Origin of the sequence: Pantoea sp. AS-PWVM4 (assembly GCF_000468095.1) — a bacterium.
In the GTDB taxonomy this organism is placed as follows: domain Bacteria; phylum Pseudomonadota; class Gammaproteobacteria; order Enterobacterales; family Enterobacteriaceae; genus Pantoea; species Pantoea phytobeneficialis.
Genome location: NZ_ASZC01000003.1, coordinates 57,672 through 173,014 on the forward strand (window position 1 = coordinate 57,672; position 115,343 = coordinate 173,014).

The 115,343-nt window shown below is 56.0% G+C and carries 109 protein-coding genes and 1 tRNA gene (1 of these 110 only partly in view); 76 read left to right on the forward strand and 34 right to left on the reverse strand.

The window, feature by feature from the left end; genetic code table 11:
• The first annotated feature begins 24 nt into the window (after positions 1-24).
• The 22 genes from L579_RS02895 (at position 25) to L579_RS03000 (ending at position 28,716) form a co-directional block, all read left to right on the forward strand.
• Positions 25-1,509 (forward strand): sugar ABC transporter ATP-binding protein, encoded by a 1,485-nt coding sequence (locus L579_RS02895; RefSeq protein ID WP_021182770.1) that lies wholly within the window; start codon positions 25-27, stop codon positions 1,507-1,509.
• Between the two features lie 23 nt (positions 1,510-1,532).
• Positions 1,533-2,555, forward strand: coding sequence for an ABC transporter permease (locus L579_RS02900; protein ID WP_200864650.1), 1,023 nt, complete (start codon positions 1,533-1,535; stop codon positions 2,553-2,555).
• 397 nt (positions 2,556-2,952) lie between these two features.
• Entirely contained in the window at positions 2,953-3,870 is a 918-nt protein-coding gene (gene nac / locus L579_RS02905; protein WP_021182773.1) for a nitrogen assimilation transcriptional regulator NAC, read from the forward strand.
• A 530-nt stretch (positions 3,871-4,400) separates the two neighbouring features.
• Entirely contained in the window at positions 4,401-5,360 is a 960-nt protein-coding gene (gene cbl, locus L579_RS02910; protein ID WP_021182774.1) for an HTH-type transcriptional regulator Cbl, read from the forward strand.
• Positions 5,361-5,509: 149 nt separating this feature from the next.
• A complete protein-coding gene (locus tag L579_RS02915; protein ID WP_021182775.1) occupies positions 5,510-6,967 on the forward strand; it encodes an NAD-dependent succinate-semialdehyde dehydrogenase in 1,458 nt (485 codons plus the stop codon).
• A 358-nt stretch (positions 6,968-7,325) separates the two neighbouring features.
• Complete coding sequence (locus L579_RS02920) at positions 7,326-8,795, forward strand: aldehyde dehydrogenase family protein (RefSeq protein ID WP_021182776.1); 1,470 nt, start codon at positions 7,326-7,328, stop codon at positions 8,793-8,795.
• Between the two features lie 31 nt (positions 8,796-8,826).
• Positions 8,827-9,495: a haloacid dehalogenase type II gene (locus tag L579_RS02925; RefSeq protein ID WP_021182777.1), complete on the forward strand. Its 669-nt coding sequence runs from the start codon at positions 8,827-8,829 to the stop codon at positions 9,493-9,495.
• A 17-nt stretch (positions 9,496-9,512) separates the two neighbouring features.
• Positions 9,513-10,790, forward strand: a complete 1,278-nt coding sequence (locus L579_RS02930; RefSeq protein WP_021182778.1) for an NAD(P)/FAD-dependent oxidoreductase — start codon at positions 9,513-9,515, stop codon at positions 10,788-10,790.
• Between the two features lie 219 nt (positions 10,791-11,009).
• The gene (locus L579_RS02935; RefSeq protein ID WP_021182779.1) at positions 11,010-12,614 is read left to right on the forward strand and encodes an ABC transporter substrate-binding protein; all 1,605 of its coding nucleotides are present in this window, start codon (positions 11,010-11,012) and stop codon (positions 12,612-12,614) included.
• Positions 12,615-12,641: 27 nt separating this feature from the next.
• Positions 12,642-13,595: an ABC transporter permease gene (locus L579_RS02940; RefSeq protein WP_013509639.1), complete on the forward strand. Its 954-nt coding sequence runs from the start codon at positions 12,642-12,644 to the stop codon at positions 13,593-13,595.
• Entirely contained in the window at positions 13,595-14,446 is an 852-nt protein-coding gene (locus L579_RS02945) for an ABC transporter permease (RefSeq protein WP_021182780.1), read from the forward strand. Before L579_RS02940 ends, L579_RS02945 begins: the two co-directional genes overlap by 1 nt.
• Entirely contained in the window at positions 14,443-16,107 is a 1,665-nt protein-coding gene (locus L579_RS02950) for an ABC transporter ATP-binding protein (protein ID WP_021182781.1), read from the forward strand. The genes L579_RS02945 and L579_RS02950 overlap by 4 nt, the downstream gene beginning before the upstream one ends.
• A gap of 263 nt (positions 16,108-16,370) precedes the next feature.
• Positions 16,371-17,702, forward strand: a complete 1,332-nt coding sequence (locus tag L579_RS02955; protein WP_021182782.1) for an NAD(P)/FAD-dependent oxidoreductase — start codon at positions 16,371-16,373, stop codon at positions 17,700-17,702.
• A gap of 10 nt (positions 17,703-17,712) precedes the next feature.
• Positions 17,713-18,561, forward strand: coding sequence for a GNAT family N-acetyltransferase (locus L579_RS02960; RefSeq protein ID WP_021182783.1), 849 nt, complete (start codon positions 17,713-17,715; stop codon positions 18,559-18,561).
• Positions 18,561-19,487: a 2-hydroxyacid dehydrogenase gene (locus L579_RS02965; protein WP_021182784.1), complete on the forward strand. Its 927-nt coding sequence runs from the start codon at positions 18,561-18,563 to the stop codon at positions 19,485-19,487. Before L579_RS02960 ends, L579_RS02965 begins: the two co-directional genes overlap by 1 nt.
• Positions 19,488-19,494: 7 nt before the next feature.
• A complete protein-coding gene (locus tag L579_RS02970; protein ID WP_200864651.1) occupies positions 19,495-20,628 on the forward strand; it encodes a M20 aminoacylase family protein in 1,134 nt (377 codons plus the stop codon).
• Between the two features lie 113 nt (positions 20,629-20,741).
• Complete coding sequence (gene gabT, locus L579_RS02975; protein ID WP_013509632.1) at positions 20,742-22,058, forward strand: 4-aminobutyrate--2-oxoglutarate transaminase; 1,317 nt, start codon at positions 20,742-20,744, stop codon at positions 22,056-22,058.
• A 141-nt stretch (positions 22,059-22,199) separates the two neighbouring features.
• A complete protein-coding gene (locus tag L579_RS02980; RefSeq protein WP_021182786.1) occupies positions 22,200-22,712 on the forward strand; it encodes an Lrp/AsnC family transcriptional regulator in 513 nt (170 codons plus the stop codon).
• A gap of 581 nt (positions 22,713-23,293) precedes the next feature.
• Entirely contained in the window at positions 23,294-23,740 is a 447-nt protein-coding gene (locus L579_RS02985; RefSeq protein ID WP_021182787.1) for a GNAT family N-acetyltransferase, read from the forward strand.
• Positions 23,741-23,755: 15 nt separating this feature from the next.
• Positions 23,756-25,801 (forward strand): hydantoinase/oxoprolinase family protein, encoded by a 2,046-nt coding sequence (locus tag L579_RS02990; RefSeq protein ID WP_021182788.1) that lies wholly within the window; start codon positions 23,756-23,758, stop codon positions 25,799-25,801.
• Between the two features lies 1 nt (position 25,802).
• On the forward strand, positions 25,803-27,770 hold the full coding sequence (locus tag L579_RS02995; protein WP_021182789.1) for a hydantoinase B/oxoprolinase family protein: 1,968 nt from the start codon (positions 25,803-25,805) through the stop codon (positions 27,768-27,770).
• Positions 27,771-27,873: 103 nt separating this feature from the next.
• Complete coding sequence (locus L579_RS03000) at positions 27,874-28,716, forward strand: oxidoreductase (RefSeq protein WP_021182790.1); 843 nt, start codon at positions 27,874-27,876, stop codon at positions 28,714-28,716.
• 111 nt (positions 28,717-28,827) lie between these two features.
• Here L579_RS03000 and L579_RS03005 read toward each other — a convergent pair whose 3' ends face one another.
• The gene (locus tag L579_RS03005) at positions 28,828-29,280 is read right to left on the reverse strand and encodes a transposase (protein ID WP_021182791.1); all 453 of its coding nucleotides are present in this window, start codon (positions 29,278-29,280) and stop codon (positions 28,828-28,830) included.
• A 186-nt stretch (positions 29,281-29,466) separates the two neighbouring features.
• Positions 29,467-31,620, reverse strand: a complete 2,154-nt coding sequence (locus tag L579_RS03010; protein ID WP_021182793.1) for a putative bifunctional diguanylate cyclase/phosphodiesterase — start codon at positions 31,618-31,620, stop codon at positions 29,467-29,469.
• Between the two features lie 310 nt (positions 31,621-31,930).
• Here L579_RS03010 and phnF point away from each other — a divergent pair, with 310 nt between their 5' ends.
• The 13 genes from phnF (at position 31,931) to phnE (L579_RS03075) (ending at position 42,585) form a co-directional block, all read left to right on the forward strand.
• Entirely contained in the window at positions 31,931-32,644 is a 714-nt protein-coding gene (gene phnF, locus L579_RS03015; protein ID WP_036625082.1) for a phosphonate metabolism transcriptional regulator PhnF, read from the forward strand.
• Entirely contained in the window at positions 32,644-33,090 is a 447-nt protein-coding gene (phnG, locus tag L579_RS03020; protein WP_021182795.1) for a phosphonate C-P lyase system protein PhnG, read from the forward strand. The genes phnF and phnG overlap by 1 nt, the downstream gene beginning before the upstream one ends.
• Positions 33,090-33,665: a phosphonate C-P lyase system protein PhnH gene (phnH, locus tag L579_RS03025; protein ID WP_021182796.1), complete on the forward strand. Its 576-nt coding sequence runs from the start codon at positions 33,090-33,092 to the stop codon at positions 33,663-33,665. The genes phnG and phnH overlap by 1 nt, the downstream gene beginning before the upstream one ends.
• Complete coding sequence (locus L579_RS03030) at positions 33,665-34,741, forward strand: carbon-phosphorus lyase complex subunit PhnI (RefSeq protein WP_021182797.1); 1,077 nt, start codon at positions 33,665-33,667, stop codon at positions 34,739-34,741. Before phnH ends, L579_RS03030 begins: the two co-directional genes overlap by 1 nt.
• Positions 34,734-35,582 (forward strand): alpha-D-ribose 1-methylphosphonate 5-phosphate C-P-lyase PhnJ, encoded by an 849-nt coding sequence (locus L579_RS03035; protein ID WP_021182798.1) that lies wholly within the window; start codon positions 34,734-34,736, stop codon positions 35,580-35,582. Before L579_RS03030 ends, L579_RS03035 begins: the two co-directional genes overlap by 8 nt.
• Positions 35,572-36,333: a phosphonate C-P lyase system protein PhnK gene (phnK, locus tag L579_RS03040; RefSeq protein WP_021182799.1), complete on the forward strand. Its 762-nt coding sequence runs from the start codon at positions 35,572-35,574 to the stop codon at positions 36,331-36,333. Before L579_RS03035 ends, phnK begins: the two co-directional genes overlap by 11 nt.
• A gap of 14 nt (positions 36,334-36,347) precedes the next feature.
• The gene (gene phnL, locus L579_RS03045; protein ID WP_021182800.1) at positions 36,348-37,052 is read left to right on the forward strand and encodes a phosphonate C-P lyase system protein PhnL; all 705 of its coding nucleotides are present in this window, start codon (positions 36,348-36,350) and stop codon (positions 37,050-37,052) included.
• Positions 37,049-38,185: an alpha-D-ribose 1-methylphosphonate 5-triphosphate diphosphatase gene (gene phnM / locus L579_RS03050; protein ID WP_021182801.1), complete on the forward strand. Its 1,137-nt coding sequence runs from the start codon at positions 37,049-37,051 to the stop codon at positions 38,183-38,185. The genes phnL and phnM overlap by 4 nt, the downstream gene beginning before the upstream one ends.
• Positions 38,185-38,709: a ribose 1,5-bisphosphokinase gene (gene phnN, locus L579_RS03055; RefSeq protein WP_021182802.1), complete on the forward strand. Its 525-nt coding sequence runs from the start codon at positions 38,185-38,187 to the stop codon at positions 38,707-38,709. Before phnM ends, phnN begins: the two co-directional genes overlap by 1 nt.
• A 188-nt stretch (positions 38,710-38,897) precedes the next feature.
• A complete protein-coding gene (phnC, locus tag L579_RS03060) occupies positions 38,898-39,716 on the forward strand; it encodes a phosphonate ABC transporter ATP-binding protein (protein WP_021182803.1) in 819 nt (272 codons plus the stop codon).
• Positions 39,717-39,742: 26 nt separating this feature from the next.
• On the forward strand, positions 39,743-40,672 hold the full coding sequence (phnD, locus tag L579_RS03065; protein WP_021182804.1) for a phosphonate ABC transporter substrate-binding protein: 930 nt from the start codon (positions 39,743-39,745) through the stop codon (positions 40,670-40,672).
• 168 nt (positions 40,673-40,840) lie between these two features.
• The gene (gene phnE / locus L579_RS03070) at positions 40,841-41,704 is read left to right on the forward strand and encodes a phosphonate ABC transporter, permease protein PhnE (RefSeq protein WP_021182805.1); all 864 of its coding nucleotides are present in this window, start codon (positions 40,841-40,843) and stop codon (positions 41,702-41,704) included.
• Positions 41,701-42,585 (forward strand): phosphonate ABC transporter, permease protein PhnE, encoded by an 885-nt coding sequence (gene phnE / locus L579_RS03075; RefSeq protein ID WP_021182806.1) that lies wholly within the window; start codon positions 41,701-41,703, stop codon positions 42,583-42,585. Before phnE (L579_RS03070) ends, phnE (L579_RS03075) begins: the two co-directional genes overlap by 4 nt.
• On the opposite strand, the gene L579_RS03080 is transcribed toward phnE (L579_RS03075), so the two are convergent.
• A complete protein-coding gene (locus L579_RS03080) occupies positions 42,539-45,103 on the reverse strand; it encodes an ATP-binding protein (protein ID WP_021182807.1) in 2,565 nt (854 codons plus the stop codon). The two genes, phnE (L579_RS03075) and L579_RS03080, sit on opposite strands and share 47 nt — an antisense overlap.
• 144 nt (positions 45,104-45,247) lie before the next feature.
• Between L579_RS03080 and L579_RS03085 the strand changes: the two genes are divergently transcribed.
• From L579_RS03085 to L579_RS03110, 6 genes are all read left to right on the forward strand, one after another.
• Positions 45,248-46,753 (forward strand): sugar ABC transporter ATP-binding protein, encoded by a 1,506-nt coding sequence (locus tag L579_RS03085; protein ID WP_021182808.1) that lies wholly within the window; start codon positions 45,248-45,250, stop codon positions 46,751-46,753.
• Between the two features lie 10 nt (positions 46,754-46,763).
• Complete coding sequence (locus tag L579_RS03090; RefSeq protein ID WP_021182809.1) at positions 46,764-47,747, forward strand: ABC transporter permease subunit; 984 nt, start codon at positions 46,764-46,766, stop codon at positions 47,745-47,747.
• 156 nt (positions 47,748-47,903) lie between these two features.
• Positions 47,904-48,842: an ABC transporter substrate-binding protein gene (locus tag L579_RS03095; RefSeq protein ID WP_021182810.1), complete on the forward strand. Its 939-nt coding sequence runs from the start codon at positions 47,904-47,906 to the stop codon at positions 48,840-48,842.
• Positions 48,843-48,916: 74 nt separating this feature from the next.
• The gene (locus L579_RS03100) at positions 48,917-49,600 is read left to right on the forward strand and encodes a D-lyxose/D-mannose isomerase (protein ID WP_021182811.1); all 684 of its coding nucleotides are present in this window, start codon (positions 48,917-48,919) and stop codon (positions 49,598-49,600) included.
• Between the two features lie 11 nt (positions 49,601-49,611).
• Positions 49,612-50,472, forward strand: coding sequence for a ketose 1,6-bisphosphate aldolase (locus L579_RS03105; protein WP_021182812.1), 861 nt, complete (start codon positions 49,612-49,614; stop codon positions 50,470-50,472).
• A 1-nt stretch (position 50,473) separates the two neighbouring features.
• Positions 50,474-51,526: a carbohydrate kinase family protein gene (locus tag L579_RS03110; protein ID WP_021182813.1), complete on the forward strand. Its 1,053-nt coding sequence runs from the start codon at positions 50,474-50,476 to the stop codon at positions 51,524-51,526.
• Here the strand turns inward: L579_RS03110 and L579_RS03115 are convergent.
• Positions 51,463-52,209 carry a response regulator gene (locus tag L579_RS03115; RefSeq protein ID WP_036624905.1) on the reverse strand — a complete coding sequence of 249 codons (747 nt, stop codon included), beginning with the start codon at positions 52,207-52,209 and terminating at the stop codon, positions 51,463-51,465. The two genes, L579_RS03110 and L579_RS03115, sit on opposite strands and share 64 nt — an antisense overlap.
• A 427-nt stretch (positions 52,210-52,636) precedes the next feature.
• Here L579_RS03115 and L579_RS03120 point away from each other — a divergent pair, with 427 nt between their 5' ends.
• Positions 52,637-53,935 (forward strand): NCS2 family permease, encoded by a 1,299-nt coding sequence (locus L579_RS03120; protein ID WP_021182816.1) that lies wholly within the window; start codon positions 52,637-52,639, stop codon positions 53,933-53,935.
• Positions 53,936-54,091: 156 nt separating this feature from the next.
• Here L579_RS03120 and L579_RS03125 read toward each other — a convergent pair whose 3' ends face one another.
• On the reverse strand, positions 54,092-55,546 hold the full coding sequence (locus L579_RS03125) for an AMP nucleosidase (protein ID WP_021182817.1): 1,455 nt from the start codon (positions 55,544-55,546) through the stop codon (positions 54,092-54,094).
• 335 nt (positions 55,547-55,881) lie between these two features.
• Between L579_RS03125 and L579_RS03130 the strand changes: the two genes are divergently transcribed.
• The 16 genes from L579_RS03130 to ybiX all read left to right on the forward strand — a co-directional run bounded on the left by L579_RS03130 (position 55,882) and on the right by ybiX (position 74,995).
• Entirely contained in the window at positions 55,882-56,997 is a 1,116-nt protein-coding gene (locus L579_RS03130) for a branched-chain amino acid ABC transporter substrate-binding protein (RefSeq protein ID WP_036624907.1), read from the forward strand.
• An 82-nt stretch (positions 56,998-57,079) separates the two neighbouring features.
• Entirely contained in the window at positions 57,080-57,994 is a 915-nt protein-coding gene (locus L579_RS03135; RefSeq protein ID WP_021182819.1) for an ABC transporter permease subunit, read from the forward strand.
• 10 nt (positions 57,995-58,004) lie between these two features.
• On the forward strand, positions 58,005-59,288 hold the full coding sequence (gene livM / locus L579_RS03140; RefSeq protein WP_036624910.1) for a high-affinity branched-chain amino acid ABC transporter permease LivM: 1,284 nt from the start codon (positions 58,005-58,007) through the stop codon (positions 59,286-59,288).
• Positions 59,281-60,156 carry an ABC transporter ATP-binding protein gene (locus tag L579_RS03145; protein WP_021182821.1) on the forward strand — a complete coding sequence of 292 codons (876 nt, stop codon included), beginning with the start codon at positions 59,281-59,283 and terminating at the stop codon, positions 60,154-60,156. Before livM ends, L579_RS03145 begins: the two co-directional genes overlap by 8 nt.
• Positions 60,149-60,901, forward strand: a complete 753-nt coding sequence (locus tag L579_RS03150; RefSeq protein ID WP_021182822.1) for an ABC transporter ATP-binding protein — start codon at positions 60,149-60,151, stop codon at positions 60,899-60,901. The genes L579_RS03145 and L579_RS03150 overlap by 8 nt, the downstream gene beginning before the upstream one ends.
• Before the next feature lie 114 nt (positions 60,902-61,015).
• Complete coding sequence (locus L579_RS03155) at positions 61,016-62,428, forward strand: EmmdR/YeeO family multidrug/toxin efflux MATE transporter (protein WP_021182823.1); 1,413 nt, start codon at positions 61,016-61,018, stop codon at positions 62,426-62,428.
• A 245-nt stretch (positions 62,429-62,673) separates the two neighbouring features.
• The gene (locus L579_RS03160; RefSeq protein WP_021182824.1) at positions 62,674-64,305 is read left to right on the forward strand and encodes an ABC transporter ATP-binding protein; all 1,632 of its coding nucleotides are present in this window, start codon (positions 62,674-62,676) and stop codon (positions 64,303-64,305) included.
• 127 nt (positions 64,306-64,432) lie between these two features.
• Positions 64,433-64,906 carry a MarR family winged helix-turn-helix transcriptional regulator gene (locus L579_RS03165; protein WP_021182825.1) on the forward strand — a complete coding sequence of 158 codons (474 nt, stop codon included), beginning with the start codon at positions 64,433-64,435 and terminating at the stop codon, positions 64,904-64,906.
• 132 nt (positions 64,907-65,038) lie between these two features.
• Positions 65,039-66,370, forward strand: coding sequence for an NAD(P)/FAD-dependent oxidoreductase (locus L579_RS03170; protein ID WP_021182826.1), 1,332 nt, complete (start codon positions 65,039-65,041; stop codon positions 66,368-66,370).
• A 51-nt stretch (positions 66,371-66,421) separates the two neighbouring features.
• Positions 66,422-68,104 (forward strand): peptide ABC transporter substrate-binding protein, encoded by a 1,683-nt coding sequence (locus L579_RS03175; protein WP_021182827.1) that lies wholly within the window; start codon positions 66,422-66,424, stop codon positions 68,102-68,104.
• 55 nt (positions 68,105-68,159) lie between these two features.
• Positions 68,160-69,110: an ABC transporter permease gene (locus L579_RS03180; RefSeq protein ID WP_021182828.1), complete on the forward strand. Its 951-nt coding sequence runs from the start codon at positions 68,160-68,162 to the stop codon at positions 69,108-69,110.
• A gap of 9 nt (positions 69,111-69,119) precedes the next feature.
• A complete protein-coding gene (locus tag L579_RS03185; RefSeq protein WP_021182829.1) occupies positions 69,120-70,004 on the forward strand; it encodes an ABC transporter permease in 885 nt (294 codons plus the stop codon).
• Between the two features lie 11 nt (positions 70,005-70,015).
• Positions 70,016-71,338 (forward strand): NAD(P)/FAD-dependent oxidoreductase, encoded by a 1,323-nt coding sequence (locus tag L579_RS03190; RefSeq protein ID WP_021182830.1) that lies wholly within the window; start codon positions 70,016-70,018, stop codon positions 71,336-71,338.
• 102 nt (positions 71,339-71,440) lie between these two features.
• A complete protein-coding gene (locus tag L579_RS24000; RefSeq protein ID WP_021182831.1) occupies positions 71,441-71,608 on the forward strand; it encodes a hypothetical protein in 168 nt (55 codons plus the stop codon).
• Positions 71,609-71,931: 323 nt separating this feature from the next.
• Positions 71,932-74,211: a catecholate siderophore receptor Fiu gene (locus L579_RS03195; protein WP_036624912.1), complete on the forward strand. Its 2,280-nt coding sequence runs from the start codon at positions 71,932-71,934 to the stop codon at positions 74,209-74,211.
• A 106-nt stretch (positions 74,212-74,317) separates the two neighbouring features.
• Positions 74,318-74,995 carry a PKHD-type hydroxylase YbiX gene (gene ybiX, locus L579_RS03200; RefSeq protein WP_021182833.1) on the forward strand — a complete coding sequence of 226 codons (678 nt, stop codon included), beginning with the start codon at positions 74,318-74,320 and terminating at the stop codon, positions 74,993-74,995.
• Positions 74,996-75,022: 27 nt separating this feature from the next.
• On the opposite strand, the gene L579_RS03205 is transcribed toward ybiX, so the two are convergent.
• Positions 75,023-75,910, reverse strand: a complete 888-nt coding sequence (locus L579_RS03205) for a LysR family transcriptional regulator (protein ID WP_021182834.1) — start codon at positions 75,908-75,910, stop codon at positions 75,023-75,025.
• Positions 75,911-76,122: 212 nt separating this feature from the next.
• On the opposite strand from L579_RS03205, the gene L579_RS03210 reads away from it, so the two are divergent.
• The 5 genes from L579_RS03210 to aroD all read left to right on the forward strand — a co-directional run bounded on the left by L579_RS03210 (position 76,123) and on the right by aroD (position 81,630).
• Positions 76,123-77,610 (forward strand): UbiD family decarboxylase, encoded by a 1,488-nt coding sequence (locus L579_RS03210; protein WP_021182835.1) that lies wholly within the window; start codon positions 76,123-76,125, stop codon positions 77,608-77,610.
• A gap of 9 nt (positions 77,611-77,619) precedes the next feature.
• Positions 77,620-78,240 (forward strand): UbiX family flavin prenyltransferase, encoded by a 621-nt coding sequence (locus L579_RS03215; RefSeq protein ID WP_021182836.1) that lies wholly within the window; start codon positions 77,620-77,622, stop codon positions 78,238-78,240.
• On the forward strand, positions 78,237-78,956 hold the full coding sequence (locus L579_RS03220) for a DUF554 domain-containing protein (RefSeq protein ID WP_021182837.1): 720 nt from the start codon (positions 78,237-78,239) through the stop codon (positions 78,954-78,956). Before L579_RS03215 ends, L579_RS03220 begins: the two co-directional genes overlap by 4 nt.
• 108 nt (positions 78,957-79,064) lie before the next feature.
• Positions 79,065-80,606, forward strand: a complete 1,542-nt coding sequence (locus tag L579_RS03225; RefSeq protein ID WP_021182838.1) for a right-handed parallel beta-helix repeat-containing protein — start codon at positions 79,065-79,067, stop codon at positions 80,604-80,606.
• Positions 80,607-80,745: 139 nt separating this feature from the next.
• Positions 80,746-81,630 carry a type I 3-dehydroquinate dehydratase gene (aroD, locus tag L579_RS03230; RefSeq protein WP_021182839.1) on the forward strand — a complete coding sequence of 295 codons (885 nt, stop codon included), beginning with the start codon at positions 80,746-80,748 and terminating at the stop codon, positions 81,628-81,630.
• Between the two features lie 47 nt (positions 81,631-81,677).
• On the opposite strand, the gene L579_RS03235 is transcribed toward aroD, so the two are convergent.
• From L579_RS03235 to L579_RS03250, 4 genes are all read right to left on the reverse strand, one after another.
• On the reverse strand, positions 81,678-82,913 hold the full coding sequence (locus L579_RS03235; RefSeq protein WP_235056561.1) for a carbohydrate porin: 1,236 nt from the start codon (positions 82,911-82,913) through the stop codon (positions 81,678-81,680).
• Between the two features lie 270 nt (positions 82,914-83,183).
• Positions 83,184-83,259, reverse strand: a tRNA-Asn gene (locus tag L579_RS03240).
• Positions 83,260-83,362: 103 nt separating this feature from the next.
• Positions 83,363-84,139, reverse strand: a complete 777-nt coding sequence (gene mtfA / locus L579_RS03245) for a DgsA anti-repressor MtfA (protein WP_021182841.1) — start codon at positions 84,137-84,139, stop codon at positions 83,363-83,365.
• A 165-nt stretch (positions 84,140-84,304) separates the two neighbouring features.
• A complete protein-coding gene (locus L579_RS03250; protein ID WP_021182842.1) occupies positions 84,305-84,985 on the reverse strand; it encodes a phage-related protein in 681 nt (226 codons plus the stop codon).
• Positions 84,986-85,580: 595 nt separating this feature from the next.
• Here L579_RS03250 and L579_RS03255 point away from each other — a divergent pair.
• Together L579_RS03255 and L579_RS03260 are read left to right on the forward strand one after the other, a co-directional pair.
• Entirely contained in the window at positions 85,581-86,279 is a 699-nt protein-coding gene (locus L579_RS03255) for a phosphohydrolase (protein WP_021182843.1), read from the forward strand.
• Between the two features lie 76 nt (positions 86,280-86,355).
• Complete coding sequence (locus tag L579_RS03260; RefSeq protein ID WP_021182844.1) at positions 86,356-86,607, forward strand: hypothetical protein; 252 nt, start codon at positions 86,356-86,358, stop codon at positions 86,605-86,607.
• 74 nt (positions 86,608-86,681) lie between these two features.
• Here the strand turns inward: L579_RS03260 and dcm are convergent, their stop codons facing one another.
• Positions 86,682-88,085, reverse strand: a complete 1,404-nt coding sequence (gene dcm / locus L579_RS03265; protein ID WP_021182845.1) for a DNA (cytosine-5-)-methyltransferase — start codon at positions 88,083-88,085, stop codon at positions 86,682-86,684.
• Between the two features lie 143 nt (positions 88,086-88,228).
• Between dcm and L579_RS03270 the strand changes: the two genes are divergently transcribed.
• From L579_RS03270 to dgcQ, 6 genes are all read left to right on the forward strand, one after another.
• A complete protein-coding gene (locus tag L579_RS03270) occupies positions 88,229-88,705 on the forward strand; it encodes a very short patch repair endonuclease (protein WP_021182846.1) in 477 nt (158 codons plus the stop codon).
• A 69-nt stretch (positions 88,706-88,774) separates the two neighbouring features.
• A complete protein-coding gene (locus L579_RS03275; protein ID WP_021182847.1) occupies positions 88,775-89,050 on the forward strand; it encodes a hypothetical protein in 276 nt (91 codons plus the stop codon).
• A gap of 10 nt (positions 89,051-89,060) precedes the next feature.
• A complete protein-coding gene (locus L579_RS03280; RefSeq protein ID WP_021182848.1) occupies positions 89,061-89,963 on the forward strand; it encodes a DUF808 domain-containing protein in 903 nt (300 codons plus the stop codon).
• Positions 89,964-90,008: 45 nt separating this feature from the next.
• A complete protein-coding gene (locus L579_RS24265) occupies positions 90,009-90,143 on the forward strand; it encodes a hypothetical protein (RefSeq protein WP_021182849.1) in 135 nt (44 codons plus the stop codon).
• A gap of 181 nt (positions 90,144-90,324) precedes the next feature.
• Complete coding sequence (locus tag L579_RS03285) at positions 90,325-90,504, forward strand: YodC family protein (RefSeq protein ID WP_021182850.1); 180 nt, start codon at positions 90,325-90,327, stop codon at positions 90,502-90,504.
• Between the two features lie 162 nt (positions 90,505-90,666).
• Positions 90,667-92,319 (forward strand): cellulose biosynthesis regulator diguanylate cyclase DgcQ, encoded by a 1,653-nt coding sequence (gene dgcQ, locus L579_RS03290; RefSeq protein ID WP_036625084.1) that lies wholly within the window; start codon positions 90,667-90,669, stop codon positions 92,317-92,319.
• Here dgcQ and L579_RS03295 read toward each other — a convergent pair.
• The 3 genes from L579_RS03295 to L579_RS03305 all read right to left on the reverse strand — a co-directional run bounded on the left by L579_RS03295 (position 92,316) and on the right by L579_RS03305 (position 94,931).
• On the reverse strand, positions 92,316-93,536 hold the full coding sequence (locus L579_RS03295) for a glycosyl transferase (protein ID WP_021182852.1): 1,221 nt from the start codon (positions 93,534-93,536) through the stop codon (positions 92,316-92,318). The two genes, dgcQ and L579_RS03295, sit on opposite strands and share 4 nt — an antisense overlap.
• A 31-nt stretch (positions 93,537-93,567) precedes the next feature.
• A complete protein-coding gene (locus tag L579_RS03300; RefSeq protein ID WP_021182853.1) occupies positions 93,568-94,365 on the reverse strand; it encodes a mannosyl-3-phosphoglycerate phosphatase-related protein in 798 nt (265 codons plus the stop codon).
• A 362-nt stretch (positions 94,366-94,727) separates the two neighbouring features.
• On the reverse strand, positions 94,728-94,931 hold the full coding sequence (locus L579_RS03305; protein WP_021182854.1) for a DUF2525 domain-containing protein: 204 nt from the start codon (positions 94,929-94,931) through the stop codon (positions 94,728-94,730).
• A 334-nt stretch (positions 94,932-95,265) separates the two neighbouring features.
• Here L579_RS03305 and dsrB point away from each other — a divergent pair, with 334 nt between their 5' ends.
• Positions 95,266-95,460: a protein DsrB gene (gene dsrB, locus L579_RS03310; RefSeq protein WP_021182855.1), complete on the forward strand. Its 195-nt coding sequence runs from the start codon at positions 95,266-95,268 to the stop codon at positions 95,458-95,460.
• A gap of 90 nt (positions 95,461-95,550) precedes the next feature.
• On the opposite strand, the gene L579_RS03315 is transcribed toward dsrB, so the two are convergent.
• The 15 genes from L579_RS03315 to fliF all read right to left on the reverse strand — a co-directional run bounded on the left by L579_RS03315 (position 95,551) and on the right by fliF (position 109,398).
• On the reverse strand, positions 95,551-97,245 hold the full coding sequence (locus L579_RS03315; protein WP_021182856.1) for a methyl-accepting chemotaxis protein: 1,695 nt from the start codon (positions 97,243-97,245) through the stop codon (positions 95,551-95,553).
• Positions 97,246-97,395: 150 nt separating this feature from the next.
• Positions 97,396-98,031 (reverse strand): transcriptional regulator RcsA, encoded by a 636-nt coding sequence (rcsA, locus tag L579_RS03320; RefSeq protein ID WP_036624919.1) that lies wholly within the window; start codon positions 98,029-98,031, stop codon positions 97,396-97,398.
• Between the two features lie 628 nt (positions 98,032-98,659).
• A complete protein-coding gene (gene fliR, locus L579_RS03325; protein WP_021182858.1) occupies positions 98,660-99,448 on the reverse strand; it encodes a flagellar biosynthetic protein FliR in 789 nt (262 codons plus the stop codon).
• Positions 99,448-99,717, reverse strand: coding sequence for a flagellar biosynthesis protein FliQ (fliQ, locus tag L579_RS03330; RefSeq protein WP_021182859.1), 270 nt, complete (start codon positions 99,715-99,717; stop codon positions 99,448-99,450). The genes fliR and fliQ overlap by 1 nt, the downstream gene beginning before the upstream one ends.
• A gap of 10 nt (positions 99,718-99,727) precedes the next feature.
• Positions 99,728-100,459, reverse strand: a complete 732-nt coding sequence (gene fliP / locus L579_RS03335; RefSeq protein WP_036625087.1) for a flagellar type III secretion system pore protein FliP — start codon at positions 100,457-100,459, stop codon at positions 99,728-99,730.
• The gene (gene fliO, locus L579_RS03340) at positions 100,459-100,854 is read right to left on the reverse strand and encodes a flagellar biosynthetic protein FliO (RefSeq protein WP_021182860.1); all 396 of its coding nucleotides are present in this window, start codon (positions 100,852-100,854) and stop codon (positions 100,459-100,461) included. Before fliO ends, fliP begins: the two co-directional genes overlap by 1 nt.
• A gap of 2 nt (positions 100,855-100,856) precedes the next feature.
• The gene (gene fliN / locus L579_RS03345) at positions 100,857-101,267 is read right to left on the reverse strand and encodes a flagellar motor switch protein FliN (RefSeq protein ID WP_021182861.1); all 411 of its coding nucleotides are present in this window, start codon (positions 101,265-101,267) and stop codon (positions 100,857-100,859) included.
• Positions 101,260-102,267, reverse strand: a complete 1,008-nt coding sequence (gene fliM, locus L579_RS03350; protein WP_021182862.1) for a flagellar motor switch protein FliM — start codon at positions 102,265-102,267, stop codon at positions 101,260-101,262. The genes fliN and fliM overlap by 8 nt, the downstream gene beginning before the upstream one ends.
• Before the next feature lie 4 nt (positions 102,268-102,271).
• Positions 102,272-102,757, reverse strand: coding sequence for a flagellar basal body-associated protein FliL (fliL, locus tag L579_RS03355; RefSeq protein WP_021182863.1), 486 nt, complete (start codon positions 102,755-102,757; stop codon positions 102,272-102,274).
• A gap of 129 nt (positions 102,758-102,886) precedes the next feature.
• On the reverse strand, positions 102,887-104,176 hold the full coding sequence (locus tag L579_RS03360; protein ID WP_021182864.1) for a flagellar hook-length control protein FliK: 1,290 nt from the start codon (positions 104,174-104,176) through the stop codon (positions 102,887-102,889).
• Complete coding sequence (gene fliJ / locus L579_RS03365) at positions 104,173-104,616, reverse strand: flagellar export protein FliJ (protein WP_021182865.1); 444 nt, start codon at positions 104,614-104,616, stop codon at positions 104,173-104,175. Before fliJ ends, L579_RS03360 begins: the two co-directional genes overlap by 4 nt.
• Before the next feature lie 22 nt (positions 104,617-104,638).
• A complete protein-coding gene (gene fliI, locus L579_RS03370; protein ID WP_021182866.1) occupies positions 104,639-106,000 on the reverse strand; it encodes a flagellar protein export ATPase FliI in 1,362 nt (453 codons plus the stop codon).
• Complete coding sequence (gene fliH, locus L579_RS03375) at positions 106,000-106,701, reverse strand: flagellar assembly protein FliH (protein ID WP_021182867.1); 702 nt, start codon at positions 106,699-106,701, stop codon at positions 106,000-106,002. Before fliH ends, fliI begins: the two co-directional genes overlap by 1 nt.
• Positions 106,694-107,686, reverse strand: coding sequence for a flagellar motor switch protein FliG (gene fliG / locus L579_RS03380; RefSeq protein WP_021182868.1), 993 nt, complete (start codon positions 107,684-107,686; stop codon positions 106,694-106,696). Before fliG ends, fliH begins: the two co-directional genes overlap by 8 nt.
• Entirely contained in the window at positions 107,683-109,398 is a 1,716-nt protein-coding gene (gene fliF / locus L579_RS03385) for a flagellar basal-body MS-ring/collar protein FliF (RefSeq protein WP_021182869.1), read from the reverse strand. Before fliF ends, fliG begins: the two co-directional genes overlap by 4 nt.
• 231 nt (positions 109,399-109,629) lie before the next feature.
• On the opposite strand from fliF, the gene fliE reads away from it, so the two are divergent.
• Positions 109,630-109,941, forward strand: coding sequence for a flagellar hook-basal body complex protein FliE (fliE, locus tag L579_RS03390; protein WP_021182870.1), 312 nt, complete (start codon positions 109,630-109,632; stop codon positions 109,939-109,941).
• 54 nt (positions 109,942-109,995) lie between these two features.
• Here the strand turns inward: fliE and L579_RS03395 are convergent, their stop codons facing one another.
• From L579_RS03395 to L579_RS24310, 3 genes are all read right to left on the reverse strand, one after another.
• On the reverse strand, positions 109,996-111,249 hold the full coding sequence (locus L579_RS03395) for a glucosyl transferase (RefSeq protein WP_081692762.1): 1,254 nt from the start codon (positions 111,247-111,249) through the stop codon (positions 109,996-109,998).
• A 472-nt stretch (positions 111,250-111,721) separates the two neighbouring features.
• Complete coding sequence (locus L579_RS03400; RefSeq protein WP_021182872.1) at positions 111,722-112,933, reverse strand: diguanylate phosphodiesterase; 1,212 nt, start codon at positions 112,931-112,933, stop codon at positions 111,722-111,724.
• Between the two features lie 286 nt (positions 112,934-113,219).
• Complete coding sequence (locus L579_RS24310; protein ID WP_036624925.1) at positions 113,220-113,483, reverse strand: hypothetical protein; 264 nt, start codon at positions 113,481-113,483, stop codon at positions 113,220-113,222.
• 169 nt (positions 113,484-113,652) lie between these two features.
• On the opposite strand from L579_RS24310, the gene L579_RS03410 reads away from it, so the two are divergent.
• On the forward strand, positions 113,653-113,919 hold the full coding sequence (locus L579_RS03410) for a hypothetical protein (RefSeq protein WP_021182875.1): 267 nt from the start codon (positions 113,653-113,655) through the stop codon (positions 113,917-113,919).
• Positions 113,920-113,936: 17 nt separating this feature from the next.
• Here L579_RS03410 and L579_RS03415 read toward each other — a convergent pair whose 3' ends face one another.
• Complete coding sequence (locus L579_RS03415) at positions 113,937-114,176, reverse strand: DinI-like family protein (RefSeq protein WP_021182876.1); 240 nt, start codon at positions 114,174-114,176, stop codon at positions 113,937-113,939.
• A gap of 137 nt (positions 114,177-114,313) precedes the next feature.
• On the opposite strand from L579_RS03415, the gene iraP reads away from it, so the two are divergent.
• The gene (iraP, locus tag L579_RS03420) at positions 114,314-114,607 is read left to right on the forward strand and encodes an anti-adapter protein IraP (RefSeq protein WP_021182877.1); all 294 of its coding nucleotides are present in this window, start codon (positions 114,314-114,316) and stop codon (positions 114,605-114,607) included.
• Between the two features lie 197 nt (positions 114,608-114,804).
• Here iraP and L579_RS03425 read toward each other — a convergent pair whose 3' ends face one another.
• Entirely contained in the window at positions 114,805-115,128 is a 324-nt protein-coding gene (locus tag L579_RS03425; protein ID WP_021182878.1) for a DUF6388 family protein, read from the reverse strand.
• Between the two features lie 150 nt (positions 115,129-115,278).
• On the opposite strand from L579_RS03425, the gene yedD reads away from it, so the two are divergent.
• A protein-coding gene (yedD, locus tag L579_RS03430) for a lipoprotein YedD (RefSeq protein WP_036624928.1) crosses the window boundary here: on the forward strand, positions 115,279-115,343 show its start. Its footprint extends 403 nt past the window's final position; only the first 65 of its 468 coding nucleotides appear in the window; its start codon is at positions 115,279-115,281; the stop codon falls past the right edge of the window.

Here is a 115,343-nt window from a genome sequence, read left to right on the forward strand (position 1 = left end):
GACAAAGCCGTACGGAGGTGATGTATGACCGCTTTTGCGCTTGAAGCCGAAGGCATCAGCAAGTTCTTCCCTGGAGTGAAGGCACTCGATAATGTCTCACTGCGAGTGAAACCGGGGTCGGTACATGCCCTGATGGGCGAAAATGGCGCGGGCAAATCCACTTTAATGAAATGCCTTATCGGGATGTATCGTCCCGATAAGGGCACCATCCGCATTAAAGGGGAGCCAGTGCAGTTTCAGGACACGATGGACGCGCTGCGTTCCGGGATTTCCATGATCCACCAGGAACTGAATCTGGTGCCTCATATGACCGTGGCCGAAAACATCTGGTTGGGTCGCGAACCGATGAAATACGGCTTTGTCGATCACGCGTTGCTTAACCGGCAGACGCAAGAACTGCTGAACAAACTGAATATCCGTCTCAAAGCCGAGCGCATGGTCGGTGAACTGAGCATCGCAGCGCAGCAGATGGTGGAGATCGCCAAAGCGGTGTCGTGGAACTCAGACATCGTCATTATGGACGAGCCAACCTCGGCACTGACAGAAACCGAAGTCTCGCATCTGTTCACCATTATTCGTGACCTGCGTGAGCAGGGCAAAGCCATCATCTATATCAGCCACAAAATGGATGAGATCTTCTCCATTACTGACGAAATCAGCATCTTCCGTGACGGTGCCTGGGTGGGCAGCAACAGCACCACGCAGTTTACCCGTCAGTCGCTGATTACACAGATGGTAGGCCGTGAACTCACCCAGTTGTTCCCGAAATTCAATAACGCCATCGGTGAAGAAGTGTTGACGGTACGTAACCTCAACAGCAAAGGTCGCTTTCAGGATGTCAATTTTACCCTGCGTAAAGGCGAAATCCTCGGCGTTGCCGGGCTGGTGGGGGCCGGACGCAGTGAAGTGATGGAAAGCCTGTTTGGTATGGAGAGTTTCGACAGCGGCGAAGTGCTGATTGATGGCGTCCCGGTGAAGATCGACTCACCGTCCACTGCAATTGAAAAAGGCATGGCGTTCCTGACGGAAGACCGTAAAAAGTCCGGGTTGTTCCTGGTGTTGTCGGTGCTGGAGAACATGAGCATCGTCAACATGCCGGATTACATCGGAAAAAGCGGCTTCGTCAGTCATATGAAAATGGCGCAGGACTGCATGGAGCAGATCCGTAAGCTGAACATTAAAACGCCGACTATGGACCAAATTATCAATAACCTCAGCGGGGGGAATCAACAGAAGGTGCTGATTGCCCGCTGGCTGCTGGCGCAGCCGAAGATCCTGATCCTTGACGAACCTACGCGTGGTATCGACGTAGGCGCCAAAGCAGAGATCTATCGTCTGATCAGTGAACTGGCTAACCGTGGCGTCGCCATCATTATGGTGTCGTCAGAATTGCCGGAAATCCTCGGCATGAGTGACCGCGTGATGGTGATGCACGCAGGACGTATAACCGGCATCCTCAATAAAGAAGAGGCCGACCAGGAAACCATTTTGTCGCTGGCATCCGAGTGAGGCGTGAGACAACCATGAGCAACATGAAAGTGACGGCCTCCCAGGCCACCGAGCAGACTTCGTTTTTCGGCAACTTGCGTCATAAGCTGCCCAAAGACACCGGTATTTTTGTTGTTATGCTGGGCATTGCCCTGATTTTCGAAATTGCGGGTTGGTATGTGCGTGACCAATCCTTCCTGCTGAACACTAACCGTCTGGTCCTGATTGTATTGCAGGTGGCGATTATCGGTATCATCGCGGTAGGGGTGACTCAGGTCATCATCACCACCGGTATCGACCTCTCCTCAGGGTCGGTAATCGCCCTGACGGCGGTGGTGGCGGCCAGTCTGGCGCAAACCTCCGATAGCCTGTCGCCCATGTATCCTTCGCTGGTTAACCTGCCTGCTGCGATTCCGATTGTCGCGGGGATTGGGGTGGGGTTGGTGTGCGGTTTGGTCAACGGTGTATTGATTACCAAGACTGGCATTCCTCCCTTTATTGCTACGCTTGGGATGATGGTTTCCGCACGCGGTCTGGCGCAGTACTACACCCAGGGCAACCCAATCAGCTTCCTGTCAGATGGCTTTACCTCAATTGGCCAGGGTGCAATGCCGGTTATCATCTTCCTGGTGGTAGCGTTCCTGTTCCATATCGCGCTGAAACATACCCGCTACGGCAAATATGTCTACGCGATTGGCGGCAATATGACTTCCGCCAAAGTGTCAGGCATCAACGTGAATAAGTACCTGATCATCGTCTACACCATTGCCGGGGCACTTTCTGGCCTGGCCGGGGTGGTACTGGCGGCGCGCGTCAGCAGTGGGCAATCCAGTATGGGCTTGGCCTATGAACTGGATGCCATCGCTGCGGCGGTTATCGGTGGTAGCAGCCTGATGGGTGGCGTGGGGCGTATTACCGGCACCCTGATCGGTGCGGTGATCCTCGGTCTGATTAAAAGTGGCTTTACCTTCGTGGGTGTGGACGCTTACGTGCAAGACATTATTAAAGGGATCATCATCGTTGCAGCTGTTTCTATCGACATGCATCGTAACCGTAAGAAACGCTAATGACCTTCTGAGTCGATCAGGCTGCTGCCTTGCGCGGTAGCCTGAATGCCAACACCAGGAAATCCAGTCTCCACGCGTAGTTGCGTGATATCCATGACCCGACGTGCACCAATTGTGTACGTCGGGTCATCACTTTTTTGCACATCTGCCTCGCATTTTCTGCACTGTAATGGTGCATTCAGCGCAATCTTTCAACAATCCGTGCCATGCCCTGCGCTTATTAACCCTTATGGGGTAATCAGAAACGCTTATTTTCCGCGCCGTTAGGAAAAATCTGGTAAAGCTTTTTTGTGAACTGATAAAACCTGGCCTGCATATTGCAATCTTTATGACACAAGCCAGCAGGCTAAGAGCTCCAATTATAATTGGGCATTCGGGGATCCGTGACGGAGGCAAAATGAACTTAAGACGACTGAAATACTTTGTAAAAATCGTCGATATCGGCAGCCTGACTCAGGCAGCAGAAGTGTTGCATATTGCGCAGCCCGCGCTTAGCCAGCAGGTTGCTACGCTGGAGAATGAACTTGATCAGCAACTGCTGATCCGCACCAAGCGTGGTGTGACGCCGACGGAAGCCGGTAAAATTCTTTATGCCCACGCTCGCACCATCCTGCGCCAGTGTGAACAGGCACAGACGGCGGTGATCAATGCTGGTCAGGCGCTGAATGGTCAGGTTTCGATTGGTCTGGCTCCGGGAACCGCAGCGTCGTCGCTGACCATGCCGCTGCTGCAAACCGTTCGCGAGCAGTACCCGGATGTGCTGGTGTATCTGCACGAGAACAGCGGTACGTCGCTGAATGAAAAAGTGATGAACGGTCAGTTGGATATGGCGGTGCTGTATGACCGTGCACCGACGGCGGGCATCAACAGCATTCCGCTGATGAAAGAAGAACTCTACCTGGTCGGTGCTACTGACTGTCCGGGCGCAACTGTTGATTTGGCCGATGTGGCACAGATGAATCTGTTCCTGCCACGCGACTACAGCGCCGTGCGTAAACGCGTGGATGAAGCCTTCTCCCTGCGTCGCCTGAGTGCACGTATTATTGGTGAAATCGAATCGATTTCGACGCTGACCGCAGCGGTATCCAGCGGGATGGGTGTGACCGTGCTGCCGGAATCTGCGGCGCGTGCGCTGGTGAGTTCCACCCATGCGTGGATGGCGCGTATCAATAGCCCATCTCTGAACCTGCCGCTGTCGCTGAACGTGTCGGCGCGCCTGCCACTCTCTCCGTCGGCTCAGGCGGTGAAGAATATCCTGCTGTCGCTGCTGAACAAGCCGATGGTGGAAGATCGCGAACTGATGCTGGTGAGCTAATAGCGGCTGGATTCGTGCCGGTTCTGTTCGCTTTGGGCTGATGTAGTTGCAGTTCGCCGGTACGGCGACCGAGCAAAGGGTGCCTGGCCGCACCCTTTGCAATCCCAGGCCTCCCGCCATGCGCGATAAATCGCGCCGCTACAATTCAATACCGCCTTTCACCGCTGCACGACGTTAACTTCGCTGTCATATCATCATTGCTGCCTGCGCGATAAATCGCGCCGCTACGAGTAATGTGCGGCCATTTATCGCCCAATGTAGCGGCGCGATTTATCGCGCAATGTAGCGGCGTGATTTATCGCGCAATGTAGCGGCGTGATTTATCGCGCAATGTAGCGGCGCGATTTATCGCGCAATTAAGCAAGCAGCAGGCTTTCAGGCGGTGAGTGGGTGGAACCTTCATGAACCAACCTGTCTCCCTCCAATCCCCTTATTACTATTCCGCATAACAAACCGTTTTTAATTATTTGTTGTACTGCCAGCAACTTCATAACATGGATGAAACAGGGCAGGAATCAGGAGAAAAGGGTGTGAATTTCCAGCAACTTAAAATTATACGCGAAGCAGCCCGTTGCGAGTTCAACCTGACAGAGGTCGCCAATACGCTCTTTACCTCACAATCCGGGGTGAGCCGCCATATACGCGATTTGGAAGATGAGCTGGGCGTTGAAATTTTCATCCGCCGTGGCAAACGTCTGCTGGGGATGACGGAACCCGGCAAAGCATTGCTGACCATTGCTGAACGCATCCTTGATGAAGCGGGTAAAGTACGCCGCCTCGCGGATGTGTTTACCAATGAAACCAGCGGGGTGTTGACCATCGCCACCACCCACACGCAGGCGCGTTATAGCCTGCCACGCGTGATTAAAGCGTTTCGTCAACTCTATCCCAATGTGCGGCTGGAGCTGAACCAGGGATCGCCGCAGGAAATTGTGGCGATGCTGCTGGCGGGTGAAGCGGATATCGGCATCGCCAGTGAGCAACTGGTGAACAACGCCAGTCTGGCGGCTTTTCCGTGGTTTAGCTGGCATCACTCGCTGCTGGTGCCGCACGATCATGAATTGTTGCAGAGCGAGCCGGTGTCGCTGGGACAACTAAATCGTTATCCGCTGATCACCTATCGGCAGGGCATCACTGGCCGTTCGCGTGTTGACCGGGCCTTCCAGGCCGCCGGATTAAAGCCAGACATCGTGCTCAGCGCACAGGATTCTGATGTGGTGAAAACCTATGTCGAACTGGGGCTGGGCGTCGGTATCCTCGCTGACCAGGCTTGCGACATCTATGATGGCGAAGACCTGGTGAAAATCGATGCACATCATCTGTTCGATGCCAACACCGTATGGCTCGGCCTGAAGCGCGGCCAGCTGCAACGTAACTATGTCTGGCAGTTCCTCGAACTGTGTAACGCCAACCTGTCGCTGGAAGAGATCAAACGTCAGGCGCTCTCCTACGAAACCGGCGACGAACCGGCAATCGATTTCCAGATCTAATCCCCCCTGCGCGGCCCATCCGGGCCGCACAGCATAAAATTTCTTTTCCCGTCGCAAAACGCGTACCTGTGTTATTTCCCCGTCGCAGAAAAACATCCTGCGCTGTGCCGCCGCGTTACAGTGAAATGACACAGACACAGGGGAAAAGCATGTCGCGTATTCAACTGAAAGATGCGGAATTACTGCGCCAGCAGGCGTTATTTGGCGGTCGCTGGCAGGATGCGCTGGCAGGGGCAACGCTGCCGGTGATTGATCCTGCAACCCAGGAAACGCTGGCCACCATTCCGGCATTGGGTGCTGCCGAAACCGAGCAGGCGATAGATTATGCCGAGTCAGTGCGTATCAGCTGGGGCAAGACCCCGAACGCGACCCGCGCGGCGCTGCTGGAAAAGTGGCATCAGCTGATTCTGGACAACGCCGATGACCTGGCCATCATCATGACCGCTGAGCAGGGCAAACCGCTGGCAGAAGCCAAAGGCGAAGTGTTGTACGGTGCCAGCTTTGTCAAATGGTTTGCCGAAGAGGCGCGGCGTATCTATGGCGACACCATCCCGGCGCCCAGCGAAGATCGCCGCATTCTGGTGCTGAAGCAGCCAGTCGGGGTGGCGGCGGCGATTACGCCGTGGAACTTCCCGATTGCGATGATCACCCGCAAAGTGGCCCCGGCGCTGGCCGCAGGTTGCCCGATTATCGTGAAACCTTCCGAACTGACGCCGCTTTCGGCGCTGGCACTGGCGGTACTGGCGGAGCGCGCCGGATTCCCGAGTGGGGTGCTTCAGGTGTTGACCGGACTGCCAACTGAAATCGGCAGCACGCTGACTGCCAGCCGCACGGTGCGCAAAATCTCCTTTACCGGCTCCACCCGCGTCGGGCAATTGCTGATGCAGCAAAGTGCCGACAGCATCAAACGCCTGAGTCTCGAACTGGGTGGTAACGCGCCGCTGATCATCTTTGATGATGCTGATTTAGACATCGCGGTGGCCGGAGTGATGGCGAGTAAGTTCCGCAATGCCGGACAGACCTGCGTCTGCGCCAACCGCATTCTGGTTCAACGCGGCATCTATGAACGCTTTAGCGCGCGCTTGTTGGATGCCGTGGCGACCCTGAAAGTCGGAGACGGTTTTGATGCGCAAAGTACCATCGGACCGTTGATCAACGATCGCGCCGTCGAGAAGGTGAACAGCCATATTGATGATGCGCTTAGCCAGGGGGCCACGCTGCTCAGTGGCGGTATCAGCCAGCCCAACGGCACCTTTGTGCAGCCGACGGTGTTAGGCAATGTGACCAACAAGATGCGTATTGCTCATGAAGAAACCTTTGGCCCGGTAGCGCCGCTGTTTATGTTTGACGACGAACAGGAAGCAATCGCTATGGCGAATGATACGCCTTATGGGTTGGGTGCTTATTTCTTCACCGAAAATATTCGCCGCGCCTGGCGTGTTGCCGAGTCGCTGGAATTTGGCATGGTAGGATTTAATACCGGCGCGATTTCATTAGATGCAGCACCTTTCGGCGGAATTAAATTATCCGGATTAGGACGTGAAGGTTCGCGTTACGGAATTGAAGAGTATCTGGAGCAGAAAACTTTTCATATTGGCAGTCTCTGATTGTAAATTAACAAACGGTCAGCTCAACGCCTGTTACTTCCGGTAACAGGCGTTTTTTTATTTTGTGCGCAATGTCATGTTTTTCCGGCCATTCGCCGTTTTAGTGCAAGTTTCATGCGCAGTGCACCAAACCGATGCGCATAATTTGTGAGCTAAATCATCTGTTTAAAGCTTCGGCAATTCCGCAAAATTTCCCTCACCAATACGGCAGAAAATTTTTTTGGGCTGTTTTTTACGCATTATAATTTTTTGCCGGGCTGGCATACTTTCTGCATTAGCTTATTAACAGCCCACATAAGTGCGGCGAGAAAGTTTAATTAGCACGCTAATGACGGGTGTAACAAATAAGGATTTTTCCATGTTAAGTTTCGACCCTGAAAAAGTTTTATTACCTGCCGGACATTATATTGATGGCCAGCACCAACATACGCAGGGCGCGTCTTTTGCGGTGAAGCGTCCGTCAGATGGCAAAGTCTATGCCACCCTGAGCGAAGCTACGGCAGAAGACGTGGATCGCGCGGTCACGATTGCGCATCGCGCCCTGACCGTCAGTGGCTGGCGTAGCTGCCCACCGCGCGAACGTGGCAAGGTGTTACGCCGCTGGGCCGATCTGATTGAGAGCGATCTGCTGCTGGCGCAACTGGAAGCGCTCGGCTCCACCCGGCCAATCAGCGACGTGGTGCAGCACGAAATTCCGTTCACTGCTGAAGCCATCCGTTTCTACGCGGAGTGCGCCGACAAATACAGCGGTGACCTGTTCCCGACCCAGGAGCGCAGCCTCGGGATGCTGATCTCCGAACCTTATGGCGTGATCGGTGCCATCACACCGTGGAATTTCCCGCTGTCGATGGCGTCATGGAAATGTGGCCCGGCGCTGGCGGCAGGAAATGCCGTGGTGCTGAAACCTTCAGAGCTGACGCCGTTCTCCACTGTGCGCATGGCCGAACTGGCGGTGCAGGCAGGCTTACCGGCAGGCATCCTCAACATCGTGCAGGGCAGCGGGGCCGTCACCGGCAGCGCGCTGGTCACACATCCTTTGGTACGCAAAGTCTCCTTTACCGGTTCCACCATCACGGGTGCACGCATCATGAGCGATGCGGCGCAGCATGGTATGAAGCCAGTGACCCTCGAGTTGGGTGGCAAAAGCCCGCAACTGGTGTTCGACGATGCGGGCGATATTGACGTACTGGCGCAACGTATTTTACGCGGCTTTACCGCCAACGGCGGCCAGGCCTGCGTGGCCGGTACACGCCTGATTGTGCAACGGGGTATCGCTCAGCCGTTGCTGGATCGTCTGGTGGCGCTGTGTCAGCAACCGCGTCCGGGCGTGACCTGGCAGGATGACAGCCGCTATGCACCGCTGATTGATGACCGTCAGGGGAAAAAAGTCGCCTCCGTGATTGCAGCGGCCAAAGCCGAAGGGGCGGAGGTGCTGGTGGGCGGTGAACGTTTTGCTGACACCGAAGACGGCTGGTTCTGGCAACCCACCTTGCTGTGCGGTGTGGCACCGAACAATCCGGCGGTGCAGCAGGAAATTTTTGGCCCGGTGCTCACCGTGCAGGAATTTGATGACGAAGAAGAAGGGCTACAGCTGGCGGCGCATGAAACCTACGGCCTGTGCGCCGGGGTGCATACCCTGAGCCTGCCACGCGCCATGCGGGCCATGCGGGCGATTGAATCCGGCACCGTGTGGATCAACCGCTATGGCCGTTCCGGCGATTTTATTATCCCCACCGGCGGCTTCCTTGGCTCCGGCATTGGCAAAGATCTGGGGCGTCAGGCATTTCAGGCCTGTCAGCGTCAGAAAAGCGTATTAATCGATTTTTAATTTCCGTATCAGACAACGACGAGGTCGCGTCATGGCACTGTTTAAACCGAAATACATCACCTTTGATTGCTACGGCACCCTGATCAACTTCGATATGGCCGGTGCGGCTGAGCGTTGCTTCAAAGCGCGCGTCGCGCCAGAAGCGATGCAGGCCTTCACCACCGATTTCGCCCGTTATCGCATGGATGAAGTGCTGGGGGCGTGGAAGCCGTATTACGACGTGGTGAGCAATGCGCTGCAACGTACCTGCAAAAAATGGGGCGTGCAGTGGGACAAGGCCGACAGCGACTTTATCTACACCGACTGCGCCACCTGGGGACCGCATCCCGACGTCCCGGCCGGTCTGGCAAAAGTGGCCCAGGAGTTTCCGCTGGTGCTGCTCTCCAATTCGATGAAAGACCTGCTGCCGCACCACATTCCGCGTCTCGGTGCGCCCATCCATATGGCGATCACCGCAGAAGAAGTCGGTGCCTACAAGCCGCAGATGAAGGGCTTCGAATACATGCTGGAAAAACTCGATTGCCGTCCGGACGAAATCCTGCATGTCTCCTCCAGCCTGCGTTATGACCTGATGACCTGCCATGACATGGGCATCACCAACAAAGTGTGGGTCAACCGTGGTCACGATCCGGCTAACCCGGCTTACGGCTATACCGAGATCAAAGATATCGGCGGTCTGCCCGCTGTGGTTGGACTCTAAGCCCGGAGGGCAGCGCAATGAAACTCGAATCTTTCTGGCAGGCGACCGCACCGCAATTCCGTGGCGCAGCAACGGGTGCGCTGCCCGCGACCGCCTCGGTGGTGGTGATCGGCGGCGGGTTCACCGGCGTCTCGGCGGCGCTCAACCTGGCACGCAGCGGCATTGATGTGGTGCTGCTGGAGAGCGGCGACATCATGAGTCAGGCCTCGGCGCGCAACGGTGGTCACTGCAATACCGGCGTATCACAAAACTTTGCCTCGCTGGTTGCCGGCCAGGGACTGGAGCAGGCCAGCCGCTTCTACCGTGCGTTTGACGGTGCCGTGAGCTACGTCGAGCAACTGGTGCGGGAAGAACAGATCGATTGCGATTTCCGTCTGTGCGGCAAGTTGAAACTCGCCAGCAAAGCCACGCACTTTCCCGGCTTACGCAGCGCCTGGCAGTTGATGCGCGATACCGTGGACCCGGAAATCGAGCTGATTAGCAAAGATGAGATCCGCCGGGAAGTGGGCAGCGATGCCTTTCACGGTGGCCTGCTGCAAAAACGTGGCGGTCAGATGCATATGGGGAAATTTGGTGTCGGTCTGGCGGAAGCCGCGGCACGCAGCGGGGCGAAGATTTTCCCGCACCATGCGGTGACCGGGTTGACGCGTCTTGACGGCTACCGTCATCGCGTCACCACCGCTAAAGGCGAGATTGTGGCAGACAAAGTGCTGATGGCGACTGGCGTCTCCAATGAAGGTCCGTTCCCGTGGTTCCAGCGCCGTATTGTGCCAGTCGGCAGCTTTATCGTGGTGACAGAACCGCTGGGCGATGCGTTGCTCAGCCAGGTACTGCCAAAAGATCGTACCTATGTCACCTCGCTGAATATCGGTAACTACTTCCGCACCACGGCGGATCGTCGTCTGGTGTTTGGTGGCCGCGCCCGTTTTGCCGTCAGCAATCCGACCTCGGATTCGCGCAGCGGCGAGGTATTACGTGCTGCGATGACCGCGCTGTTCCCGCAGTTAGGGCAAGCGCGCATTGATTACTGCTGGGGCGGCATGGTCGATATGACCGCCGACCGGCTGCCGCGTGCCGGTGAGCACGACGGCGTGTTCTATTCCCTCGGCTACAGCGGGCATGGCACGCAAATGTCAACCTGGATGGGGCGGGTGATGGCCGATGTACTGGCAGAAAAAAGCAACGACAACCCGTGGCAGCGTGAGGCCTGGCCTGCGTTGCCCGGTTACCACGGGAAACCCTGGTTTTTGCCTCTTGCGGGCTTGTATTACAAAGCTAAGGACCGGCTCTCCTGATCGTCTGGCGCGATAAATCGCGCAGCTACAAAGCATGGCACCGACTGTAGCGGCGCAATTTATTGCGCAATGCAGTAAAAGCCTGCACCCAACCGTAGCGGCGCAATTTATTGCGCAATGCAGATCGGTAGCGGCGCAATTTATTGCGCAATGCCGCGAGGTGCGGGCTTTCAGTGACGATGATCGAATTAAACAACATTTCATATTGAGGGTGTGCAGATGAGTAAATTTAAGAAAGAATCTGACGCTGTAAATCCGGCCCTGACGCGCGCACTGACCGAAGGGTCGCTGTCCCGTCGTAGCCTGATGAAGTTGTTGTCCGCCGGTGCGGTGATGAGCACCGGTCTGATCGGTTTTCCGGAAATGGGTTTTGCGGCGGAAACGCCGGTTAAAGGGGGGAAACTGCGCGCGGCGATGTCTAACGCCTCGGCTACCGATACCCTCGACCCCGCTAAAGGCAACAACAGCGGCGATTACACCCGTCAGTTTATGTTTTACAGCGGCCTGACCGAGCTGGATAAAAACCTGCAAGTGCACCCCGCACTGGCCGAATCGGTGGAGTCAGGCGATGGTGTGACCTGGCAGATCAAACTGCGCAAGGGCGTCACCTTCCACGACGGCAAACCGCTGACGGCGAAAGACGTGATTTACTCCCTGAGCCGCCATAAAGATCCGGCGGTAGCCTCTAACGCCTTCAAGCTGGCGGATCAGTTCAAGACCTTCACCGCCGTCAATGACAACGAAGTGCAGCTGGTGCTGAGCCAGGCCAACTTTGACGTGCCTTATATGCTGGCGGCCGCGCCGTTCCTGATCGTGCAGGATGGCACCAAAGATTTCAGCAAAGGCATCGGCACTGGCCCGTTCAAACTGAAAGAGTTCACCCCTGGCGTGCGTTCAGTTGGGGTGAAGAACCCGAATTACTTCAAGCCGGGTCTGCCGCACCTCGACGAAGTGGAGCTGTTGGGCGTCACCGACCAGGCTGCACGCGTCAATGCCCTGATGTCTGGCGATCTGCACATCATCTCCACCCTGGGCGCTGCTGACTGCAAACGCATCAAAGCCACCTCCGATTTCGCCGTGCTGGAGAGCAAATCCGGCATGTACACCAACCTGATTGTGCGTACCGACATGAAACCGGGCAGCAACGAAGACTTCGTGCTCGGCATGAAGTACCTGCAACCGCGTGAGATGGTGGTGAAAACCGTGTTGCAGGGCTACGGCGATGTGGCGAACGATACCCCAGTACCGCCGTGGCATCCGTTCTACAACGCCGATCTCAAGCCGCGTCCGCTGGATGTGGAAAAAGCCAAATTCCACTTCAAAAAAGCCGGCATGGTTGGAGCCAACGTCGAGATCATCACCACGCCTAACATTGAAGGCGCAGTGGAAGGCGGTCAGTTGATTCAGCAGGTGGCACGCAACACCGGCGTGAACTTTAAAGTACGCCGCGTGCCGTACGACGGCTACTGGTCCACCCACTGGACCAAAGACCCGGTCGGTTATGGCTCGATCAACCCGCGTCCAACGCTGGATATGCTGTTCTCACAGTTCTATCTCTCCAGCGCCTCCAATAACGAATCCGGCTGGAAGAACGATCAGTTTGACCAACTGGTGGTGGCAGCCCGTGGCGAACGTGACCAGGCGAAACGCAAGCAGATGTATGGCGATATGCAGACGCTGATTTATGACCACTGCGGCACCATCATCCCGACCTTTATCAGCTCAACCGATGGTTACAGCAAGAAGGTGAAAGGGGTGGAAGCCTGGCCGTCAGGCATGATGATGGGCTATCGCTTCCATGAGTTCGCCTGGCTGTCTGCCTGATCCCTAAACCGTAAGAGGAGCACGCCGATGAACCGATACATGATGTTCCTGATTGCCCGCCGCGCAGGCGCGGGCATCCTGACCTTGCTTATCGTCTCGGCGGTGGTGTTTTTTATCACCAGCCTGCTGCCCGGTGACGCGGCGCAGATGATTCTGGGGCAAAACGCCACACCGGAAACGGTGGCGGCGTTACGCCAGCAGTTGGGGCTGGATCAGCCGCTGCTGGTGCGTTATTTCAGCTGGCTGGGCGGGATGCTGCATGGCGACTTTGGCATCTCTTTCGCCAGCCATTTACCGGTAGCGCAGTTGGTGGCGCAACGTATTCCGGCCACCTTTGAACTGGCGGCGATCACTACCCTGATCTGTGTGCCGCTGGCGCTGGTGATTGGTATCGCCGCAGCGATGAACCGGGGTTCGTTGATTGACCGCTTCCTGGTGGTCAGCACGATGGCGACCGTGGCGGTGCCGGAGTTTCTCGTCGCCACCGTGGCGGTGCTGATTTTTGCCGTCAAATTGCATTGGGTGTCGGCGATGTCGTTCGGCAGTCCGAATATGGATCTGCTCAGCTACCTGAAATCCTATGCCTTGCCGGTGTTGACGCTGTGCTGCGTGCTGGTGGCGCAGATGGCACGCATGACACGCGCCGCCATCATCAACCAGCTCGACAGCCCGTATCTGGAGATGGCGCGCCTGAAGGGGGTCTCGCCGTTGCGGGCGGTACTGCGCCACGCGCTGCCGAATGCTGTCGGACCGATTGCTAACTCCATCTCACTCAGCCTGTCGTATCTGTTTGGCGGCGTGATCATTATCGAAACCATTTTCAGCTATCCCGGCCTTGCCAGTGCGCTGGTCGATGCGGTGAGCAACCGCGACCTGCCGGTGGTGCAGTTCTGCGTGATGCTGTTCGCTGCCTGTTACCTGCTGTTGTTGCTGGCGGCTGACATCCTGACCATCGCCTTTAACCCGAAATGGAGGAGCTGATGAATAGCTTGCTACTTCCCTGGCGCTTTTTTCAGTCGCTAACGATCTCTGGCCGCTTCGGCCTGCTGATCTCGCTGTTCTGGGTGTTTATGGCGATATTCGGCACCCAACTGGCACCGCACAGCGTTGAAGATATTGGTGGTGGCCCGATGCTCGGCGGTATGACCGCGGATAACTGGCTCGGCACCGACTATCTCGGGCGCGATATCCTCAGCCGCATTCTGTACGGTGCGAAGTTCTCTATCGGTCTGGCGCTGACCGCCGCGCTTGGGGCCAGCCTGATTGGCACCCTGCTGGCGCTACTGGCCGCGGTAACCGGACGTTGGCTGGAGGAAGTGCTGGGACGTGTCAACGATGCGCTGCTGGTACTGCCGGGCAAAGTGCTGTCGCTGATGATCGTTGCGGTGTTTGGTTCCTCGTTGCCGATGCTGATCCTCACCGCCATCTTCACCTACTGGCCGGGTGCCTTCCGTATTGCCTTCGCTATGGCGAGCAGCCTGCGCAATATGGATTACGTGCGTGCGTCGAAGCTGCGTGGCGAAAGCCGCTGGTATATCGCAATTCACGACATCCTGCCCAATATGGTGCATCCGATGCTCACCGACTTCGGTCTGCGGTTCGTCTACATCGTGTTGCTGTTGAGCGGCCTGAGCTTTCTCGGCCTCGGCGTTCAACCACCGTATGCCGACTGGGGCACGCTGGTACGCGAAAACATTCAGGGCTTGTTTGATGGATCACCGGCGGTACTGATGCCTGCGGTCGCCATCGCCAGCCTGACCATCGGTGCCAACCTGTTTATCGACAGCCTGCAAGCGATGCGTCCACTGACCCTTGCGAAGGAGGGAGCATGAACGTGACACCCCATACCGCCATGCCTGTGATTGCCGTTGAGAATCTGCGCGTCACCGCGCAGACCGACAAAGGTGAAGAGATTGATCTGGTTTCTGATGTGCGTTTTACCGTGCAGAAAGGGGAAGTGCTGGCGCTGATTGGTGAGTCCGGCTCCGGCAAAACCACCATCGCTATGGCGCTGATGGGGTATGCCCGCCACGGCTGCCGCATTGCTGACGGCATGATCCATGTTGCTGGCACCGATGTACGCAGCCTGTCACCGGGGCAACTGCGTGAATTTCGCGGTAACAAAGTGGCTTATATCGCCCAGAGCGCGGCGGCGTCGTTTAACCCGGGTATGCGTATTCTTGACCAGGTGATTGAACCGGTAGTGATCCACGGCACCATGAAACGCAAAGCGGCGAAGGATAAGGCGATAGCGCTGTTTCGCGAACTGGCGTTGCCGAACCCGGAAACCATCGGCGATCGGTTCCCACATCAGGTATCCGGCGGTCAATTGCAACGTCTGATGACGGCGATGGCGTTGATTGGCGATCCAGATGTAGTGATCCTCGACGAACCGACCACCGCGCTGGATGTGACCACCCAGGTCGAAGTGCTGAAAGCGTTTCGCCGCGTGGTGGCCCAGCGTGGCGTGACTGCCATTTACGTCAGTCACGATCTGGCGGTGGTGGCGCAAATGGCCGACCGTATTCTGGTATTGTTGCAGGGCAAAATGGCGGAGTACGGCACCACCGAACGGCTGATTGGCGCGCCACAGGCGGAATACACCCAGTTGTTGATGAATGCGGCGCGTCAGAGCGAGCGTCCCAGTAACTGGAGCTGCGCTACCGCAGAGATGCAACCGCTGCTGGAAGTGCGCGATCTCTGCGCCGGTTATGGTCCGCGCGACAAAGACGGTCAGCCGAAAATCCGCATCCTTGAAGATATCAACCTGAAGCTGTGGAAAGGGCAGGCGATCGGCATCATTGGGGAATCCGGTTCCGGTAAAACCACGCTGGCGCACGCCATTGCCGGGCTGAATGCCCCGAGCCAGGGCCATATCCTGTTTAACGGCCATTACATCAACGGCGATATGCACAAACGGCCTGATAACGAGTTGCGGCGTATTCAATACGTCTTCCAGATGGCTGACACCGCACTTAATCCGGCGCACAGCGTAGAACGCATCCTGTCACGACCATTAGCGTTGTTTCACGGCCTGAGCGGCGCGGCGCGCGAACAGCGGCTGCATCAGCTACTTGATCTGGTCAAGCTGCCGCGCAGCGTGTTGTGGCGACGTCCGTGGGCGTTATCAGGCGGGCAGAAGCAGCGCGTTAACCTGGCGCGTGCGCTGGCTGCCGAGCCGGATCTGATTTTGTGCGATGAAGTGACTTCCGCACTCGATACCGTGGTGGCCGCCGCCGTGCTGGATCTGATCAGCGAGCTGCGACGCGAGCTGGGATTGTCGGTGCTGTTTATCAGCCATGACATGCACGCGGTACGCGCAGTTTGCGACGATATCGTGGTGATGAAAAGTGGCCGCATTATCACCCAGATTGCACGAGCAGATTATGCCTTGCCGACCAGCGAGTTGTATTTCGAACGCCTGAAACGCGCCGTTCCCGAGCTGCGCCAGGGCTGGCTGGATGAGCATGAAGAGGTATTGAAGGCGGAGTAGGTGCGGTCTGTGACCCTCACCCCGGCCCTCTGGGGAGGTGCGGTCTGTGACCCTCACCCCGGCCCTCTGGGCAGGTGCGGGCTGTGACCCTCACCCCAGCCCTCTCCCATAAGGGAGAGGGAGATGTGCCATATGCTCGATCTGTTCCCTCTCCCGTTTGCGGGAGAGATTGCTTGCTCGATCAGTTCCCTCTCCCGCTTGCGGGAGAGGGTTAGGGTGAGGGAAAACGCTCACCAACCCAAACCAAAAGAGGTCGTTAAGTTATGCCTGCGCCGATTCGCTATGTACAGGACAGTGCAAATTTCCCTGAGTCTGCCGATGTGGTGGTAATCGGTGCCGGTATTGCCGGTTCGGCCGCCACCTGGGAGCTGGCAAAGCAGGGTTTAAACGTGGTGTTAGTGGAAAAAGGGCTGGTCGGTGCCGAGCAGTCGAGCCGTAACTGGGGCTGGTGCCGCCAGCAGAACCGTGACGAGCGCGAACTGCCGCTGATCATCTATGCGCTGCAACGCTGGGGTGAACTCAATGCGGAAACCGGTGAGGAGCTGGGCTTTCGCCGCAGCGGCCTGGTGTATGCCACGCGCAACGAAGACGATATCGCCGCCTGGGAAAAATGGGGCCAGATGGCGAAACAGTACGGCGTGCGCAGCGATATGCTCAGCGCCGAACAGGCCAAAGCGATGACGCCGGGCAGCACCACCCACTGGCTGGGCGGCGTTTCATCGCCGACCGACGGCCATGCCGAGCCGCGTCTGGCGTCTGCCGGTCTGGTCATCGGTGCCCAGCGACTTGGTGCGCTGGTGTTCCAGCAGTGCGCGGTGCGCGGGCTGGATATTGCCGGTGGTGTGGTGAGCGGTGTCTGGACCGAGCGTGGTTTGATCAAAACCAGCCGGGTGATTTGTGCCGCCGGTGCCTGGACCTCAATGTTCTGCCGCCGCCACGGTATCGACCTGCCGCTTGGCAACGTGATCGGCACCGCTTTCCGAACTCAGCCGATTGAACAAGCCATCGCCATGCCGCTGTATACCCCCGGCTTTGCCTGTCGTCCGCAAATTGATGGCAGCTACACGGTATCGGTGTCGGGACGTGGTCGTCTGGAACCCGGCGCTCAGGGCATTCGCTATGCCCGCCAGTTCTATCCGACCTTCAAAAGTCGCCGTAAAAACCTTAAATTCAGTTTGAGCTTCAAACCGTTCCTGACTGGCCCGGAAGCGCTGGGCGGCTGGGAATTCGATCGCCAGTCACCATTTGAGCGGGTGCGAATTCTTGACCCGGCAGCGGATGCCAGCCTGGTACAGGAAGGACTGGCGGCGATGCGCAAAGAGTATCCGGCACTCGCCAACCTGAAACTGGCGCAGGCCTGGGGCGGCATGATCGACAGCACGCCGGATGCGATTCCGGTGATCTCCACCGTGGCGAAACTGCCGGGGCTGGTGCTGTCGGCGGGCTACAGTGCACACGGTTTTGGTATCGGTCCGGGGGCCGGTCGGCTGGCAGCCGATCTCGCCACGGATACGACGCCGGTGGTCGATCCGACCCCTTATCGTTATTCCCGTCTGGTTGATGGCAGCGGCCTTGACGCGCCAGGCATGATGTAAGGAGCACAGCATGAGTATCACATTACGCGCGATGACGGCAGACGACATCGAACAGGGTTTTGCCATGACGCAACACCTCAAGTGGCCGCACCGCCGTGAGGATTGGTTGCAGGCGGTAACGTTGGGTGAGGGCGTGGTGGCCGAAGAACACGGCGCTTACCTTGGCAGCGCCATTGGCTGGCGTTGGGGGGAGCAGGCCGCCACTATCGGGCTGGTGATCGTTAACGACCAGTTTCAGGGACGTGGCGTTGGCAAGCAACTGATGCTGGCGTTGCTGGAAAAATTCCCCGGCTACAATGTGCGGCTGCATGCCACTGAAATGGGTAAAGGGTTGTACGCCAAACTGGGTTTTAACGTCACCGGCCATATCCAGCAGCACCAGACGCGTGCGCTGACGACTGTGCCGACCGTGACTATCCCAACCGGGCTAACGCTGCGTAACGCCACCGCTGCCGATGCCAGCGTGCTGACCGAACTGGACCAGCAGGCGCATGGCATGTGGCGTCCCAGGATGATTGCAACCCTGATTGCCGACAGTCAAACGGTGATCTTGCAGGATGCGCAACAACGTATTCATGGTTTTGCCAGCCTGCGCCGCTTTGGACATGGCTGGGCGATTGGCCCGGTGATTGCGCTCAACCTGCCGGTAGCACAGGCGCTGGTGTCGGCGCTGATGCAGGGGTTAAACGGTGAGTTTGTGCGTATCGATACCGACGGCGCACAACCGCTGGCTGCCTGGCTGGAAACACTGGGACTGGCGCAGGTCGATGCGCCGACCACCATGATTCGGGGAACGCCGTGGTCACCGCAGGTCGGTGGCATGCAGGCGTTCGGGTTGATGACCCAGGCGATGGCCTGATGCATATCGCCTACAAATCTGATCCGGTGCGCGGTGCGCACTGGCAACGCTGGCTGGCGCAACATGCGCCAGATATTCAGCTACATATCTGGCCGGACATTGATGACGCTGAGCAGGTCGAGGTGTTGGTGGCCTGGCAGCCGCCAGACGATGTCATGGCGACCTTTCCCAACCTGAAAGCGTTGATGTCGGTTGGCGCAGGGGCAGACCAGTTTGACCTCAGCAAACTGCCGCCGGAACTCCCGGTAGTGAGGATGATCGAACCCGGCCTGACCCAGGGCATGGTGGAGTACGTTACCTTTGCCGTGTTGGGGTTGCATCGTGACATGCCGCGCTATTTCCAGCAGCAGCGTGAACAGCTGTGGCAAACCCATCGCATCTATACCGCGGGCGAACGCCGCGTCGGGGTGATGGGGCTGGGAGAACTGGGCCAGGCATCGCTAAAACAACTGGTTTCGCTTGGCTTCAATTGCGCGGGCTGGAGCCGTACGCCGCGTGACATCGACGGCGTGCGCTGCTGGCACGGCAGCGAGCAACTGGCGGAGTTCCTCGCCTGGAGCGACATCCTGGTGTGTCTGCTCCCGCTTACTGACACCACCCGTGGACTTCTGAACGCCGAACTTTTCGCGCAACTGCCATCAGGAGCCGCATTGGTGCAGGTTGGGCGCGGGCCGCAACTTAACGACGATCATCTGCTGGCGGCGCTGGCGAGTGGCCAGCTCAGCGCGGCGGTGATTGACGTAACCGATCCCGAACCGCTGCCAGCCGGGCATCCGTTCTGGCACCACCCGGCCATCTGGCTGACACCGCATATCGCCAGCCAGACGCAAACCGACAGCGCTGTGGCGGCACTGGTGGAAAATCTGCGTCGCTATCAACGCGGCGAACCGATGGTCGGCGTGATCGATCGCAACCGGGGATACTGAGATGCAACTGGAACAATTAGTCGCACTGCGACGGGATCTGCACGCCCATCCCGAGCTGGGATACAAAGAAACCCGCACCAGCGACATCGTGGCGCGGGTTCTCACGGAGCAGGGCATTGAGGTGCATCGCGGTCTTGGCGGCACCGGCGTGGTAGGGGTGCTGAAACGTGGCACGGGATCGCGGGTGATTGGCCTGCGTGCCGATATGGATGCGCTACCCATGCAGGACAACGGCAGCCAGCCGTGGAAAAGCACCCATGATGGTATCTGCCATGCCTGTGGTCACGATGGACATACGGTGATGCTTCTGGGTGCCGCCATGCAACTGGCGCAACAGGGCGATTTCGACGGCACGCTGGTGTTTATCTTCCAGCCGGCGGAAGAGGGGCTGGCAGGGGCGAAAGCGATGATCGATGACGGTCTGTTCAGCCGTTTTCCCTGTGATGCGGTCTATGCGCTGCACAACTGGCCGGAACTGCCGCTGGGTGAGGTGCAAACCCGTCCGGGGCCGATTATGGCGGCGGCGGATCGTTTTGATATCACCGTGCAAGGGGGCGGCGGCCATGCTGCGCAGCCGCACCTGACGCACGACACCCTGTTGGCGACCAGCGAGCTGGTGGTGGCGCTCAACACTCTGGTGGCGCGTGCACTGGATCCCTGTGAACCGGCGCTACTCAGCGTGACGCGGATGCAGGGCGGTTTCTCGCACAACATGATCCCGGCGGAAGCCAGCATCACCGGCACCGTCCGTACCTTCAGCCCGGCGGCGCAGGACATTATCGAAAGCCGGTTGCGCGCAATGGCGCAGCACGTCAGCGCCGCGCACGGTTTGCATGCCGAGGTCAACTACCTGCGTTATTACCCGGCCACCGTGAACAGCGCGCCTGAAGCGCAGCTGGCACTGACTGCGGTACAGCAGGCCGGAATGACGGCGAGTGAAGCCAGACAACCGGCGCTCACCTCGGAAGATTTCGCCTTTATGTTGCAGGCAAAACCGGGTGCGTATTTGTGGATTGGTTCCGCGCCGAGCCAGCCGCTGCACCATTCAGCCTACGACTTTAATGATGCACTGATTCCGCAGGGTATTCAGGCGTTGACCGCCATTGCCCGCCACGCGCTGCGTACAGAATTTCCCTGCTGAATGGCAGACGATTTTGACAGGAAATGCCGCTGCCCCGGCAATTACGGCAGCGTGAGAAACCAACGGGTTGCGATACTTGAGCCAACAGAACGTTACGTGGATGAGGGTTAAAAATGCAGAATGTCATGGCGGAACAGCAAACATATTCCGATAACAGCCTGTTACTGGATGCGCGTGAGCAGCATGTGCCGCGTGGCGTGGTCACCGCACATCCGCTGGTGATCGAGCGGGCTAAAGGTAGCGAAGTATGGGACGTTGAGGGGAATCGTTACCTCGATTTCGTGGGTGGTATCGGCGTACTGAACGTTGGCCATAACCATCCGGCGGTGGTAAATGCGGTTACCAAACAGCTTGGTCTGGTTTCGCACGCCTGCTTCCAGGTGGTGGCGTATCCGGGGTATATCGAACTGGCGCAGCGTCTGAATCAACTGGTGGGCAATGGCCAGCCGTTTAAGAGCGTGTTTTTCACCAGCGGTGCAGAAGCGGTAGAAAATGCGGTGAAGATCGCCCGTGCGCATACTCAGCGATCCGGCATCATCGCTTTTGATGGCGCGTTTCATGGCCGTACCTTACTGGGTTGTACCCTGACGGGCATGAGCCAGCCCTACAAACAGAATTTCGGTCCTTTCCCTGGCGAGGTGTATCGCCTGCCGTTCCCGAACGCGTTTTACGGCGTAAGTGATGACGATTGTCTGCAAGCGCTGGACCAACTGTTTGCGGTGCAGATTGCGCCGGAACGTGTGGCGGCGATTATCATCGAACCGGTTCAGGGCGATGGCGGCTTCCTGCCAGCGGGGGCCAACTTTATGCAGGCGCTGCGCCGCGTTACGGAAAAACACGGCATTCTGCTGATTTGTGATGAAGTGCAGACCGGTTTTGGACGTACCGGCAAAATGTTCGCTTTCCAGCATTCGGAGATTACCCCGGATCTGATCACCGTGGCGAAAAGCCTCGGCGGCGGCTTGCCGATTTCCGGTGTGGTAGGGAAAGCGGCGATCATGGATGCGCCATTACCTGGTGGGCTGGGCGGCACCTATGGCGGTAATGCGCTGGGCTGTGCGGCGGCGTTAGCGGTGCTCGATCTGATGGAACACGACAACCTGCTGGCGCGCAGTAATCAACTGGGCGAGAAACTCAATGCGCACCTGCATCAGCTGGCGGAAAAATACGCCTGTATTGGTGATGTCCGTGGCGTGGGCTTTATGCAGGCGGTGGAAATCATCGATTTTGAGACCAAACGTCCTGATGCGGCGATGACGCAAAAGATTCTGGATTGCGCCTGTCAGGAAGGATTGCTGTTGATTAAATGTGGTCTGCACCGCAGCACCATCCGCTTCCTGGCTCCGCTGGTCACCACCGATTCTCAGCTGGAAGAAGCGTTGCATATCTTTGATATCGCGCTGGCCCGCGCCAGTGGCCGACTCGGATAAATCCGGCTTCCTCATTGATATTGCTGGAATTATTAACAGGTTCCCCGAAGAACGTGGCGTGCGTCAGTGCTGGCGCAGCCACATTAAAGCGTGATATACCATCGGGATAACCTGCACGGTTGGTCAACAATGAGGGGTGCTATGAACGGCTTAATGAAACTCGACCGCATCGATATTAATATCCTGGTGCAACTACAAAAAGATGGCCGTATCAGCAACGTCAATCTGGCCGACGCCGTTGGACTTTCACCCAGCCCTTGCCTGCAACGGGTGAAACGTCTGGAGCAGGCTGGTTTTATCACCGGTTATGAAGCACACATCAACCTCACCAAAATTACCGACTCGGTGACGGTATTTACCGAAGTCACGCTGTCTGGTCATCGCCGCGAAGATTTTATGAAGTTTGAGAACGCCGTGCGTGATGTGGACGAGTTGATGGAGTGCCACCTGATTACCGGCGGTTATGACTACTTGCTGCGGTTTATTACCCGCAGCATTGAACATTACCAGGAAGTGATTGAGAAGATGCTGGATGCGCAAATCGGCATCGATAAGTACTTCAGTTATATCGTGATTAAATCACCGATTATGAAAAGCAGCGTGCCGTTGAGGTCGCTGATTGCGAAGCAGAATTCGGTGGAGTTTGGGGTGTGATTTCGTTCACCGTGCTGGTTTCGTTCGCCACAGGCTGATGTAGTTTCAGCTCGCCGGTGCGGCGACCGAGCAAAGGGTGCCTGGCCGCACCCTTTGCAATCCCGGGCCTCGCGCCAGCCTCTTTTTTGCGCGATAAATCGCGCCGCTACCACTCAACGCCGCCTTTCGCATCCTGGCTGCGTTCACTCGCTCAGCGAGTCCGGATGGCGCCCCACCCGCCGCTGCATGACTTGTGTTTTTTGGTGATTTAATTATTGCTGTCTGCGCGATAAATCGCGCCGCTACGGGTAACGTGCGGCCATTTGTAGCGGCGCGATTTATCGCGCAATTAAGAGAACACTGGGCTCGCAGGCGGTGGGGGTGGGCGGCATCCGCGCGTGCCGTCCGCCTGCACGTTGCAGCTGAAACTACCTAATGCCTGGCGGGCGGAACCCTCTCGATGCCTGCCCGCTGCCCCCCACAGCATAAAATTTCCCCACCGCACAAAATTCCCTTTATCTTAGCTGTTCCGGCTCTCGCTTCAGCCGCTATGCTTGCCCGTACGCCCTTACACTCAATTTATCCCTTTACAAGGAGTTGCCATGACCGCCTTGAACCTTGCCGATCACCTGTGGCAGCGCGATGACTTCATCATCTCCACCGAACGTCAGCGCCTGGATGTTGACTGGATTCATTATCAACTGGCCGAGCGTTCTTACTGGGCCAAAGGTCAGCCGCGCGCGAAAACCGAGCGCGCAATCAACGGATCGCTGCCCTTTGGTTTGTATCAGCAGAACCAGCAAATCGGTTTCGCCCGGTTGATCACCGACTACACCCGTTTTGGCTGGCTGTGTGATGTGATCATCGATGAAAACTGGCGTGGTCACGGCCTGGGCAGTTGGCTGGCAACCTGCGTGCGGGAGCACCCGGAATTGCAAACCGTGCACCGCTGGATGCTCTCAACCAATGATGCCCATCAGCTGTATCAGCGCCTTGGCTGGCGCGTAGTGCAGGACCCGCACAAGCTGATGGAATTTCCTCTCTCCTGATAACGGATAAAAACCATGTACCGTGTTGGCGTAGATATTGGCGGTTCCTTTACTGATTTTGCCGTGCTGAATGAGCAAACCAATCAGATCCACACTTTAAAAGTTCTCTCAAGGCCAGATCAGCCCGGCAGCGAGATTCTTACCGGGTTGGCGCAACTGGAGCAGCGTGACGGTATCGCGCCGCAGCATATCGAATACTTCACGCATGGCACCACGGTGGGCATCAACGCGGTGATCCAGCGGCGCGGGGTCAAACTGGCGCTGTTTGCCACAGCAGGTTTTTGCGATGTGCTGGAACTGGCACGCCTGAAGATTCCGCACATTCATGATCTGTTCTCGCGACGACCCGCCCCACTGATTTCCCGTGACCGGGTATTTGCCATCAAAGAACGTACCGATCGCCACGGCGAGGTGGTGCAGGCGGTGGATCGCCAGAGCGTGCTGGAGGCCATTGCTGGCGCAAAAGCGGCGGGTTGCCAGGGGATTGTGGTGGCGTTACTGCACAGCTATCGCAATCGCCACAATGAAGCCGCCGTCAAAGCCATTATCAATGAACAGGCACCGGAACTGCTGACCTCCTGCTCAGCCGATATCTGGCCAATTATCCGCGAGTATGAACGCACCATCACCGCCACTATCAATGCCTATGTGCAGCCGATGGTGATCAACTACCTCGAATCCTTTGAACGTGCGCTGAAGACGATGGGGGTGCTGCCGCCACCGCGCATCACCAAATCCAACGGTGGGGTGATGGGGGTGGAGCAGGCGAAAAGCGAATGCGTGCAGATGGTGCTGTCCGGCACGGCTTCCGGGGTGATCGGTGCCAGCTTCCTCGCCAGCGCCTGCGGTTTTGACAAAATTCTCAGTCTGGATATCGGCGGCACCAGCGCGGATGTGGCGGTGATTATCGATGGCCAGGTGGCGCAGGGTAACGGCGAAATTATCGGTGATTTTCCCATCTACATCCCGTCCGTGGCGGTGACGTCCGTGGGACAGGGCGGCGGTTCGCTGGCGTGGATCGATAATCAGGGCGTGCTGCAAATGGGACCGGACAGCGCCGGTTCACTGCCGGGACCGGTGTGTTTCCAGCGGGGCGGTACGCAACCGACCGCCACCGATGCCTTTGCCGCCTGCGGCATGATCGGCCACGGTGATTTGGGCTATAACGCGGTGAAAGTCGATGTCGCGGCGGCGCGTGCAGCCTGGCAACCGCTGGCAGATAAGCTCGATATTTCCGTGGAGGAGACGGCGGAAACCGCCATCGAACTGGCGATCTCCAGCATGTACAGCGATACCAGCGGTTTGCTGTCGCGTTTTGGTCTTGATCCGCGAGAATTCTGGTTCCTCGCGTTTGGCGGAGCTGGCCCGATGATGGGCTGCTTCCTTGCACGCGAATTGAATATGAAAGGGGTGATAGTGCCGCCGACGCCTGGCGTGTTGTCGGCGCTGGGTGGGCTGGTGGCGGATATCCGTAATGACTTTATCCGCACGCTGTATAGCGAACTGGACAGCACGCTGGCAGATAAACTGGCCACTGAGGCCGAGGCGCTGAGCCAGCGCGCACGCGGTTGGCTCACTGAGCAGCACGGCGAGGGTATGCCGTTTACCCTGCACTACAGCGCGGATATGCGTTATCGCGGCCAGTCGTTCGAAATTGAAGTGGCGCTGGAGGAATCCTGGCTGGCGCAGGCCAACGTTAATGCGCTGCATGAGGCCTTTGATCGCCAGCATCAGCAGTTGTTTGGTCACTGTGATGCCAATGCCCCGGTGCAGGTCATCAACCTGCGGCTGGTGATTGCCTCACCGACGCCGAAACCCACGCTCAATCGTCTGGCAGCGGCGCAGGGGCCGGTTGCGGTGGCGAAGCAGGTTAGCGCCTGGATCGATGGTGCACCGCATCAGGTCGATGTGGTGCTGCGTGCCAGCCTGGGCGCGGGACATCAGCTTTCTGGCCCGGTAATTATCGCCCAGGACGACTGCACCACCTGCGTGCCGCCGCAGATGACGGTGCGGGTGGATGAATTTGGCAACTTACTGATTACCCCGCTGGAGAGCAACTAAGATGGCGATTGACGGACGTAACCTGCAAATCCTCGCTAACTACTGCGCCGCAGCGGCCGATGCGATGGCGTTTACCCTGATGCGCACCGCGCACTCCACCTTCGTGAAAGAGACGGAAGATTTCTCCTGTCAGATCGTTAGCCGCGATGGCATGGCGTTTGCCTCGCCGCGCAGTTTCGGTGCGCCCTGGTACAGCGGCATTGACTACGGCCCGGTGCTGGCGTTGATCGACCACTACGACGAGGGGGATATCTGCATCACCAACGATTCGTATGCCGGTAACGTGGCGACCCACTCACCGGATATCCATATCTGGAAGCCGGTGTTTCATCAGGGGGAAATCGTCTGCTTTGTCGTCGGGCATATCCATAACACCGATGTCGGTGGGGCGGTGCCCGCGTCGCTGTCGCGTTCCCTGACGGATATTGTGCAGGAAGGCATCCGCATTCCGCCGCTGAAAATCGTGCGCAATGGCGAACTGAATGAAGAAGTGGCGCGCATTATGCGCCTTAACGTGCGCGTGCCGGACCAAAACTGGGGTGATTTCAAAGCGCAACTCGCTTCGGTCAACGTGGGTGAACGCAAAATCCATGAGATCATTGCCCGTTTTGGCGTTGAAGATTTTCTTCAGGGCATCGAAGGGATTCTCGATTACGCCGAACGCCAGGCGCGCAGCATTATCGCTACCATTCCTGACGGCGAATATTTCTATGCTGACTTTGCCGATGAAGATGGTGACGGGGGCTATCCGTGCCGCGTGGCGATCACCCTGCGCGTGCAGGGAGAGACGCTGGAGCTGGATTACACCGGTAGCGATCCGCAGTTGGCCTCTTCGTTAAATATGCCTACCGGGGGACGTGAGCGTCACCCGCTGGCGTTGGTCGGCGTCACTTATGTGCTCTCGACACTGGACCGTAACCTGCTGCTGAATGCCGGAACGCTGCGTCCGACGCGCGCCATTCTGCCGCCGGGCACGGTGATGAACTGTGAAGCGCCCGCGGCGGTCGGTATGCGATCGCTGACCTGTGCGCTGTCGCAAATCGCCACTATTGGCGTGTTCTCGCAGGCCATCCCGGATCGCCTGCCTGCCAACTCGCCGGGCGGTAACTCGATCATGAATATCCGCACCAGCGATGCTGCCAATCGGAGCGTCGTGGCGTCACTCGGGCCGGTCGGTGGTGGCGCGGGCGGCACGCCGCGGCATGATGGCCCGGACGGTTCCGGCGGTTTATCCGCCTTTCTGAAAAATACGCCGATTGAGATCAACGAAGCCGAGGTGCCAATCCACTTCCACCGCTACGGTCTGACGGCAGACAGCGCCGGTGCCGGGCGTTATCGCGGCGGGCTGGCGACCGAGATGGTGTTCGAGATTTTCGCACCGGATACGCTGGTCACCGCGCGTAACCGTAACCGTTCGGTGTTTGCCTCGGCGGGGGTGTTGGGCGGGCAGCCTGGCGGTCTGTCTCATTTCCGCACCCTGCGCGACGGCGAGGTGATCGAGCATGGCAATACCGATGTGATTCGGTGCCAACCGGGCGACATTGTTGAAGTGCGTGGGCCGGGGGCTGGCGGCTATGGCCTGCCGGTGCAACGTGATGAACAGGCGGTGCTGAGCGATGTACGCTGTGGCTTTGTCAGTCACGAGGCCGCCCGTTCAGACTATGGCGTGGTGATCGTCAATGACCAGATTGATCAGGCAGCCACCGCACGGCTACGCAGTGAAATGCGCCAGCAGGCCAGCGAACACTTTGATCATGGTGCAGCGCGTAACGCCTTTGAAGCGCGGTGGACGCCGGAACGTTATCAACTGCTGACCACGTTTTTGGCGGCAGCGCCCGTTGGCTGGCGTCATTTTCTCAAACAGCAGGTGTTCAGGGCGGTGGCGGCCGGAGGTGACACGGACACGGCAGCGCAGATGAACGCCATCTTTGCGGATTTGCGCCAGCGCTATCCGGCAATGAACGTTTAATGAGGCACATCGCGCTAAAACCGTTACGGGTTTCCTGCCAGACTTAGTCTCTTTGCCCGCTGGCATTGCCATCGGGCCTGGATCATTTCAGGAGAGTCTCAGCATGGCAACAGCAAAACTTCCGGTATGGTTTATCTCCGGCTGCTCCACAGGCTTTGGTCGGGAACTGGCGCAGCAGGCGATTGCGCGTGGATTCAACACCGTGGTGACCGCGCGCGACCCGGCTAAAGTGCAGGATTTGGTCGAGGGCCACAGCAACGCGCTGGCGGTCGCGCTGGATGTGACGCAGCAGGCAAGCATTGATGCGGCGGTAGACAAAGCGCTGGCAACCTTCGGCAGCATCGATGTGCTGGTGAATAATGCCGGTTATGGTTACCAAAGTTCGGTGGAAGAGGGTGAGGAGCAGGAAATCCGCGCCCAGTTTGATGCTAACGTATTCGGCCTGTTCGCCCTGACACGCGCTGTGCTGCCAGCGATGCGCAAAGCGCGCAGCGGCCATATTATCAACATCACCTCGGTGGCCGGATTTATCGGTTTTGCCAGCTCGGGTTATTACTCCGCCAGTAAACATGCGGTGGAAGGCTGGTCCGATTCGTTAGCACTGGAAACCGCTCCCCTCGGCATCCACGTCACCTGCGTGGAACCCGGACCGTTCCGTACCGACTGGGCAGGGCGTTCGCTGCATCAAACGCCAAGTAAGCTGCCGGAATACGCCGAAACCGCAGCCGCACGAATGAAAGCCACCTCTGCATACAGCGGCACCCAGGCGGGTGACCCGGCTCGCGCCGCCAGCGCGATGATTGCCATCACTGAAAATGCTAATCCTCCGCGCCATCTGGTCATGGGGGCCTGGGGTTATGACGCAGTGACCAATAAATTAAAAGAGCGGCTGGCGCAGATTGAAGCGTGGAAACAGACGTCGATTGATACGGATTTTCCGCAATAAGGAAATAACGCGCGATAAATCGCGGTGAGGTAAAAATGCGCGATAAATCGCGCCGCTACAGATCCAGCATATTTCTGTAGCGGCGCGATTTATCGCGCAATGTTTTGTGATTTATCGCACAATATTTTGATAGTAACGGTCCAGCTCCCAACTCATCGGATTCTGCTCAATATATTGCCGCACATTATATAATTCCTGCTCATCACGAATTACCCGCTCGAAGAAATTAAATTGCCAGATTTTCTGCTCACAACGCCGGGATACACCCGCTTTGTATAACCCAATAATGCGAGGCAGCGAAAAGGTGATGTTTTCCCCCAGCCATAAAACACCATGTAGATGATTTGGCATCAGAATAAAGCTATCCAACGTTAATCCAGCGACACGAGAGGGTAAAAAAAGCCATTCCTGGACGGCAATTTTTCCAACATTGTTGCATATCACCTTATTTTGATCGATATAACCAAAGAGCGGTGCGCGTAAACGGGTTACCAGCGTAATAAAATAGGCACCCGACGTTGTGTAGTCATAATGCGGCAATCTCAGGTTTTTTCTGCGCGGCATATTAATCTCCTTGTTGCAGGAGCATGCTGTCAGAAATAAAGCGATAAGACATTTTTATACCGGAATATTGCGTAACAGATTCCAGAAAATTTGAGGAACAGTTGCGCGATAAATCGCGTGCTCCACCGTAGCGGCGCGATTTATCGCGCAAAGTTTTATGATTCATCGCGCAAAGTTTTGTTGGTCTTAAACCATCCTTTCCAGCTCCTCAAACGGCACCGCCTGGCTGAACAAATATCCCTGCAACTGATTGCAGCCAGCGTCGGCGAGGGCGCTCATCTGGCCTTCCGTTTCCACCCCTTCGGCGGTCACCATCAGTCCCATGGCATGCCCGAGCCGTACCACCGATTCAATAATCGCTGCTGAATTCTGCGCCACCCCTAACGATTGGGTGAATGAACGATCGATTTTAATTTTGTCGACCGGGAAGGTACTCAGATAATTGAGGCTGGAATAGCCGGTGCCGAAATCATCCAGCGCAATGCGGAAACCGGCATTGCGCAGGGCGATGATGTTATTGCGCGCTTCATGTTCATCCTCAATCAGCACCCCTTCGGTAATTTCCAGCTCGAGGCGTTGTGGATCGGCACCTTCAGATTGCACAATTTCAATCATGCGCTCGACAAAACCGCTGGCGCGAAACTGAACCGGCGACACATTTACCGCCACAATCAACTGCGGCAGGCGCAACGAGGTTTTGCAGGCCTCGCGCAACACCCATTCCCCCAACGGGATAATCAGCCCGGTTTCTTCGGCAATGGCGATAAACTCGCCTGGCGGCACTTCGCCGCGTTCTGGGTGTTGCCAGCGCAACAACGCTTCGACACCATCAACGCGCTGACCGCTGATCTCCATCAACGGCTGATACCACACCGCCAGCCCATCAAAATGCAGCAGCGCCTGACGCAGGTCGGCGGCAATTTGCTGGCGGGTACGCAGCGACTCATCCATCACGCGTTCAAACTGGCGAAACTGACCGCGCCCACTATTTTTCGCTTCATACAGGGCAATATCGGCTTTGCGCATCAACTCCTGGCGGTCCAGTCCATCTTTGGGGGCCAACGCCAGACCGATGCTGGCACCAATCCACGCCTCGCTGCCAAATAGCTGATAAGGCTCGCTGAGCGCGCTGATAATGCGTTTTGCCAGCGACTGCACCTGACCAATATTCTCGACGTCCGGCATCACGATAATAAATTCGTCGCCGCCAATGCGGCCCACGGTATCGCTGGCGCGCACGATACTGGTCAGGCGATGGCCCACCTGAATAATCAGATCGTCCCCTGCGTGGTGACCATAGGTATCATTGATGGTTTTGAAGCGATCCAGATCAATCAGCAACAATGCCACACGATGGTCATAGCGTGCCGCAAACGCCAACGCCTGGGAAAGACGATCCTCCACCATCGAACGGTTGGGTAGGCCGGTCAGTACATCGTGAAACGCCAGGTGCTGCGCCTGGGCTTCGCTGGCACCTAACTTCAACAGCGACTGCGACAGACTGAGCGATGACGTCCAGATTCGCCGCACCATAAACAGGCACACCAGGGTGATCATCACCACCGATAGCAGGGTCGAGGGGCCGATGGTGCGCAACATCTGTGCGCCAGGGCGGTCAGGTTCCCAACTGATATATCCCACCGGATCGCCTTGTTGCGAGCTCAGGAGATAATGCGCCTTGTCATTGGGCAGCGATGTGTCACCGCTGAAATGTAATTGCCGAAGCTGGCTGCGATTCGCCAGTCCGTGCAGATAGTGGTCATCGAGATATTTTACGCTGATCAAGCGATAGCGCCCCGGCTGGCGGGTATCGCCGCTGATTTCCCCCACCGCCAGCGAAGCGGCACGATCACCAATACGGACAAAATCGGCGCGATCCGTGGTGCTGGCTTGTACCAGCGTCGTGTCCAGCATCGCCTGCACCTGCGGTTCAACATGGCGGTCTGGCACCCGTTGGCCGTTACGCCATACCTCAATCAGTTGGTTATCGCGGCCCAGCACCAACACCAGTTCGTGGTCGAACATTTCATATAACCAACTGCCGACATTTTCATCCAGCCAGCTTTGGTCGGGTTGGGATAAATCCAGCTGACTGGCTAAGGGGGCCCAGCGTGTCAGGCTACGTAGCTGGCGTAGATGTTCCGCCAGGCTTTGTTCGAATGAGGCCTCAATCATGCGTTGCTGCTGTTCTTGCGCTTCGTTATTGGTCAGCCGGGTGCCCCAGAACAGGCCCGCTCCCGCACCGGCAAAGGTCAGCAACAGAATCGCCGCTAACGGCAAAATCACTTCACGCACAAAATTGCGCCGAAAACCATCGGACAGTTTGATTGTATTAATCATTTTTAAAGTCGCGTAACAAGGAGGGATCATGATTTAACTTAGCAGAAGTCTGAAAAGCTGCATTGCGCAAGGGAAGTGTTAATGTTGTGAAAAAGGCAAAAAAATAGTTGAGCGTCGTCACAAAGGAAACAGTTAAAATTTTTTTATTAAAATCCCCGCCATTGTAGTCATTTCCTGCTGTCCAAAAGCAAATTCATCAGCACGTCACTGAGCCGTCACGGCATTGTCATTTGTCTGGGTCAAGGTAGTCGCCATCCCGCAGCGCCTCTGCTGCGTTTCCTCAACACTCGCGAGCGAGGTATTGATGGTGATGGAGATATCCAGACATCCGACCACTGTATATCAGGCAGTCGCCGCCCAACTGGAGCAGGCGTTGCAGCAACAATATCGCTGTGGCGATTACCTGCCTTCTGAACAACAGCTGGCCGCACATTATGCCGTTAACCGCCACACCCTGCGCCGTGCGGTAGACGAACTGGTAAACAAAGGGCTGCTGCAACGGCGGCATGGCGTCGGCATCCTGGTGCTGATGCGGCCTTACGACTACCCGTTACACGCCCAGGCGCGCTTCAGCCAGAACCTGCTGGAGCAGGGCAGCCATCCCACCAGCGAGCGTCTGCTGGCGGTGCTGCGTCCGGCCAGCCACGATGTGGCGACCGCACTGGGCGTCAATGAAGGCGATGACGTCATTCATCTGCGTACCCTGCGCCGCGTCAATGGCGTGCCGGTCTGCGTCATTAACCACTTTCTGTCCGAACTGCGCTGGTGGCCTGCGTTACAGCAGTTCCACAGCGGATCGCTGCATGACTATCTGCAACAGCATCTCGGGTTGCAACTGACCCGTGCACAAACCCGCATCAGCACCCGCCGGGCGCAGGCGAAGGAGTGTCAGCAACTGGAGATTGCCTTGCAGTCGCCGGTGTTATGCGTGCGCACCCTGAACAAAAACAGCGACGGGCAGGTGGCGGAATACTCCGTCAGCCTGACGCGCGGCGACATGATTGAACTGACTCTGGAGCACTAATGAAACAACCAACAGCCCGCCAGAACTGGCTCTCCGTGCTGGCTCACAGCGATGCCAGCGTACTGGAAGCCCACTGGCAGCCGCTGCGCCTCGCCCCGCGTTTTGAATGCGTGCGCCCGGCGGAAACTGGCCTGACGCGTTTGCAGGCACGCATGGGCGGCAGCGGCAAACGCTTCGTAATGGGTGATGCCACGGTGACACGCGCGGTGGTTAAGCTGCACGACGGCACCCTGGGATTCAGCTATGTGCTGGGACGCGACAAAGCGCATGCCGAGCGCTGCGCGTTAATTGATGCCTTATTACAGCAGCCGGAAACCCAGGCGCTGATTGCAGAAAAAGTGATTGCCCCGCTGGCGGCCCTGCGTGAGGAGCAGCGCCAGCTGCGCGCACGCGAAATCGCCAGCTCCAAAGTGGATTTCTTTACGCTGGTTCGCGGAGATAACTGATGACATTACTGGCAAGTTTTAACCATCCGGTGGCTGACGCGCAGCGTGCCTTCCGTCGAATTTTGAAAGCGATGAGCGAGCCGGGCGTGATGGTGGCGTTGCCACTGGCACAGGGCTGGGGCGATCTCTCCCCGGCGGCCACCGCGGTGCTGCTGACGCTGGTCGACCAGGAAAGCGCATTGTGGCTGGATGGCACGCTGGATAACGAACTGCTGCGCAACAATCTGCGTTTTCATACCGGTGTGCCGATTGTCAGCGAGCGCGATGCGCCGTTTGCTCTGACCCATGCCAGCGCCAACCCCGATCCGGCGTACTTTGCGGCCGGTGATAACCTGTCACCGGAAAAAAGCACCACCTTGATTGTGGAAGTCCCGGCACTGAACGGCGGCCTGACCCTGCGACTCTCCGGCCCCGGCCTGCGCGAAACCCGCGCCATTGCACCGCAATTGCCGGAGGCGATTCTGCATTACCTGCGCGAACGTCCACATCCGTTCCCGCAGGGTGTCGATCTGATCTTCACCTGTGGCGAAGCGATGATGGCACTGCCGCGTACCACCGACGTGGAGGTGTGCTGATGTACGTCGCAGTGAAAGGGGGCGAAAAGGCGATAGCCAGCGCCCATCAGCTTCAGGCCGATCTGCGTCGCGGCGATCGCTCACTGGCGGAGCTGCATTGTGACCAACTGGCCGCACAACTTGGTCTGGCGGTGGACCGCGTGATGACCGAGGGCGGAATCTACGATCCCCCACTGGCGGCGCTGGCGATCAAACAGGCCAGCGGCGACTTGGTGGAAGCGATTTTTCTGCTGCGCGCTTACCGCACCACGCTGCCACGCCTTGCCGACAGTCTGGCGCTGAATACTGACGCGATGCGCATCGAACGGCGCATCTCGGCGGTGTACAAAGATCTGCCGGGTGGCCAGGTGCTTGGCCCCACCTATGACTACAGCCACCGTCTGCTGGATTTTACCCTGCTGGCGAACGGCGTAACGCCAGCGGCACCGCGTGACGACCAGGCGCTGGCCCAGCACTGCCCGCATATGTTCAGCATGATGACGGCAGAAGGGCTGGCGGCCCGCGAAGAGGACGATGGCAGTGAGCCGTGCGATATCACCCGTGAGCCACCGACGTTTCCGGCTTCGCGTGCGGCGCGTCTGCAACAGTTGGTTCGCGGTGACGAAGGCTTCCTGCTGGCGCTCGGCTATTCGACCCAACGGGGCTATGGCCGCAACCATCCGTTTGCCGGCGAGATCCGCACCGGTTATCTCAGCGTGTCCATCTGCCCGGAAGAACTCGGTTTCGAGATTGAGATCGGTGAAATCCTGCTGACCGAGTGTGAGATGGTCAACGGCTTTACCACCCAGGGCGACAGCGCACCGCATTTCACCCGCGGCTACGGTCTGGTGTTTGGCCGTGCCGAGCGCAAGGCGATGGCGATGGCGCTGGTCGATCGTGCGCTGCAAAGCGATGAATACCAGGAACGTATCACCAGCCCGGCACAGGACGAAGAGTTTGTGCTGGCGCATGCCGACAACGTGGAAGCCGCAGGTTTTGTTTCGCATCTGAAGTTGCCGCACTACGTCGATTTCCAGGCGGAGCTGGAGTTGCTCAAGCGGCTGCGCCAACAGCATCAGGAGCAGAAAGATGAGTGAACTGAGCGGCTATAACAACGGTTATCTGGATGAGCAGACCAAACGCACCATCCGCCGCGCCATCCTGAAGGCGGTGGCGATCCCGGGTTATCAGGTGCCGTTTGCCGGACGTGAAATGCCGATGCCCTATGGCTGGGGCACCGGTGGTATCCAGATCACCGCCAGCATTATCGGCGATCAGGATGTACTGAAGGTGATTGACCAGGGGGCCGACGATACCACCAACGCGGTGTCGATCCGTCGCTTCTTCCAGCGCGTCAGCGGTGCAGCCACCACCGAGCGCACCCATGATGCCACCCTGATCCAGACGCGTCACCGCATCCCGGAAACGCCGTTAGAGGAAGATCAAATCCTGATTTTCCAGGTGCCGATCCCGGAACCGTTGCGCTTTATCGAACCGCGTGAAACCGAAACCCGTACCATGCACGCGCTGGAGGAGTACGGCATCATGCAGGTGAAACTGTATGAGGATATCGCCCGCTACGGGCATATCGCCACCACCTACGCCTACCCGGTGAAGGTCAACGATCGCTATGTGATGGACCCGTCACCGATCCCCAAATTCGACAACCCGAAAATGCATATGATGCCGGCACTGCAACTGTTTGGTGCCGGGCGTGAGAAACGCATCTATGCGCTGCCGCCGTATACCAAAGTGGAAAGCCTCGACTTCGACGATCACCCGTTCAGCGTGCAGCAATGGGACCAACCCTGTGCACTGTGCGGTTCACGCCACAGCTATCTCGATGAAGTGGTAATGGATGATGCCGGTACGCGCATGTTTGTCTGCTCCGATACCGATTTTTGCCACCAGCAGCAGGAACAACAGCATGCACAGTGAACAGCCGCTGCTTGCGGTCAATGACCTTACCCACCTCTACGCACCCGGCAAAGGGTTTGAAGAAGTGAGTTTTGCCCTCTATCCCGGCGAGGTGCTGGGGATTGTGGGCGAATCCGGTTCCGGTAAAACCACGCTGCTGCGTAGCCTGTCAGCCCGTCTGGCACCGCAGCAGGGCAACATTCTCTATCGCGATCGCGATCTTTATCAGTTAAGCGAAAGCGAGCGGCGTCGATTATTGCGTACCGAATGGGGTGTGGTGCATCAGCATCCGCTGGATGGTCTGCGCCCGCAGGTGACGGCGGGGGGCAATATTGGCGAGCGACTGATGGCGGTGGGGCAACGTCATTACGGCAACATTCGCGCCGAAGCGATGCGTTGGTTACAGGATGTGGAGATCCCGGCCGGGCGTATTGACGACCTGCCGACCACCTTTTCCGGCGGAATGCAGCAGCGTTTGCAGATTGCTCGCAACCTGGTCACGCAGCCGTCGCTGGTGTTCATGGATGAACCCACTGGCGGGTTGGATGTGTCGGTGCAGGCGCGCCTGCTCGATCTGCTGCGCACCCTGGTGCGTGAACTCAATCTGGCGGTGGTGATCGTCACCCACGATCTCGGCGTGGCACGGCTACTGGCGCATCGTCTGCTGGTGATGAAACAGGGCAGGGTAGTGGAGAGCGGCCTCACCGATCGGGTGCTGGACGATCCGCATCATCCTTATACCCAACTGCTGGTCTCTTCGGTGCTTAACTAATGGCGGAGTCAACCATGAATACGCAACTGCGCGTGGAGAAGCTGTGTAAGACCTTTGTGCTGCACAACCAGAGCGGTGTGGCGCTACCGGTGCTGCATGATGCCAATCTTGAGGTCAGCGCCGGGGAGTGTGTGGTGCTGCATGGCCGTTCCGGCAGCGGAAAATCCACGCTGCTGCGTGCGCTGTACGGCAACTATCAGGCCAACAGCGGCCATATCTGGCTGCAACATGCGGGGGAGTGGATCGATATGGCGCAGGCTCCGGCGCGCCAGATCCTTGCCATCCGTCGCGATACCGTCGGCTGGGTCAGCCAGTTTTTGCGGGTGATCCCACGGGTGCCGACGCTGGAAATCGTCATGCAGCCGCTGCTGGAGCGTGGCGTGGAACGTGCGTTTTGCGAAAAGCGCGCCAAAGAGCTGCTGACGCGTCTTAACGTGCCACAACGCTTGTGGTCGCTGGCACCGTCCACCTTTTCCGGCGGGGAGCAGCAACGCGTCAACATCGCGCGTGGCTTTATCGCTGACTATCCGGTGCTGCTGCTGGATGAGCCGACTGCCTCGCTGGACAGCGCCAACAGTGCGGCGGTGGTGGAACTGATTGAACAGGCGCGCGCGCGTGGCGCGGCCATCGTGGGTATTTTTCATGACGAAGCGGTGCGCGCACGCGTGGCCGATCGCCTGCACGTCATGCAGCCGGTACAAACAGGAGCAGAAGCATGATCGTCAATAACGTCCGACTGGTGCTGGAAGATGAAGTGGTGTCTGGATCGCTGGAGATGCGCGATGGCCGTATCGCCAGCTTTAGCGATAGCAACAGTCAGCAACCCGGTGCGCTGGACGGTGAGCAGGCGTACTTACTGCCGGGGCTGGTGGAGTTGCATACCGACAACCTCGATAAATTCTTTACTCCGCGCCCGAAAGTGGACTGGCCAGCCCACTCGGCGATGAGCAGCCATGATGCGCTGATGGTTGCCAGCGGCATCACCACGGTACTGGATGCGATAGGCGTCGGTGATGTGCGTGACGGCGGGCATCGCCTCGATAACCTCAACAAAATGATCGAGGCTATCCGCGACAGCAACCGCAAAGGACTTAACCGCGTTGATCATCAGTTGCATCTGCGCTGTGAATTGCCTTATCACACCACGCTGTCGCTGTTTGAGGCGCTGGTCAGCACGCCGGAACTGTCGCTGGTGTCGTTGATGGATCACTCACCTGGACAGCGTCAGTACGCGTCACTGGAGAAGTACCGCGATTATTATCAGGGCAAATACCAGCTGAATGACCAGCAGATGGATGAATTTGAGCGTGAGCAACTGGCGCTGGCGGCGGAATGGTCACAACCGAACCGTAATGCGATTGCCGCCATGTGCCGGGCGCGCGGTATCCCGATTGCCAGTCATGACGATGCAACCGCCGCGCATGTGGCCGAATCACATGAGGTCGGTAGCGCCATTGCCGAGTTCCCAACCACGCTGGAAGCCGCAGCCGCTTCGCGCGCTTGTGGAATGCAGGTTCTGATGGGGGCGCCCAATATTGTGCGTGGCGGGTCGCACTCTGGCAACGTAGCGGCCTGGGAGCTGGCGAGTGCCGGTCTGCTGGATATTCTCTCCTCCGATTACTACCCGGCCAGTCTGCTGGATGCGGTGTTCCGGTTAGTGGCGGATGAACGCAACGCGCTGGAATTGCCCCAGGCGATGGCGCTGGTGACGCGTAATCCGGCGCGCGCGATTGGCCTGCGCGATCGCGGCATCATCGCCGAAGGGCTGCGAGCCGACCTGGTGCTGGCGCATACCGATCACGGCCACCCGCATATCCGTCATGTGTGGTCACAGGGCAGGTTGGTGTTCTGATGGCACGCCTGATCTGGCTGACCGGGCCATCCGGCTCGGGTAAAGACAGCCTGCTCAACGCGCTGCGTGAAGCGCCGCCAGAACGTCTGGTGATCGCCCATCGCTACATTACCCGCCCGGCGGATGCGGGCGGTGAAAACCATGTGGCGCTGAGTGAGGCGGAATTCCGGCGACGTGAAGCCCTCGGGTTGTTTGCCCTGAGCTGGCAGGCGCACGGGCTGTGGTATGGCCTCGGCACCGAGATCGACCAGTGGCTGGATCGCGGGCTTAACGTGCTGGTTAACGGCTCACGTCTGCACCTGCCAGTGGCGCAACAGCGCTACGGCAGTCAGTTGCTACCGCTGGTGTTGCAGGTGTCACCCGAGATTCTGGCGGCGCGTTTGCGCCAGCGCGGGCGCGAAAGCGAGGCAGAGATCGCGCGTCGGCTGGCGCGCGCGGCAGAACCTTTGCCTGCGCACAGCTTCCCGTTGAATAACGATGGGGCGCTGGCGGAGACGCTTTCTCAGCTACGTGAGTGGTTGTAACGGCGCGATTTATCACGCAATTTCGTGCGCGTTGCAGGAAAAATCCGCGCGATAAATCGCGCCGCTACAGAACGCACTAAACCGTAACGGGCGCTGTCACCGTTTGATCATTTCCCTGTCATCAAGCCTTCATCGCCTTTGGCCGTAATAAGCGGGCAATTCACATCTCAGATGAAACGGAGCGGAAGATGGCACAGGCACTACTGAAAACCGTGATCGACAATCCTTATGTTCCGCACATTCAGCAGGGCCATAAGGTGCTGTCGGTGCAGGGACTGTGCAAGGCATACGGTGAAAATCGCGTGCTGGATAATGTCAGTTTCGATCTGCATGCGGGAGAACTGGTAGCGGTGATTGGCCGCTCTGGCGCAGGCAAATCGACATTGTTACATATGCTGAACGGCACCATCAGCGCGTCCAAAGGTGCCATTATCAGCGCGGAGCAGCATGATGTGGTGAAACTCAACAGCCGCCAGATGCGCGAATGGCGCAGCGCATGCGGCATGATTTTCCAGGATTTCTGCCTGGTGCCGCGTCTCGATGTGTTGACCAACGTCCTGCTTGGCCGTCTCAGCCAGACCTCTACGCTGAAATCCTTCTTCAAAGTGTTTTCCGAAACCGACCGTGCGCAGGCGATTGAACTGTTGCAGTGGATGAACATGCTGCCGCAGGCGCTGCAACGCGCTGAGAACCTGTCGGGCGGTCAGATGCAACGTGTGGCGATCTGCCGCGCGTTGATGCAAAACCCCAAAATCCTGCTGGCTGATGAGCCGGTAGCCTCACTCGACCCAAAAAATACCAAACGCATCATGGACGTGCTGCGCCAGGTCAGCGAACAGGGCATCAGCGTGATGGTGAACCTGCATTCGATTGAACTGGTGAAAAACTACTGCACCCGCGTGATAGGCATCCAGCGCGGCAAAGTGCTGTTTGACGGACATCCTGCGCAGTTGACCGACGGTCTGCTGCACGAGTTGTACGGCGACGAAATTAACCAGCTCCACTAACTCCCACGGCAAGAGAATAACCACCAATGAAACTGACTTCTTTAGCTTTACTGACTGGCGCTCTGATGGCTTTTGGCGTTAACGCAGCGGATGCACCAAAACAGCTTAACCTCGGGATTCTGGGCGGTCAGAACGCCACCCAGCAGATTGGTGACAACCAGTGCGTGAAAACCTTCTTCGACAAAGAACTGAATGTCGACACGCAACTGCGTAACTCGTCTGATTATTCAGGCGTGATTCAGGGGCTGCTGGGTAACAAGATTGACCTGGTACTGAGCATGTCACCCGCATCTTATGCCTCGGTCTACCTGCAAAACCCGAAAGCCGTGGATATCGTCGGGATCGTGGTGGATGACAAAGACGGTTCGAAAGGTTACCACTCGGTGGTGATCGTCAAGGCCGACAGCCCCTACAAAAAGCTGGAAGACCTGAAGGGTAAATCGTTTGGTATGGCTGACCCGGACTCAACGTCGGGTTTCCTGATGCCAAATCAGGCGTTTAAGAAAGAGTTTGGCGGTACGGTAGATGACAAATACAAAGGCACCTTCTCTAACGTAACCTTCTCTGGCGGCCATGAGCAGGACATCCTCGGCGTGTTGAACGGTCAGTTCGACGGGGCGGTGACCTGGACCTCATTGGTGGGCGACTACAACACCGGATACACCTCGGGTGCCTTTGGTCGTCTGATTCGTATGGACCACCCGGACCTGATGAAGCAGATTCGCATCATCTGGCAGTCACCGTTGATCCCGAATGGCCCGATCCTGGTAAGCAACAATTTGCCGGCTGACTTTAAACAGAAAGTGGTGGATACCATCAAGAAACTGGATAAAGAGGATCATAGCTGCTTTGTTAAAGCGGTGGGCGGTGAGCAGCATATCGGCGCGGCAACTGTAGCGGATTATCAGAACATCATTGATATGAAACGTGATCTGATGAAGGGTAGCCGCGGGTAGACCTCTGCGGTCTGTGACCCTCACCCCGGCCCTCTCCCATAAGGGAGAGGGAGATGTGCCATATGCTCGATCTGTTCCCTTGCTCGATCTGTTCCCTCTCCCGCTTGCGGGAGAGGGTTAGGGTGAGGGCAGCAACCTGCACCTCACACAACCACAGGACTCCCCCCGTTGACCGACTTCGAACACTACTACCAACGCATCCGCCGTCAGCAAAAGCGTGACACGCTGTTGTGGTCATTGCTGCTGGTGGCGCTGTATCTCGCTGCGGGCAACATCGCAGAATTCAACCTGGTGACGGTCTGGCAATCGCTGCCGCATTTCTTTGACTACATCGGCGAAACCCTGCCGGTTTTGCACTTGCCGGTGTTGTTTGCCGATGTCAAAACCGAAGGTTCCCTGGCTTACTGGGGGTATCGCCTGAATATCCAGTTGCCGCTGATCTGGGAAACCCTGCAACTGGCAGTTTCCTCCACGTTGCTCGGCGTGGGTATCGCCGCCGTATTGGCCTTTTTCGCCGCCGATAACACTCAGTCGCCAAAGAGCGCACGCGTCGCCATTCGTGCTTTTGTCGCCTTTTTGCGTACCATGCCGGAACTGGCGTGGGCGGTGATGTTTGTGATGGCTTTTGGTATCGGCGCGATCCCCGGTTTTCTCGCCCTGGCGCTGCACACCATTGGCAGCCTGACCAAGCTGTTTTATGAAGCGATTGAGAGCGCCTCGGACAAACCGGTACGCGGCCTCGCCGCCTGTGGTGCCAGCAAATTGCAGCGGATGCGTTTTGCTTTCTGGCCGCAGGTCAAACCGACCTTTCTCTCCTACAGCTTTATGCGTCTGGAGATCAACTTCCGCTCCTCGACCATTCTTGGTCTGGTCGGCGCGGGGGGCATCGGTCAGGAGCTGATGACCAATATCAAACTGGATCGTTATGATCAGGTCAGCATTACGCTGTTGCTGATCATTGTGGTGGTGTCACTGCTGGATACGCTCTCCGGCTGGTTGCGCCGCCGCGTGGTGGAAGGAGAACGCGCATGATCGCCCTGGCCCCGGATATCAGCCGGCTGAAGCAGCAACACCCGGAACTGTTTGCGGCGCAAAATCGTTACCTGCGTCGGATCGCCCTGATCGCCCTGGCGGTGTTGTTGTACTACGTTTTTTTCTTTGAATTCTTTGGTATCGAATGGAGCCGCCTGCTGATCGGCTGCCAGCAACTGGGACGTTATTTCCTGCGCATGTTTGTCTGGCAGGATTTTGCCAACTGGCCGTTTGGTTACTACCTGTCGCAGATTGGCATCACACTGGCGATTGTTTTTGCCGGAACCCTGACCGCCACGCTGTTGGCGTTACCGATCTCCTTTCTCGCGGCGCGGAATGTCATGCACGGTTCCATCACCCGACCGATTTCCCTGCTGATGCGTCGTGTATTGGATGTGCTGCGCGGTATCGATATGGCGATTTGGGGGCTGATCTTTGTACGCGCCGTCGGAATGGGGCCGCTGGCCGGGGTGCTGGCGATTGTGATGCAGGATATCGGCCTGCTGGGCAAGCTCTACGCCGAAGGGCATGAAGCGGTGGAACGCTCGCCCAGCCGGGGGCTTGGCGCGGTCGGAGCCAACAGCTTGCAGAAGCATCGCTTCGGCATTTTTACCCAATCGTTCCCGACCTTCCTGGCCCTGAGCCTGTACCAGATTGAATCTAACACCCGTTCGGCGGCGGTGTTGGGTTTTGTCGGTGCGGGTGGCGTGGGTCTGGTGTATGCCGAGAATATGCGTTTATGGAACTGGGACGTGGTGATGTTTATCACCCTGATTCTGGCGGCCATCGTGATGATGATGGATGTCATCTCCAGCCGCCTGCGTAAACGTTATATCAGCGGGAAAGCGGTGCCGCTGTGGCAGCCTGCCGGGCGCGATTAAGCCGTTCACTGCGTTGCCAGGCGCGTTCCAGCGCCTGTACCAGTTGCGCCTGATGCCAGGGTTTTGCCAGCCGTTCACACAGCGGCAGCATTACTGGCGTCTGGCGCAGATCCTGTCCGCTAATCAACAAGGTGGCGAGATGGGGGTAGTGCTGCTGGGCCTGGCGAATCACATCCGCCCCGTTCAGGCTGCCGGGTAGCATCAGGTCGCTGATCAGCAATTCAATATCCGGCGTCTGGCGCAGCAGCGCGAGGGCGCTCTCGCCATCGCCACACTCCAGCGTTAAATAACCTAACTGGTGCAGATGCTCGCACAACGTCTGGCGTACTGCCGGTTCGTCGTCGAGCACCAGCACCAGCCGGTCAGCACTGTCGCTGAGCGTGGCGGGAAGTGGCGCAGGGACGGGTTGGGCGACGACTGGTGCGCGCGGCAGCAACAGGCGTACGGTGGTGCCCTGGCCGGGGGCGGTTTCCAGTTCAATCTGCCCGCCAGATTGCCGGACAAAGCCATACACCATCGATAACCCCAACCCGCTGCCGCTACCCAGCGCTTTGGTGGTAAAGAAGGGTTCAAACACCTGACTGCGTACCTCCGCCGACATGCCACAGCCGTGATCGATCACTTCAATGGTGACACGATCGCCTTCATCGCGGTGCTGATGCCAGATACGCAGACGGATTTCGCCGCTCTGTTTTTCCATCGCATCGCGCGCATTGACCACCAGATTCATCAGCGCGTTTTCCAGTTGTCCGGCGTCGATCCACGCGGGCCAGCCGGGGCGCTGCGCCTCGATCACCAGTCGCTGGCCGTGCAGCAGCGAATGCTGCAACAAGCCCTGAAGGTTATCCACCAACTCCACCACCGACACGGCGCGTGGGTAGAGCGCCTGTTTGCGCGAAAAGGCCAGCAGCCGCTGGGTCAGTTGCGCCGCGCGGTCGGCGGCCTGACGGGCGCGCTCCACCCGGCTGGCGAGGGTGCCGGGCGGCAGTTGATCGACGGTCAGGGCCAGACTGCCGATAATCACCGCCAGCAGATTGTTGAAATCATGCGCCAGACCGCCGGTCAGTTGCCCGACGGCTTTCATCTTCTGGCTGTGCAACAGCGCTTCTTCCAACGCTTTGCGTGTCGTGCGTTCCAGTACGGTATTGACCATGCCACGCCGTGGCACCGGACTGAAGCGCAACTCCAGCGTGCGGCCATCGGCCAGCCGCACTTCCTGCGCTTCACCCAGCCCATGCAGTTCAATCTCCAGCCGCTTCAGCAATTGTTGGTAATGCAGGCCGCGATGTAGCTCGCGTGGCGCAATGCCGAGCAGTTGCGGGTACTGTGCATTCCATACCACCAGCTCGCCGCCGTTATCGAACAGGGCAAAGCCATCGCGCATCGCCAGAAAGGTTGATTCCAGTTGGTTACTTTTCTCTTTTAACAGGCGTGAGGTGTGCGCCAGCGAGGCGGTATTGCGGGCGAAGACGTTGAAGGCGCGCGCCAGATCGCCCAGTTCATCGCGCCGTGCCATTCCAGGAACGTTGACGCTTTTCTCCCCCTGCGCCAGTTGCGTCATGGCGTGGGCGATCGCGGTCAGACTGGAGCCCAGGTTGCGATAAATGTAATAACCGGCATAACCGGTGATCAGCAGCGCCAGCAGCATAAACAGCACGATAAAACCGATGATGGAATCCAGTTCCTGATGGGTGGCCTGGCTGCGGGCGTCATTCTGCTGCGCGACCAGTTGCACGTAATGGGTGATGTCATCATTCAACATCGCCACCAGGGCTTTGATGCGATAGGTGGCATAGGCGATAGCGATATCACTCTGCTCCAGTTGGCTGGCAACCGGCAGCAGCGTCAACTCGGTGCTGACCAGTTGCTGCACTTTGTCAGCCAGTACCCCCTGCAACGGGGTGGCAGACCAGGCGGCATTGAGTGAATTCAGTTGGCGCACCGCTGCCTGTGGCGCGGTGGACTGAATCGCCACGGTCAGCAGGCGGGCGGTTTGTTGACGCAGGTCGAGGGACAGGGGCTGGCTGGTGACAAGGCTATCGATATGGTTGAGCAACAGCTGCGCCTGCCACAAGCCACTCAACATCAGGTTACGTTGCAGATGGCGTTCATGACCTTTCAGCAGCAGTTGATTGATACTTTGTTCCAGCATCTGGCTACGCTCGCGAATACGTTGCAACAACGCCGGTTGCTGTGCCGCCAGCGGTGCGCTTGCCAGCCGACTCAGCGACTGCTGCAACGCCTGCTGGGTTTGTTGTAGCCGCGCCGATTCGCTTTGATACTCCAGTGCCCCCACCACCTGCGACAAACGCACTGCCGCCGTTGCCACATTGGCGGTATCGCGTGCCAGTGCCAGACTGCCGTTCATATCCGCCAGGGTTTGCGCCTGGGCTTGTTCCTGAATGTGACCGGCGTGGCGAAATCCGCTAATAGCGACGAGGCCGACCGCCAGCGTGACGCACACCACCAGCAGGTTAAACAGCAGCAGGCGACCGCGTGCGCCCAGGCTCCGACTCATGTTGCACCCTCCAACCGGCCTCATTCAGCGCGAGTATAGAAGTCGGTCGGCGGTGAAATATGACAAATATAAATGGCGGCTGACATTTTCCATTTATCTGTCGCTGATTAACTCGCTGCACCCTTTGCCAGCAGGAGCGCAGCGATGACGGCCACACCGATTCTGGAAATGCGGGCAATCACCCGACGTTTTGGCAGCTTTTACGCGTTGAAAGGGGTGGACCTGACGGTCTGGCCCGGTGAAGTCCATGCGCTGATGGGGGAAAACGGCGCAGGCAAAAGCACCCTGATGAAGATCCTCGCCGGGGCTTACACCGCCAGCAGCGGGGAGATCCTGATTGATGGGCAGCCTTACGCCATTAAAGGTCCGAAAGAGGCGCTGGCGGCGGGCATCACCCTGATTTACCAGGAGATCAACCTGGCACCCAACCTGACTGTGGCGGAGAACATTTTCCTCGGCAGTGAAATCACTCGCGCCGGTTTAGTCAAACGCCGTCAAATGGCAGAAGAGGCACAACAGGTGATTGACCGCCTGGGTGCGCAGTTCAGCGCCACTGACCTGGTAAGCCGACTGAGTATTGCTGAGCAGCAGCAGGTGGAGATTGCCCGTGCGCTGCATCGCAAAAGTCGCATTCTGGTGATGGATGAACCGACCGCTGCACTCTCCAATCGCGAAACCGAGCAACTGTTTGCGCTGATCAAACGTCTGCGCAGTGAAGGCATGGCGATCATCTATATCAGCCATCGTATGGCGGAAGTGTATGAGCTTTCCGACCGGGTCAGCGTGCTGCGCGATGGTCAATACGTTGGCAGCCTGACGCGTGACCAGCTGAACGCCAGCGAGCTGGTGCGCATGATGGTCGGGCGGCCTCTCAGCGATCTGTTTAACAAAGATCGATCCATTCCGTTCGGCGCCATTCGTCTCGCCGTGAATCACCTTGGCGATGGCAAAAAGGTTTATCCCAGTAGTCTGGCGGTGCGGGCCGGGGAGATTGTCGGTCTTGCCGGACTGGTGGGTGCCGGGCGCAGCGAGCTGGCGCAGCTGATTTTTGGGGTGCACAAACCGAGCAGCGGGGAAATCTGGATCGATGGCGAACAGGTAAAAATTCATTCACCGCGTGAAGCCATCGCCCACGGCATCGGTTTTCTTACCGAGAACCGGAAAGAGCAGGGCTTGTTTCTCGAACTGGCGGCGCAGGAAAACATTGTGATGGCGACGCTGGAACGCGATGCCAGTTACGGTCTGCTTAATCGCCGCAAAGGGCAGAAGATTGCCAGCGAAGCGATCCAGACCCTCAACATCCGTGTCCCCCATGCTCAGGTCCGTGCCGGTGGCCTCTCCGGCGGCAACCAGCAGAAGCTACTGGTGTCGCGCTGGGTGGCGATCGCACCGCGCATCCTGATCCTCGATGAACCGACGCGCGGTGTTGACGTCGGTGCCAAGAGTGAGATCTATCGCATGATGAGCCAACTGGCGCAGCAGGGCGTGGCGATTCTGATGATCTCCAGCGAGCTGCCGGAAGTGGTGGGGATGAGCGACCGGGTTTACGTAATGCGTGCAGGCACCATTGCCGGTGAATTAAGCGCGAACGAGATCAGCCAGGAAAACATTATGACGCTGGCCACCGGCGCACAGCCGGCCCATGTGTGAGGAGACGAGGATGACCAGTGAAACCACCCGAATGAAAAACCCCACGCTGAAACGGGCGCTGATGGCGGATCTGTTGCAGACCGTTGGCATCCTGCCGATTTTGATTCTGATTGTCGCGGTGTTTGGCTTTGTTGCACCGAACTTCTTTACCGAGGCCAACCTGCTGAACATTACCCGCCAGGCGTCGATCAACATCGTGCTGGCGGCGGGGATGACCTTTGTGATTCTGACCGGCGGCATTGATTTGTCGGTGGGGTCGATGCTCGGTACTACCGCGGTGGTGGCAATGGTGGTGTCGCTCGATCCGGCCTTCGCCAGCCTGACCATTCCGGCGGCGCTCGGGGCAGGGCTGATCATGGGGCTGTTCAATGGCTTGCTGGTGGCGTGGGCGGGACTGCCGCCGTTTATCGTCACCCTCGGTACTTATACCGCGCTGCGCGGTGCGGCCTACCTGCTGGCCGACGGCACCACGGTGATCAACTCCGACATCAACTTTGAGTGGATCGGCAACGGCTACATCGGGCCGATTCCCTGGCTGATTGTCATCGCCTTTGCGGTGATTGCGCTGTGCTGGTTCATCCTGCGCCGTACCACGCTGGGGGTTCATATCTATGCGGTGGGCGGCAACATGCAGGCCGCCCGGCTGACCGGTATCAAGGTTGGTGCGGTGCTGGTGTTTGTCTACGCGGTGAGCGGCCTGCTGTCCGGCTTGGGCGGCCTGATGAGCGCCTCGCGTCTCTACAGCGCCAACGGCAACCTCGGTGTCGGCTATGAGCTGGATGCCATCGCTGCGGTGATCCTCGGCGGCACCAGCTTCGTCGGCGGCATCGGCACCATTACCGGCACGCTGATTGGTGCGCTGATTATCGCCACCCTGAATAACGGTATGACGCTGATGGGGGTGTCGTACTTCTGGCAACTGGTGATTAAAGGCGCGGTGATCATTATCGCCGTGCTGATCGATAAATATCGCACCCGGCATCATGTGGGGTAGGTGCGGTCTGTAACCCTCACCCCGGCCCTCTCCCATAAGGGAGAGGGGGATGTGCCATATGCTCGATCGGTTCCCTCTCCCGCTTGCGGGAGAGGGTTAGGGTGAGGGCAAGGGCAGCAACAATACAAAACCAAAAAAAGCAGGAGAACATCGACTATGCGTTTTAATCCGATCCTTACCGGACTGCTGGCGGCCACGCTTCTCAGTGCGCCGCTGGTCCAGGCCAAAGAGTTAAAAGCCATTGGTGTTACCGTCGGCGATCTCGCCAACCCGTTCTTCGTGCAGATCACCAAAGGGGCGGCCCTGGAAGCGCGCAAGCTGGCCGGTGACGACGTGAAGGTGACGCTGGTCTCCAGCGGCTACGATCTTGGTCAGCAGGTGGCGCAGATTGATAACTTTATCGCCGCTAAAGTGGACATGATCATCCTCAACGCCGCCGACTCCAAAGGGATTGCCCCGGCGGTGAAACGCGCGCGCGATGCCGGTATCGTGGTGGTGGCGGTGGACGTGGCCGCCGAAGGGGCCGATGCCACCATCACCTCCGATAACACCCAGGCCGGGGCGATGGCCTGTAAATACATCTCCGACCGCCTGAAAAACAAAGGCAACGTGGTGATCATCAACGGACCGCCGGTTTCCGCCGTGCAGAACCGTGTCGAAGGTTGCGAGGCGGAGTTCAAAACCCATCCTGATATCAAGATTCTGTCATCGAACCAAAACGCCAAAGGCAGCCGTGAAGGGGGGCTGGAAGTGATGACCGGCCTGCTGTCAGCTAACCCGAAAATTGATGCGGTGTTCGCGATTAATGATCCTACCGCCATCGGCGCGGATCTGGCCGCCAAACAGGCGCAGCGCAGTGAATTCTTTATTGTCGGCGTCGATGGTAGCCCGGACGGTGAAGAGGCGTTGAAACGCAAAGGTTCGCTGTTTGTCGCTACACCGGCACAAGATCCGCAGGTGATGGCAGCCAAAGCCGTGGAGATTGGCTACGACATCCTGCAAGGCAAGCCAGCGCCGGACAAACCGGTGCTGATCCCGGTGACGATGATCGATCGTAACAACGTCGGCAGCTACAAAGGCTGGACGGTGAAATAACCGACCTGGGCGGCGTAATGTTGTTCAGTTAAGGCTCGCGCCGCCCCAACTTCCCACTGACCGGAGACGCAGTGATGCAACGTTCGGAAGTGAATGCCATTCTACAACTGACCCGCGAATTCTTTATGCGCCAGGATGTCCACCTGCCGAGCTGGGCCGATTACGGTCTTAGCCAGTGGCGTGCGCTGGATAAATCTGTCGCCGATGAACTACTGGCCCTGCATCTGGGCTGGGATGTCACCAGCTTTGGTGCCGAGGATTTCTTTCAGACCGGGTTAACCCTGTTCACCCTGCGCAACGGCTCACGCGGCGGTAAGCCGTGGAGCAAACCCTATGCGGAAAAAATCATGCATGTGCGCGAAGGGCAGGTGACGCCGATGCATTATCACCCGCAAAAGATGGAAGACATTATCAACCGTGGCGGCGGTAACCTGATTGTCACGCTGCACAACCGTGACGGCCAGCAACTGGCTAACACGCCGGTTAACGTCACCCTTGATGGCCTACGCCAGACCCATGCCGCCGGTTCGCAACTGCGTCTGTCGCCAGGCGAAAGCGTCACCCTTGTCCCCGGCATCTGGCACAGCTTCTGGGGCGAAGAGGGTTACGGCGATGTGCTGGTAGGGGAAGTCTCCATGCCGAACGACGACGAGCACGACAATGTCTTTCTCACCCCGCTGGCACGCTTCAACCCGATTGATGAGGATGAAGATCCGCGCTGGTTGCTGTGTAACGAATATGCCCGCTGGCTGGCCTGAAGGAGCATTCTATGGCACTGATTTCACTGGCGCAGGGTTTGGCTCATGCGCAACAAAATGGTTATGCGCTGGGCGCGTTTAACGTGCTCGATACCCACTTTCTGCGTGCGCTGTTTCACGCGGCGGAACAGCAACGTTCGCCGTTTATCATCAACATTGCCGAGGTGCATTTTAAGTATGTCAGCCTCGATCATCTGATTGCTGCCATTCGTACCGAAGCGGCGCTGCACGATATTCCGGTGGTACTCAACCTCGATCACGGCCTGCACTTCGACGCGGTGATGCAGGCTATCCGCCTGGGTTTTACCTCGGTGATGTTTGATGGCTCGACCCTCAGTTATGACGAGAACGTGCGCCAGACTCAGGAGGTGGTGAAAATCTGTCACGCGCTTGGCGTATCGGTGGAAGCGGAACTTGGCGCGGTGGGGGGCGATGAAGGTGGCGCGTTGTTTGGCGAGGCCGACAGCGATAAATTCACCGATCCACAACTGGCAGCCGAGTTTGTGCGCAGCACCGGCATTGATTGTCTGGCTGTGGCAATCGGCAATGCGCACGGTAAGTACAAAGGCGAGCCGAAACTCGATTTCGAGCGGCTGGCGGCGATCCGTGATGCGGCACGCGTGCCGTTGGTGTTGCATGGCGGTTCCGGTATCAGCGATGCCGATTTCCGCCATGCCATCAGCCTGGGTATCCACAAAATCAACTTCTATACCGGCATGTCGCAGGCGGCACTGGGGGCGATCGAGAACCAGATTGCCCAGCGAGAGGCGCGTTATGACGCCTTTGCCGAGCTGCTGATGGCGGTGGAGCGTGATATCAGCAACGTGGTGGCTCAGCAGATGCGGGTGTTCGGCAGCGCCGGGAGGGCCTGAGATGACAATACGCAGCGGCATCCTGGCAGCGGGCAGCATGTTGGTGGATCATGTACAGCGCATCAGTCACTGGCCGGAACAAGGCTGGCTGGCGGAGATCCACCATAGTGAAAAATGCAGTGGCGGGGCCGCGCTTAACGTGTTGTTCACCCTGGCGCGTATGCAGATTGATTTGCCGCTGGCCGGGGTGGGGATGATCGGCGAGGACAGCGACGGTGATTTTATCGTGCAGTTGCTGGACCAGCATCAGGTTGATCGCCGCCTGGTACAGCGCACCCGTAGCGTGAACACCGCTATGACCCAGGTGATGACCACACCGGATGGTCAGCGTACGTTTTTTCATGCCCGCGGGGCCAATGCACAGCTCGATTTACCGCATTTTGCCGCTGTCCATACCTCCCATCGCATCTTCCACCTCGGTTATCTGTTGCTGCTGGATTGTCTTGATTTACCGGATGAACATTGGGGCACGCGCGGTGCCCATCTGCTGGCGCAAATGCAGCAGCGCGGCTATCTGACCTCGCTCGATCTGGTGTCGCGCGTCGGGGAGTACCAGGCGCTGGTGGTGCCCGCACTGCGCTGGCTCGATTATCTGGTGATTAACGAACTGGAGGCGCAATCCCTGACCGGTGTCAGGCTGCGCAGCGCGACGGGGATCGCACCGCCTGACGCCTTTGCGGCGGCGGCGACCTGGTTGGTGCAGCAGGGCGTCCGGCGACGCGTGGTGATCCATGCGCCAGAAGGGGCATGGGGCCAGGAGGTCAACGGTGAAGGGCGCTGGCAACCGGCGTGGCAACTGACGCCAGAAGAGATTGTTGGCAGCGTCGGGGCCGGGGATGCCTTTTGTGCCGGCGTGTTATACGCCAGTCATCAGGGCTGGCCAATGACCGAGACGCTGAAGCTGGCGCATACCTGCGCCTGTTTTAATCTACACGCGGCGAATGCGCTGGACGGCACCCGGCCACTGGCCGAGATGCAGCGCTGGATGGATCAGGCGATTTGTGTGACATGCACGGCAGAGGCCGGGCGCATCACATCCGCAGAGAAAACATAACCCAGACCACGGATGGTGCGGATCAGGCTCGGCTGATGCGGGTTCATCTCAATCTTGCGGCGCAACCGCATGATCAGCACGTCAATGGTACGGTCGAACACATCCAGCGTTTCGCTGTGGGTCAGCTCCAGCAACTGGTCGCGCGTCAGTACTTTGCGGGCATGACACACCAGGGCGCGCAGCAACGCATATTCACCCTGGGTTAACGTCACCGTCTCACGCTGGGGGTTAAACAGTTGGCAGCGCGTTTCATCCAGTCGCCAGCCGTTAAACTGCCAACCCTCGTCCTGGGTGCTGACGGGTTGCGCCAGCCGACCACAACGGCGTAATGCTGCACGCGCCCGCGCAACAACCACGCGGGGATTAAACGGTTTGGCGATATAATCGTCAGCGCCCATCTCCAGACCCACCACCATATCCGCTTCTGATCCCATGCCCGTTAGCATGATCACCAGCAGCTCAGGTCGTTGGCGCTGCATTTGCTGAAGCACCAGCAGACCATTGGTGTCCGGCAGCATCATATCCAGCATCACCAGCGAGATTTCCGGGTGTTTATCCAGCAACGTCAGCGCATCTTTTCCCTGATGGCAGCTGAATACGGTAAAAACATGTTCACTCAATACATCGTGCAGCAGTTCGCATACCGCGCGATCGTCATCCACTACCAGAATTGCGGGCTTCATTACGGGCCTCTTTTGTTATGGAAGGGTTAACGAGAGTGTATACCGACCACTTTTGCCTGCTTAATCAGGCAACAGAAACGTGAGCGGCATCGCCTGACAGAGTTTGAAAGCGTGCGTTACCGCAATCTTTTTTCGCTACCCGGTTGACGGATGGGAAAACGATTGCGCGCACATGGTGCAATGCACCATAATCGCGCCTCGTTCTGGTTCAGAATTGTCTGAGTCTAAGATACAGTCGTGAAGGTAAACGATTGCGTCCTGTTATGGCATAGCAATTGCTATGAGGACAGGGGGAAAGGAGTTTAGTAACAAGGCGGATTGATGGCCGAGCATGCAGCCGTCTGCCTTTTCCCGCAACAATAACGCGCATGCACACCCCATTGGCAAGAGAACGCACGTCAGTGACGTCTCCCCATCACGAGAGATGATGATGTTAGAAAAACTATTCAAGCTAAAAGCGCACAACACAACGGTCCGCACCGAAGTTATCGCGGGCATAACCACCTTCCTGGCTATGGCCTATATCCTGTTTGTTAACCCAAGCATTTTGGGTGCGACCGGTATGGATAAGGGCGCGGTTTTCGTGGCCACCTGTCTGGCGGCGGCAATCGGCTGCGTGCTGATGGGCCTGATTGCGAACTACCCGATTGCGCTGGCGCCGGGTATGGGCCTCAACGCCTTCTTTACTTACACCGTGGTGCTGCACATGGGCTACACCTGGCAAATCGCGCTGGGTGCGGTGTTCCTGTCAGCCTGTATCTTCTTTGCGTTGTCGGTGTTCAAAATCCGTGAATGGATTATCGCCAGTATTCCGCTGCCGTTGCGTGCCGGGATTGCTGCCGGTATCGGCCTGTTCCTGGCGCTGATTGCGCTGGAAGGCGCGGGTATCGTGGTGGATAACCCGGCGACCCTGGTGGGCCTGGGCGATCTGACCAAACCTGGCCCGCTGCTGGCGCTGTTGGGCTTCGTCATCATCGTGGTACTGGAAGCGCGTCGCGTGACCGGTGCGGTGCTGATCGGCATCCTGATCGTGACATTCCTGTCGATGGGTATTGGCCTGACGCCGTTTGGTGGCGTGTTCTCTGCACCGCCGTCTATCGCTCCGACCTTTATGCAACTGGACATCGCCGGTGCCTTCAACGTGGGCCTGGTGAGCGTGATTTTCGCCTTCCTGTTTGTCGACGTGTTCGACAACACCGGTACGCTGCTGGGTGTGACCAAGCGTGCGGGTCTGGCGGATGAGCAGGGCAACGTGCCGAAAATGGGCCGTGCGCTGATCGCCGACAGTGCGGCTGCGCTGTTTGGTTCTCTGCTGGGTACTTCAACCACCACCAGTTATGTTGAATCGGCAGCGGGCGTCAGCGCCGGTGGCCGTACCGGTCTGACCGCGATTGTCGTGGCTATTCTGTTCGTGCTGAGTCTGTTCTTCTCGCCGCTGGCGGGTAGCGTGCCGGTATTCGCCACTGCGCCTGCGCTGCTGTTCGTGGCGGTGCTGATGGCTTCTGGCCTGGCGGAGATTGACTGGAAAGACATCACCACGGCTGCGCCAGTGACGGTCACTGCGCTGACCATGCCGCTGACTTACTCGATTGCTAACGGTATCGCGTTTGGGTTTATTACCTGGACGGTGGTGAAGCTGTTGAGTGGCCGTACCAAAGAGGTGAATGCGGCGCTGATTATTATGTCGATCCTGTTTGTGATTAAGCTGGGTTGGTTGAGCGCGTAATTAACCTCACCCTGGTCCCTCACCCTAACCCTCTCCCGCAAGCGGGAGAGGGAACTGATCGAGCATATGGCACATCTCCCTCTCCCTTATGGGAGAGGGCCGGGGTGAGGGTTACAGACCGCACCTACCCAGAAGAGTCACCAACCGCACCGGGTCCTACCTGAACGGCGGTTCATTGAAGGTGCGTAATTTGCGCGAATGCAACTTATCACCCTCCGCCCGCAGCAACTCCACCGCACAAATCCCAATCTGCAAATGCTCCGAAATCGCCCCTTCATAGAAGCGATTCGCCTGACCTGGCAGCTTGATCTCCCCGTGCAGCGGCTTATCTGAAACGCACAACAAAGTGCCATACGGCACACGGAAGCGATACCCTTGCGCTGCGATAGTCGCGCTCTCCATATCCACCGCCACAGCGCGACTCAGGTTAAAGCGCAACGCCGAAGCGGAGTAACGCAGCTCCCAGTTACGGTCATCGGTGGTCACCACGGTGCCGGTACGCAGGCGTTGTTTGACCTCTTCACCCGGCATACCGCTCACCGCTTTGGTGGCGTCGTACAACGCGCGCTGTACTTCGGCAATGCTGGGGATCGGGATATCCGGCGGCAATACGCTGTCCAGCACATGGTCGTCACGCAGATAGGCGTGGGCCAGCACATAGTCGCCGATGGTCTGGCTTTCGCGCAGGCCGCCGCAGTGACCAATCATCAACCACGCATGGGGACGCACCACCGCCAGATGGTCGCAGATGGTTTTGGCATTGGATGGCCCCACGCCGATATTCACCAGCGTAATGCCGCGACGATTGGGTGACGTCAGGTGCCAGGCGGGCATCTGGTGCTTCTTCCACGCCAGGTCCGACATCATCGCTTCCGGGTCCTGGGTCTCTTTGGTGATCACCACATCGCCAGCACAGGCAAGGCTGTCGTAAGGTGTGTTCGGATCCTGTACTTGCTCAATCGCCCAGCGCACAAACTCATCGACATAACGCGTGTAGTTAGTGAACAGCACGAACGGCTGAAAGTGCTCAACGGCGGTGCCGGTGTAGTGACGCAGACGCGCCAGCGAGAAGTCGGTACGCAGCGCATCAAAATGCGACAGCGGGAACTGCGCGTCGGCGTTGAACAGGCCATCGGCGGTTTCATCACCAATTTGCGACAACTCGGTGGTGGGGAAATGACGTGCGATGCTGGCGCTCATGGAACGATCCAGCGACAGGTCCGAACCGTCGATCACGTAAGGGTAGGGGATCTCCTGCTGAGAGGGACCGACCTCAATCACCACCTCGTACTCTTTCTCAATCATCGACAGTTGCTCGCTCAGGTAATGACGCAGCAAGGCCGGACGGGTAATGGTGGTGCTGTAGCTGCCGGTATGGGTGAAGCGGCCCCAGGCACGGGTGCGGTTCTGCTGCGGGCCATCGCCCGCCCAGGTAAGGCGCAGTTCCGGGTAAACAAACAATCCCTGCTGCCGTGCCGTTTCATCCGGCAGACGTCCCTGTTCGGTAAAGTCACGAATTGCGCTGCGTAAAGCCGCAACCGCGTTGTCGTACAGGCGTTCCAGTTCATCCAGCGCCTGCTGACTGCTGATGCCGTTCCGTTGTGTAGTCATAGGTTCTCCCTCCGAAATTTGGGCCGATTTGGCTATAGCATAGCGGGTAAACCCCTCAGCACCATGAAGAATCTGTGATCGACCGCATTCTGCACCATCAGAGTGCTGGTGCGTCGGCAAACGCTGGCTATGGTTAAGATCAGCAGACGTGTTCCCGCCGCTTTAACGCGCTGTCGGTGCAAAAACTTGTCACCAATGCTTACCTTTGGCGAGGTTTTTGCTTAATCGTTAACCGTGGCCCTGCTGGCCACTCATCGCACTTCGTTAAGTTTCAGAAATTGATTTCTCCCAGGCCGTGGTATGGCTCCGTTCCTGACCCGTTGAGGATTGAAAGCATGTCTTTGAAATTCATACAAGTACCATTGAAGGTCGTGATTGCTGGTTGCCTGAGTGCGGCGTTTTATGCCCAGGCAGACATTAAAATTGGTGTAGCCGGACCCTTTTCCGGCCCTAATGCCACTTACGGCGCACAGTATTGGAAAGGTGCCACTCAGGCGGCGGATGATATCAACGCTGCCGGAGGCATTAACGGTGAGAAAATTGTGCTGGTGCAGGGCGATGACGCCTGCGAACCAAAACAGGCGGTGGCGGTAGCTAACCGTCTGGTGGATCAGGACAAAGTGCTGGCGGTGGTCGGCCACTTCTGCTCCTCCTCCACCATGCCCGCCTCTGAAGTGTATGATGATGCCGGTGTGCTGGCGATCACCCCCGGTTCCACCAACCCACAAATCACTGAACGCGGCATGAAAACCATGTTCCGTATGTGTGGCCGTGACGACCAACAAGGGGCGATTGCGGCTAACTACATCATCGATAAGTTGAAGGCCAAACGTGTGGCGGTGATCCACGATAAAGATACCTACGGCCAGGGGCTGGCTGATGCGACCAAAGCGGCGCTGGAAAAACGTGGCGTCAACGAGGTGTTATATGAAGGTCTGTCGCGTGGTGAGAAAGACTTCAACGCGCTGGTTACCAAAATCGCCTCGGTGAAACCGGATGTGGTCTACTTTGGCGGTTGCCACCCGGAAGCGGGGCCTCTGGTGCGTCAGATGCGTGAGCAGGGCGTTACGGCTGCCTTCTTCTCCGGTGACTGCATCGTGACGGAAGATATGGTGACCGCTGCCGGTGGCCCGCAATACACCAAAGGGGTCTACATGACCTTTGGTCAGGACCCGCGTCAGATCCCGGATGGTAAAGCGGTGATCGCCAAGTTCCGCGCGGGTGGTTTTGAGCCGGAAGGTTACACCCTGTATGCCTACGCCTCGGTGCAGGCACTGGCCGCTGCGTATAAAGCCGCAGGGAAAGATAACGCCAAAGCCAGCGACTGGCTGAAAGCGAATAGCGTCGATACCGTAATGGGTAAAAAAGCCTGGGATGGCAAAGGCGACCTGAAAGTCTCGGATTACGTGGTCTACCAGTGGGACGATAAAGGCAAATATCACCAGCTGTAAGCTGACACGCGGCCCCGCGTGCAGCGGGGCCATTCGCGATTGGGCGCGAGGTTTGCGCTCCCCTTAAGCACGGGACTTGCATATGGACGCCTTCTTTCTTCAGCAACTGGTGAACGGCCTGACGCTGGGCGCGGTTTACGGGCTGATTGCTATCGGCTACACCATGGTGTACGGCATTATCGGCATGATCAACTTCGCCCACGGCGAGGTGTATATGATCTCCGCCTATCTTTGTGCCATCGGGCTGGGTCTGCTCAGCTTCTTCGGCATCCACTCCTTTCCACTGCTGATTTTCGGCACCCTGATCTTCACTATCGTCATCACCGCCGTGTATGGCTGGACCATTGAGCGCATCGCTTATCGCCCGTTACGCAACTCCACCCGTCTTGCGCCGTTGATTTCGGCGATTGGCATGTCGCTGATTTTGCAGAACTACGTACAATTGAGCCAGGGACCGAATCAGCAGGGCATCCCCACGTTGATGAGTGGCGTGCTGCGTATGGAGATTGATGGTGGCGTGGTGCAAATCACCTGGACCAAAGTGTTTATCCTGATTGCCGCTCTGTGCGGCATGGCGCTGCTGACGTGGATTATTCAGTACACACGGCTGGGGCGGATTTGTCGTGCGGTGCAGCAGGATCGGCGCATGGCCGCGATTCTCGGTATCAACACCGATCGGGTGATCTCGCTGGTGTTTATGATTGGTGCGGCAATGGCCGGGCTGGCCGGGGTACTGGTGACCATGAACTACGGCACCTTTGATTTCTACATTGGCTTTGTCATCGGCATCAAGGCGTTTACCGCTGCGGTACTGGGCGGTATTGGTTCGCTGCCCGGGGCGATGCTCGGCGGTCTGCTGCTCGGGGTGGCGGAAGCGCAATTCGCCGGACTGGTGAACTCCGATTACAAAGATGTTTTCTCTTTTGCCCTGTTGGTGGTGATTTTGATCTTCCGGCCACAGGGGCTGTTGGGACGACCGCTGGTTGCCAAAGTGTGAGGACGCCGAAATGAGTGCAATGACGCAATCTGTGGATGTGCGCCAGTCGCTGCTGGATTGTCTGATGGCCGGGCTGGTGGCGCTGGTGGTGTTTGGACCGATCGTCGGCGTGGTGCTGGATGGCTACAGTTTTCATCTGTCGCCACTGCGGGTCGCGCTGCTGGTGGGGGTGGTGATGGTGGGGCGACTGCTGCTCAGCCTGTTGCTGCAAACTCCGACCGGACAACGCTTCGCCCGCAAGTTCGAAGGCAGCGATGACGGGGTATATGTCCGTGAGCCGGGCCACCGCTCAGCGCTGCGCTGGGTCCTGCCGCTGGTGGTGGTGCTGGCGTTGGCCTTTCCGTTCCTTTCCAGTAAATACCTGCTGACGGTAGCGATCCTGGGGTTAATTTATGTGTTGCTCGGCCTCGGGTTGAATATCGTGGTGGGGCTTGCCGGGTTGCTGGACCTCGGTTATGTGGCGTTTTACGCCATCGGCGCTTATGGTCTGGCGTTAGGTTATGAGTATCTCGGCCTGGGTTTCTGGAGCATGTTGCCACTGGCGGCCTTGATGGCGGCCTTTGCCGGGGCGCTACTCGGTTTTCCGGTGCTGCGGATGCACGGTGATTACCTGGCGATCGTCACCCTCGGTTTTGGTGAAATCATCCGTTTGATCCTCAACAACTGGCTGGCCTTTACCGGCGGTCCCAATGGTGTCTCGGTGCCGGCACCGACCTTTTTTGGTCTGGAGTTTGGCCGTCGCGCACGCGAGGGCGGTGTCCCCTACAACGAGTTTTTCCATCTCGACTACAACCCGAACATGAAGTTTATCTTTATCTATGTGGTGCTGGTTCTGGTGGTGTTGTTGGTGTTGTGGATCAAACATCGCCTGACGCGTATGCCGATTGGCCGCGCGTGGGAAGCGCTGCGCGAGGATGAGATCGCCTGTCGCGCAATGGGGTTGAATCATGTGCTGGTCAAGCTGTCGGCGTTTATGCTCGGCGCATCCACCGCCGGGATCGCCGGGGTGTTTTTCGCCACCTATCAGGGCTTTGTCAATCCAACCTCGTTCACCTTTTTTGAATCGGCGCTGATCCTCGCCATTGTGGTGCTGGGCGGGATGGGGTCGACGCTCGGCGTGGTGCTGGCGGCTTTTGTGCTGACGGTCGCCCCGGAACTGTTGCGCAGCTTTGCCGAATATCGCGTGTTGTTGTTTGGCATGTTGATGGTGCTGATGATGATCTGGCGACCGCGTGGCCTGGTACGTACCGCGCGCGTGGGTGTACCGCTGCGTAAAGGAGTGCGCCATGAGTGATGCGATTTTGCAGGTGGATAACCTGATGATGCGCTTCGGCGGTATTAAGGCGCTGAACGACGTCAGCCTGGCGGTGGAGCGGGGTTCGGTGACATCGTTGATCGGCCCGAACGGCGCGGGTAAAACCACGGTGTTCAACTGTCTGACCGGTTTCTATCGCGCCACTGGCGGGCGCATCACCCTTAACGCCAATCAGCGATCGACCGATGTGATCCAGGTATTGGGACAGAAAATTCATCCCGGTGACTGGCTGCATCCGGCGCGGCTGGGTTCACGTATCTGGTACAAAATGTTTGGTGGCGCGCATCTGGTGAACCGCGCCGGGCTGGCGCGTACCTTCCAGAATATCCGCCTGTTTCGTGAGATGTCGGTGGTGGAGAACCTGCTGGTGGCGCAGCATATGCAGGTTAACCGTCAACTGATCGCTGGCATCCTGAATACCCGTGGTTATCGCGAAGCGGAGAATCGCGCGCTGGACCGGGCATTTTACTGGCTGGAGAACGTTGACCTGGTGGGCAGCGCTAACCGACTGGCGGGCACCTTATCTTATGGGCAGCAGCGGCGACTGGAGATTGCCCGCGCCATGTGTACCCGCCCGGAGCTGATCTGCCTGGATGAACCGGCGGCAGGCCTGAACCCGGTGGAGACCGAGGCGTTAAGCCAGATTCTGCATCGGCTGCGCGCCGACCATCGGATCAGCGTGTTGTTGATTGAACACGATATGCCGATGGTGATGCGTATCTCCGATCATATCGTGGTGTTGGATCACGGCGACGTGATTGCGCAAGGCACGCCGCAGCAAATCCGTCATGACCCACGGGTGATTGCCGCCTATCTCGGCGCGGAAGAGGAGGATGACCATGTCTGAACCGATGCTGAGCTTTGAACAGGTGGACGTATTTTATGGCCCGGTGCAGGCACTGAAGCAGGTGTCGCTGACGGTTAATGCAGGCGAAACCGTGGCGCTGATTGGTGCCAACGGGGCGGGTAAATCGACGCTGCTGATGTCAATTTTCAGCCAGCCGCGCATCGCCGCTGGCGAGATCCGCTTTCGCGGCGAGGCCATCAGTCACCGCTCCACCCATTTTATCGCCGCCAGTGGTATCGCGCAGGCGCCGGAGGGCCGGCGCATCTTCCCTGATATGACGGTGGAGGAAAATCTGCTGATGGGCACCATTGCCATCGGCGACCGCTTTGCGCGCGAAGATAAGGATCGCATGTATCAGCTGTTTCCCCGACTGCTGGAAAGGCGTAAACAGCGCGCGATGACGCTATCGGGCGGTGAGCAGCAGATGCTGGCGATTGCCCGTGCGTTGATGAGCCGCCCGAAATTGCTGCTGCTGGATGAACCCAGCCTCGGGCTGGCACCGTTGGTGGTGAAGCAAATCTTCGCCATCCTGCGTGAGCTGACGCAGCAAGGCATGACGCTGTTTCTGGTGGAGCAGAACGCGCGCCATGCGCTGCAACTGGCGGATCGGGGTTATGTGATGGTTAACGGCGAGATACGACTCAGCGGCAGCGGCGAGGAATTGTTGCATAACGAGGAGGTGCGCAGTGCCTATCTGGGAGGCGCAGTCGAACATCCTGCCGCCTCGGGAACAAAAAGTTTGTAATAATGATTAAATGTTGACGGGAAACATTTTGCATAATTGTTAGCGTCCTATCATTATTATTCTTCTTGTCCAAAGTGATTTGGTATTCCCTTGCAAAATCCTGGCGTAGCAGTGATGCGTGCGATCAGAAATACGGCGTGGTATCCGAAACGCCGTTCTTATCGCACGCTGTTATGGCGTGAAATCACGCCGCTGGCCGTGCCCATCTTTATCGAAAACTTATGTGTGATGCTGATGGGCGTCCTCAGTACCTTCCTGGTCAGTTGGCTGGGTAAAGAAGCGATGGCAGGCGTAGGTCTGGCCGACAGCTTCAATATGGTGATCATCTCATTCTTCGCCGCTATCGATCTCGGCACCACGGTGGTGGTGGCGTTTAGCCTTGCCAAACGCAACGGCAAACGGGCGCGCGCGGCAACCCGCCAGTCGCTGGGATTGATGACGGTGCTGGCGTTTGTGCTGGTGATCGCCATTGAGGTTTGGGGCCACCTGATCATTGATGTGATTGCCGGGAGCGCCGAACCCAAGGTCAAGGAGCTGGCGCTCAGCTACCTGCAAACCTCGGCGTGGAGTTACCCGGCGGCAGCGATTGCCTTGATTGGCAGCGGGGCGCTGCGTGGGGCGGGGAATACCAAAATCCCGATGCTGATTAACGGCGGGATGAACATTCTCAATATCGTCATCAGTACCGTGCTGATTTATGGCTGTCTCGGTTGGGAAGGGTTGGGCTTTATTGGTGCCGGGCTGGGGCTGACTATCTCACGCTATATCGGGGCGATTGCGGCGATTTATGTGCTGTATCTCGGTATCAACCCGGCGCTGAAAATCTCCATCCAAAGCTACTTCCGACGCTGGAACTACGGCATTTTGATGGAGGTGCTAAGTATCGGTGTTCCGGCCAGTATCGAGTCGGTGCTGTTTAACGGCGGTAAGCTGCTGACGCAGATTTTTGTCGCCGGGATGGGAACCAACGAAATCGCCGGTAACTTTATCGCTTTCTCCATCGCCACGCTGATTAACCTGCCGGGCAACGCCCTGGGGTCGGCGTCGACCATTATCACCGGCAAACGTCTTGGGCGTAACCAGGTGATGCAGGCGGAACGGCAAATCAAACATGTATTCTGGCTGGCGATGATTGGCTTATGTAGCCTGGCGGCGATTACCGTGCCGATAGCCGGGTTGCTGGCGAAGTTCTATACCCGCGACCCGGAGGTGATTTCGGTGACCAAACACCTGATCTGGCTGAACGCCGCGTTTATGCCAATCTGGACCGCCTCCTGGGTGCTACCTGCCGGGCTGAAAGGTGCACGCGATGCGCGTTACACCATGTATGTCTCGATGTTCAGCATGTGGGGCGCGCGCGTGGTGGCCGGTTATCTGCTTGGCATTGTGCTGGGTATGGGGGTGATTGGCGTATGGCTCGGCATGTTCCTCGACTGGACCGTGCGCGGTATCTGCTTCTGGTGGCGTCTGACCAGCGGCAAATGGCTGAATAATTATCGCCGGATGATCGCCAAAAGCGGGGGGTAATCTTTGTTAATGACGCGCGATAAATCGCGCCGCTACAGTATGTGCTATCTTTTGTAGCGGCGCGATTTATCGCGCAGATAAGTCGGATGCAAAATAAGTAAAACCTATTATTTACTCTCAACCTTTCTGTGTCATTTTCCCTTCTTAATTTAAAAATTAAATTCATCCTGCTGGTCAATTCCGTTATTTAACCGCTGGCTTAGATACTGAAAAAATTATTTTTCTGTGCAACCAGGAGCGTCAATATGGAAAAGCCTGACAACATCGCCCCATTATTTTCCGTGCGCCAACTTTCGGTGGCGCTGCCCGCCGGGATGGACCGTCGCTATGCGGTGGAAAATCTCAGCTTTGATCTGTGGCCGGGAGAAATTCTCTGCATTATCGGTGAATCCGGCTCGGGCAAATCCGTGACCGCCCATGCTGCTATGGGCCTGTTACCCAAAGCCCTGCGCGTGCAGGGTGGCGAGATCCTGTTGCGCGGCACCAATCTGCTGCAACAAACGCCGGAACAGTTGCGCCAGCTCCAGGGCAAAACCCTCGCCATCATTTTCCAGGACCCGCTATCGTCCCTCAACCCATTGATGACCATCGGCGAGCAGATCGCGGAGGTGATGCTGGCGCACAACGTTGGCACTGCCGCGTCACGCCAGCAAAAAGTGCTGGCGCTGTTGGAAGAGGTGGGGCTGCCGGAGCCCGATAAAATCCAGCATCAACATCCGTTTCGCCTCTCCGGCGGGCAGCGTCAGCGGGTGATGATCGCTATGGCGCTGGCGCTCGACCCCGATGTGCTGATTGCCGATGAACCCACCACGGCGCTCGACGTCACCACACAGGCACAAATTCTGCGTCTGATTCGTGGCCTGCAACAGCGCAAGGCGATGAGCGTGATGTTTATTACCCACGATTTTGGCGTGGTGGAAGAGATTGCCGATCGGGTGATTGTGATGGAGAAGGGCCATATGGTGGAGTCCGGCCCGGCGCAGCAGGTGCTTAACGCGCCGCAACATCCCTATTCGCAGAAGCTGATTGCCGCCGTGCCCCGCATGCATGCCGGGGAAAAAGACATACGCAATACGCCAACGGTATTGCAGGTGAAAAACCTGGTAAAAACCTACCGCAGCGACGGCGGCTGGCTGAGCCGCAGCCGCGAAGTGAAGGCGCTGAACAACGTCAGCTTCAGCCTCAATAAGGGTGAAACTCTTGGTATTGTCGGGGAGTCCGGTTCGGGCAAATCGTCGCTTGGGCGGGTGCTGCTGAAGCTGTTGGCGGCCGATAGTGGCGAAATCCTGTTTGATGGCCGTGATATCCAGCCAATGAAAGAGAACGAATTCCGCCCGCTGCGCCGCTATATCCAGATGATTTTTCAGGATCCGTTTGCCTCGCTCAACCCACGTCACACCATTGGCACCATTCTTTCGGCTGGGCCGCTGGCGCTGGGTGGCATGACACCGCACGAAGTCGAACGCAAGGCGAAACAACTGCTGCAACGGGTTGGGCTGGATGCCAGTGCCTGGAACCGCTTCCCGCATGAGTTCTCCGGTGGCCAGCGCCAGCGTATCGGCATTGCGCGTGCGCTGATGTTCGATCCGGTACTGCTGGTGGCTGATGAGTCGGTGTCGGCGCTGGATGTGTCAATTCAGGCACAGGTGCTGGAATTGCTGCGCAGCATTCAACAGCAAACCCAGGTGGCGATGATTTTTATTACCCATGATTTGCGCGTTGCCAGCCAGATTTGTGACCGCATCGCGGTGCTGTTCAAAGGTGAAATTGTCGAGCAGGGCACACCACAGGCGGTGTTCCGTGAACCGCAGCATCGCTATACCCAACAGTTGGTTAGCGCCATTCCCGGTCATGCCGAAGAGCGGGTGGCATCTTAAGTGAAATTGGAAAAAGCTATGACAAAAGTCGTTGTCATTGTCCACTATCTCACCAATACTGGAGGAAAGTTTGTACTGCCCTAATCCCTTCTTCTGAGACGTTTTTTTCAGTTATGTGGAGCGCAGAATGACAAAACCAGCCGTACCTGCCGTTCCGCAACAGGCCACCGACGTGGATTTGGGACCCTTGGGTAATATGCTGAGTTTTTACATTCGCAGCATCAATATCGCCGTGTCGCGCGACCTCGACCAGCAGCTGGCCGGACTCGAAGTGGCGCGCGGCACCGGCAAAATCAGCACCCTGCTGGTGGTGGACCGCCACCCCGGTATTCGGCCTTCGGTGATTGCCGATGTGATCCAGCGCGACCGTTCCGCTATGGCGCGCCTGCTCGACCAGATGGAACAACAACAGTTGCTGAGGCGCGAAGCTGATCATAGCGATAACCGCTCTCAGGCATTGTTTCTTACCGAACATGGTCAGGCGCTGGCACAGCGTGTACGTGAGCTGACACAGCTACAGGAAGATCGTTTTTTTCAACGGCTGACGGCGAGAGAAAAACAGACCGTCATCCGTTTATTAAAAAAAGTCTTACAGCCGTAACGCAGTAATAAAATCGGATAATTACGGTGGGGGAGAAATTAATTTTCCCCGCATGGTGAACTGTTGCCGAAATATCGCTGCGTGCGTCTGATGTCGGAAATTAATAACCGTCAATAACCTGTGGGAATAATTATGCCAGGTCCGTTTGTAGTACCCGTGCACGGCGATGTGACATTACCGGAAAAAGTCGATGTGGTGGTGATTGGCGGCGGCATTATTGGCTGCGCTACCGCGCTGGAAATTGCTGAGCAGGGCGTCAGTGTCGCGCTGTGCGAAAAGGGCGGCATTGGTCATGAGCAGTCAAGCCGCAACTGGGGATGGGTGCGACTGGCACGGCGTGATCCGCGTGAAGTGCCGCTGATGGCTGAATCGCTGCGACTCTGGCAGCAACTGGATCAGCGTTTACAGGCGGATACCGGTTATCGGCGTGCAGGCATCACCTTTAACTGTGCTAACGACCAGGAGTTCAGTGAACTGCAAAACTGGTCGCGCCATATGGATGGCACCGGCTTTCGTGCTGAGATGCTGGATCGTGACGGGGTCGCGCAACGGTTTCCCGGCCATAAAGTGCAGGGCGTTGGTGCACTCTACACCCCGGATGATGGCCGCGCCGAGCCGCAGAAAGCGGCCCCGGCCATTGCCGAAGCGGCGCGTCGCCACGGTGCTCATATTCTGACGGAGTGCGCGGTGCGCGGCATTGAAACCAGCGGTGGGCGGATTTCCGGGGTGGTAACCGAACGCGGTGCCATCGCCTGCCAGACGGTGGTGCTGGCAGGAGGCGCCTGGTCCAGTTTGATGGCACAACGTTTTGGCCTGTTTCTGCCGCAGCTCAAGGTATTAAACAGCGTGGTGCGCACTGAGCCACTGCCCGGTGGCCCGGAAGCGGCATTCTGGACACGCGATTTTGCCATTCGCAAACGTCAGGACGGCGGCTACTCCATCGCCTCCGGTCATGAAAGTGAAGTGGATATTGTGCCGGACAGCTTCCGCTTTGCGCGTAACTTCCTGCCTGCGCTGCGCCATGAATGGGGTTCGCTGCGGCTGCGGCTGACCGGACGTTTCTATGACGAGTGGCGGATGGCACGCCACTGGCATCTGGATGAACCCAGCCCGTTTGAGTACTGCCGCGTACTGGACCTGCCGCCGTCGAAAAAACTCACCAATAACGTGCTGGAGCAACTGAAGCAGCAACTGCCGGCGCTGGCCGGACTGAAGGTGGCGCAACGCTGGGGCGGATGCATCGATGTGCTGCCCGACGCCATTCCGGTGATTTCCCATGTTGACCGCTATCCCGGCCTGGTGATGGCGACCGGCTTCTCGGGTCACGGCTTTGGCATTGGTCCGGGAGCCGGGCGTCTCACCGCCGATCTGGTGCTAAACCGCACGCCAGTGGTGGACCCGAAAGCGTTCCGTTTTTCACGTTTCACTGATGGTTCGAAGATTGAAATTATGACCGGCTACTAACTCTGATTGCCGCTGCGCGGCGTTGTGTTTCTGTTCACCTGAGGAAAAACGATGAGTGATAAGTTTGCAGATTCCCTGCCAAAAATTTCCCGTCGGCAGGCGCTGGTGTATCTGGCCTCCGGCACCGCCGCGATGGCGCTGCCAGGGCTGTTTGGCAGCAATGTCGCACGCGCGGCGATGACCGGGGCGGCCGGTAGCGGTGGACAGATGGTGGTCGGATTCTCGCAGGAACCGACGGTGTTCAACCCGTTGATGCCGCATATCGAGGTGGATGACGGTCTGCATTTCAGCCTGTTTGATCCGCTGTTCGGCGTTGATGAGAAAGGTAACTTCACCCCGGCACTGGCGACCGAAGTGCCAACCCAGGCCAATGGCGGCATCTCTGCCGATGGGCTGAATTTTCATCTCAAACTGCGCGATGGCGTGAAGTGGCACGATGGCCAGCCGTTCACTGCGGAAGACGTGAAGTTCACCCTTGAGTTGCTGGTGGACCCGAATTTCCGCAGCTGGAGCCGTTCCGGACATGAACTGGTGCGTGATATCACCATTGTCTCACCGACTGAAATCAAATGGCGGATGGAGAAACCCTATTCGCCTTACACCTCGATCCTCGCCGCCACCTTTATCATTCCCAAACACGGCTTTGCCAACGTGCAGGACAAAAACACCGCGCCGTTTAACAGCGCGCCGATTGGCACCGGGCCGTTCAAGTGGCAGCAGCGCGTGCCGGGCGATCATATCGAACTGACCGCTAACAAAGAGTACTACGGTGATGGACCGAAGCTCGACCGTCTGATTTATAAGTACATCCCGGATCTCAACGTGATGTATACCCAGTTTGTCTCTGGCGATATCGATATCGCCGGGTTGCAGTGGATTTCAGCCGACCACTACGACGAGGCGAAAAAATTACCGGGGAAAGTGGTGGACGTATTCCAGAGCGCCACCATTGAGAACTTTGCGTTTAACCTCGCCCGTCCTCAGTTCCAGGACCCGGCCGTGCGAGAGGCGTTGTATTACGCCATTGATAAACAAACCATTATTGATGCGCTTTACTACGGACTGCCGAAACCGACCGAAACCTATATGCCGCGTCAGTCGGCCTATTTCAACGCCTCCCTCCCGGCACACGAATTCAATCTCGACAAGGCCAAAGCCCTGCTGGATAAAGCGGGCTGGAAACCGGGAGCGGGCGGTATTCGCGAAAAGAATGGCGTCAAACTGTCGTTTACCAACTCCACCACCGCTGGCAACCATCTGCGCGAACAGATGCAGCAGTTTATGCAGCAGAGCTTCCAGGAGATTGGTGTGGAGATGAAGATTTCCAACCTGCCGCCGGCGGTGATGTGGGGGGATTACTGGATGCTGTCGAAGTTTGACAGCGCCATTGTCGGCCTGAATTACCTCACCGGCTCTGATCCCGATACCGCCACGTATATGCGTTCTGATGCCATCCCGGCGCAGGGGGGCGCGGGGCAGAATGTGTTCCAGTACAAAAATCCCGAAGTGGACAAACTGCTGGCGCAGGGCAGTGCCGAGTTCGCGCCGGAGCAACGCAAAGCGGCTTACCTGCAAATCCAGTCGCTGGTGCGGAAGGACATGCCATTCCTGACGCTGTTCAGCTTTGCCAACGTGCGCGGGCACAAAGAGGGCGCGGAGAATATCACGCCCAACATCAACGTGCGTATCGATAGCTGGAACGCCAACACCTGGTACTGGGATAAGAAAGCCTGATTCCATTCACAACGTGCGTGACGGGCAGGAAGCCGTCACGCCGGGGAGGAGAGCCGTGGGCGCATTTCTGTTACGACGTTGCGGTCAAAGCATCATTTTGTTGTTCCTGGTATCCATTATCGGTTTCGCTGCCCTCAATCTGGCACCGGGCGGGCCGTTGTCGCAATACGCCTTAACACCGGGGATGACCCAGGAGGCGATGCAGCGTATCGCCACACAGATGGGGCTGAACCGCCCGTTGCCGGTGCAATATTTCGACTGGCTCAGTCATCTGCTGCGCGGTGACTGGGGGCGTTCATATCGCGACGGTCAGCCGGTCCTGAGCATCATTTTTTCGCATCTGCCGGCGACGTTGTTGCTGATGTGCACCTCGATGGTGTTCTCGATCGCCATCGGTGTGTGGATCGGTATTCAGAGCGCCATCAAGCGCGATAGCCTGTTTGATCGCTTTGCCACTATGGGCGCGATGGTGGCGTTGTCGATTCCGACCTTCTGGTTCGGGCTGGTGGCGATCTACTTCTTTGCCCTGAAGCTGCAATGGCTGCCCGCCGGGAATATGTACACGGTGGGCGATGGTTCGCTGCTGGATGTGCTGCGCCATCTGGTGTTGCCGGTGCTGGTGCTGACCTTTGTTGATGTGGCGATCTGGAGTCGTTATATGCGCACCGCCACGCTGGAAGTGATCAATCAGGATTTCATCAAAACCGCGCGGGCCAAAGGGGTGCCGCCACGTCGCGTGCTGCTGAAGCATGTGGTAGGCAATGCGCTGTTACCGATGATCACCCTCGCCGGGATGCAGCTGCCGACCATTCTGGGCGGCGCGCTGGTGGCGGAGACGGTGTTTACCTGGCCGGGCATGGGGCGTCTGTTTCTCGATAGCCTGGGCTACAGCGATTATCCGGTGGTCATGGGGCTGCTGATGTGCTCGGCAATTCTGGTGCTGATAGGCAACCTGCTGGCGGATGTGATCACCGCGCTGGTCGATCCGCGTATTCGTCCCGCTTAAGGAGGCAAGATGGCATCTTCTGTGATTACGCCGCCGGTAACGCCTGTGCGCTGGCTACGCAACCGCACCTTACAACGCTTTGTGCGCCATAAACTGGCCTGCGCCAGCTTGTTGCTGATTATCCTGATGGCGCTGGCCTGCGCGTTTGGCCCGTCGCTGCTGCCGTTTGATGACTTGCATATTGACCTGCGTGCACGCTTCGCACCGCCGTTGACTGGCTGGCACTGGCTCGGTACCGATCCGCTCGGGCGGGATTTACTGGCGCGCCTGCTGATGGCCGGGCGTATTTCGCTGCTGGTGGGTTTCTTTGCCATGGTGCTGAGCATCATGCTCGGAACCCTGGTCGGCATTGTGGCCGGCTACTACGGTGGCCGTGTCGGTGCCGTGTTGATGCGTATCGTCGATGCCTTTCTGGCCTTTCCCAGCGTGTTTCTGTTGCTGGCGCTGGCGGCGTTTATCAAGCCCGATCCGGCAATGATCACGGTGATTATCGCCGTCACCAGTTGGATGGAAGTAGCGCGTATCGTTGAGGCCGAGGTGCGCTCGTTGCGTGAACGCGAATACATCCTGGCGGCACGGATGCTGGGGCTTTCCGGGCGCTGGATTATGTTCCGTGAGCTGCTGCCGAATGTGGTCGGGCCGATTATCGTGGCAGCCACGCTGACGGTGGCGCGCGCTATCCTGCTGGAAGCCTACATCAGCTTTCTCGGTTACGGTATCCAGCCGCCGTTGCCCAGTTGGGGCAATATGCTGAACGGCGCGCAGCAGTATCTGATCCGTGCGCCCTGGCTGGCGCTGGTGCCGGGCATCGCCATTACGCTGGCGGTGACCTGCTTTAACTTCATTGGTGATGGGCTGCGCGATGCGCTGGATGCCCGCAGCGACAAAGAGTGAGGTGATGCGCAATGGCCCGATTCTCCCCGTTCGAAGATTCGTTGTGGTTTGCCACCGCAGCACCCGCGCCTGACTTGCCCTCCTTGCAGGGAGAACATCGCGCGGATGTCTGCATCGTGGGTGGCGGTTATACCGGGCTGACCACCGCGCTGACGCTGGCAAAACAAGGCGTGAAGGTCATGCTGCTGGAAGCTCAGCAGGCTGGATTTGGTGGCTCCGGGCGCAATGCCGGGCACTGCACCCCAACGTTTACCCATTTCTCGCTGCCGGAACTGCGTCGCTTGCTGGGTGAGCCCTGGGCCGAGCGGTTAATCAGACGTCAGACCCAGGCCAATCACCAGGTCAGCGCGATGATCCGCGATTATCACATTGATTGTGAATGGCAACAGAACGGCTATCTCCAGGCGGCGGCGCGACCGGGTGCGATGAAGTTGATTGAGGAAAAAGCGCGTCAGTACAACGCGGTTGGGGCGCATACCGAAGCGGTGGATGCGGCGCAGGCGGAGCGCATCAGCGGCAGTCCGCGTTTTTATGGTGGCTGGTTTCATCATGAAGGGGGACATCTTAATCCGCTCGGCTATGCGCGTGGTCTGGCGCGGGCCGTGGGGCAGGAGGGCGGCGAAGTTTACTGTGCCTCTCCGGTTAGCGAGGTGAAAAAGCAGGGAACAGCCTGGCAGGTGATCACACCACAAGGTCATGTGCTGGCAGATAAAGTGATTTTCGCCACCGGGGCGTACACCGTGGCCGGCTGGCCACAACTGGAACAGAGTTTTCGCATCATGCGGGTGTTTGTCGCCGCCACTCAGCCACTGGATGCGGCACTGCGCAGCAAGGTATTGCCACTAAACACCACTATTCATGACGGTCGTGGTGATATCTATGTCTACAAATATAACCAGCAAGGGCGCATCGTCGCCTCAATGTTCCCGATGGGGCGGCGTGGGCGCGAGATGAATTATACCCATCAGGTGATGAGCGATCGCCTGCGCTGGCTGCATCCGGCCATCGGGCAGCCGCTGCGCTGGGACTATTTCTGGTACGGCGAGCTGGATATGCAGCAACGAACCATTCCGCGTTTATATCAACTGGCACCCGGCGTCGTGGCGCTGACGGGCCTCTCTGGGCGTGGCGTACCGACCGGCAGTATGCTCGGCGGCATTCTGGCGGAGTGGGCGCTGGACATGCCCGCGAGCGAGTTGGCACTCAAGATTGAACCGTTGCATAAAGCGCCGTTCTGGATGGGTTTTGGCCCGCAATTGACGTTGCGTTATTACCGCGCGCGGGACTGGCTGCGTTGTCGCATCGAAGGTGCTGCGCTGCCCCCGCATGCCTGACGTTATATGCAATTTGTAGCAATGAAGCGCAGAACTTCTTGTTTTGGTTATATGGTGGATTGCGTTTAACTGACAGGGTCAAACATTTCTGGAGAACTGCCGATGAAAAAGTTACTGCTACAGTGGTTTAATCGCCTGGTAGAGCCACAGTCTGCCGGGGTCGAACAACACGAGGTGGATTTCAGTAAACATATTGAGCTGCTGATCCCGGTAAGCCAACTGTATGGTATTGAATTCCATCCGACGGTTTACCGTTACTATGAAAGATGAATGCTTCCATCTGTGATGACGCGCGATAAATCGCGCCGCTACGTATCGTTCGAAACCGTAGCTGCGCGATTTATCGCGCTTTTTTTTGCCCATTTCTGACGAATTTCTGCACATTGTTTAAATAATTCTTACAAACCCTCCTCACTTCCTTCAATTGTATTGAATTCGTAATGTTAGCGTAAAGAAATGTGTTTCCTTAGCGTTGCGCTCATGCAAAAATACGAAAGTAAATGATAACCATTCTTCTTATCATTTGAGGTGCGGGCCATTTTGTACGGCCCGTTGTGCGCGTCAATAACTACAACGAACCCACACTTTTCAAAATGGATAAAAATCGCAACCTGCCATTTGGCAGCTTTAACTCGCTGACCTTGTTTACCGGGCTGTGCATCGGGATCTCGCCAGCCGCCGCGCTGGCCGCAGACAACACCACCAAAAAGAACGACGATACCCTGGTGGTGGAGGCGCAAACGCCTTCACTCTATTCTCCTGGCGTATCCGCCGATCCTAAATTTACCCAACCGCTGGTGGATACCACCCGTACCATCACGGTGATCCCTGACCAGGTGATTAAAGATCAGGGTGTGAATAACCTGACTGATGCACTGAAAAACGTACCGGGTGTCGGGGCGTTTTATGCCGGGGAGAACGGCAGTTCATCGACCGGCGATGCGGTGTATATGCGTGGCATGGATACCTCCAACAGCATCTACGTTGACGGTATCCGTGATATTGGCAGCGTGACGCGCGATACCTTTAACACCGAGCAGGTGGAAGTGATCAAAGGCCCGTCAGGCACCGACTATGGCCGTAGCGCGCCGTCCGGCTCCATCAACATGATCAGCAAACAGCCGCGCCTTGATACCGGCCTGGATGCGTCGGTCAGCGTGGGTAGCGCCTGGATGCGTCGTGGGACACTGGATTACAACCAGGCGATCAGCGATAACGCTGCGTTCCGCCTCAATTTAATGGGTGAAAAAACCCATGATGCCGGTCGCGATAATATCCAGAATGAACGTTATGGCGTGGCACCCTCATTGGCGTTTGGCCTTGATACCTCCACTCGCCTGTACCTCAATTATCTGCACGTTCACCAGAACAACACGCCGGACGGCGGCATTCCGACCATCGGGCTGCCGGGCTACTCTTCGCCTACCGCAGCGTCCTCAGCGCTGAATACCTCTGGCAAAGTCGCGACCAGTAACTACTACGGCACCGATTCAGATTTCGATAAATCCACCACCGATACGGTGACCATGCGTTTCGAGCATGACCTGTCGGATAACACCACCATCCGTAACACCACGCGCTGGTCACGGGTGAAGCAGGAGTATCTGCTGACGGCGGTGATGGGCAGCACCATTGGCATGCCGAACCCGAACGATGTCAGCACCTGGACCTGGACGCGTAACGTCAACCTGAAAGACGTCAGTAACCGCATCCTGACCAACCAGACCAATATCACCTCGAAGTTCTTTACCGGTTCGGTCGGGCATGATGTCAGCGCCGGGGTCGAGTTTACTCGTGAGAACCAGACCAACTACGGTGTCACTCCGATTACCGCACCTGTCGTGAATATCTACCATCCGATCAGCAGCATTTCGCTGGGTGGGTTGAATCGCAACGGTGCTAATGCCAACGGCCAGACCGACACCTTTGGTATCTACGCCTTCGATACGCTGGCGATCACCAAAAACTTTGAGCTGAACGGCGGCATTCGCCTCGACAATTATCACACCGATTATGACAGTGCCACCGCCTGTGGCGGCACCGGACGTGGTGCGCTGGCCTGTCCGGCGGGCGTGGCGACCGGTACGCCGGTTACCACAGTCGATACCGCGAAATCAGGCAATCTGGTCAACTGGAAAGCCGGTGCCCTGTATCGTCTGACCGAGCAGGGTAACGTCTACGTTAACTACGCGATTTCCCAGCAACCGCCGGGTGGCAGCAACTTTGCGCTGGCTGCGGGTGGCACCGGCAATAGCGCCAACCGTACCGATTTCAAACCGCAGAAAGCCAAATCCAGCGAAGTGGGCACCAAGTGGGAAGTGTTGGATAAACGTTTGCTGTTGAATGCGGCGCTGTTCCGTACCGATATTGAGAACGAAGTGTCCGCCAATGACGATGGCACCTACTCGCAATACGGTAAGAAACGTGTTGAAGGTTATGAGCTGTCGGCCACCGGCAATATCACCCCGGACTGGCAGGTGATCGCCGGTTATACCCTGCAACATGCTTCTGTCACCGAGGGCGCCAGCGTGGCGCAGGATGGTTCATCGGCGCTGGCGTATACGCCGAAGCACGCCTTCACCCTGTGGACCAACTATCAGGCCACCGATGCGCTGTCAGTGGGAGCCGGTGCTCGTTATGTTGGCAGCCTGCGTCGCGGTAGCGATGGTGCGGTGGGCACGCCAGACCACACCGAAGGATACTGGGTAGCAGACGCGAAGCTGGGCTATAAGGTGAATAACAACCTTGATTTGCAGCTTAACGTGTACAACGTTTTCGACACCAACTATGTTGCCTCCATCAACAAGAGTGGTTACCGCTACCATCCGGGTGAGCCGCGTACCTTCCTGTTGACGGCTAACGTGCATTTCTAAACGGCAGTAGCGGCGCGATTTATCGCGCTGTTTTAGGTTGATTGCGCGATAAATCGCGCCGCTACGGCATGTGCCAGCTCCACTTCATTTAAGAGAGAACAACGCGATGATGTATCACATTCCTGCCGTGCTGACGCCGGAAGAGGTCGCCAGTTTCACCACGCTGCTGCAACAGGCCGAGTGGGTAGATGGCCGGGTAACGGTCGGCAGCCAGGGTGCCACCGTGAAAAATAACCAGCAGATCGACACCCGTACGCCGCTCTATGATCGGTTGCAGGCGGCAGTGTTGCAGGCATTGAACAACAACCCGCTGTTCTTTTCCGCCGCGTTACCACGCAGCATTTCCACACCGCTATTCAATCGTTATGAGCAGGGGGAAACCTACGGTTTTCATGTCGATGGGGCGGTGCGTCACAACGGCGCGGCAGGCTGGATGCGCACCGATCTTTCCGCCACGCTGTTCCTGTGCGAGCCAGAAAGCTATGACGGTGGCGAACTGGTGATTGAAGACACCTACGGCCAGCACAAGGTTAAACTGCCCGCCGGGCATCTGGTGTTGTATCCCTCCAGCAGCCTGCACTGCGTGACACCGGTGACGCGTGGCGCGCGTGTCGCATCATTCCTGTGGATTCAGTCGATGGTGCGCGATGACAAACAACGCGCGATGTTGTTTGAGCTGGACCGCAATATTCAGAGCCTGAAAGCGCGTCACGGCGACAGTGAAGAATTGCTGTCGCTGCTGAATATGTATCACAACCTGCTGCGTGGCTGGACCGAGGTGTAGCGGCGCGATTTATCGCGCTGTGAGTGCCTATTGTGTCAGCTCACGGGCAAACTGGATAAAGTCATGTAACGCCTTATTCTTTATCTCCCGCTGCCAGCTCATGGTCAGCGTTGAAGTGGCATGCTGATCCTGCAAAAAACAGTAGGCCACGTCGGGTATCATTACCGAACGCTGGGTTTCGGGTACCAGCGTGACCCCCATCCCCATCGACACCAGACCGATAGCCACCGAGACATCACGGGTGGGTTGGATTTTCTGTGGCACAAATCCCGCCTGCTGGCAGGCGTTCAGCGCTGACCAGCCCAGGCCAACCCCAGGCGGATCTTCCTGCATCAAAAAGGGTTCAGCAGCAAGTTGTGACAACGCAATGCGCGGCTGGGAAGCCAGCGGGTGGCGACGTGGGAGCACCGCAATCAACGGGCGGGTGGCGAGATCGAGATAGTCCAGATGATCATATCGTGGCACCGGTGAGCGAACCAGGGCGATATCTATTTGATTAGTTAACAGAAGTGTAAGCTGTTCGTGAACATTGCGTTCTTCAATCACGATATCAATGCCTGGTTTACGCTGGCGATAACCATTAATTAACAGCGTGAGTGCCGGGTCGAGTATCGAAGAACCGACGTAACCAAGCTTGATCTGCCCGCGATATCCCAGGCGTAAACTGCGCGCATTTTCGCGGAACTTGGTGTAATGACTGGATGCGATACGTGCCTCTTCCACCAGTTGCTCACCTTCAAACGTCAGCGCCACATGCCGCCGGTCACGGGTGAATAGCGCAAGATCCAGCTCCTTTTCCAGCGCCTTGATGTACTGACTCAGTGCCGGTTGAGCGATGTTCAGACGCAGTGCCGCCTTGCCAAAATGCAGCTCCTCCGCCAGTACGACAAAGGCGTGTAAATGTCGGTAATCCATCGATGTCCTCCTGATTTTTACTGATAATAACTCTTTATCAAAACGCCAGGTATTATTATTGGACTCTTATCAGTGATCCTCTAACACTGTGGGGGTAACGACGGGAGGTGCCGGTTCTATGCCACTGAATTCGCTCCTGTTGTTCTCAAGGTGTGCCAGCGCCTGTCTGCGCCGATGCATCACCGGTTACCACGACCAAGAGGGACATTGAGATGTCTGAGAAGCAAGTAAAAGTCACCGATTTACGTTCCGCGCTGGAGGTGTTAAGCCAGTACGATGATGAATTGATTTACACCGATGAACCTGTAGATCCGATCGCGGAATTATCCGGCGTTTACCGTTATGTCGGTGCACACGGCACGGTAAAACGTCCGACGCAAATCGGCCCGGCGATGATTTTCAACAAAATCAAAGGCTACAACGATATGCGCGTGCTTATCGGCCTGCTGTCTTCACGTAAACGTGTGGCTCGCCTGTTTGGCACCACACCGGAAAATCTGGCGTTTATGCTGAAAGATTCGGTCGCTAACCCGATCGCGCCGATTGTTATCCCGCGTGAACAAGCGGTATCTCAGGAAGTGGTGCATCTGGCCAGCGATCCGGACTTCGATATCCTGAAAATCCTGCCTGCGCCAACCAACACCCCGGAAGATGCCGGCCCTTATTTCACCCTCGGTATGTGTTACGCCGCCGACCCGGAAACCGGTGAACACGACGTCACCATCCATCGGCTGTGCGTGCAGAGCAAAGACGAAATCTCGATGTATTTCGTGCCAGGCCGTCACCTCGATACTTTCCGTCAGAAAGCTGAAGCGGCCGGTAAACCGCTGCCGATCTCTATCAGCATCGGTGTCGATCCGGCGATTGAGATTGGTGCTTGCTTTGAACCGCCAACAACGCCGCTGGGCTTTGATGAATTGTCGATTGCCGGCAGCCTGCGTAACCAGGCCGTTGAGTTAGCAGAATGTCTGACCGTGAAAGCACGCGCCATCGCCAATGCGGAAGTAGTGATTGAAGGTGAGTTGCTGCCAGGTGTACGTGTACGTGAAGACCAGAACACCAATTCCGGCAAAGCGATGCCTGAATTCCCCGGTTATACCGGTGCGGCACAGGCTCAGGTGCCGGTGATCAAAGTCAAAGCCATTACCCATCGTCGTTCACCGATTCTGCAAACCTGTATTGGCCCCAGCGATGAACACACCAATATGGCCGGTATCCCGACTGAAGCCAGTATTTTGCAGATGGTGGAACGCGCGCTGCCAGGTTTCGTGCAGACCGTACACTGCCCGACACCGGGCACCGGCAAATATCTGGCGGTGTTGCAGGTGAAAAAACGCACCCCGGCGGATGAAGGTCGTCAGCGTCAGGCGGCACTGCTGGCGTTCTCCGCCTTCTCTGAGCTGAAACATGTGATGCTGGTGGATGAAGACGTCGACGTGTTTGATATTAACGATGTGATCTGGGCGATGACCACCCGTTATCAGGGCGATGTCGATACCGTGTTTATTCCGGGTGTACGTTGCCATCCGCTTGATCCGTCCTCTGATCCGGCCTACAGCCCGTCAGTACGCGACCACGGTATTGCCTGCAAAACTATCTTTGACTGCACCGTGCCTTACCACCTGAAAGCTAACTTCCACCGCAGCGAATTCCTCGAAGTGGATGTGAATCGCTTTATCCCAGGTTTCAACAAAAAATAAGGAGGCAGCATGTCAGGGTCTGTCATTCGAAGCAGCGGTAAACCACGGGTTATTGTTGGCATTAGCGGAGCGTCTGGTTTTTCCTATGGCGTACAGGCATTGCGTTATTTACGTCAGTTGGAGGTGGAGAGCTATCTGGTGATCTCGCCAGCCGGGCACCTCAATCGCGAACATGAAACCGATCTTACTGCTGAAGATGTCGCGGAAATGGCCGATGTGGTTTATCCCATCCGTGCCGTCGGGGCCGCCATTGCCAGTGGTTCATTTCGCACCCTTGGCATGCTGGTGGCTCCATGTTCGATGCACACCCTGGCGGCTATCGCCAATGGCCTGACCGACAATCTGCTGACGCGTGCAGCCGATGTGGTGTTGAAAGAACGCCGTCGCCTGGTGTTAATGGTGCGGGAAACGCCGCTTCACTTGGGGCATATCCGTAATATGCAGCAGGCGACGGAATCCGGCGCGATTGTGTTTCCGCCGGTGCCCGCGCTTTATGCGCGGCCACAAACTGTTGAAGAGATAATTGCGCACAGCGTGGCGCGTGCTCTGGGGCTGATGGATCTGGATTGTGCCGATCTGCCGCGCTGGGGGGAAGACGTGACTTTAATGACCAGGAGTAATAAATCGTGATTATAGGACCCTATATTAATGGCTCTGCCGTGCTGATCGGCGGCATTGTCGGTGCGTTGCTCAGTTCGCGTCTGCCAGAACGCATCAGAACCTCGATGCCGCTGATCTTCGGTGCAGCCTCCATGTGTATGGGGATTGTGCTGGTGGTGAAAGTCAGCCATATGCCGGTGATGGTGTTATCGGTGATCCTGGGGGCGTTGCTGGGTGAGTTGTGTTATCTGGAAAAAGGTATCGGTAAGCTCGGCAGCAAAGCGCGTGGCCTGGTCGAGATGTTCGTCAGTTCCGGCGAACAGGATAAGGAGTCGCAGGAACAGTTCCTGCAAAGTTATGTGGCGATCATCGTGCTGTTTTGCGCCAGCGGCACCGGGATTTTCGGTTCGATGCATGAAGGGATGACCGGCGACACCAGCGTCCTGATTGCAAAATCCTTTCTCGACTTGTTTACCGCCGCGATTTTTGCCACGTCGCTCGGTTTCGCGGTGGCGGTGGTTGCGGTGCCTCAGCTGATTATTCAGCTACTGCTCGCCTATGGTGCGGTGTTTATCCTGCCGTTAACCACGCCCGCCATGCAGGCTGATTTCTCGGCGGTTGGCGGCGTATTAATGTTCGCCACAGGCTTTCGCATTTGCGGCATTAAAATCTTCCCGGTCGCCAATATGTTGCCTGCTCTGGTGCTGGCGATGCCAATCTCTTCTTTATGGACCAGCTTCTTTTAAATCAGGAGGGTAAAAAACAATTATATCGGGGATGGAAAAGTCATTAAACCAGGGGCCGGAAAGTAACGGTGTTTATTTCCGGCTACTTTAGTCAGATCGGAATTCATCATGATTAAAAATAACATTGCCTGTGCAATAGCGTTGCTATTGCCATTGGCTTCGCACGCCGCAGATAACGCAACACAAGGTATTGAAGTATTACGGGTGACGTCTCCTGCCGATGATGGCAGCCAGGGCACGCTGCGCTGGGCGCTGGAAAAAAATAACCACAATCCCGGACATTATCGTATTGAATTACACTCCGCCAACAACCAGCCACTGATTATCAAACCTAATAAACCATTACCGGAAATTAAAGGTCCGGTAGAAATTATTAACACCGATTTCCTTAAACAAGGGAAATATGTCGCCATCGACGGTTCTGGATATATTAAAGGTGTAGACCCGCAATCCTGCCCCGGTGCCGTCCCAGGCCAGTACGGTGCGAATGTGCGTACCACGACCATGCCGGGTCTGGTGCTGCGCGATACCCATGATGTCACCCTGCAAGGGGTTGAAGTGCGTAATTTCTGTATCGGGATTCTGGTGAATCGCGCCAAAAACAACGTGATTGAAGATAACCGCATCGTCGGTAATCATGGCGGTGCCGGTATTATGTTGACCGGGGATGATGGCAAGGGTAACTCGACCGCCACCACCACCGAGCGTAATAAAATTATCCGCAATACTTTTATTAATAATGGTGATGCGATGGAAGCCACCCGTGGCGCCTCGTTTAACCTGATTGCGGATAACTTTGTCACCACCGACAACGTACATAACCAGGAACCTTCACAGGGGTTGGAGATGCTGTGGGGGAATGACAACGAAGTGATTCATAATCATTTTGAAAATTACTCCGACGGCGTACAGCTCAATTGGGGAAATCGCAACTATATTGCCGATAATACCTTCACCAATCTCTCTTCTGCGGTGACATTAAGTGGGACGGGCAACGTGGTGGCCGGGAATACCATGATCGGCAATCGGGTGGCGGTTTCCGTGCGTCCACAGGGTGAACCCGGTAAAAACGGCAGCTTTGGCATTAATCGGATTACCGGGCCAGCCGTGAACCGGATCACTGAAAATATTATGGTCGACAACGGCAAAGACATTAAACGTTGCTTTGCCGGTGGGAGCTGCCTGCCAGGTTATGCCGGTGCCATTGTATTTAATGTGCCTGGCCTCGAACATGCGGCCTTTATCGGTAATCGTGGCGGTGGTATCAGCAATGACACCAGCAAGCTGGAAAAAATCTGCGCCATTGATGGTAACGTGGCTGGATGTGAAGCAACGCCGAATAAAGATCAGCCTGCGCCGGTCATTACCCGGGTCGTGCGTGACCAGCAGACGCTAACCATCGATGGCAGCGTGAAAGGGGAGGCCAATACTGCCTACCGCATTGAGTTTTTCTCCAACAGCAAAGCAACGATGGACGAAGCGGAGCATTTCCTCGGCTATCAGATGGTTGCCATTGATGCACAGGGTAACGGCACTATCCATTATCAAACCCCGCTGAGCGCGGATTTAGCGGTGGCAAATGTGACATCCACTGCCACCACCGATGACGGTGCTACTTCACCTTTAAGTAAGCCTGCCCCCATGCAATAACCCATTCCTGAGCGAGCTGCGACACAGCATTACCTGACGGCATTCATCTGCAACTAAAAAAATAAACCGACCGGAAAGAGACAGCCTCGCAGCTGATCTCGTCCAGTCAGGTGTGTCATTAGCGAAACAGGAACTCCCCATGAATTTGCATAAAAGTGTATTAGCGATTTCTTTGCTGCTGGCCTTGCCAGGTGTGACCAGCGCCATTGCCGCCACCAGCGCACCGGCTGCGGCCGTCAACGTACGACACGCACAACCCATCACCATTCGCCAGACCACCATTGGCGAAGGGATGCCGAAAGTCATCATCCCGACCACCGGCGCGACAGCCGACCAGGTTCTGGCGCAGGCCAAAGTTATCGGCGCGAACCCGGATGCCGATTTGATTGAATACCGTATTGATTATCTGAATTTCGCCACCGATGCCGCGCAAGTTGGCGCATTGGGCAAACAGGTTGCGGCTGAAGTGCAGGGTAAACCCCTTATCCTGACCTTCCGTACGCAGTCTGAAGGTGGCGCGAAAGCCATCAGCGATAAGGCGTATGGCAAGCTCTATCTGGCGCTGATTAAAGATCACTTTATCGATATTCTCGATGTGGAGATGTTCCGCGATCCGGCAGTGATCCACCAGGTGGTCACCGCTGCCCATGCCGCCGGAATTAAAGTGGTGATGTCCAGCCATGATTTCCAGAAAACCCCGGCCACCAGCGAGATCGTTGCTCGTCTGCGTAAGCAGGACAGCATGGGCGCAGATATCCTGAAAATTGCGGTGATGCCACATGATTCAGGTGATGTGGTGAAACTGATGGATGCTACGGCGCAGATCCGCAATGACTACTCGCGTAAACCGTTGCTGACGATGTCGATGGGCGGCCTGGGGGCGATTTCCCGGCTTTCCGGGGAAGTGTTTGGTGATGACCTGACCTTTGGCATGATTGGTACGGCGTCTGCACCGGGACAGGTGGATGCGGCACAGTTGCATCAGGTATTGAAAACGGTTGATGTGGCGCTGAACGGCCATTAATCCCCTGCAATTATGCCTTCCGCAAGCTCTGCGGAAGGCATTCTGTTTTAGAACTTCACTTTAACCTGCACACCCGCAACCCAGGTATCTTTGATCTCTTTATTCGAGAAGGCACCCGGTTCTTTGATGTACTGCACGCTCGGGCGTACCGACAGCCACGGCGTTGCTTGCAGGGTATAGGTCATCTCAACCAGCTGTTCGCCAATATCCAGACCATTTACCATTTCTGCGTCGGCTAATTCGCCTTTGGCGCGCAGACTGTCAACGGCATTATCACGACTGTGCTGGTTGTACACCGCACGACCATAACCAATGGCAATCGCATCATGCGGACGCGCTGCAAACGGTCCATTCAATACCAAACCGGCCGAGTACCAGTGACGGAACGGCGAGGTGGCGGCATCGGTGGTGGTGGCCTGACCAAACATATGCAGGTTCTGGCTGCGCAGCGAAGTGGACTGCCAAATGGTCTGGTCGGCTAGCAGGTAGGCACCCCAGCGTTTATCAGCACGGCGATCGGGCTGGTCGATACGTGCGACGTTGGAACTGTCGTAGTAGTAACCGAGTTTGTACTGACCGGGTAACTCACCCTGTAAGTTGTAGATCAACTCGACCGGGACGATATAGCCGGTGGTGCCCGGTGCAAAGGGTTTAAACGCACGGGACGATTCGCTGTTCTGTTCCGGGTTAACGTTAAATACCGCCGTTTGCAGCGCCCAGCTGTCATTGAAGCTGTACTTTAACTCACCGCCGAGGTGGGCGTTGGGGTAGTTACCCCAGCCGCTGCCACCTGACATCGACAGCGGGTGAGCACAGAAGCCTGCGTTCATAAAGTTGGTCAGAATTGACAGGCTGCCGAAATCATTCCCCATAGCCAGCCAGCCCAGCTTGTACTGCAACTGTGGGGTGAAGAGATAATTGGCGTAGCTCAGTTCGCTCAGGCGAGTATATTCGCCGCCATACGCTTCCTGAATTGGCAGACGGTTGCCGACCAGATCCGCCGAGGTGCTGCGTCCACGACGATCGTTGATTGACAGCTGGACCGTACCGGCGTGCTCCGCATTGAACAGACGGTTCAAATCAAAGGTGGCACCCAGACGAATCTGCTGAGCGTAGCGTGTGCCATAAGACTGGCCGCCGCTCAACACGCCTGCGGTTTCTGAGACATAGTCGCCGGTTAAGTTAACGCCGTGCTGGGCGAGATCGCTCCGTGCGCCATCCCAGTCACCGGTCAGGGTGTCCTGGTGGAAGAAGTCGGTAGCTTGTGCGGCAGGTACTGCCAAAGCGCAAAGGAGGGCGACAGGCAATAGCCTGATTTTAAAACAAATGGTTTTCATGGTGTAAGTGGTAGAAAGTTAATAAGCACGCTTATTGTACCTCCTGGTACGTTTTTGATCGTGTGCTTATTGACGCTTCCTGACAAACCAAGTGTTTCTGGATTTTACGAGCGGGTGGCGGCGCGATTTATCGCACAGGTTTTCAAAAAAGCGCGATAAATCGCGCCGCTACAGACAAAAAAAAAGCAGCCTTTTCAGGCTGCTCTTCTTCGAATTTGGCTCCTCTGACTGGACTCGAACCAGTGACATACGGATTAACAGTCCGCCGTTCTACCGACTGAACTACAGAGGAATCGTTGGAACGAGGCGCATATTAATGGGCAGTGCCGGAGCTGTCAACAGCTAAAAATACATTTGTATTCAACTGGCTAGCATTAATACAAAGCGATCACGCTTTAAGCAATTTCCGGGCGCGTGGCGGCTAAACGCGCTTGGGGGTCCTGACGATAGAATTGTTGCAGATGGCGGTACATAGCGGGAAAACGCTCTGCCAGTAAATCCGGTGCGCTAAAGAAATATTCGGAGAGGACGGCAAAGCACTCGGCGGGATCGCTGGCGGCGTAGGGATCGATGGTGGCGGCTTGTTCACCCACCAACTCCACTTCAGCTTCGATCTCCTCCATCGCCTGAAGTAAATCTTTTTCCCAACTGGCGACATCACGCAGGGCAATGGCCGGGACACCGCTGGTGTAACCGCTGCCGCGTGCATCCAGTTTATGTGCGACTTCATGGATCACCAGGTTATAGCCGGAGAGATCAAACGAATCCTGGATATCCAGCGCATTTAACACCACTGGCCCCTGGGTCCAGCTCTGTCCGGCGTGCACTGCCGCCGCCTGATGCACCAGGCCGCTGTCATCTTGCCAGTGGTCATCGACGTTGAAGGGCTCGGGGTAGATCAAAATTTCATGGAAGCCATCAAGCCATTCCAGGCCGAGCTTCAACACTGGCAGGCAAAATAGCAACGCCAGTCGGGCGGTACGCAGTTCGTCGAGTTGCAACGCCTGCAATGGCGTGATTTTTTTTTGTTGCAGGAAGCGCTGTGCCAAAGCGATGAGGCTGGCTTGCTCGTTTTCGTCAAGCAGAGAGAAAATAGGTTGTGCCAGCGCTTGTTGCCACGGCAGCGCTGCGACTGAAGTTTCTACCTGCGCGTGCCACGGCCATTTGAACATCGCATCACTCACTCTTCAGGGCGTAAGACGGTATCCTCGCGCGGTACAGCGAAAATTACCAGCGCAGAATCAAAGCTGTCTATTCAACCTGTTAGTAAGAATTTTGTCTGTGACTGAGATTGCAAAGGTGAGAGGTTTACCCCTCACCTCTGCCGGAGAGAGGACTTACCCTTCACGCTCCACACGCTGGAACTCGATCACCCATACCCACGGGTTCACTTCCCAACTGGTGGCACCGTATTGTTTCTGCCACGCCTTGCGATAGGCCTCTTTAGGCGACTCGGAGTTCATATTCATGGTGAAGAAGTTATTCAGGAAGTGCGAGTCGGTCTGCACGCCTTCTGCCATGATGTCGTCTTCACTGATGTCCTGAATCTTCTCGGCGCGAACGGAGGTGATCTCAAGATCAATACGGCTGGCCCAGCGTGGCATATGGATGGCCGTCTGCCAGCCAAATTGCTCGGCATCTTGCAAATTGTCATCCTGCTGCCCCAGCTCATTGCTGTCGGCGCGATACTGACAATACACCGGGTCGCGGAAGGGGAGTGGCTCGCGTTCATACTCTGCCAACTGTTCCTCCGGCACGATCGGACCACGCCAGGTTTCGCGCACCCAGAGACGATCGCCGGGTTTACCATAGGGGCAGTGATAACTGATGTCTGACATCGACATCAGTTTATAGCCGTGCAGATGGTTTGCACTGACGTCAAATGCGTGTACGCCTTCGTGATGATCCTGACCAGGGCCGAAAGCCTGAGTCTTCATAATGCGCCGGGTCTGTGTTTGCTGGCCAACCAGCAGGGCGCGGACCCGCTGTTCGGAAAAAAGAATCGGCCGTTCTTTCATGATTTACCTCTTGTTGTGTTACCAACCCGGAGAATTTGCTGAACCATCCGCGTCCACGGATGTGCAGAATTAGCATAATGGGTTTAAATCAATTTGCTTAATAATTTGTCGCCTTATAGTCAGGCATTCAGTGCGTATTCAGTTTTAAAAATGGCTCACAAGCAAAAAACGTGCTTGATTGGATGCAATGGAAAAACAAAATCGCATTTTTCTCAGATACAGTACGTTATAACGGACACAATGGGAACTCTTTCAGAATATGTCGTGGGTGATCGGTTGACCGACGGGTTTTAAGCTAGCGAGTTAAACCAGAATTAATCCGTTACACACTATTTCTGCATGGCTTTAAAACATTATCACTGCTAAACAGAGTCGTTTAACTGAAACGAGGATGAGGAAATACCGAAAACGCGCGTGGTGCTGGGAAAGTGCTGTTAACAGCGCTATAACAGGATCAGGATCGCATTTTTTCGCAGTTGATTATGCAGGAGGAGTGTAAAGAAAGTGTCATCACCGGGCCGCTATGATGTTTGCAGGAGTAGCACGCTCGTCATTGACGGCGGTGCTTTATAACAGCAATAACAGGAGAAGCACGATGTCGCTAACAGGCTGGCAAAACCGTTTCGAAAACTGGTTGCAGCAGAACTGGCTGCATGATGATAAAGCCCATGATATCGCCCACCTGCGCCGTGTCTGGATGAGCGCGGCACGCATTATGCAAAATAGCGATGCCGATGCGCTGGTGGTGCTGACCGCTTGCTACTTTCATGATGTTGTCAACTTACCGAAAAACCACCCGGAACGTCATCTGGCCTCAACTTACGCCGCTGAAGAGACGCGCCGCATTCTGCAACAAGACTTCCCGGACTTTCCGGCTGACCACATAGATGCTGTCGCGCATGCCGTGCAGGCGCACAGTTTCAGCGCCGCGATCGCGCCACAAACCCTTGAGGCGAAGATTGTGCAAGACGCCGACCGCCTGGAGTCACTGGGTGCCATTGGTCTGGCGCGGGTATTTTATACTGCCGGTGCGCTGGGACGCCCGCTGTTCGACAGCGACGATCCTCTGGGCAAAGATCGTGAGTTGAATGATGTGCACTGGACGCTGGATCACTTCCAGAAGAAGTTATTACGCCTGCCTGAAACTATGCAAACCGAAGCGGGACGCCAACTGGCGGAACACAATGCCGACTTCCTGGTGCGCTATATGGCAAAACTGTGCGCGGAGCTTCAGGGCAACCTGACCTCGATGGACGAATCGGTGTTGAGGGATTTCAGTCCCCTACACGTCTAATATTAAATTTTTATGACAGCCTGTTAACTTTCGGCATCTTCCGCTACGTTGATGAAAATCAATAAGGAGTAACACGATGACCGAGACCGTTAATTTAACGATTAAGATTGATCCTGCGCTGAAAGAACACATCAAACAACTGGCTCTGGACAACCAAATTTCTATGAGTCAGGAAATTGTGAATCGCTTGCAGGCGAGCCTACAGACTCCGGCGCAGGATGCGATCGACAATCAGGACACAGCAGAAGCGGTAACCGATCAACTGAGTGCTGCTGAACTGAAACAGATTCGCGCGCTGTTGAAGAAGCAGGGCAAGAAAAAGAAATAAAACAAAAACCCGTCAACTGACGGGTTTTTTCTTCCGCGTTTTCCAGTCTGAACCGCTGTGCCCGCTGCCCGAAATCACTTCATGTTGCGGGTGTATTGTTCGATCAATGGCAACAGCAGTTGCGCTACAGCAGCAAACACCGGCACCACTACCGAATTGCCAAACTGTTTATAGGCCTGGGTATCGGACACCGGAATGCGGAAGCGCGTTTCACCCGGTGCTTCAAATCCCATCAGCCGCGCGCATTCGCGTGGTGTTAAACGACGTGGGCGGCGTGACATATTGTCCGGCTGATGAAAGTCCTGCTCGCCCAGCGCACGGTCCCAACCTCGATCAATAAGAATTTCCGAACCGTCTTTGTAATAGCGAGCCGACAGGGTGCGCACGCAAACCGACGGATTACGCGCATCGTTCAGACCGAAACCAAAGCCGTTCCCCTTGGCTTTGTGTTTTTTGGCGTATTGGTAAAGGTAGTTCCACAGTACCGGTGACAACGTATATTTGGCATCAGGCTGGGGTTCCAGCAAGCTACTGAGCGTCGGGACTTTTTTGGGATAGAGTGCGGGTAAGGCGCGCAGAGAAAATCCCTCGCTCAGATGGGTGTCGCGACGGATACCCACCAACACAATACGCTCACGATGTTGCGGCAGAAAATGGCGTGCATCGATGATTTTGGCATCGGCCAGTCCCGCGTTATCCGCATCGGCCACGTCATAGCCCAGCTCATCCAGCGTCGCCATAATAATGGCGAAGGTGCGTCCTTTGTCGTGACTTTTCAGGTTCTTCACGTTTTCCAGCACGAAGAACGGCGGCTTTTTCGCCGCCAGAATGCGTGCCACATCGAAGAATAAGGTTCCCTGTGCCTCACACTCGAAACCGTGCGCCCGGCCCAGGGCATTCTTTTTACTCACACCGGCCAGCGAGAAGGGCTGGCAGGGGAAACCTGCCAGTAGCACCTGATGGTCAGGGATTGTGCGATCAATATGTTGATAGATGGCCTGCTCATCACTCAGACCGGCCGGTTGCGTTACCTGGCGAATATCGCTGTTGAAGCGATGTTGCTGCGGATCGCAATAGTGGTTGGCCTTGTAGGTCCGCACCGCTTCTTTATTCCATTCACTGGTAAAGACGCACTGGCCGCCAATCTGTTCAAAGCCACGGCGAATGCCGCCAATACCGGCAAACAGATCGACAAACTGAAAACGAGGCGCGTCATAATGCGCGGGACGAGCGGGTAATAACGCCTGCAAACTGGCAACTTCCGCGCTGCTTAACGCCGGTGCTGCGCTCTTTCCCTGACGAATACGGTTGAGACGGGGCACGCTCCAGTCGCGACCACCGGCGTCGCTCAGCGTGCTCACAAGGTCGCGTGCGGCGTAAATCGCCAGCACTTGCAACAACAGCGTGGTGGCATCGTCAGTGGCGGAAACAGTGAGTGGGGAGGGTGAGGCAGTCGCGGCGGTCTCTTCGGCGTGCATGCGTTTTTCCTTAACAGTGAAGCGGCTATGCTACCACTCCTCACGCTATGAAGAAATTGGCCCGACGTGCCGGTAGTGAATGCGGCTTTCGCTTTTGCCCCAAACCGCTAAAGTTGAAGGAGCCACAAGAAAAAGGAAAGGTTATGGCCGACGTCCATTCTCGTGATGTTCGTAGCAAGAATATGCGTGCAATTCGTACTCAGGATACGGCGATTGAACAGCGTATTGCGTTGATATTAAAAGACCGTGGATTTACCTATCGGGTGCAGGATAAAGCATTAGCTGGTCGACCTGATTTTGTCGTCCCGGCCCAGCAGGCGATTATTTTTGTTCACGGCTGCTTCTGGCATCGTCATCATTGCTATCTGTTCAAAATGCCTGCTACGCGTACCGAATTCTGGGCCGGTAAAATTAACAGTAATGTCGAACGGGATCGGCGCTACATTCAGCAGTTGCAGGAGAGCGGCTGGAAGGTGCTGATCGTCTGGGAATGTGCGTTACGTGGCAAGCTGCGCCTTGAGGACGAGGCGTTAATTGAACGACTGGAGGAGTGGCTGTTGGCCGCCAGTCACAGCGGTGAAATCGATCATGCAGGTTTGCATCATTATCGCGGCGTATAAGGCAGATTGTTGCTTTTACTCGCTATAACGGTTTAGATCACTCCTTTCTCTGGGACGCGGAACATAGCCATGAGCAGCATAAAACTGACGGTCAAACGCCTGTACCAACTTCGTGACGAACGGATGGTCAACACCCGAGCCACCGCCCGGATCTATCTGGGTGATACGCTGGTCGCCACCGAAGAGATTACGGGTATGACGGAAAGTCCGGTGAGTAAATATTTGCATGCCGGGGATGTGGCGGGGCAGCCGTTACGCGTTGAGTGGGATTGTGCGGGCATCGCCGATATGTCAGTGACGGCGGTCGAGCGTTGCCCCTGTTGTCAGGATCACGAACAGGAATAAGGAAAACATTTTGGCAGGAACCAGCTTACTGACGCTTCTGGATGATATTGCCACCTTGCTTGATGACATCTCCATGATGGGCAAAGTGGCCGCAAAAAAAACCGCCGGGGTATTGGGTGACGATCTGTCCCTGAATGCGCAACAGGTTACCGGCGTAAAAGCCAATCGCGAATTGCCGGTGGTGTGGGCGGTGGCGAAAGGCTCCTTTATTAACAAATTGATCCTCGTGCCGCTGGCGCTGTTGATTTCAGCTTTTGCGCCCTGGCTGATTACGCCGTTGCTGATGATTGGCGGGGCGTATCTCTGCTTTGAGGGCGTGGAGAAGGTGTTGCACAGCCTCAACCACGATAAAGCCGAGCAAAGCCCGGAAGCCCGTCAGCAGCGTCTTGAGCAACTGGCGCAACAGGATCCAAAGACATTTGAGAAGGATAAAGTGAAAGGTGCGGTACGTACCGACTTTATTCTTTCGGCCGAAATTGTTGCCATCACATTGGGCATCGTGGCGGAAGCGCCGTTGCTCAATCAGGTAATGGTGCTGGCGGGTATCGCCATTCTGGTGACGGTGGGGGTGTATGGCATCGTTGCCGGGATTGTGAAAATCGACGATCTCGGATACTGGCTGCGGGAAAAATCATCCACGCTGGCGCAGGCGGTGGGGGGATTGTTGTTAGCCGCTGCCCCGATATTGATGAAAATTCTGTCGGTGGTGGGTACCCTGGCGATGTTCCTGGTGGGGGGCGGTATTGTCATTCACGGGATTACGCCGTTGCACCATGCGATTGAGGCGTACAGCGCGGGTTTTAACCCGTTGGTCTCGGCGCTGCTCAGCAACGGCGCCAACCTGGTACTGGGCTTTTTGATTGGGTCGATCGTGCTGTTGGTGGTGAATCTGATTGCCAAAGTGCGTGGATAAAGACTATAAAGCGCAGGAAATTTCAAATCACGGGTCAGGAGAACGATGATGAACGACGATATGTTTGAATTTGATATCGATGCACAGCTGGAACAGGCTGAAGCGAAAGCGGCGGAGAAAGCACGCGAAGTCCCGACCGATCTGAGCGACGAAGCTGATTGCGAAGGTTGTAAAATCTGATTTTCCCACCCGGGAAAGCATTTCAAAGCGGATAATAATTTTTATCCGCTTTTTTTATTTTCCGCATATTTAACTGCTTATTCCTAAATTGCAGTAGTAATCACAATCTCTTATAGGCAAAAACCCCCCGCGCCTGCTATACCTGATGAAGTTCATTCAACGGGTAGAAGGGAGGGCGCGTATGACCTTTGCGATCAGTGACGAAGTTCAGCACAAACAGGGTGGACCCACTATGGTGGTGACCGGCTATGCCAGCGGAATGGTAGAGTGTCGTTGGTATGATGGCTACAGCGTGCGCCGTGAGGCATTCCATAGTGATGAGCTCTGTCACTTATCTGCCGCGCGCCAGCTGGCCAGCTAATAGCTGAGATGAATACGTAGCGGCACGTTTTATCGCGCGACTTTTTCTGCACCCTGCACGAAATTGCGCGATAAATCGCGCCGCTACCGATCCCCGTCTGTACGATCTTTCCCCGGCTGGCTACACTGTTTTCATTCGCCTTTTTCCGGAGCATGGTTGCTGATGGCACAAACGCCACTTCCCCGGCAGTCGGGCAATCCCTTTTTATCTGTTCACCTGTGTTTTTTTGCGGTTTTCCTTTTCTCGGCTTTCCTGACGGTGCATGAAGCGCTGGAACTAAAAACCAGCTATGAAGATCGTCAGCGTGCGCAACTGGCGGAGATTCAAAAGAATCTCGACAGTCAGTTTCAGGAGAGCGTGGATGAGCTGGTTTACTACCAGAAGATGCTGAGTTATGCGCTGACACACCCGCTTGATTCCGATAACGCGCGCGAAGCGGTGACGCGTTTCCAGGCGTTACGTCAGCATCCGTTGTGGCAATTGCAGCTGAATAGCCCGCGTAGTATGCCGCTGAACGGTGTCGGAGATGACTGGCTGGCGCGTGATCCGCTGCTAAGGCGCGACCCGGCTCTGATTGACCAGGAGATCCGCGCTGCGCTGGAGTTCAGTTTTATCATGCAATTCAGCGATCCGGACCATGATTTTCATTCACGCTTCTGGTACATCTCCCGCGCGGGGTTTTATATCAGCTCGCGACCACCGCAAAGCCCGCAAGAATTGGAGCAAAGCTATGCCACAATGGTGCAGCGCGCCTATTTTCGTGCCCTTAACCCGCAGCAGAATCCCAGCCCCTATCTGCGCTGGACCAGCGGTTACCAGGGGCAGTTCGATGAAGGACTGATGTTGACCCTCAGCGCGCCGATTATCAGCAATGGCTACTGGTATGGCGTGTTGTCGATGGATTTCCCCCAGGCGCGCATTCGTAATCTGCTGGCGGAAACGCGTCATACGCTGTTGCAGGGTAACCTGGTGTTCCTCGATCGTAAGCTGGAGGAGGTGGCTCGCCTGCATGCCCCGGATGAAGTCCCACTGAATGCTGAACAACGGCAAGAATTGCTGAAGCGTATGCAGCATGAACGCAGCGGCATATTGCGGCTGGGGACGCAGTTTGCCAGTTGGAGCAAACTGGAAAATGTCGATGGCTACATTATCAATGTGCAGACTCTGAAGCAGGGTATGAAGCAGGAGCTGGGACGTGTCACCCTGTTCCTGCTTGGCATGTGGTTGCTGTTTGTCCTGATGCTGGCGCTAGCTCATCAGGTGATCTTCCGCCTGGTGCGCCGCCAGGATGAACTCTCTGCGCGCCTCACCTGGCGGGCCAATTACGATGGTTTGACGCGTTTACTCAATCGCAGTGCCTTCTTCGAACAGTTTGTGGCGCAGGCCACTCACTGCCAGCAGTTGCAGCGACCGCTTGCGGTTATCCAGTTGGATGTCGATCATTTTAAGAAGGTCAATGACACCTGGGGGCATCATGCGGGCGATCAGGCACTGATCCGTGTAGCCAGCGTAATCAGCCATACGCTGCGTAAATACGATGTGGCGGGGCGTATTGGCGGGGAAGAATTCTGTATTGTGTTGCCGGAAACCACCCTGGCGGAAGCCAGTGTGGTGGCGGAGCGCATCCGTGCGCGTCTGGCGGCCAAAACTATCCTGGTGAACGCCAGCACCACCTTTAACATCACGCTCTCGGCCGGGGTGACCAGCAGCGAAGAGCAGGGCGATTACGACGCGGAGAGCTTGCAGGCCAAAGCCGATAGCCGACTCTACCTGGCGAAAACCAGTGGCCGTAATCGCGTGTGCAGCGCGGATTAAACCTTACCGTCGTTATCTTCTTCAACCGCCTGGTAAATCCGTTGCAGGATATCCGGAAAGGCAGATTGCACCCGGCTCCAGCTGGGAATAAAGGGTTTGTCATTCGGACGTTCAATAAATGCCTGACCGGCGTCGAGAATCGCCTGGGTGAACATCTCTACCGCCGCCTCTTCAATATGCTGGTCGAACTTCAGACCATTCATAGTGGCTTCGTGGTTGTAGACCTCCATCATATCCAGCGCGTTGCGATAATAGGTGGCTTTCAATACCCGGAATGAGTCACTGGTCAGAGGCACACCCATTGTCGCCAGTTTACGTAGCAACGATTGCACGATGTCATTGCTCATACGCTTAAGACCACCGGTGCCATCTTCTTCGGCCAGCGGCTGATGCTTATGGTCATAGTTATCGGCAATCTCTACCTGGCAGCTTTGCCGTGTGGTGTAGTTGCGATAAATCTCCGACAGCACGCCAATTTCCAGCCCCCAGTCGCCGGGAATCTTAATATTGTTCAGCACATGGGTGCGCATGGCAAATTCCCCGGACAACGGGTAGCGGAAGCTGGCGAGATAGTCGAGATATTCCGAATGACCATACACTTTTTGCAGTGAGCGCAGCAGCGGCCCCACCAGCAGTCGCCCGACACGACCATTCAGTTTGCCGCCTGCGACACGCGCATAAAAACCTTTGCAGAATTCATACTGAAAAGCCGGGTTAGCCAGCGGATAGAGCAAGCGCGCCAGCATACTACGTTCATAAGTGACGATGTCGCAATCGTGCAACGCGACGCAACTGGTACGGTCGGAGGCCAGCGTATAACCGGTGCAGAACCAGACGTTACGCCCTTTACCCGGCTGGCTGGGCGAAAGGCCCTCTTTGTCCAGTTCGGCATCCAGCGCTTTCAGACGCGGCCCGTCATTCCACAAAATACGATGGCGCTGGGGCAGGCGAGCAAAGAACTCGCGTGCAAACAGAAACTGCTCGCGGTCTGCGCGGTCGAGGCCAATCACAATCTCATCGAGGTAAGGCACTTTCGCCAGTTCATTGACAATGTTATCCAGCGCCGGTCCTTCCAGTTCGGAAAACAGCGACGGTAAAATCAGCCCCATTTTGCGTTTGCGGGCAAAACGCACCATCTCTTTTTCCAGCGACTCAACGCTACGGTGGGTGAGATTATGAAAGTTGGTAATCACGCCATTCTGGTAAAAATCACTCATCGCCTCATCCTTCTGATTAGCTGTGCGCCCGTTAATCGGGTTGGGCAAGAAAATAATCCAAACCTTCACGCCAGCCCTCGGGACCAACGTGTGCGGTGTGGTAGACGTTTTCCTCATCATCGCGCGTCAGGATGACCGGCGTTTTACTGAAGCCTTTTATGACGACGGCATAATCGACGCATTCCAGCATTGGCACATCATTGGGGCCATCTCCCAGGCCGATGGTGGTACGGGTGATCCCCTCGCGCCGGGCGAGATGCTGTTGCAACGTTTGCAGCGCGTGACCTTTTCCGCATCCTTCAGGCATCACATGCCAGAAGCGTCCTCCCTGGGTTAACGCCAGACCGTGCTGATGCAGGGCCGCGCGGAATTCATCCAGCCGCGCGGCATCATCACGCCACAGCACCACCTCAGAAGCATCGCGTTGTCGACTCTGACTGGCTTCCGCCAGCGTCAGGCCAGTGAATCTGGACACCTCAACGTCACTAAAATCGTGAAAACCGGTGAAGCGAAAGTCAGCCTGCAAGCCTTTCAACTGCTGACAAAGTGCAAGGTAAGCTTGCCCCTGTCCTTCACTGCGCCGGTCCTCCGCCTCAAGAACAATACGGGCACCGTTTTCAGCAATAAAAGGCGATCCGGCGATGCCGAGTTTTTTTTGCAGCGGAATAATCTCGGCCGCAGTTTTGCTGGAACAGATCACCAGCGGAATCTGATTTTGTTTCAGACGCGCCAGCCATTCGCTGGCGGCATCCCAACGATAATCGTGATGGTCCAGCAGTGAGCCATCGAGGTCGGTGACGATCAATAACGGTTGGTCAAGACTGACCATCTTCACACTCCTTACACCCTTGGGCATCCGTAAAGCGAGGAATAATCAGTATAATAGCGTAATCGCGATCACACTTTTTCGCACAGCGATGGGAAGTTAACCCAGGAAAATTCCTAAAACAGGCTAACAGCAGAATTGTGCATGTGTAAAAGATGCGCAGAAAAAAGACAGCATACATGCGGTGTTTTCGGTAACAACCGCGACGTAAAACAGGTGAGGGGTTGCACCTCTGGAAAGCGTTGGCACTTGTCTTATTCAGACTGAGGCGTAATCTGGCTGCTGTGTTAGAGATTTTCCTGGTGTAACGAATTTAGCGCTTTTACTTTACCCGGCTATCCCGCCGGGTATTTTTTTGCCTGATATCAATGATGCACTTCAATGCAGGAGCAATCGTGGATATCCAGTTCAAAGGCTTGTGACAGATCAATTTGCGCATCCTGCGATCCGCTCGCGTGTGGTTGCATATGCTCTTTGATCTTGCCTGATGTCTTTTCCTGAATGGCGTTAAGCAATGTATCGATATTGCTGTTCAGGTTATCGCTATCGTCGTTTACCGTTACCATCATCGTGCCTCCTGAGCGGAGAAGGGGGACGTAGACAGTATAGACGTCTGAGGGGAATCGTGCGGAATCTGCGCAACAGGCAAAAAAAAGCCCGCGCTGCGCGGGCAAAAATCCTTGTTACTTTTAGGTTGACTGCGCCTTTGGGGTTGGTGCAGTAACAAAAATTCTACGCGCTGGCCGCGTCAAAAGTCTCGCCATTAAACGTTAAGAAAGTGAAAATCCCTTACCAGGCGCATTCTTAGGCGAGTTGAGCAATCACCCAGGCTGATCGCGATCACACGGTTACCCAATTCTTCCGTTACACTGTGTCCGAGGCACTATTTCTGGAGAGTATTCAATGAAGGTCAATGACCGCGTGACGGTAAAGACAGACGGTGGTCCGCGCCGTTCAGGCACGATTCTGGCGGTAGAGCCATTCAATGAAGGCGTCATGTATCTGGTTGCGCTGGAGGATTATCCGCTGGGTATCTGGTTCTTTAATGAAAACGATCATGCGGATGGGGTGTTTGTCGAACCATACATCGGGGAATAATTGATACACCCGTAGCGGCGCGATTTATCGCGCAGGTTTTCGGACCGCGCGATAAATCGCGCCGCTACGGGATGCTTCTGGCTGTAAAGTTTAGAACGTTTCCCAATTATCATTGCTGACGGTTGCCACGCGAGGCGTCAGCGCTTTTAACGTCGGCTGCACGGTCGGCGTCGGAGTCAACAAACCGGGCTTGTCATTCAAACGAAACGCCGCAACCGCCTGGGTCAATTTACCCGCCTGGTCTTCCAGCGATGCTGCCGCCGAAGAGGCCTCTTCCACCAGCGAGGCGTTTTGCTGAGTCACATTATCCATCTCGGTGACCGCCAGGCTCACCTGCTGAATTCCGCGGCTCTGCTCATCTGAAGCGGCGGCGATTTCAGACATAATGTCGGTAACACGGCGCACCGCCTCAACAATTTCACTCATGGTATTGCCGGCTTCCCCTACCTGATGCGAGCCATTGCTAATCAGATCAACCGATTCTGCAATCAGAGACTCAATCTCCTTCGCCGCCTGTGCACTGCGCTGGGCCAGGCTGCGCACTTCACTGGCGACCACGGCGAAACCGCGACCCTGCTCACCGGCACGGGCGGCCTCAACGGCGGCGTTCAACGCCAGAATATTGGTCTGGAATGCAATGCTGTTGATAACATTAGTGATTTCGGCAATCTTTTTCGAGCTGCCAGAAATGTTGTTCATGGTTTTCACCACGCCATCGACCAGCTCTCCACCGCTGCGCGCTTTTCCTGAGGCATCGGCTGCCAGCTGGCTGGCATGATGGGCGTTTTCGGCATTCTGCTTCACGGTGGCCGTCAGTTGTTCCATGCTGGCTGCGGTCTGCTCCAGTGCGGAAGCCTGTTGTTCGGTGCGCGAGGAGAGATCGGTGTTACCGGCAGAAATCTCACTGGAACCCTGGTAGATCGCCACCGCACCTTCACGTACCACACCAACCGTACGAACCAGTGAGGCCTGCATCAGTTGCAGATTATGCAACAGGCTACCAATTTCACTGCGGCCCCATGCCTGATCGGGCGCGGTTAAATCCCCCTGAGCGATTCGTTCAATACGCGCGACAGATTGACGCAGTGGGTTAATCACCACGCGGCGCAGGAACAGGAAGGTTAGCAATACCAACACCAGTGCTGCGGCAAAGGCGGCGGCCATAGCAATAAAACCAATACGTGACTGATGTGCCGCTTCCGCATTTATCGCATCAGCGCGATTAGTACGGATCTTGATTGCCTTGAGTAATACCTCGTTATAGGCGTCATCCAGTTTGCGTGTTACATCGGTTTCCTGCGCAATAATGCCTTCAAAACTGCCTTGTTTTGCTGAATCGATCATCGGCTTCAGACCTTTATCGATATAAGCGTTGAAGCGTTCTGTCAGCGGTGCATCCAGCGCCAGGTCTTCCGCGGTTTTGGTTTTGCGGTCCATATAAAGTTTGAAACCGGCGCGTGCCTGTTCAATACGCTGCTCGGTGCGCGCCAGGTCAGCGCGGTAGCTATCCATCTCGCCAATACGTGCGGCGGCACCAGACTGAATAACATTCAGACGTGCAGTACGCAGGTGGTTTGAGCTGTTGGAAATCCCCATACGAATCTGGATTTCATCTGTGGCGTCATTCAGCGAGTTATTGCTTTGAATCAGAAAGTAGCTGGCGAGTCCAATGCACAGGGCAAAAAGCAGCAGAATGCCACCAAAGATCATGCTGAAAAGAGGCATCAGGCGCAGGTTCTGCCAGATGCTGAGCTTATGTTGCTCATCAATCGATGCTGTTTTCATATCCTTGCTCTCATATAGGTTGGTGTTCTGAAGCTAACATCGGCAAGGGAGGGGAAAGGATTAGCCAGCAGAGTGGGATCTGCATCGCAAAATGGACAAAAACAAAAAAGGGCCAATCAGCGGATTAGCCCTTATTTTTACCGGGGGAAATTATCGCACGTTGACATAGATCCCGGAGGTAACATTATCAGTGAGACGCACAACATGATAAATAACTTGTTTATTGTGGGTCTTGATTTTACGTTTAATATTACCTTTATGTGACGAAACTGTTTTCGCCTTAATTTGCATCTTGTCTGAAATCTGAATGGTGTCATGTCCTGACATCCACATTTTCAGCATATTTGACTCAGTCTGGCTTAATGTCAGAGGGTGAATATCAAGCCCGGCTGAAATTCGTGGCGCTGCATTGAGTTTCTTTTGCAGATAGGTGCCGAGTAGGGAATCCAGGGTCGATGTTTTAATCGATTTTGACGTAATAATCAGGTTCTTACGAACGTAGAGATATTCCTCAAAATGGATGTTTGAGATCGCCATGAAGATGAAAAATAGGGTGTCAGGATGCTGCATAATAATGCCGCGAATACGATCGCTGGAGTCGGATTCATGAATGAACGATTCTTCGTTAATAAATACGACCCCGGGTTTTAGCTGTTCACATCTTTGTTGCAATTGCTCGATGTCAGACACGGAAGTAATATTTTTCTTTTTAACTCCTTTTGCGGACATATAGTCCGATAATCCCAGGCGTGTGTAGTTGCATGAATCCATAATAATCGTTGGCATGTTAGCGACCCTCACCAATTTGTTATCCGTTTAAATCAACGATGAATTACGCGTTTGCGGTACGAGAGAGATTTCCAAAGACACTTTTTTATTCTGCTCAGCAGCCTGGCGGAGTAAACCCGTGCGCCATCATGACTCTTCCCTGACCCGTTCTGCGAAGTTTGTTGTGTTACTTCAACGTCACTCTTGACCCCGCGACAGTGGGAATCGCCGGGAATTTGTTTTAAGTCGGTAAATCGCTCATTTTTGCGAGCCATGTCACTATCGCGCATGTCACAGACAAATCTGATAGGACAAATCTTAAAAACATTTGAAATGCGAAAGTGTGACGTTTCAGCGAGTGTTGACAATGCCGGAAAAAAGGTTTTCTTACAAGAAAAATCGCTGCTAAATTTTTTTTGTTTAAAAACAATCTATTGGGCATTTTCTCAACGAATCCACACGCTTAGGCACTGTAGGATTCGTCTGACTAAAATACTTGAAGCGCCGTTTAATAAGAATAATTTTCACCAGAAATGCGCATTTATCAGATTTTCCTCAGTTGATTTCTGAGAATTATGGTTCGAAAAATGCACAAATAGATTTTGAACGCTTAACTATCACTTAAGAACGGCTACAGATTCGTTAATCAACTCGTACGGGAGAGTTCTGACAGGAACTGAGCGAGCAAATCAAAGACTTCACTGAAGAGATGTTCGCAAAAAGGGGCAAGGAGCGGCATCATCAGACCGATGCTCAGGATCCCCACAGTTAAGGTGATTGGGAAGCCAACAACGAAAACTGATAACTGTGGTGTAACACGGTTTAACAAACCCAGGGCCATATTGAGCGTGAGGAGCAGAACGATTAATGGCAGCGCTAACATCATGCCATTAAGGAAAATTAATCCCGCTGCCTTCACCAACGCCATAAACGCGTTAGCGTTGAGCGGATGATCGCTGATCGGCATGGTGTGAAAACTGTCGACCAGCATCGAGATGAGCCACAGATGACCGTTGAAGGTCAGGAACAGCAGCATCGCCAGCATATCAAGAAAACGCGCCAGCACTGGCATATTCAGACGGCTGCCAGGGTCAAAGAAGGTAGCGAATGACAACCCCATCTGCAAGCCAATCACTTCGCCCGCCATACGCACCGCACCGAATGCAAACTGCATGGTCAGCCCCAGACCGACACCAATCAGAATTTGCTGAAGCAGCAGCCAGAAACCGGCAGCGGTAAACAGGGTGACTTCAACCGGTGGCAGCAACGGCATCAAAATCCACGTCGTTAGCACCGCCAGACCAATTTTGACGCGGTTCGGGATACTTTTCTCGCTGAGTACCGGCGCGCTGGCAAACAGCGCCAGCAAACGCACCATCGGCCAGAAGAACTGGCTGACCCAATGAACTAACTGGCCGCTGTCGAGGTTAATCATTAACCGATGATATAAGGCAGGTTGCTAAACAGGGTGCGCATGTAATCCAGGATCAGGTTAAGCATCCACGGACCGGCAACCACCGCGGTGGCGGCCACGGCAAGAATCTTGGGAATAAATGACAGGGTTTGTTCGTTGACCTGCGTAGCCGCCTGCAACAGGCTGATAATCAGGCCACTCACCAGCGCCACCAGCAACATGGGTGCCGCCATCATCAGGGCAACACGCATCGCGTCCTGTCCCATTACCATTACCGATTCGGGTGTCATGCTGCACTCCTCAGGAATAGAAACTTTGCGCCAGTGAACCCACCAGCAGCTGCCAGCCATCCACCAGCACGAACAGCATCAGCTTAAACGGCAGCGAAATGGTGGCGGGGGGGACCATCATCATCCCCAACGCCATCAACACGCTGGCAACCACCAGGTCGATGATCAGGAAAGGGATAAAGACGGTAAAACCAATCTGGAATGCGGTCTTCAGCTCACTGGTGACATAGGCAGGCAGCAGGATGCGCATCGGCACTGCTTCCGGCCCCTCAATCGGCGGCGTATTTGCCAGACGGGCAAACAGCGCTAAATCCGCTTCACGCGTCTGACGCAGCATAAATTCACGCAGCGGCTGTGCACCCTTATCAATGGCGACATCCATGCTGATCTTGTCCTGGCTAAACGGCAGATAAGCGTCGGAATAAATCTTGTCGAAAGTGGGTGCCATGATGAAGAAAGTGAGGAACAGCGCCAGACCGACCAATACCTGGTTCGGCGGTGCTGATGGTGTACCGAGCGCGTTGCGCAACAAGCCAAATACAATAATGATGCGGGTGAAACTGGTCATCATCAGCAGCACTGCCGGAATAAAAGTCAGTGAGGTGATAAAAACCAGCGTCTGCACCGGCAACGACCAGCTCTGGCCACCATTTGCCAACGGATGGCTTACCAAACCGGGCAGTTGCGCATGCGCAACCGGTGCCAGCAACAGCAGCGGCAGAAGAGGAAGCAAACGACGCATCATTGGGTTTTTCCGGGGCGTTTAACCAGAGTGTTTAACAGCTGACGAAAATCCTGCGGCGCGGGTGGCGCAGCAGCATCTTCAGGCGCAAGCGGTGGCAGGGTATGCAGGTGAGTGACCTGTTGTGCGGTGACGCCAAGAACCAGACGGGCATCCTGGGTATCAACAATCACCACCCGCTCGCGTTGGCCGACCTGTACGCTGGCACTGACTTTCAGCGCCTGACCGCTCACCGCCTTCGGTGCAAAACCGAGGCGGCGTGCCAGCCAGCCACAGGCGAGGATCAGTAACACAATCACCGCCAGCACGCTGCTGACCTGGCCAATCACCGAACCGGCTGAAACCACCGGTTGGCTGTGGCTGGCAGGTTGTACCGTTTGCGCGTTCTTCAACATACTTAGCGGCTCAGACGACGCATACGTTCAGACGGGGTGATGATATCGGTAATGCGCACGCCATACTTGTCGTTCACCACCACTACTTCACCCTGGGCAATCAGGTAGCCGTTGATCAGAATATCCAGCGGTTCACCGGCCAGACCGTCCAGCGCCACTACCGAACCCTGCGTCAGGCGCAGCAGCTCTTTGATGGTCATTTTGGTCCGACCCAGCTCCACGGTCAGTTTGACCGGGATATCCATGATCAGATCGATGTCCTGCAATGATCCGCTGGCACCGCCGCCGTCGAGCGACTTAAATACCGCTTCGCTTTGCTCCGGCGCGCTGGTTGCCGCCTGCTCGTTCATTGCAGCAGCCCACAGATCGTCCGCGGAGATGTCGTCATCGGACGGTTTCTTGCTGTCACTCATTGGGCTGTTCCTCATTCAGCGAATTCAAAATCGGGTTAATCAGATGCTCGACACGCAGCGCATACTGGCCGTTTAACGTGCCGTACTGGCTGGTGAGCACCGGTACGCCATCTACGTGTGCGATGATGCGATCCGGCTTCTCAATGGGCAGGACGTCACCAGGTTTCAGTTGCAAAATACGTGACAGACGCAGCGACACATCGGCGAAGTGGGCAATCAGCTCCAGCTCCGAGTGCTGCACCTGTTTCACCAGGTTGTCGCGCCAGTGGTTATCTTCCTGACGTGAGTTCTCCAGTGGGGGATTGACCAACAGCTCACGCAGCGGCTCAATCATCGAAAATGGAATACAGATGTTGAATTCACCCACCAGGTTGCCAATCTCCACCTGGAACGGGGTGTTCACCACGATATCGTTCGGCGAGGTGGTGATGTTGGTGAACTTCACCTGCATCTCAGAACGGACATACTCCACATCCAGCGGGTAAATCGCTTTCCATGCGTCGCTGTAGCCTTCCAGCGCCAGCTTCAGCATGCGGCGAATGACGCGCTGCTCGGTATGGGTAAATTCGCGGCCTTCCACTTTGGTCGGGAAGCGGCCATCGCCACCGAACAGGTTATCCACGGCGATAAACACCAGACTCGGCGAAAACACCACCAGCGCGGTGCCGCGCAGCGGTTTCAGGTGGATCAGGTTCAGGTTGGTCGGCACCGGCAGGTTGCGGGCAAACTCATGGTACGGCTGAATCTTGATCGCCCCGACGCTGATATCCGGGCTGCGGCGCAACAGGTTAAACAGCGCCATACGAAAGTGACGGGCAAAACGCTCATTGATGATCTCCAACGCCTGCAAACGTTCACGCACCACGCGACGTTGGGTATTGGGATCATAGGGACGAATATCACTGTCGCCCCCGTTGGAACTCTTCTCTACTTCCGCGCTGTCACTGTCGCCATTGAGCAGCGCGTCAATCTCAGCCTGGGAGAGAATGCTATCGCCCATTAAATCACCTCAAAATGAAGGCGGTAAACAGCACGTCACTGACCACCTGCGGAGGTTGACCTTTTACCAGCGGCGGCGCCAGCACCTGTTTGATTTGATCAACCAGGGCCTGTTTGCCTTGCTCAGACGCCAGCGCCGCAGCGCTTTGACGTGAGAGCAGCAACAGCAGGCGGCTGCGCACTTCCGGCAGGTAGTCATTCAGCCGACGTCGGGTGTCCTCATCGGGCAGACGCAGCGTAAAGCCTACGTACAGCACACGGTCAGGATCGTTGTCAGGATTGACCAGGTTAACCGTAAAAGTATCCATTGCAAAAAATACGGGGGCAGGGGGTGGCTCTACTTTCGCCACTTCCGGCTTATCGCCCTCGTGTTTATTCATCATTCGCCAGACTGCATAGCCTGCCACGCTGCAAGCGGCCAGCGTCACAATCAGTAACACCGGAATTAATATTGAACGTTTGCGGCCTTTAGCTTTCGCGTTATCAGACATGTTTGCAGTTACTTCCTGTGAATTATGGGCAAGCCTTTCGGCTCGCCTGGACAGATTATCCCGCGTCTTAAGTCAAACAATGGGAAGAAAAGACGCGGGTTTTACGCTTACCTTCAGCGTTAGCCGCTGTCAGGCAAAGATATCGACAGCGCCGTTGCCGGTCGCGCGCGCCTGAAGGGCTGCCGGGACGGCAATAGGCGTTATCTCGTTGTCACTGTCCTGGGAGAGGGTAAAGCTGCCGTGCTGGCCATCACGGCGACCTTCCTGCTGACCCTGATAATTCTGGCCTTGTGCGGAAGCGTCGCTGCTGACATTACTCTGTCCCAGGTTTATACCGCTCTCCGCCAGCGCCGTTTTCAGCTGTGGGAGAGCCGCTTCCAGCGCGGCCCTCACATGGCTGTGGCTGGAAACCATATTCAACTGTGCCTGATCCTTATCCAGGGTCAGGCTGATCTGAATTGCACCCAGGTCCTCCGGGTGCAGACGCAACTCAGCATTCTGCTGGCCGTTGCGACTAAACATCACAATCTGCTGACTCAGCGCCTGCTGCCATTCCGACGAACCAAGTTGCGCATTCAGCATCGGTGTCGACGGTGTGGTGCTGGTCGTCGCGGTGCTGCTGGTCAGCGTGCTGGTGCTGCTCAGCGGTGCGCTGGTTACCGGCGTTGTCGTGTCGCTACTGCTCAGATCACGCTTATCATCCGGTTTACTTAGCGTACTCAACACCTGCTGAAAACTCTCATCCAGCGTCAGGGCGGTGCTGTTAGTCGAACTGCTGCTGGCCGTGGTGCTGGTGGCCTGCGTTGTGGTGGTTTGCGCGGTTAACGCATCAGCCACATCGCTGCTTTTCTTCGTCGCTGCCGTTGTCACTGCCGTTGTGGTGGCTGTCGTCGTATCCGACTGCTCATCCTTAACTTTACTGGTCAGCGCACTGAGTAACGTACTGTTCAGACTGGCACGACTGTCACTGGTATTCTCACTCAGCGCCGTGGTGGCCGCTGTTTGCGTAGTACGATCTTCCACCGCTGCCGGTAACATGGCGAACAGGGCCTGAACATTCTGTAAGTCGCTGGCGCTTAACGAACTTGCCTCAGTCTTATCCTTATCATCGGCTGATTTCAGCGTGGCTTTAATATTTTCCGGCTGTAAAAGTGCGTTCAGCGTCTCTGGTTTGTCCAGTGCCTCCAGCAGCGCGCTCAGAGAGACACCTTTGCTGGATTTTTCATCGCTTTCTGCTGATGAATCAGCCGATTGCGCGTTGGTGCCTTGCTGTTTTGCCAGCGTCAATAACTGATTTCCCAGGGCGGTAACGAAGTCCTGCGGCAGGTTTTCCACCCCTTGCAGAATGTCCGTTGAAGCTGAAGTATCAGCCTCACCCGAACTGGCAGTTTGTGTAACGAGTGTTGGCAGCGTAATCATTCGCCTTTCCTCAGTGCGGCCCGTTGGGCGTATTCATCCATCCGTTTCTGATCGAGACGGTTTTCTTGTCGTAATGCGGTTTCGGCGGCGCGGGTAATCAGCGTTTGATAGGCATTAAGCCGTTTCTGCTTTTCGCGCCAGTTATTAAGAGCCTGATCGAGGCGCTGACTCCATTGCTGCAACTGTTGACGATGCTGCTCAATGGCTTTTTCCAGAGTCTGAATAAATTGGTGATAGTTGGTCCAGCGGGTGCTGGCGATACCGCCAGACATATCCTGATTCAGCTTGTTGCGATACTCATCCTGGTAATCGAGCAGCATATGCAGCTGCTCGTCAGCTTGCTGGTGGCCGCGGCGCATATCACCAAGGTGAATGACCGCTTTCTCCAGGTCCTGTTCCGCCAGGTCGCGCAATGTATCGATAGCATTGGCCGTTTTCATTGCAATCCCCCTTCACGCAGGTTTAACCGAACATCGCCTGTAAATGCAGGCAGGCATCGTCGTAGTCGCTGCGTTCGAAAATCCCCTGTTGCAGGAAGGCTTCCATCTGTGGATAGAGCTTAATGGCCCGATCCAGCATCGGATCGCTACCTGCGGCGTAGGCTCCCACGCTGACCAGATCGCGGTTGCGCTGGAAGCTGGAGAGCAGTTGCTTAAACTGACGCACGCGGGCGTAGTGGTTTTCATCGATCAACGCGGTCATGGCACGGCTGATCGAGGCTTCAATATCTATTGCCGGATAATGTCCCGCTTCCGCCAGACGGCGCGATAACACGATATGTCCGTCAAGAATGGCGCGCGCGGAGTCGGCAATCGGGTCCTGCTGGTCGTCACCTTCGGTCAGAACGGTATAAAAGGCGGTAATGGAGCCGCCGCCATGCGTACCGTTACCGGCGCGTTCCACCAGCGCGGGCAATTTGGCAAACACCGAAGGTGGATAACCTTTGGTGGCAGGAGGTTCACCGATAGCCAGCGCGATCTCACGCTGGGCCATAGCGTAGCGGGTGAGTGAGTCCATAATCAGCAGCACATGCTGACCGCGATCGCGAAAATCTTCGGCGATGCGGGTGGCGTAGGCCGCGCCCTGCATACGCAGCAGCGGTGAGACATCAGCCGGAGCTGCAATGACCACCGAACGTGCCCGGCCTTCGGCGCCGAGAATGTTTTCAATAAACTCTTTAACCTCACGGCCACGTTCACCAATCAGGCCAACCACAATCACATCGGCTTTGGTGTAACGCGCCATCATGCCGAGCAGTACGCTTTTGCCGACGCCGGAACCGGCGAACAGGCCCATACGCTGCCCGCGTCCGACGGTAAGCAGGGCGTTGATAGCGCGTACGCCGGTATCCAGTACATCCTCAATCGGGGTACGTTGTAACGGGTTGAAAGGGGCGGTGATCAACGGCGCGCGATAGCCGGTTTCCGGGGAGGGCAGGCCATCAAGTGGCTTACCGCTGCCATCGAGCACCCGGCCCAGCAGTTGTGGACCGAGCAGCAGCTGTTTGCCGCTGTGCGCGTTATCACCGGTGACACGCGCATAAACGCGAGCACCGGGCAAAATCCCGTCCACTTCTTCCAGCGGCATCAGAAACAGTTTCTGGCCGTTAAAGCCGACCACTTCACTTTCTACTTCAGTGATATTCGCGCCGTCATGACGTTCAATAATACAGGTGGCACCCAGCGGCAGTTGCAGGCCGGTGGCCTCCAGAACCAGGCCAGTGGCACGAACCAGGCGGCCATAGCGACGTACGGTCTGCACCTGGGAAATACGATCTTCGAAGGCGTCCAGCGCCCCGAGCCAGCGATTGAGGCGCGTGCTCATCAGAACTCTCCCGGTGCCGCCAGGCGGCACAATTCCTGCCAGCGTGTTGCTACGCTGGCGTCGAGATCGCCATCCTCGGCGCTGAGTTTACAGCCGCCAGGGTGCAGGGTACTGTCGGCCAGCAGACGCCAACCGTGCAGATCCAGCGTCGGGCCGAGGGTTTGTTCAATTCGTTGCAGGTCATCCGGGTGCACGCGTAGCTGGGGTTTCCCGCTGAACATCGGCTCCTGTTGAATCAACTGTTGAATCTGACGCAGCAGCGCGCTGCCATCGACCGTCGTTGCCTGACCGATAACGGTGCGTGCGGCTTCCAGCGCCAACTGCATCAAACGTGCGGCGATTACGCTATCGAGTGACTCCAGCGTGTGCTGAAACTCTGTCACCAGTTGCTGCATACGCGCTTGCAACGGCGCCTGCTGCTGTTGGGCGTCAGCCAGGCCCTGCTGGAAACCAGCGTCGTAGCCATGTTGCTGCGATTCAGCATGACCTTTCTGGTAGCCTTCGCTGTAGCCCTGCGTTTGCGCCTCTTTGCGCATCTGCTGTTGCAGACGCTCCAGTTGTTGTTGCTGTTCATCTTCGGCGCTCAGCACTTCGTCGCTGATGGACTCCAGCGGCAGCTCTTCGGGTTCAGAATCGAATGAACGCCCTAAATCATCAGGCTGCCAGCGTTGCCACGGACGGGCGGAAAAGGCATCAGACATAGGTTTCCTCGCCACCACCAATTACCATTTCGCCTGCCTCTGCCAAACGGCGTACCACCAGCAGGATGGCTTTCTGTTCGTTTTCCACCGCAGACATACGGACCGGGCCACGGTTGGCAAGGTCGTCGCGCAGGATATCCGCCGCACGGGCTGACATGTTTTTGAGGAACTTCTCGCGCAGCGGCTGTTCGGCACCCTTCAGGGCGATCAGCAACTGCTCGGATTCCACTTCCTGCAACAGACGCTGGATGCTGCGGTCGTCCACTTCCACCAGGTTTTCGAACAGGAACATCTCGTCGATGATCTTCTGAGCCAGTTCGCCGTCGAAGTCGCGAACCGCTTCGATAACCGCTTCTTCCTGCTGGGTTTTCATCAGGTTGATAATTTCCGCTGCGGTTCTCACGCCGCCCATCTTCGCGCGCTTGAGGTTGGTACCATCCAGCAGGCTGTTGAGCACTTCGGTCAGCTCGGCCAGAGCTGCTGGCTGCACGCCGCCGAAGGTGGCGATACGCAGCATCACATCGTGGCGCAGACGTTCGTCGAACAGCGCCAGAATATCTGCCGCCTGACCACGTTTGAGGTGGACCAGGATGGTGGCGATAATCTGTGGATGCTCGTCGCGGATAAGGTCTGCCGCCGCCTGCGGTTCCATAAAGTTGAGCGTTTCCATACCGCTGGTGGTTTCGCGGGTTTCGAGAATATCTTCCAGCAGGCTGGAAGCACGCTCTTCGCCCAGCGCCTTAATCAACACGGTGCGCAGGTAGTCGTTGGAGTTGAGACTGAGCGCGGCAAACTGCTCGGCATTCATCTCAAACTCACGCAACACCTCGGTCAGCTGCTTGTGCGAAATCTGTTTCATGCTGGCCATGGCCGCACTCAGATGTTGCACTTCACGCTGGTTGAGGTGTTTAAACACCTCAGACGCACGATCCTCGCCAATGGTCATCATCAGAATGGCGCTTTTTTCAGTACCGGTCAGACTCATAGTTCGTTACTCATCCATTCACGGATCACCAGCGCAACTACGCGTGGATCGTTTTCAGACATATCGCGGATACGCTGGCTCATGACTTCCGCGCTCATGCGGTTAGTTGATTTGCGTTCCTGATCCAGCTCATCTTTACTGAGCTGCACGCTATAGGCTTCTTCCTCTTCCTGCGCAGCGGCACGGGCGGCAGCGGCTTCGGCGGCGGCCTGTTCCTGCTCACGCTTACGCATAATCTGCGGACGTACCAGTTTGCGATAGAGGATGAAGGCAACCAACGCCACCAGCAGCCAGCGACCGGCATTCATCAACTGATCAAAGAACGACTGCTGTTGCCAGAAGGGCAGGTCGCCACCGGCAGGCTCGGTCATATTGAACGGTGAGTTCACCACGTTGATGCTGTCGCCACGGTTCTGCGAATAGCCCATCGCTTCACGGGTCAGGTCTTCAATCTGCTTAATCTGCTGATCATTCAGGGCAACTTCTTTGCCTTTGTCGTCAGTGCGGTAGTTCACCACCACTGCGACCGACAGACGCTGCACATCCCCGACGTTCAGCTTGGTATGACGAATGGTGCGATCCAGTTCGTAGTTAACGGTGTCGTCACGGCGTGAACTGCTTGGGCCGCTCTTTTCGCTGGTACTGGTACTGGTGCCATTGGCCGCATTGTTTTGTCCATTGGCATTCTGACCATTGGCATTGTTAGTGGGCGGATTGGTCACCGGCGCGGTATTCGCTGGGGCGGGCTGATTTGACAATGCACCAGGTACGCCACCCGGGTACGGACTACCGTTCTGCTCGCTGGTGCTGGTCTGACGCGAACGAATCGCTGAATTATCAGGGCTACCGTTAGGCTGATACTTCTCATCCGTCTGTTCGCTACGGTCAAAGTTGAGCTGCGCTGTCACCTGCGCATGTACATTGCCCTGGCCAACAATAGGATTAAGAATCGCTTCGATGCGCTGCTGATAGCGGCCTTCTACTTCGGCGGTATATTTCAGCTGGGCATCGTTCAGATCACGGCCTTCGCTGTCAGAACGGGTCAGCAGACGACCGGCCTGGTCTACCACTGTCACGTTACCCGGCGGCAGGCCAGGCACACTGCTCGAGACCATATGCACCACGGCCTGAATCTGACCTTCGTCCAGAGCGCGGCCTGGTTGCAGATTCAGCGTAACGGAAGCCGACGGCGCTTTCTGCTCACGCACGAACAGGGTCGGTTTCGGCATCGCCAGATGAATACGCGCGCTCTTGACCGGACCGAGTGTTTCGATAGTTCGTGCCAGTTCACCTTCCAGCGCGCGTTGATAGTTAACCTGCTCGCTGAACTGGCTGATGCCGAACTTTTCTTTATCCATCAGTTCAAACCCTACCGAGCCACCTTTCGGCAACCCTTGTTGGGCGAGACGCAGGCGCAGTTCATGCACCTTATCGGCCGGCACCATCAGTGCACCGCCGTTCTCGGCAAACTGGTAAGGAATGTTCATCTGGGTCAGTTGAGTGACAATCGCGCCGCCATCCTCATCAGAGAGGTTGCTATAAAGGACGCGATAGTCGGGGGCTTTTGCCCAGAGCACCAACGCAAAAACCACTGCGATAGCCGCAGCGGCAGCGATAATTAAGGGAATTCGCGGATTGGCGCGCAGGCGGGCGAGAAGGTCACTGAAGCCTTTCTTGGTTGTATCCTGTGTAGCGGCTGCACTCGCATTCATGACCGATTCCTGCCTGACATAATTGACCGGGTGAGTTGTGGTGACAAAACGGACTCCCTGAAACGTCGAAAAATGAAATTCCACTCCAATGCTTTGCATTATTTTCTGAATCGCGAAATTTGATGGGCCAAAAAGCCGGGGTTTTTGCGGTCATTTAACGCCTTTGTCTTATTGACAGTGTGATAACTTTTCCAGCGTGAAAAAATGAATCATCTTCAACGAGGTAATGGCATGTCGATTCAGGCAATTGATGGTGTTCTGCAACAGCTTCAGCTGACGTCGTTGCAAGCCAGCGGCCAGCAGAGTGACGCCACTCAGCAGGTGGACTTTGGCGCAACCATGAAAGCGGCGCTGGATAAGATCAGTGAAACGCAAAACAATGCGCGCAGTCAGGCACAGGATTTTGAACTGGGTAAACCGGGCGTGGCGTTAAATGATGTGATGGTCGATCTGCAAAAATCGTCGATTTCTATGCAGATGGGGATTCAGGTCAGAAACAAGCTGGTGTCGGCTTATACCGATATTATGAATATGCAGGTGTAGTCAGCATCACGCACCGCTACTTCATCTTGCGCCCCTGACGGGGCGCATTCATTTTTACTTTTTGACCAGCTTCATCGCCCAGCACGGTGGCAGTATTCTGATGCTAACCGTTTCACCTGACTCTTTAGCGTCGAATGCACTGACATCCTCATAATAGCCAGAATCAGGAAGTTCATTTAAACGAAACCCCTTTGGTATAAAGGCGGCGAATATTATTAAACCAACCACCAGAATTTGCGTTCTCATGCGGGGCAAGATTGAAACCAGAGCGGTGGCAAGGCAAGCCAGTGCTACATTGGTGACATAAAAATAGCGTTCTCCCGCTTCCGAGTTGAAAGCCACCGGCCACTGCGGTTGATCTACTGAAATAAGCGGCTTCGCCAGTGCAAATCCGATCATTAACACTGGGAATAAAATAATTGATTTTACTCTCCATCCATACTTAATGAACGAAAAAATAAGAATAATAGATAATGCAATAAATAATAAATTGTTGATATTTCCGTGTGCCGCCATTTTTCTTGCCATCTCGAATGGCAGGAATGATCCGTAAATGATACGGCAAGAAACCAGGTTGGCTAGCATGGGAAAACTCGCCCCGAGTGGTGCGTGAGACCGTTCCGCAGTTGGCGATGTTAATATTTCGACAATCTGAATTAAACAACACGCAGCCATGACTACATCGAACAGGCTTATTTTTTTAATTGCGTTCACCACACTGCCATGTGTGTATAGCCGTTTGATAATCAGACATGGAGCGATAAAAATGACAAAAGGCCCGCTCAATCCACTAATAACCAGGACGGTGAAGTCATGTACTTTAGCGGTTAGGCTTTCAGCATCATTTGCCATCACCACCGCTAATAAATACATTGAAAGATACCAGTGAACATTGGTGATATTCACAAACCCTTCAGCAACATTGGGCATCAGTATGAGATAGGCGGCAATTAGCAGACGATATCTTAACTGAATAAAGTTCATTCTGTTAGAAATGATAAAGCCAACGAGAAAGCATCTGATGAGGATAGCAATGATATTCGCAACCAGAGCCGCTTGTTTCAAGCCAAAAAGCAACGCAATACCATAGGTGAGCCTGGATATAGTCTGATAATAGCCAGCCTCGGGTTTCAGCAACGATTGCCAAAAACCATCATTGTAGATACTTGACATCCACAACGCGCCATCTTCCGCCCAGGGTTGTGCATGCGTAATAATATCCGGCCTGCGCAGTGCCAGAAGAACGAAGGCGAAAAACATCAGGCCGAGCAATATGGGCCAGCCTAATATTCTTTTATCTTTTTCCACAAGTATCCTCATTATTGTCATTTCTATGATAATCACCTTATCGGGGCGACAGGATTCAGACCAAATCCTAACACAAGGGAAATGAATTCATTACACATGTGACTGGTTATATCCGTCGATGAAAGGATAGATGGTTTTTGGGGATGCCAATGAGGTAAAAAAATGCCGCAATTATCCTTTATCCGCGCTATCGGATGAGAGGTGCTGATGAAAGCCTGGGGTGCAGGAGGGATACCGCGCTGGAATGTTTTTTAACTGAATAAAATCAACTGCATGGAAGAGGTTTATGCCCCACCCGGCGCTTATCTCCGGCACTCATAATGGCTTAGCTCTTGAAGGGGCAAAGGGATTATCTCAGATTTATCTGAAAAGTATAGGGGCGCAATGGCATTTTTACTGGTTATCGTGAAGTGAATCACAACCCTCTTTACCGGTGGTAGTTCATAACCACCGATTAAGCAATTTTTCACCGTTAGCGTATCTCCGGCCATGCTACAGCCGGGATGCCGTTCAATTGTGGTCGGGCAAACAAAAAGCCCTGAAATTTACTGATTCCTGCCGCCTCCAGCCACATCCACTCTTCGGGTTGCTCTACGCCCTCCGCTATCACGGAAATTTCCAGCGAAGCGCAACACTTGATCATGGCATGCACAATCGCCTGTTTAGGCCCGCTTTTGTGGACATCTTTGATAATGCTGCGGTCAATTTTGATTTTGTCCGGCTGGAACTTTGCCAACAGTGACAGGCCGGCAAATCCGGCACCAAAATCATCGAGGGCCACACTGATGCCCGCTGCTTTGAGTTGTTTAATGGCGGCGGTAAATTCGTCGGCGCGTGAGATGGCCTCATCTTCCGTCACCTCAACCACAATCTGCTCCGGGATCAGGCCATTGGCATGAATTTCTTCCAGCAGGTAGTCCACCGCATTTGGCACCATCACCAGCGACATCGGCAGCAGATTAATCGACAGCGTTAATTTCGGGATGTTGAACTGCTTTGCCAGCTTAAATGCCTGGCTTTTGCATTTGAGATCAACCTCATAAGCCTGCTTGCGACTGTATGGGGCAAAAAACTTTTGTGGTGAGCCGCCATCAGCACTGCGAATCAGCGCTTCCAGCGCCAGTACTTCGCGTGAAAAGGGGTCGATAATCGGCTGGAAAGCAAAATGACACTGGACAGAAGCGTCTTGCGGAACATCGATGATTAAATTTTCCTGCTCGTCGGCGATAAATTCCCAGGTGTTGCCGGGCGGGATTTCGAAATAGTTCTCTTTTTCTCCGGCCTCGACAAACGTTCGCAGAAATCGTAATGCCCGGTCTTCAAAGGTCAGCTGGTATTTTGATGTTCCTTTATTGAGCACCGCCTCTAAGACCGTGGCTTTATCGTGTTCGCGTAAATCAAACAGCTCCATCCCGGTATTGCCAAAACGGCGTGCCGGGGCATAGTCGTGCAATAGCTCTACCAGGTTTTGATGGCGGGCGTCTTTACAGATCCGGTCATAGATAGACTGTACAGCATCGGTTGGCCCTTCCAGCAACTGAAAAAAATGCAGCCCGTCAAATAATAAAATGCCCGTCACATCCAATAATTCATTATTTCTATTGGCTTTTTCAACCATGTCTTCCAGTCTTTTCACTGGAACATGGTCGCAGAGATAGCTGCGATAAAGGATGGTTGAGAGCATGGCAGGTTCCGGAACATTATTTTTGTGAGGTCTACATTAACAGAGCATCCAGGGAAAATGTCTCAGACAGCGATTATTTATATTGAGAAGCGTCTGAAAGCACTCGACAGGGTAAAAAGCGCTGTTCTGTTTACGTCAAATCGGATTCTTTCTGCATCCGACCGTGTTCTGGTCAACGATAAAAATATTAGATTGAAACGACAAATAAAAAGCGTAGTGTGACCTTCGTTAACGGGAGGTGAGCACAATGTTGCGTGATTATTTGAAGATTGATGATAGCGATCGCTTAGTAGAACAGAGCATACAAAGGCTCAACAATCGCGGTCAGGAAGATATTACCGAATGGCGTATTGTCGGGATGAATGGTGAGCATAAGGGCCATGTCTCCCTGTTTGATAAACTGTGCATCCAGCGGTCCTGGAATGTCAGCTACCGTATTACGCAAACCGATGTAAACGGAAGGGTTGTAGTCGATCACTTGACCGACGTGTTGTAATTTTTGCCGTAGTTTTTGTGTTACTTGACCCGCCTGTGAGCGGGTTTTTTGCATTGATACTTTTCGGCGAGTCATTTGCATGGCCGGCACACGGCAGCAAGGGCATCAGCCTCAGTAGAAAAGTCAGATCCGATTATTCTTAATGCGTTATCGATATATTTAACTACCTTTAATCACTGAAGCGTTATTTAAATGGGTAATTTTCACAGAAAAGGAATATAGCATGAGTGATTCAGAGGCAATCAAAACCAAAACTGACTACCTGCGTGATGTCACCTCACAGCTAAAAGAGATGCGTCATTATGCGCAGACCAACACCGAAACTCTTTCCAGTCACTGGCTGGCCTTTGATGCCGGTGAGTATAAAGACAAAGAGTATGCCGCACGATTCGATACGTTGATTAATAAGCAGGGAAAACTGTTGGACGATATTGATCAGGCGATTCAGGATTTGGAAATCGCCGTCAATCATAACGAGCAGGAGCGCTAAGCCACCAACGCGGTGATTTAGTCGGCCACCAGCCACATATCGGCATCATCGAACATCTCTTCGATGATGCGTGCCAGGGTGGCTTTATCATTTTTACTCATATCGGTCTCAATGGCGTTCCGTTCCATCGGTTTGACCCGTACCTCAAGCTCCGGAAATACCCGCTGCACGCGTTTTTCCAGCTCCTGCAAGATCATTTCGCGCGCACCGGGTAATCCTGCGACGTTGCGCTTGTCGTAAATCAGCTCCACAAACATTCAGGGCATTCCATTTAATCAATCAGAGCGTCATATTACTGTAAATAAAAACAGTATCAAGCGGCAGGAAGGGGAAAGCTGATAATTTTCTCGACCTGTCTCTCACCACGTCACTTTTTCACGCCAGGAGGGGAAGCATGCGCCAGTTGGTCGTCGATATTTTACTTAAGATGGCAAAGATGGATGTGGAAGCGAAAGAGCTGATGGCACAGGTCGAAGCGCAGTCGCTGTTGCTGGCCGCGTTATTGATTCAGGCAAAGCAGGATAATTCGCTGACCATCAGTGAAACGGTACAGGATGCGATTGTCACCGCGTCTCGCTCCTCTGAAGAGTTTTTGCAGTCTGATGTGGATCTGCTGTTGACCCATATCAATCGCCTGTTGGCAGTGGCGCGTTATGTCGAAGTGAAGGCGATAGAACGTGAAGAGTAAGTGAAAAAATAGAACCTCTGGAGGTGGAAATCCAGCAACACCTCCAGAGGCGGTGCAAAAGCACCATTCGTTCAAGGACAATCTACGACCGAAGTCGTAGAACTAACTTATACAAGTTTTTCGTCCTTGTACAACTTTATCCTGATCATTTTGAGTGGTACGAGGTGTGAAATCGCGACCACGCAAAACTGAAGTGTTTAAAGTTCGTTCTTAATACAGAACTCTTCCCACGTCATACCTAACGCCGCCGCGTGAGATTTCAGGTAGGTTTCGATGGCCTCTGCGGCCACCGCTTTATCCGGTTCGGCAAGCTGAATAGAAAACAGCATGCCGTCGAGGTTCTTCTGGCGTAAGAACGCGGCATAGATACGTTCTGCGTGCCACTGGTGCAGCGCGTTCAGGGTCATGCCCGCTTGCTGCGCATCATTCTCTGTCAATTCATCCAGCGCCGCCTGGAAATCAGGATGGGCGGCAAAAAACATTTCTCGAGCCTGGGCGTAATATTGTTCTGGCGTTTTCATGCGGAGGTTCCTGCTAATAAACTCGGCGCGTAGTGTAGCGCGCATGCGTCAGCTTGTCAGGAACCAGCCAGATCCTGTGCAGATACCTTGCGCAACGCCCTGGAAAAATTATAACGTAGCCGCCATTGAAGCGAGTGTAGGGATCGAATGATGAAAAAGTGGATGGTACTGGCCGCGCTGGCGCTGACCGGGTGTGCGCAAATCAACAATTATGA

Bases quoted from the DNA above. Each gene is read 5' to 3' on its own strand.
- L579_RS03030 (WP_021182797.1), top strand. From the start codon at position 33,665: ATGTACGTCGCAGTGAAAGGGGGCGAAAAGGCGATAGCCAGCGCCCAT.
- L579_RS03250 (WP_021182842.1), bottom strand. From the start codon at position 84,985: ATGAAAGAACGGCCGATTCTTTTTTCCGAACAGCGGGTCCGCGCCCTG.
- L579_RS03095 (WP_021182810.1), top strand. From the start codon at position 47,904: ATGCGTTTTAATCCGATCCTTACCGGACTGCTGGCGGCCACGCTTCTC.
- L579_RS02895 (WP_021182770.1), top strand. From the start codon at position 25: ATGACCGCTTTTGCGCTTGAAGCCGAAGGCATCAGCAAGTTCTTCCCT.
- L579_RS02995 (WP_021182789.1), top strand. From the start codon at position 25,803: ATGGCGATTGACGGACGTAACCTGCAAATCCTCGCTAACTACTGCGCC.
- L579_RS03100 (WP_021182811.1), top strand. From the start codon at position 48,917: ATGCAACGTTCGGAAGTGAATGCCATTCTACAACTGACCCGCGAATTC.
- L579_RS02985 (WP_021182787.1), top strand. From the start codon at position 23,294: ATGACCGCCTTGAACCTTGCCGATCACCTGTGGCAGCGCGATGACTTC.
- L579_RS03150 (WP_021182822.1), top strand. From the start codon at position 60,149: ATGTCTGAACCGATGCTGAGCTTTGAACAGGTGGACGTATTTTATGGC.
- L579_RS03110 (WP_021182813.1), top strand. From the start codon at position 50,474: ATGACAATACGCAGCGGCATCCTGGCAGCGGGCAGCATGTTGGTGGAT.
- L579_RS03105 (WP_021182812.1), top strand. From the start codon at position 49,612: ATGGCACTGATTTCACTGGCGCAGGGTTTGGCTCATGCGCAACAAAAT.
- fliG (WP_021182868.1), bottom strand. From the start codon at position 107,686: ATGAGTCTGACCGGTACTGAAAAAAGCGCCATTCTGATGATGACCATT.
- fliH (WP_021182867.1), bottom strand. From the start codon at position 106,701: ATGTCTGATGCCTTTTCCGCCCGTCCGTGGCAACGCTGGCAGCCTGAT.
- L579_RS02945 (WP_021182780.1), top strand. From the start codon at position 13,595: ATGAATAGCTTGCTACTTCCCTGGCGCTTTTTTCAGTCGCTAACGATC.
- L579_RS03090 (WP_021182809.1), top strand. From the start codon at position 46,764: ATGACCAGTGAAACCACCCGAATGAAAAACCCCACGCTGAAACGGGCG.
- L579_RS03080 (WP_021182807.1), bottom strand. From the start codon at position 45,103: ATGAGTCGGAGCCTGGGCGCACGCGGTCGCCTGCTGCTGTTTAACCTG.
- L579_RS02930 (WP_021182778.1), top strand. From the start codon at position 9,513: ATGAAACTCGAATCTTTCTGGCAGGCGACCGCACCGCAATTCCGTGGC.
- ybiX (WP_021182833.1), top strand. From the start codon at position 74,318: ATGATGTATCACATTCCTGCCGTGCTGACGCCGGAAGAGGTCGCCAGT.
- L579_RS03125 (WP_021182817.1), bottom strand. From the start codon at position 55,546: ATGACTACACAACGGAACGGCATCAGCAGTCAGCAGGCGCTGGATGAA.
- L579_RS03185 (WP_021182829.1), top strand. From the start codon at position 69,120: ATGGCATCTTCTGTGATTACGCCGCCGGTAACGCCTGTGCGCTGGCTA.
- mtfA (WP_021182841.1), bottom strand. From the start codon at position 84,139: ATGTTCAAATGGCCGTGGCACGCGCAGGTAGAAACTTCAGTCGCAGCG.
- L579_RS24000 (WP_021182831.1), top strand. From the start codon at position 71,441: ATGAAAAAGTTACTGCTACAGTGGTTTAATCGCCTGGTAGAGCCACAG.
- L579_RS03215 (WP_021182836.1), top strand. From the start codon at position 77,620: ATGTCAGGGTCTGTCATTCGAAGCAGCGGTAAACCACGGGTTATTGTT.
- L579_RS03315 (WP_021182856.1), bottom strand. From the start codon at position 97,245: ATGAAAACAGCATCGATTGATGAGCAACATAAGCTCAGCATCTGGCAG.
- dgcQ (WP_036625084.1), top strand. From the start codon at position 90,667: ATGGCACAAACGCCACTTCCCCGGCAGTCGGGCAATCCCTTTTTATCT.
- L579_RS03130 (WP_036624907.1), top strand. From the start codon at position 55,882: ATGTCTTTGAAATTCATACAAGTACCATTGAAGGTCGTGATTGCTGGT.
- L579_RS03275 (WP_021182847.1), top strand. From the start codon at position 88,775: ATGAGCAGCATAAAACTGACGGTCAAACGCCTGTACCAACTTCGTGAC.
- L579_RS02900 (WP_200864650.1), top strand. From the start codon at position 1,533: ATGAAAGTGACGGCCTCCCAGGCCACCGAGCAGACTTCGTTTTTCGGC.
- L579_RS03135 (WP_021182819.1), top strand. From the start codon at position 57,080: ATGGACGCCTTCTTTCTTCAGCAACTGGTGAACGGCCTGACGCTGGGC.
- fliQ (WP_021182859.1), bottom strand. From the start codon at position 99,717: ATGACACCCGAATCGGTAATGGTAATGGGACAGGACGCGATGCGTGTT.
- dcm (WP_021182845.1), bottom strand. From the start codon at position 88,085: ATGCACGCCGAAGAGACCGCCGCGACTGCCTCACCCTCCCCACTCACT.
- L579_RS03195 (WP_036624912.1), top strand. From the start codon at position 71,932: ATGGATAAAAATCGCAACCTGCCATTTGGCAGCTTTAACTCGCTGACC.
- L579_RS03165 (WP_021182825.1), top strand. From the start codon at position 64,433: ATGACAAAACCAGCCGTACCTGCCGTTCCGCAACAGGCCACCGACGTG.
- phnH (WP_021182796.1), top strand. From the start codon at position 33,090: ATGACATTACTGGCAAGTTTTAACCATCCGGTGGCTGACGCGCAGCGT.
- phnD (WP_021182804.1), top strand. From the start codon at position 39,743: ATGAAACTGACTTCTTTAGCTTTACTGACTGGCGCTCTGATGGCTTTT.
- L579_RS03145 (WP_021182821.1), top strand. From the start codon at position 59,281: ATGAGTGATGCGATTTTGCAGGTGGATAACCTGATGATGCGCTTCGGC.
- L579_RS03270 (WP_021182846.1), top strand. From the start codon at position 88,229: ATGGCCGACGTCCATTCTCGTGATGTTCGTAGCAAGAATATGCGTGCA.
- fliR (WP_021182858.1), bottom strand. From the start codon at position 99,448: ATGATTAACCTCGACAGCGGCCAGTTAGTTCATTGGGTCAGCCAGTTC.
- L579_RS03115 (WP_036624905.1), bottom strand. From the start codon at position 52,209: ATGAAGCCCGCAATTCTGGTAGTGGATGACGATCGCGCGGTATGCGAA.
- L579_RS24310 (WP_036624925.1), bottom strand. From the start codon at position 113,483: ATGCAAAAAACCCGCTCACAGGCGGGTCAAGTAACACAAAAACTACGG.
- fliN (WP_021182861.1), bottom strand. From the start codon at position 101,267: ATGAGTGACAGCAAGAAACCGTCCGATGACGACATCTCCGCGGACGAT.
- L579_RS02940 (WP_013509639.1), top strand. From the start codon at position 12,642: ATGAACCGATACATGATGTTCCTGATTGCCCGCCGCGCAGGCGCGGGC.
- L579_RS03035 (WP_021182798.1), top strand. From the start codon at position 34,734: ATGAGTGAACTGAGCGGCTATAACAACGGTTATCTGGATGAGCAGACC.
- L579_RS03010 (WP_021182793.1), bottom strand. From the start codon at position 31,620: ATGATTAATACAATCAAACTGTCCGATGGTTTTCGGCGCAATTTTGTG.
- L579_RS24265 (WP_021182849.1), top strand. From the start codon at position 90,009: ATGATGAACGACGATATGTTTGAATTTGATATCGATGCACAGCTGGAA.
- livM (WP_036624910.1), top strand. From the start codon at position 58,005: ATGAGTGCAATGACGCAATCTGTGGATGTGCGCCAGTCGCTGCTGGAT.
- L579_RS02915 (WP_021182775.1), top strand. From the start codon at position 5,510: ATGTCGCGTATTCAACTGAAAGATGCGGAATTACTGCGCCAGCAGGCG.
- L579_RS02935 (WP_021182779.1), top strand. From the start codon at position 11,010: ATGAGTAAATTTAAGAAAGAATCTGACGCTGTAAATCCGGCCCTGACG.
- fliJ (WP_021182865.1), bottom strand. From the start codon at position 104,616: ATGAAAACGGCCAATGCTATCGATACATTGCGCGACCTGGCGGAACAG.
- L579_RS03170 (WP_021182826.1), top strand. From the start codon at position 65,039: ATGCCAGGTCCGTTTGTAGTACCCGTGCACGGCGATGTGACATTACCG.
- L579_RS02920 (WP_021182776.1), top strand. From the start codon at position 7,326: ATGTTAAGTTTCGACCCTGAAAAAGTTTTATTACCTGCCGGACATTAT.
- L579_RS03400 (WP_021182872.1), bottom strand. From the start codon at position 112,933: ATGCTCTCAACCATCCTTTATCGCAGCTATCTCTGCGACCATGTTCCA.
- L579_RS03260 (WP_021182844.1), top strand. From the start codon at position 86,356: ATGACCGAGACCGTTAATTTAACGATTAAGATTGATCCTGCGCTGAAA.
- fliI (WP_021182866.1), bottom strand. From the start codon at position 106,000: ATGAGCACGCGCCTCAATCGCTGGCTCGGGGCGCTGGACGCCTTCGAA.
- L579_RS03190 (WP_021182830.1), top strand. From the start codon at position 70,016: ATGGCCCGATTCTCCCCGTTCGAAGATTCGTTGTGGTTTGCCACCGCA.
- rcsA (WP_036624919.1), bottom strand. From the start codon at position 98,031: ATGCCAACGATTATTATGGATTCATGCAACTACACACGCCTGGGATTA.
- L579_RS02955 (WP_021182782.1), top strand. From the start codon at position 16,371: ATGCCTGCGCCGATTCGCTATGTACAGGACAGTGCAAATTTCCCTGAG.
- L579_RS03120 (WP_021182816.1), top strand. From the start codon at position 52,637: ATGATGTTAGAAAAACTATTCAAGCTAAAAGCGCACAACACAACGGTC.
- phnE (WP_021182806.1), top strand. From the start codon at position 41,701: ATGATCGCCCTGGCCCCGGATATCAGCCGGCTGAAGCAGCAACACCCG.
- L579_RS02960 (WP_021182783.1), top strand. From the start codon at position 17,713: ATGAGTATCACATTACGCGCGATGACGGCAGACGACATCGAACAGGGT.
- L579_RS03225 (WP_021182838.1), top strand. From the start codon at position 79,065: ATGATTAAAAATAACATTGCCTGTGCAATAGCGTTGCTATTGCCATTG.
- phnF (WP_036625082.1), top strand. From the start codon at position 31,931: ATGGAGATATCCAGACATCCGACCACTGTATATCAGGCAGTCGCCGCC.
- phnK (WP_021182799.1), top strand. From the start codon at position 35,572: ATGCACAGTGAACAGCCGCTGCTTGCGGTCAATGACCTTACCCACCTC.
- fliM (WP_021182862.1), bottom strand. From the start codon at position 102,267: ATGGGCGATAGCATTCTCTCCCAGGCTGAGATTGACGCGCTGCTCAAT.
- L579_RS03295 (WP_021182852.1), bottom strand. From the start codon at position 93,536: ATGAGTGATTTTTACCAGAATGGCGTGATTACCAACTTTCATAATCTC.
- iraP (WP_021182877.1), top strand. From the start codon at position 114,314: ATGCGCCAGTTGGTCGTCGATATTTTACTTAAGATGGCAAAGATGGAT.
- L579_RS03205 (WP_021182834.1), bottom strand. From the start codon at position 75,910: ATGGATTACCGACATTTACACGCCTTTGTCGTACTGGCGGAGGAGCTG.
- L579_RS03175 (WP_021182827.1), top strand. From the start codon at position 66,422: ATGAGTGATAAGTTTGCAGATTCCCTGCCAAAAATTTCCCGTCGGCAG.
- aroD (WP_021182839.1), top strand. From the start codon at position 80,746: ATGAATTTGCATAAAAGTGTATTAGCGATTTCTTTGCTGCTGGCCTTG.
- L579_RS03255 (WP_021182843.1), top strand. From the start codon at position 85,581: ATGTCGCTAACAGGCTGGCAAAACCGTTTCGAAAACTGGTTGCAGCAG.
- L579_RS02990 (WP_021182788.1), top strand. From the start codon at position 23,756: ATGTACCGTGTTGGCGTAGATATTGGCGGTTCCTTTACTGATTTTGCC.
- gabT (WP_013509632.1), top strand. From the start codon at position 20,742: ATGCAGAATGTCATGGCGGAACAGCAAACATATTCCGATAACAGCCTG.
- dsrB (WP_021182855.1), top strand. From the start codon at position 95,266: ATGAAGGTCAATGACCGCGTGACGGTAAAGACAGACGGTGGTCCGCGC.
- phnM (WP_021182801.1), top strand. From the start codon at position 37,049: ATGATCGTCAATAACGTCCGACTGGTGCTGGAAGATGAAGTGGTGTCT.
- fliF (WP_021182869.1), bottom strand. From the start codon at position 109,398: ATGAATGCGAGTGCAGCCGCTACACAGGATACAACCAAGAAAGGCTTC.
- L579_RS03305 (WP_021182854.1), bottom strand. From the start codon at position 94,931: ATGATGGTAACGGTAAACGACGATAGCGATAACCTGAACAGCAATATC.
- fliP (WP_036625087.1), bottom strand. From the start codon at position 100,459: ATGCGTCGTTTGCTTCCTCTTCTGCCGCTGCTGTTGCTGGCACCGGTT.
- L579_RS03360 (WP_021182864.1), bottom strand. From the start codon at position 104,176: ATGATTACGCTGCCAACACTCGTTACACAAACTGCCAGTTCGGGTGAG.
- L579_RS03285 (WP_021182850.1), top strand. From the start codon at position 90,325: ATGACCTTTGCGATCAGTGACGAAGTTCAGCACAAACAGGGTGGACCC.
- L579_RS03410 (WP_021182875.1), top strand. From the start codon at position 113,653: ATGAGTGATTCAGAGGCAATCAAAACCAAAACTGACTACCTGCGTGAT.
- L579_RS02925 (WP_021182777.1), top strand. From the start codon at position 8,827: ATGGCACTGTTTAAACCGAAATACATCACCTTTGATTGCTACGGCACC.
- fliE (WP_021182870.1), top strand. From the start codon at position 109,630: ATGTCGATTCAGGCAATTGATGGTGTTCTGCAACAGCTTCAGCTGACG.
- L579_RS03000 (WP_021182790.1), top strand. From the start codon at position 27,874: ATGGCAACAGCAAAACTTCCGGTATGGTTTATCTCCGGCTGCTCCACA.
- L579_RS03425 (WP_021182878.1), bottom strand. From the start codon at position 115,128: ATGAAAACGCCAGAACAATATTACGCCCAGGCTCGAGAAATGTTTTTT.
- L579_RS03155 (WP_021182823.1), top strand. From the start codon at position 61,016: ATGCGTGCGATCAGAAATACGGCGTGGTATCCGAAACGCCGTTCTTAT.
- nac (WP_021182773.1), top strand. From the start codon at position 2,953: ATGAACTTAAGACGACTGAAATACTTTGTAAAAATCGTCGATATCGGC.
- phnL (WP_021182800.1), top strand. From the start codon at position 36,348: ATGAATACGCAACTGCGCGTGGAGAAGCTGTGTAAGACCTTTGTGCTG.
- L579_RS02980 (WP_021182786.1), top strand. From the start codon at position 22,200: ATGAACGGCTTAATGAAACTCGACCGCATCGATATTAATATCCTGGTG.
- L579_RS03160 (WP_021182824.1), top strand. From the start codon at position 62,674: ATGGAAAAGCCTGACAACATCGCCCCATTATTTTCCGTGCGCCAACTT.
- L579_RS02950 (WP_021182781.1), top strand. From the start codon at position 14,443: ATGAACGTGACACCCCATACCGCCATGCCTGTGATTGCCGTTGAGAAT.
- fliO (WP_021182860.1), bottom strand. From the start codon at position 100,854: ATGTTGAAGAACGCGCAAACGGTACAACCTGCCAGCCACAGCCAACCG.
- L579_RS03415 (WP_021182876.1), bottom strand. From the start codon at position 114,176: ATGTTTGTGGAGCTGATTTACGACAAGCGCAACGTCGCAGGATTACCC.
- L579_RS03085 (WP_021182808.1), top strand. From the start codon at position 45,248: ATGACGGCCACACCGATTCTGGAAATGCGGGCAATCACCCGACGTTTT.
- L579_RS02965 (WP_021182784.1), top strand. From the start codon at position 18,561: ATGCATATCGCCTACAAATCTGATCCGGTGCGCGGTGCGCACTGGCAA.
- L579_RS03005 (WP_021182791.1), bottom strand. From the start codon at position 29,280: ATGCCGCGCAGAAAAAACCTGAGATTGCCGCATTATGACTACACAACG.
- phnG (WP_021182795.1), top strand. From the start codon at position 32,644: ATGAAACAACCAACAGCCCGCCAGAACTGGCTCTCCGTGCTGGCTCAC.
- fliL (WP_021182863.1), bottom strand. From the start codon at position 102,757: ATGTCTGATAACGCGAAAGCTAAAGGCCGCAAACGTTCAATATTAATT.
- phnC (WP_021182803.1), top strand. From the start codon at position 38,898: ATGGCACAGGCACTACTGAAAACCGTGATCGACAATCCTTATGTTCCG.
- L579_RS03210 (WP_021182835.1), top strand. From the start codon at position 76,123: ATGTCTGAGAAGCAAGTAAAAGTCACCGATTTACGTTCCGCGCTGGAG.
- L579_RS03300 (WP_021182853.1), bottom strand. From the start codon at position 94,365: ATGGTCAGTCTTGACCAACCGTTATTGATCGTCACCGACCTCGATGGC.
- phnN (WP_021182802.1), top strand. From the start codon at position 38,185: ATGGCACGCCTGATCTGGCTGACCGGGCCATCCGGCTCGGGTAAAGAC.